The 115,343-nt window shown below is 70.5% G+C and carries 105 protein-coding genes, 1 tRNA gene, 3 rRNA genes and 1 pseudogene (1 of these 110 only partly in view); 45 read left to right on the forward strand and 65 right to left on the reverse strand.

The annotated features are described in order from the left end of the window. Positions 1-694 precede the first annotated feature (694 nt). The 18 genes from rrf to infC all read right to left on the reverse strand — a co-directional run bounded on the left by rrf (position 695) and on the right by infC (position 23,077). A 5S ribosomal RNA gene (gene rrf, locus DEJ13_RS14800) occupies positions 695-811 on the reverse strand. Between the two features lie 150 nt (positions 812-961). Next, positions 962-4,089 (reverse strand): 23S ribosomal RNA (locus DEJ13_RS14805). Positions 4,090-4,542: 453 nt separating this feature from the next. Next, positions 4,543-6,064 (reverse strand): 16S ribosomal RNA (locus DEJ13_RS14810). Together the 16S, 23S and 5S rRNA genes form the textbook arrangement of a ribosomal RNA operon. Positions 6,065-6,639: 575 nt before the next feature. After that, positions 6,640-7,956: a tyrosine--tRNA ligase gene (gene tyrS, locus DEJ13_RS14815; RefSeq protein ID WP_111106518.1), complete on the reverse strand. Its 1,317-nt coding sequence runs from the start codon at positions 7,954-7,956 to the stop codon at positions 6,640-6,642. A gap of 63 nt (positions 7,957-8,019) precedes the next feature. Then, the gene (locus tag DEJ13_RS14820; RefSeq protein WP_181436985.1) at positions 8,020-8,682 is read right to left on the reverse strand and encodes a DNA-3-methyladenine glycosylase; all 663 of its coding nucleotides are present in this window, start codon (positions 8,680-8,682) and stop codon (positions 8,020-8,022) included. After that, positions 8,679-10,148 (reverse strand): argininosuccinate lyase, encoded by a 1,470-nt coding sequence (gene argH, locus DEJ13_RS14825; protein ID WP_181436984.1) that lies wholly within the window; start codon positions 10,146-10,148, stop codon positions 8,679-8,681. The genes DEJ13_RS14820 and argH overlap by 4 nt, the downstream gene beginning before the upstream one ends. A gap of 172 nt (positions 10,149-10,320) precedes the next feature. Beyond that, positions 10,321-11,517, reverse strand: coding sequence for an argininosuccinate synthase (locus tag DEJ13_RS14830; RefSeq protein WP_056120831.1), 1,197 nt, complete (start codon positions 11,515-11,517; stop codon positions 10,321-10,323). A gap of 28 nt (positions 11,518-11,545) precedes the next feature. After that, a complete protein-coding gene (gene argF, locus DEJ13_RS14835; RefSeq protein ID WP_111106517.1) occupies positions 11,546-12,517 on the reverse strand; it encodes an ornithine carbamoyltransferase in 972 nt (323 codons plus the stop codon). After that, a complete protein-coding gene (locus DEJ13_RS14840; RefSeq protein ID WP_502868738.1) occupies positions 12,514-13,686 on the reverse strand; it encodes an acetylornithine transaminase in 1,173 nt (390 codons plus the stop codon). Before DEJ13_RS14840 ends, argF begins: the two co-directional genes overlap by 4 nt. A gap of 50 nt (positions 13,687-13,736) precedes the next feature. Further along, positions 13,737-14,765, reverse strand: a complete 1,029-nt coding sequence (argB, locus tag DEJ13_RS14845) for an acetylglutamate kinase (protein ID WP_258374060.1) — start codon at positions 14,763-14,765, stop codon at positions 13,737-13,739. Further along, positions 14,765-15,916 carry a bifunctional glutamate N-acetyltransferase/amino-acid acetyltransferase ArgJ gene (argJ, locus tag DEJ13_RS14850; protein WP_111106537.1) on the reverse strand — a complete coding sequence of 384 codons (1,152 nt, stop codon included), beginning with the start codon at positions 15,914-15,916 and terminating at the stop codon, positions 14,765-14,767. The genes argB and argJ overlap by 1 nt, the downstream gene beginning before the upstream one ends. 62 nt (positions 15,917-15,978) lie before the next feature. Continuing rightward, a complete protein-coding gene (locus tag DEJ13_RS14855; RefSeq protein ID WP_111106515.1) occupies positions 15,979-17,076 on the reverse strand; it encodes an N-acetyl-gamma-glutamyl-phosphate reductase in 1,098 nt (365 codons plus the stop codon). 74 nt (positions 17,077-17,150) lie between these two features. After that, positions 17,151-19,643 (reverse strand): phenylalanine--tRNA ligase subunit beta, encoded by a 2,493-nt coding sequence (pheT, locus tag DEJ13_RS14860; protein ID WP_111106514.1) that lies wholly within the window; start codon positions 19,641-19,643, stop codon positions 17,151-17,153. Further along, on the reverse strand, positions 19,643-20,683 hold the full coding sequence (pheS, locus tag DEJ13_RS14865) for a phenylalanine--tRNA ligase subunit alpha (protein ID WP_056120866.1): 1,041 nt from the start codon (positions 20,681-20,683) through the stop codon (positions 19,643-19,645). Before pheS ends, pheT begins: the two co-directional genes overlap by 1 nt. A gap of 90 nt (positions 20,684-20,773) precedes the next feature. Further along, positions 20,774-21,622, reverse strand: coding sequence for a TrmH family RNA methyltransferase (locus tag DEJ13_RS14870; RefSeq protein ID WP_056120823.1), 849 nt, complete (start codon positions 21,620-21,622; stop codon positions 20,774-20,776). 73 nt (positions 21,623-21,695) lie between these two features. Further along, positions 21,696-22,079, reverse strand: coding sequence for a 50S ribosomal protein L20 (gene rplT / locus DEJ13_RS14875; RefSeq protein ID WP_056120821.1), 384 nt, complete (start codon positions 22,077-22,079; stop codon positions 21,696-21,698). 28 nt (positions 22,080-22,107) lie between these two features. Continuing rightward, positions 22,108-22,302 carry a 50S ribosomal protein L35 gene (rpmI, locus tag DEJ13_RS14880; protein WP_056120818.1) on the reverse strand — a complete coding sequence of 65 codons (195 nt, stop codon included), beginning with the start codon at positions 22,300-22,302 and terminating at the stop codon, positions 22,108-22,110. Between the two features lie 79 nt (positions 22,303-22,381). After that, positions 22,382-23,077: a translation initiation factor IF-3 gene (gene infC, locus DEJ13_RS14885; protein ID WP_111106513.1), complete on the reverse strand. Its 696-nt coding sequence runs from the start codon at positions 23,075-23,077 to the stop codon at positions 22,382-22,384. Between the two features lie 293 nt (positions 23,078-23,370). On the opposite strand from infC, the gene DEJ13_RS14890 reads away from it, so the two are divergent. Continuing rightward, complete coding sequence (locus DEJ13_RS14890) at positions 23,371-23,736, forward strand: DUF1844 domain-containing protein (RefSeq protein WP_056120817.1); 366 nt, start codon at positions 23,371-23,373, stop codon at positions 23,734-23,736. Between the two features lie 65 nt (positions 23,737-23,801). Here the strand turns inward: DEJ13_RS14890 and DEJ13_RS14895 are convergent, their stop codons facing one another. After that, a complete protein-coding gene (locus DEJ13_RS14895; protein WP_111106512.1) occupies positions 23,802-25,124 on the reverse strand; it encodes a maltokinase N-terminal cap-like domain-containing protein in 1,323 nt (440 codons plus the stop codon). 135 nt (positions 25,125-25,259) lie between these two features. Here DEJ13_RS14895 and DEJ13_RS14900 point away from each other — a divergent pair, with 135 nt between their 5' ends. The 3 genes from DEJ13_RS14900 to DEJ13_RS14910 all read left to right on the forward strand — a co-directional run bounded on the left by DEJ13_RS14900 (position 25,260) and on the right by DEJ13_RS14910 (position 29,219). Then, positions 25,260-26,801: a CYTH and CHAD domain-containing protein gene (locus DEJ13_RS14900; RefSeq protein WP_111106511.1), complete on the forward strand. Its 1,542-nt coding sequence runs from the start codon at positions 25,260-25,262 to the stop codon at positions 26,799-26,801. Between the two features lie 4 nt (positions 26,802-26,805). Then, entirely contained in the window at positions 26,806-27,261 is a 456-nt protein-coding gene (locus DEJ13_RS14905) for a MaoC/PaaZ C-terminal domain-containing protein (protein ID WP_056120810.1), read from the forward strand. A 71-nt stretch (positions 27,262-27,332) separates the two neighbouring features. After that, positions 27,333-29,219 (forward strand): glycoside hydrolase family 2 TIM barrel-domain containing protein, encoded by a 1,887-nt coding sequence (locus tag DEJ13_RS14910; protein ID WP_111106510.1) that lies wholly within the window; start codon positions 27,333-27,335, stop codon positions 29,217-29,219. A gap of 69 nt (positions 29,220-29,288) precedes the next feature. On the opposite strand, the gene DEJ13_RS14915 is transcribed toward DEJ13_RS14910, so the two are convergent. After that, the gene (locus DEJ13_RS14915) at positions 29,289-30,140 is read right to left on the reverse strand and encodes an alpha/beta fold hydrolase (protein ID WP_111106509.1); all 852 of its coding nucleotides are present in this window, start codon (positions 30,138-30,140) and stop codon (positions 29,289-29,291) included. A gap of 122 nt (positions 30,141-30,262) precedes the next feature. Here DEJ13_RS14915 and DEJ13_RS14920 point away from each other — a divergent pair, with 122 nt between their 5' ends. Next, on the forward strand, positions 30,263-31,489 hold the full coding sequence (locus DEJ13_RS14920) for a putative hexosyltransferase (RefSeq protein WP_181436983.1): 1,227 nt from the start codon (positions 30,263-30,265) through the stop codon (positions 31,487-31,489). 195 nt (positions 31,490-31,684) lie between these two features. Here DEJ13_RS14920 and DEJ13_RS14925 read toward each other — a convergent pair whose 3' ends face one another. From DEJ13_RS14925 to galU, 6 genes are all read right to left on the reverse strand, one after another. Continuing rightward, entirely contained in the window at positions 31,685-32,728 is a 1,044-nt protein-coding gene (locus DEJ13_RS14925; RefSeq protein WP_111106508.1) for an amidase domain-containing protein, read from the reverse strand. A gap of 259 nt (positions 32,729-32,987) precedes the next feature. Next, a complete protein-coding gene (locus DEJ13_RS14930) occupies positions 32,988-34,859 on the reverse strand; it encodes a glycoside hydrolase family 25 domain-containing protein (protein ID WP_111106507.1) in 1,872 nt (623 codons plus the stop codon). Between the two features lie 187 nt (positions 34,860-35,046). Next, positions 35,047-35,122, reverse strand: a tRNA-Ala gene (locus tag DEJ13_RS14935). 51 nt (positions 35,123-35,173) lie between these two features. Further along, positions 35,174-36,271, reverse strand: a complete 1,098-nt coding sequence (locus tag DEJ13_RS14940; RefSeq protein ID WP_111106506.1) for a hypothetical protein — start codon at positions 36,269-36,271, stop codon at positions 35,174-35,176. A 106-nt stretch (positions 36,272-36,377) separates the two neighbouring features. Beyond that, positions 36,378-37,037 (reverse strand): GNAT family N-acetyltransferase, encoded by a 660-nt coding sequence (locus DEJ13_RS14945; RefSeq protein ID WP_056120799.1) that lies wholly within the window; start codon positions 37,035-37,037, stop codon positions 36,378-36,380. A gap of 88 nt (positions 37,038-37,125) precedes the next feature. Continuing rightward, a complete protein-coding gene (gene galU, locus DEJ13_RS14950; protein WP_056120797.1) occupies positions 37,126-38,016 on the reverse strand; it encodes a UTP--glucose-1-phosphate uridylyltransferase GalU in 891 nt (296 codons plus the stop codon). A 121-nt stretch (positions 38,017-38,137) separates the two neighbouring features. Here galU and DEJ13_RS14955 point away from each other — a divergent pair, with 121 nt between their 5' ends. The 3 genes from DEJ13_RS14955 (at position 38,138) to mscL (ending at position 39,640) form a co-directional block, all read left to right on the forward strand. Further along, a complete protein-coding gene (locus DEJ13_RS14955; RefSeq protein ID WP_056120796.1) occupies positions 38,138-38,722 on the forward strand; it encodes a 5-formyltetrahydrofolate cyclo-ligase in 585 nt (194 codons plus the stop codon). Position 38,723: 1 nt separating this feature from the next. After that, on the forward strand, positions 38,724-39,065 hold the full coding sequence (locus tag DEJ13_RS14960; RefSeq protein ID WP_111106505.1) for an FmdB family zinc ribbon protein: 342 nt from the start codon (positions 38,724-38,726) through the stop codon (positions 39,063-39,065). A 74-nt stretch (positions 39,066-39,139) separates the two neighbouring features. Further along, positions 39,140-39,640: a large conductance mechanosensitive channel protein MscL gene (gene mscL / locus DEJ13_RS14965; RefSeq protein ID WP_056120793.1), complete on the forward strand. Its 501-nt coding sequence runs from the start codon at positions 39,140-39,142 to the stop codon at positions 39,638-39,640. 117 nt (positions 39,641-39,757) lie between these two features. Here the strand turns inward: mscL and DEJ13_RS14970 are convergent, their stop codons facing one another. Continuing rightward, the gene (locus tag DEJ13_RS14970; protein WP_082517811.1) at positions 39,758-40,348 is read right to left on the reverse strand and encodes a CDP-alcohol phosphatidyltransferase family protein; all 591 of its coding nucleotides are present in this window, start codon (positions 40,346-40,348) and stop codon (positions 39,758-39,760) included. A gap of 363 nt (positions 40,349-40,711) precedes the next feature. Beyond that, positions 40,712-44,413 (reverse strand): ATP-binding protein, encoded by a 3,702-nt coding sequence (locus DEJ13_RS14975; protein WP_111106534.1) that lies wholly within the window; start codon positions 44,411-44,413, stop codon positions 40,712-40,714. 296 nt (positions 44,414-44,709) lie between these two features. Here DEJ13_RS14975 and DEJ13_RS14980 point away from each other — a divergent pair, with 296 nt between their 5' ends. From DEJ13_RS14980 to DEJ13_RS15000, 5 genes are all read left to right on the forward strand, one after another. Next, positions 44,710-45,582, forward strand: coding sequence for an HpcH/HpaI aldolase/citrate lyase family protein (locus DEJ13_RS14980; protein WP_111106504.1), 873 nt, complete (start codon positions 44,710-44,712; stop codon positions 45,580-45,582). Positions 45,583-45,587: 5 nt separating this feature from the next. Beyond that, positions 45,588-46,031: a DUF6264 family protein gene (locus DEJ13_RS14985; RefSeq protein WP_056120786.1), complete on the forward strand. Its 444-nt coding sequence runs from the start codon at positions 45,588-45,590 to the stop codon at positions 46,029-46,031. A 104-nt stretch (positions 46,032-46,135) separates the two neighbouring features. After that, positions 46,136-47,401 (forward strand): FAD-dependent oxidoreductase, encoded by a 1,266-nt coding sequence (locus DEJ13_RS14990; RefSeq protein WP_111106503.1) that lies wholly within the window; start codon positions 46,136-46,138, stop codon positions 47,399-47,401. 33 nt (positions 47,402-47,434) lie between these two features. Next, positions 47,435-48,310 (forward strand): aldo/keto reductase, encoded by an 876-nt coding sequence (locus DEJ13_RS14995; RefSeq protein ID WP_111106502.1) that lies wholly within the window; start codon positions 47,435-47,437, stop codon positions 48,308-48,310. Positions 48,311-48,331: 21 nt separating this feature from the next. Next, a complete protein-coding gene (locus tag DEJ13_RS15000; RefSeq protein WP_111106501.1) occupies positions 48,332-49,309 on the forward strand; it encodes an NAD(P)H-quinone oxidoreductase in 978 nt (325 codons plus the stop codon). Between the two features lie 150 nt (positions 49,310-49,459). On the opposite strand, the gene DEJ13_RS15005 is transcribed toward DEJ13_RS15000, so the two are convergent. The 7 genes from DEJ13_RS15005 to DEJ13_RS15035 form a co-directional block, all read right to left on the reverse strand. Continuing rightward, positions 49,460-50,200 carry an amino acid ABC transporter ATP-binding protein gene (locus DEJ13_RS15005; protein WP_111106475.1) on the reverse strand — a complete coding sequence of 247 codons (741 nt, stop codon included), beginning with the start codon at positions 50,198-50,200 and terminating at the stop codon, positions 49,460-49,462. Then, positions 50,197-51,072: an amino acid ABC transporter permease gene (locus tag DEJ13_RS15010; RefSeq protein ID WP_111106474.1), complete on the reverse strand. Its 876-nt coding sequence runs from the start codon at positions 51,070-51,072 to the stop codon at positions 50,197-50,199. The genes DEJ13_RS15005 and DEJ13_RS15010 overlap by 4 nt, the downstream gene beginning before the upstream one ends. Before the next feature lie 5 nt (positions 51,073-51,077). Beyond that, positions 51,078-51,899, reverse strand: coding sequence for an ABC transporter substrate-binding protein (locus DEJ13_RS15015; protein ID WP_111106473.1), 822 nt, complete (start codon positions 51,897-51,899; stop codon positions 51,078-51,080). A gap of 117 nt (positions 51,900-52,016) precedes the next feature. After that, positions 52,017-52,493, reverse strand: coding sequence for a cupin domain-containing protein (locus DEJ13_RS15020; RefSeq protein ID WP_258374059.1), 477 nt, complete (start codon positions 52,491-52,493; stop codon positions 52,017-52,019). A 7-nt stretch (positions 52,494-52,500) separates the two neighbouring features. Continuing rightward, positions 52,501-53,853, reverse strand: a complete 1,353-nt coding sequence (locus DEJ13_RS15025) for an amidohydrolase family protein (RefSeq protein ID WP_111106472.1) — start codon at positions 53,851-53,853, stop codon at positions 52,501-52,503. Then, positions 53,850-55,538: an adenosylhomocysteinase gene (locus DEJ13_RS15030; RefSeq protein ID WP_181436982.1), complete on the reverse strand. Its 1,689-nt coding sequence runs from the start codon at positions 55,536-55,538 to the stop codon at positions 53,850-53,852. Before DEJ13_RS15030 ends, DEJ13_RS15025 begins: the two co-directional genes overlap by 4 nt. Before the next feature lie 20 nt (positions 55,539-55,558). Then, a complete protein-coding gene (locus DEJ13_RS15035; RefSeq protein ID WP_220037563.1) occupies positions 55,559-56,539 on the reverse strand; it encodes a PrsW family glutamic-type intramembrane protease in 981 nt (326 codons plus the stop codon). Between the two features lie 82 nt (positions 56,540-56,621). On the opposite strand from DEJ13_RS15035, the gene DEJ13_RS15040 reads away from it, so the two are divergent. From DEJ13_RS15040 to DEJ13_RS15065, 6 genes are all read left to right on the forward strand, one after another. Then, entirely contained in the window at positions 56,622-56,885 is a 264-nt protein-coding gene (locus tag DEJ13_RS15040; protein ID WP_056120760.1) for a glutaredoxin family protein, read from the forward strand. 84 nt (positions 56,886-56,969) lie between these two features. Continuing rightward, positions 56,970-57,827, forward strand: a complete 858-nt coding sequence (locus DEJ13_RS15045) for an amidohydrolase family protein (protein WP_220037562.1) — start codon at positions 56,970-56,972, stop codon at positions 57,825-57,827. 82 nt (positions 57,828-57,909) lie between these two features. Next, positions 57,910-58,758, forward strand: a complete 849-nt coding sequence (locus DEJ13_RS15050) for a fumarylacetoacetate hydrolase family protein (protein WP_056120758.1) — start codon at positions 57,910-57,912, stop codon at positions 58,756-58,758. After that, on the forward strand, positions 58,758-59,501 hold the full coding sequence (locus DEJ13_RS15055) for an SDR family NAD(P)-dependent oxidoreductase (protein ID WP_056120756.1): 744 nt from the start codon (positions 58,758-58,760) through the stop codon (positions 59,499-59,501). The genes DEJ13_RS15050 and DEJ13_RS15055 overlap by 1 nt, the downstream gene beginning before the upstream one ends. Before the next feature lie 82 nt (positions 59,502-59,583). After that, positions 59,584-60,261 carry a FadR/GntR family transcriptional regulator gene (locus DEJ13_RS15060; RefSeq protein WP_056120753.1) on the forward strand — a complete coding sequence of 226 codons (678 nt, stop codon included), beginning with the start codon at positions 59,584-59,586 and terminating at the stop codon, positions 60,259-60,261. A gap of 147 nt (positions 60,262-60,408) precedes the next feature. Then, on the forward strand, positions 60,409-60,684 hold the full coding sequence (locus DEJ13_RS15065; protein WP_056120750.1) for a GlsB/YeaQ/YmgE family stress response membrane protein: 276 nt from the start codon (positions 60,409-60,411) through the stop codon (positions 60,682-60,684). Positions 60,685-60,810: 126 nt separating this feature from the next. On the opposite strand, the gene DEJ13_RS15070 is transcribed toward DEJ13_RS15065, so the two are convergent. The 9 genes from DEJ13_RS15070 to DEJ13_RS15110 form a co-directional block, all read right to left on the reverse strand. Then, positions 60,811-61,761, reverse strand: coding sequence for an aldo/keto reductase (locus tag DEJ13_RS15070; protein ID WP_111106468.1), 951 nt, complete (start codon positions 61,759-61,761; stop codon positions 60,811-60,813). Beyond that, positions 61,758-62,078, reverse strand: coding sequence for an L-rhamnose mutarotase (locus DEJ13_RS15075; protein WP_111106467.1), 321 nt, complete (start codon positions 62,076-62,078; stop codon positions 61,758-61,760). The genes DEJ13_RS15070 and DEJ13_RS15075 overlap by 4 nt, the downstream gene beginning before the upstream one ends. After that, on the reverse strand, positions 62,078-63,403 hold the full coding sequence (locus DEJ13_RS15080) for an alpha-L-fucosidase (protein WP_111106466.1): 1,326 nt from the start codon (positions 63,401-63,403) through the stop codon (positions 62,078-62,080). Before DEJ13_RS15080 ends, DEJ13_RS15075 begins: the two co-directional genes overlap by 1 nt. A 26-nt stretch (positions 63,404-63,429) precedes the next feature. After that, on the reverse strand, positions 63,430-64,347 hold the full coding sequence (locus DEJ13_RS15085) for a carbohydrate ABC transporter permease (protein ID WP_111106465.1): 918 nt from the start codon (positions 64,345-64,347) through the stop codon (positions 63,430-63,432). Then, a complete protein-coding gene (locus DEJ13_RS15090; RefSeq protein ID WP_111106464.1) occupies positions 64,340-65,308 on the reverse strand; it encodes a carbohydrate ABC transporter permease in 969 nt (322 codons plus the stop codon). Before DEJ13_RS15090 ends, DEJ13_RS15085 begins: the two co-directional genes overlap by 8 nt. Positions 65,309-65,415: 107 nt before the next feature. Then, positions 65,416-66,651: an ABC transporter substrate-binding protein gene (locus DEJ13_RS15095; RefSeq protein ID WP_258374058.1), complete on the reverse strand. Its 1,236-nt coding sequence runs from the start codon at positions 66,649-66,651 to the stop codon at positions 65,416-65,418. Between the two features lie 52 nt (positions 66,652-66,703). Then, on the reverse strand, positions 66,704-68,044 hold the full coding sequence (locus DEJ13_RS15100; RefSeq protein ID WP_111106462.1) for an enolase C-terminal domain-like protein: 1,341 nt from the start codon (positions 68,042-68,044) through the stop codon (positions 66,704-66,706). 499 nt (positions 68,045-68,543) lie between these two features. Then, a complete protein-coding gene (locus DEJ13_RS15105; RefSeq protein WP_258374057.1) occupies positions 68,544-69,158 on the reverse strand; it encodes a TetR/AcrR family transcriptional regulator in 615 nt (204 codons plus the stop codon). A 56-nt stretch (positions 69,159-69,214) separates the two neighbouring features. Continuing rightward, entirely contained in the window at positions 69,215-71,377 is a 2,163-nt protein-coding gene (locus DEJ13_RS15110; protein ID WP_181436981.1) for an MDR family MFS transporter, read from the reverse strand. Positions 71,378-71,534: 157 nt separating this feature from the next. On the opposite strand from DEJ13_RS15110, the gene DEJ13_RS15115 reads away from it, so the two are divergent. The 5 genes from DEJ13_RS15115 (at position 71,535) to DEJ13_RS15135 (ending at position 77,906) form a co-directional block, all read left to right on the forward strand. Next, positions 71,535-72,470, forward strand: a complete 936-nt coding sequence (locus DEJ13_RS15115) for a phosphotransferase (protein WP_111106461.1) — start codon at positions 71,535-71,537, stop codon at positions 72,468-72,470. A 109-nt stretch (positions 72,471-72,579) separates the two neighbouring features. Beyond that, positions 72,580-75,654 carry an FtsX-like permease family protein gene (locus DEJ13_RS15120; protein WP_146245202.1) on the forward strand — a complete coding sequence of 1,025 codons (3,075 nt, stop codon included), beginning with the start codon at positions 72,580-72,582 and terminating at the stop codon, positions 75,652-75,654. Next, positions 75,651-76,565 (forward strand): ABC transporter ATP-binding protein, encoded by a 915-nt coding sequence (locus DEJ13_RS15125; protein WP_111106459.1) that lies wholly within the window; start codon positions 75,651-75,653, stop codon positions 76,563-76,565. Before DEJ13_RS15120 ends, DEJ13_RS15125 begins: the two co-directional genes overlap by 4 nt. Beyond that, positions 76,562-77,269, forward strand: a complete 708-nt coding sequence (locus DEJ13_RS15130) for an ABC transporter ATP-binding protein (protein WP_111106458.1) — start codon at positions 76,562-76,564, stop codon at positions 77,267-77,269. The genes DEJ13_RS15125 and DEJ13_RS15130 overlap by 4 nt, the downstream gene beginning before the upstream one ends. A 70-nt stretch (positions 77,270-77,339) precedes the next feature. Continuing rightward, positions 77,340-77,906 carry a hypothetical protein gene (locus DEJ13_RS15135; protein WP_111106457.1) on the forward strand — a complete coding sequence of 189 codons (567 nt, stop codon included), beginning with the start codon at positions 77,340-77,342 and terminating at the stop codon, positions 77,904-77,906. Positions 77,907-77,911: 5 nt separating this feature from the next. Here the strand turns inward: DEJ13_RS15135 and DEJ13_RS15140 are convergent, their stop codons facing one another. Beyond that, positions 77,912-79,360: an SPFH domain-containing protein gene (locus DEJ13_RS15140; RefSeq protein WP_111106456.1), complete on the reverse strand. Its 1,449-nt coding sequence runs from the start codon at positions 79,358-79,360 to the stop codon at positions 77,912-77,914. A 131-nt stretch (positions 79,361-79,491) separates the two neighbouring features. Here DEJ13_RS15140 and DEJ13_RS15145 point away from each other — a divergent pair, with 131 nt between their 5' ends. Next, positions 79,492-80,862 (forward strand): NtaA/DmoA family FMN-dependent monooxygenase, encoded by a 1,371-nt coding sequence (locus DEJ13_RS15145; protein ID WP_111106455.1) that lies wholly within the window; start codon positions 79,492-79,494, stop codon positions 80,860-80,862. Between the two features lie 10 nt (positions 80,863-80,872). On the opposite strand, the gene DEJ13_RS15150 is transcribed toward DEJ13_RS15145, so the two are convergent. Next, positions 80,873-81,451 (reverse strand): TetR family transcriptional regulator C-terminal domain-containing protein, encoded by a 579-nt coding sequence (locus DEJ13_RS15150; protein WP_111106454.1) that lies wholly within the window; start codon positions 81,449-81,451, stop codon positions 80,873-80,875. 93 nt (positions 81,452-81,544) lie between these two features. Between DEJ13_RS15150 and DEJ13_RS15155 the strand changes: the two genes are divergently transcribed. Continuing rightward, positions 81,545-82,243 carry an SDR family oxidoreductase gene (locus tag DEJ13_RS15155; RefSeq protein WP_111106453.1) on the forward strand — a complete coding sequence of 233 codons (699 nt, stop codon included), beginning with the start codon at positions 81,545-81,547 and terminating at the stop codon, positions 82,241-82,243. A gap of 148 nt (positions 82,244-82,391) precedes the next feature. On the opposite strand, the gene nadE is transcribed toward DEJ13_RS15155, so the two are convergent. Together nadE and DEJ13_RS15165 are read right to left on the reverse strand one after the other, a co-directional pair. Beyond that, positions 82,392-83,213, reverse strand: coding sequence for an NAD(+) synthase (gene nadE, locus DEJ13_RS15160; protein ID WP_111106452.1), 822 nt, complete (start codon positions 83,211-83,213; stop codon positions 82,392-82,394). Positions 83,214-83,252: 39 nt separating this feature from the next. Further along, positions 83,253-84,392, reverse strand: a complete 1,140-nt coding sequence (locus DEJ13_RS15165; RefSeq protein ID WP_056120704.1) for an AI-2E family transporter — start codon at positions 84,390-84,392, stop codon at positions 83,253-83,255. 86 nt (positions 84,393-84,478) lie between these two features. Here DEJ13_RS15165 and DEJ13_RS15170 point away from each other — a divergent pair, with 86 nt between their 5' ends. Together DEJ13_RS15170 and DEJ13_RS15175 are read left to right on the forward strand one after the other, a co-directional pair. Then, positions 84,479-85,870 carry a serine hydrolase domain-containing protein gene (locus tag DEJ13_RS15170; protein WP_258374056.1) on the forward strand — a complete coding sequence of 464 codons (1,392 nt, stop codon included), beginning with the start codon at positions 84,479-84,481 and terminating at the stop codon, positions 85,868-85,870. Further along, on the forward strand, positions 85,867-86,499 hold the full coding sequence (locus DEJ13_RS15175; protein ID WP_111106451.1) for a hypothetical protein: 633 nt from the start codon (positions 85,867-85,869) through the stop codon (positions 86,497-86,499). The genes DEJ13_RS15170 and DEJ13_RS15175 overlap by 4 nt, the downstream gene beginning before the upstream one ends. Before the next feature lie 26 nt (positions 86,500-86,525). Here DEJ13_RS15175 and DEJ13_RS15180 read toward each other — a convergent pair whose 3' ends face one another. After that, positions 86,526-87,248, reverse strand: a complete 723-nt coding sequence (locus tag DEJ13_RS15180; protein WP_111106450.1) for an SDR family oxidoreductase — start codon at positions 87,246-87,248, stop codon at positions 86,526-86,528. Positions 87,249-87,341: 93 nt separating this feature from the next. On the opposite strand from DEJ13_RS15180, the gene DEJ13_RS15185 reads away from it, so the two are divergent. Next, positions 87,342-88,226 carry a LysR family transcriptional regulator gene (locus DEJ13_RS15185; protein ID WP_111106449.1) on the forward strand — a complete coding sequence of 295 codons (885 nt, stop codon included), beginning with the start codon at positions 87,342-87,344 and terminating at the stop codon, positions 88,224-88,226. Between the two features lie 72 nt (positions 88,227-88,298). Here the strand turns inward: DEJ13_RS15185 and DEJ13_RS15190 are convergent, their stop codons facing one another. Further along, positions 88,299-90,248: a potassium transporter Kup gene (locus tag DEJ13_RS15190; protein ID WP_056120693.1), complete on the reverse strand. Its 1,950-nt coding sequence runs from the start codon at positions 90,246-90,248 to the stop codon at positions 88,299-88,301. A 125-nt stretch (positions 90,249-90,373) separates the two neighbouring features. On the opposite strand from DEJ13_RS15190, the gene DEJ13_RS15195 reads away from it, so the two are divergent. Further along, positions 90,374-90,907 carry a MarR family winged helix-turn-helix transcriptional regulator gene (locus DEJ13_RS15195; RefSeq protein WP_111106448.1) on the forward strand — a complete coding sequence of 178 codons (534 nt, stop codon included), beginning with the start codon at positions 90,374-90,376 and terminating at the stop codon, positions 90,905-90,907. Between the two features lie 223 nt (positions 90,908-91,130). Continuing rightward, positions 91,131-92,021 (forward strand): LysR family transcriptional regulator, encoded by an 891-nt coding sequence (locus DEJ13_RS15200; protein WP_056120686.1) that lies wholly within the window; start codon positions 91,131-91,133, stop codon positions 92,019-92,021. Here the strand turns inward: DEJ13_RS15200 and DEJ13_RS15205 are convergent. Genes DEJ13_RS15205 through hisD form a run of 3 tightly spaced genes read right to left on the reverse strand, consistent with a single transcriptional unit; the run spans position 92,008 to position 95,741 of the window. Beyond that, positions 92,008-92,838 (reverse strand): nitrilase-related carbon-nitrogen hydrolase, encoded by an 831-nt coding sequence (locus DEJ13_RS15205; protein ID WP_111106446.1) that lies wholly within the window; start codon positions 92,836-92,838, stop codon positions 92,008-92,010. The two genes, DEJ13_RS15200 and DEJ13_RS15205, sit on opposite strands and share 14 nt — an antisense overlap. Further along, positions 92,835-94,358: an APC family permease gene (locus DEJ13_RS15210; RefSeq protein ID WP_111106445.1), complete on the reverse strand. Its 1,524-nt coding sequence runs from the start codon at positions 94,356-94,358 to the stop codon at positions 92,835-92,837. Before DEJ13_RS15210 ends, DEJ13_RS15205 begins: the two co-directional genes overlap by 4 nt. Positions 94,359-94,400: 42 nt before the next feature. Then, positions 94,401-95,741, reverse strand: coding sequence for a histidinol dehydrogenase (hisD, locus tag DEJ13_RS15215; protein ID WP_111106444.1), 1,341 nt, complete (start codon positions 95,739-95,741; stop codon positions 94,401-94,403). 147 nt (positions 95,742-95,888) lie between these two features. Between hisD and DEJ13_RS15220 the strand changes: the two genes are divergently transcribed. The 4 genes from DEJ13_RS15220 to DEJ13_RS15235 all read left to right on the forward strand — a co-directional run bounded on the left by DEJ13_RS15220 (position 95,889) and on the right by DEJ13_RS15235 (position 98,710). Further along, positions 95,889-96,878, forward strand: a complete 990-nt coding sequence (locus DEJ13_RS15220; RefSeq protein WP_146245201.1) for a carboxypeptidase-like regulatory domain-containing protein — start codon at positions 95,889-95,891, stop codon at positions 96,876-96,878. 165 nt (positions 96,879-97,043) lie between these two features. Further along, complete coding sequence (locus DEJ13_RS15225; protein WP_146245200.1) at positions 97,044-97,442, forward strand: hypothetical protein; 399 nt, start codon at positions 97,044-97,046, stop codon at positions 97,440-97,442. Positions 97,443-97,445: 3 nt separating this feature from the next. Further along, positions 97,446-98,162, forward strand: a complete 717-nt coding sequence (locus DEJ13_RS15230; RefSeq protein WP_111106441.1) for a TetR/AcrR family transcriptional regulator — start codon at positions 97,446-97,448, stop codon at positions 98,160-98,162. After that, positions 98,159-98,710: a GNAT family N-acetyltransferase gene (locus DEJ13_RS15235; protein WP_111106440.1), complete on the forward strand. Its 552-nt coding sequence runs from the start codon at positions 98,159-98,161 to the stop codon at positions 98,708-98,710. The genes DEJ13_RS15230 and DEJ13_RS15235 overlap by 4 nt, the downstream gene beginning before the upstream one ends. A 221-nt stretch (positions 98,711-98,931) precedes the next feature. Here DEJ13_RS15235 and DEJ13_RS15240 read toward each other — a convergent pair whose 3' ends face one another. Both DEJ13_RS15240 and DEJ13_RS15245 read right to left on the reverse strand, forming a co-directional pair. Further along, on the reverse strand, positions 98,932-99,678 hold the full coding sequence (locus DEJ13_RS15240) for a rhomboid family intramembrane serine protease (RefSeq protein ID WP_111106439.1): 747 nt from the start codon (positions 99,676-99,678) through the stop codon (positions 98,932-98,934). After that, positions 99,678-100,340 carry a TetR/AcrR family transcriptional regulator gene (locus DEJ13_RS15245; protein ID WP_284158104.1) on the reverse strand — a complete coding sequence of 221 codons (663 nt, stop codon included), beginning with the start codon at positions 100,338-100,340 and terminating at the stop codon, positions 99,678-99,680. The genes DEJ13_RS15240 and DEJ13_RS15245 overlap by 1 nt, the downstream gene beginning before the upstream one ends. Before the next feature lie 161 nt (positions 100,341-100,501). Here DEJ13_RS15245 and DEJ13_RS18150 point away from each other — a divergent pair, with 161 nt between their 5' ends. The 7 genes from DEJ13_RS18150 to DEJ13_RS15275 all read left to right on the forward strand — a co-directional run bounded on the left by DEJ13_RS18150 (position 100,502) and on the right by DEJ13_RS15275 (position 105,371). After that, positions 100,502-100,696: a DUF6069 family protein gene (locus DEJ13_RS18150; protein WP_349815055.1), complete on the forward strand. Its 195-nt coding sequence runs from the start codon at positions 100,502-100,504 to the stop codon at positions 100,694-100,696. After that, positions 100,693-101,328 (forward strand): hypothetical protein, encoded by a 636-nt coding sequence (locus tag DEJ13_RS15250; protein ID WP_146245199.1) that lies wholly within the window; start codon positions 100,693-100,695, stop codon positions 101,326-101,328. The genes DEJ13_RS18150 and DEJ13_RS15250 overlap by 4 nt, the downstream gene beginning before the upstream one ends. A 222-nt stretch (positions 101,329-101,550) precedes the next feature. Then, positions 101,551-102,984: a DUF2254 family protein gene (locus tag DEJ13_RS15255; protein ID WP_146245198.1), complete on the forward strand. Its 1,434-nt coding sequence runs from the start codon at positions 101,551-101,553 to the stop codon at positions 102,982-102,984. Positions 102,985-103,381: 397 nt separating this feature from the next. Continuing rightward, positions 103,382-103,540 (forward strand): hypothetical protein, encoded by a 159-nt coding sequence (locus DEJ13_RS15260; RefSeq protein ID WP_181436978.1) that lies wholly within the window; start codon positions 103,382-103,384, stop codon positions 103,538-103,540. Between the two features lie 74 nt (positions 103,541-103,614). Beyond that, the gene (locus DEJ13_RS15265; protein ID WP_146245197.1) at positions 103,615-103,992 is read left to right on the forward strand and encodes a PASTA domain-containing protein; all 378 of its coding nucleotides are present in this window, start codon (positions 103,615-103,617) and stop codon (positions 103,990-103,992) included. A 101-nt stretch (positions 103,993-104,093) separates the two neighbouring features. Next, positions 104,094-104,801: a signal peptidase I gene (gene lepB / locus DEJ13_RS15270; protein ID WP_181436976.1), complete on the forward strand. Its 708-nt coding sequence runs from the start codon at positions 104,094-104,096 to the stop codon at positions 104,799-104,801. An 84-nt stretch (positions 104,802-104,885) separates the two neighbouring features. Further along, a complete protein-coding gene (locus tag DEJ13_RS15275; protein WP_111106433.1) occupies positions 104,886-105,371 on the forward strand; it encodes a GNAT family N-acetyltransferase in 486 nt (161 codons plus the stop codon). 34 nt (positions 105,372-105,405) lie between these two features. Here the strand turns inward: DEJ13_RS15275 and DEJ13_RS15280 are convergent, their stop codons facing one another. Both DEJ13_RS15280 and DEJ13_RS15285 read right to left on the reverse strand, forming a co-directional pair. Further along, complete coding sequence (locus tag DEJ13_RS15280; protein ID WP_111106432.1) at positions 105,406-105,657, reverse strand: hypothetical protein; 252 nt, start codon at positions 105,655-105,657, stop codon at positions 105,406-105,408. An 88-nt stretch (positions 105,658-105,745) separates the two neighbouring features. Beyond that, complete coding sequence (locus DEJ13_RS15285; RefSeq protein WP_181436974.1) at positions 105,746-105,961, reverse strand: hypothetical protein; 216 nt, start codon at positions 105,959-105,961, stop codon at positions 105,746-105,748. A gap of 337 nt (positions 105,962-106,298) precedes the next feature. Here DEJ13_RS15285 and DEJ13_RS15290 point away from each other — a divergent pair, with 337 nt between their 5' ends. Then, complete coding sequence (locus DEJ13_RS15290; RefSeq protein ID WP_181436973.1) at positions 106,299-107,471, forward strand: LCP family protein; 1,173 nt, start codon at positions 106,299-106,301, stop codon at positions 107,469-107,471. A 39-nt stretch (positions 107,472-107,510) separates the two neighbouring features. On the opposite strand, the gene DEJ13_RS15295 is transcribed toward DEJ13_RS15290, so the two are convergent. From DEJ13_RS15295 to DEJ13_RS15325, 7 genes and pseudogenes are all read right to left on the reverse strand, one after another. Continuing rightward, a complete protein-coding gene (locus DEJ13_RS15295; RefSeq protein WP_111106430.1) occupies positions 107,511-108,758 on the reverse strand; it encodes an MFS transporter in 1,248 nt (415 codons plus the stop codon). 97 nt (positions 108,759-108,855) lie between these two features. Continuing rightward, complete coding sequence (locus DEJ13_RS15300; RefSeq protein WP_111106429.1) at positions 108,856-109,395, reverse strand: hypothetical protein; 540 nt, start codon at positions 109,393-109,395, stop codon at positions 108,856-108,858. A gap of 122 nt (positions 109,396-109,517) precedes the next feature. After that, positions 109,518-110,309: a class I SAM-dependent methyltransferase gene (locus DEJ13_RS15305; RefSeq protein ID WP_181436972.1), complete on the reverse strand. Its 792-nt coding sequence runs from the start codon at positions 110,307-110,309 to the stop codon at positions 109,518-109,520. Between the two features lie 93 nt (positions 110,310-110,402). After that, a complete protein-coding gene (locus tag DEJ13_RS15310) occupies positions 110,403-110,957 on the reverse strand; it encodes a dTDP-4-dehydrorhamnose 3,5-epimerase family protein (RefSeq protein ID WP_111106427.1) in 555 nt (184 codons plus the stop codon). Between the two features lie 108 nt (positions 110,958-111,065). Continuing rightward, positions 111,066-111,284 (reverse strand): hypothetical protein, encoded by a 219-nt coding sequence (locus tag DEJ13_RS15315; protein WP_111106426.1) that lies wholly within the window; start codon positions 111,282-111,284, stop codon positions 111,066-111,068. Between the two features lie 109 nt (positions 111,285-111,393). Further along, a pseudogene (locus DEJ13_RS15320) lies at positions 111,394-111,708 on the reverse strand (helix-turn-helix domain-containing protein); the annotation flags it as partial. Between the two features lie 176 nt (positions 111,709-111,884). Beyond that, complete coding sequence (locus DEJ13_RS15325) at positions 111,885-112,274, reverse strand: MerR family transcriptional regulator (RefSeq protein WP_111106424.1); 390 nt, start codon at positions 112,272-112,274, stop codon at positions 111,885-111,887. Between the two features lie 234 nt (positions 112,275-112,508). On the opposite strand from DEJ13_RS15325, the gene DEJ13_RS15330 reads away from it, so the two are divergent. Then, a complete protein-coding gene (locus tag DEJ13_RS15330; RefSeq protein ID WP_258374055.1) occupies positions 112,509-113,714 on the forward strand; it encodes an MFS transporter in 1,206 nt (401 codons plus the stop codon). 43 nt (positions 113,715-113,757) lie between these two features. Here the strand turns inward: DEJ13_RS15330 and DEJ13_RS15335 are convergent, their stop codons facing one another. Beyond that, positions 113,758-114,138, reverse strand: a complete 381-nt coding sequence (locus DEJ13_RS15335; RefSeq protein ID WP_111106527.1) for a MerR family transcriptional regulator — start codon at positions 114,136-114,138, stop codon at positions 113,758-113,760. 188 nt (positions 114,139-114,326) lie between these two features. Here DEJ13_RS15335 and DEJ13_RS15340 point away from each other — a divergent pair, with 188 nt between their 5' ends. Beyond that, positions 114,327-115,343 carry the 5' portion of a SulP family inorganic anion transporter gene (locus tag DEJ13_RS15340; protein ID WP_111106423.1) on the forward strand. 504 nt of this gene lie beyond the right edge of the window, so only the first 1,017 of its 1,521 coding nucleotides appear in the window; it begins with the start codon at positions 114,327-114,329; its stop codon lies beyond the right edge, outside the window.

Genomic DNA, 115,343 nt, shown 5'->3' on the forward strand with positions numbered 1-115,343 from the left:
ATCTCCGTCACGACGCGGCCGATCAGAGCCGTACGACGGACGGTCACCATCACGGCGCGGACGGTCCGAGTTGTAGGCGGGACGATCCCCGTCACGGCGCGGCCGATCGGAGTTGTACGACGGACGGTCACCGTCACGACGCGGCCGATCGGAGTTGTACGACGGACGATCCCCGCGCGGACCGCTCGAACGATCCGACCGCTGTCCACCATCGCGGAAGCCACGCCCGGCAGCGCTGTCCCGCGCAGGACGATCGGAACCGGACGGCCGATCACCGTCGCGTTGCGGCCGATCACGTCGTTCGCCCTCACGCCGTTCGAACTCGCGCGGACCGGACGACCAACCGCCACGACCAGCACCTGCGTCGCCACCGCGCCCGCCCGGACGATCCCCGTCGCGACGAGGGGGACGTCCCCCGCGGTCGTCGTTGCGGTCGTTCCGCCGCTCGTCGTCGTTCGCCACCGTTGTTGCTCCTCATCGCGTGCCGGAGCGTCTGCGCCGGCGATCGTCCGCTGTGTCGTTGTGTGTGCGCCGTCCGTGGCCCGCAATCGTCCCAGTCCATCACGGACGGGCTCGGACGTCGACCCCGTCGTACGTCTGGGAAAACAGAAATGGCCACCGGCCCCGACCGAGAACGAGGGTCTCCCCTGCGAGTTCTCGATGGAGGGCCGATGGCCACATCTTCTTACGTTGAGTCCGGCGGCGTCCTACTCTCCCACAAGGTCCCCCTTGCAGTACCATCGGCGCTGAGAGGCTTAGCTTCCGGGTTCGGAATGTGACCGGGCGTTTCCCTCTCGCTATGACCACCGGAACACCTTCGACCTGACCCAATGGATCAAGAAAGCTGTCCCGCCAGTGCTCTTCACAGAGCAGCGCGGTATTCAGTTCTCATGTTCCCGATCATCTGTCGGGAACCACAAAGTGGACGCGAGCCCCGCACCGAAGTGCGGGAAATAGTTGTGTTGTCAAGTCTTCGGCTTATTAGTACCGGTCAGCTCCACGGGTCGTTAGTCCCCGCTTCCACATCCGGCCTATCAACCCAGTAGTCTGCTGGGAGCCTCTCACACTCAAGGTGCATGGAAATCTCATCTCGAAGACGGCTTCCCGCTTAGATGCTTTCAGCGGTTATCCGGTCCGAACGTAGCTAATCAGCGGTGCCCTTGGCAGAACAACTGACACACCAGAGGTTCGTCCATCCCGGTCCTCTCGTACTAGGGATAGATCTTCTCAAATTTCCAACGCGCGCAGCGGATAGGGACCGAACTGTCTCACGACGTTCTAAACCCAGCTCGCGTACCGCTTTAATGGGCGAACAGCCCAACCCTTGGGACCTACTCCAGCCCCAGGATGCGACGAGCCGACATCGAGGTGCCAAACCATGCCGTCGATATGGACTCTTGGGCAAGATCAGCCTGTTATCCCCGAGGTACCTTTTATCCGTTGAGCGACAGCGCTTCCACAAGCCACTGCCGGATCACTAGTCCCGACTTTCGTCCCTGCTCGACCTGTCAGTCTCACAGTCAAGCTCCCTTGTGCACTTACACTCGCCACCTGATTGCCAACCAGGTTGAGGGAACCTTTGGGCGCCTCCGTTACTCTTTGGGAGGCAACCGCCCCAGTTAAACTACCCATCAGGCACTGTCCATGAACCCGATCAGGGTCCTACGTTAGACATCCAAAGTGACCAGAGTGGTATTTCAACAATGACTCCACGAACACTAGCGTGCCCGCTTCACAGTCTCCCACCTATCCTACACAAGCCACTCCGAACACCAATACCAAACTGTAGTAAAGGTCACGGGGTCTTTCCGTCCTGCTGCGCGTAACGAGCATCTTTACTCGTAGTGCAATTTCGCCGAGTTCGCGGTTGAGACAGCTGGGAAGTCGTTACGCCATTCGTGCAGGTCGGAACTTACCCGACAAGGAATTTCGCTACCTTAGGATGGTTATAGTTACCACCGCCGTTTACTGGGGCTTAAATTCAGAGCTTCGCCCAAAGGCTAACCCCTCCTCTTAACCTTCCAGCACCGGGCAGGCGTCAGTCCGTATACATCGTCTTGCGACTTCGCACGGACCTGTGTTTTTAGTAAACAGTCGCTTCCCACTGGTCTCTGCGGCCTTCAACGCTCACGGAGTAAATCCGGTCACGTGTCCGGCCCCCCTTCTCCCGAAGTTACGGGGGCATTTTGCCGAGTTCCTTAACCACGATTCTCTCGATCTCCTTGGTATTCTCTACCTGACCACCTGAGTCGGTTTCGGGTACGGGCGGCTGCAACCTCGCGTCGATGCTTTTCTCGGCAGCATAGGATCACTGATTTCCCCTCACGGGTACGCGTCGGATCTCAGGCATACAGACGACGGATTTGCCTATCGTCAGCCCTACATCCTTACACCAGGTTCACCTTACGGATACCATCGCCTGGCTCAGCTACCTTCCTGCGTCACACCTGTTCATACGCTAACCGCACCAGCATGGGGTCGAGCGTTAGACCGGTCACCATCACCCCGAAGGGATCCGGACATACCGGGTTAGGACTCTTAGCACCACTGGATTAGCTTGGGCGGTTGTTCGCCGGTACGGGAATATCAACCCGTTGTCCATCGACTACGCCTGTCGGCCTCGCCTTAGGTCCCGACTTACCCAGGGCGGATTAACCTGGCCCTGGAACCCTTGGTCTTTCGGAGGACGGGTTTCTCACCCGTCTTTCGCTACTCATGCCTGCATTCTCACTCGTGTAGCGTCCACGGCTGGATCACTCCGCCGCTTCACTCGCCACACGACGCTCTCCTACCACTCCGCACGACTGAACCACGAAGGCTTGTCTAGTGTGCGAAATCTACAACTTCGGTGGTGTGCTTGAGCCCCGTTACATTGTCGGCGCGGAATCACTTGACCAGTGAGCTATTACGCACTCTTTCAAGGGTGGCTGCTTCTAAGCCAACCTCCTGGTTGTCTGTGCAACTCCACATCCTTTCCCACTTAGCACACGCTTAGGGACCTTAGTTGGTAGTCTGGGTTGTTTCCCTCTCGACGATGAAGCTTATCCCCCACCGTCTCACTGCTGCGCTCTCACTCACCGGCATTCGGAGTTTGGCTGACGTCAGTAACCTGTTGAGGCCCATCGGCCATCCAGTAGCTCTACCTCCGGCGAGAAACACGCAACGCTGCACCTAAATGCATTTCGGAGAGAACCAGCTATCACGAAGTTTGATTGGCCTTTCACCCCTATCCACAGCTCATCCCCTCCATTTTCAACTGAAGTGGGTTCGGTCCTCCACGACGTCTTACCGTCGCTTCAACCTGGCCATGGATAGATCACTTCGCTTCGGGTCTAGGACATGCGACTCAATCGCCCTATTCAGACTCGCTTTCGCTACGGCTGCCCCACACGGGTTAACCTCGCCACATATCACTAACTCGCAGGCTCATTCTTCAAAAGGCACGCCGTCACACCAACAAGGGTGCTCCGACGGTTTGTAAGCAAACGGTTTCAGGTACTATTTCACTCCCCTCCCGGGGTACTTTTCACCTTTCCCTCACGGTACTTGTCCGCTATCGGTCATCTGGGAGTATTTAGGCTTATCAGGTGGTCCTGACAGATTCACACGGGATTTCTCGGGCCCCGTGCTACTTGGGATACACATCCGGCCATAACACCATTTCGTCTACGGGGCTGGCACCCACTACGGCCCGGCTTTCAAACCGGTTCGACTATGATGCGCTGTAACCGCCCCAGTCCGGCAGAACTGAGCGACGTGTCCCACAACCCCGACCATGCAACGCCCGCCGGCTATCACACATGATCGGTTTAGCCTCATCCGCTTTCGCTCGCCACTACTCACGGAATCACATGTTGTTTTCTCTTCCTGTGGGTACTGAGATGTTTCACTTCCCCACGTTCCCTCTACCCGCCCTATATATTCAGGCGGGAGTCACCAGGTCACAAAAGCGCCTGGCGGGGTTTCCCCATTCGGAAATCCTCGGCTCACAGCTCGATTATCAGCTCCCCGAGGCTTATCGCAGATTTCTACGTCCTTCTTCGGCTCCAGATGCCAAGGCATCCACCGTTTGCTCTTAGAAACTTGACCACAAAGATTAAAATTGCGATCGACTCGTCAACCACACCCACCCCGAAAGGTGAGCATGCTGGCGAGCGATCTAAGATGCTCGCGTCCACTGTGTAGTTCTCAACATACGATCGGCACCACACTCCCCCAGCAGAACCTGCCGGCTTCATGTGGCCCATCGAAGGACCCCCACAGATCATCACGACCCGTGCGGCCCAACCCCGGCAACCCGAAGGTCACCAGCAGCCTGGTCCCTCAGGACCCAACAACGTGCACCAGCAGGACCCTCCACCCCGACCCGTCCCAACCACACCCGAAGGCGCGGCGTACTGGAGTCGGAAGCATCAGCCCCCACTGCACTGTCAATGTTCCACCCATGAGCTACCCGTCGGACACGGTCGGTCCGAATCGGGCGCCTGGACCAGCGAACCACCCACCCATACGGGCGGACAGCACTGACCAGATGCTCCTTAGAAAGGAGGTGATCCAGCCGCACCTTCCGGTACGGCTACCTTGTTACGACTTAGTCCTAATCACCGATCCCACCTTCGACGGCTCCTTCCACAAGGGTTAGGCCACCGGCTTCGGGTGTTACCGACTTTCATGACTTGACGGGCGGTGTGTACAAGGCCCGGGAACGTATTCACCGCAGCGTTGCTGATCTGCGATTACTAGCGACTCCGACTTCATGAGGTCGAGTTGCAGACCTCAATCCGAACTGAGACCGGCTTTTTGGGATTCGCTCCACCTTACGGTATCGCAGCCCTTTGTACCGGCCATTGTAGCATGCGTGAAGCCCAAGACATAAGGGGCATGATGATTTGACGTCATCCCCACCTTCCTCCGAGTTGACCCCGGCAGTCTCCTATGAGTCCCCGGCATAACCCGCTGGCAACATAGAACGAGGGTTGCGCTCGTTGCGGGACTTAACCCAACATCTCACGACACGAGCTGACGACAACCATGCACCACCTGTACACCGACCACAAGGGGGCGACCATCTCTGGCCGTTTCCGGTGTATGTCAAGCCTTGGTAAGGTTCTTCGCGTTGCATCGAATTAATCCGCATGCTCCGCCGCTTGTGCGGGCCCCCGTCAATTCCTTTGAGTTTTAGCCTTGCGGCCGTACTCCCCAGGCGGGGCGCTTAATGCGTTAGCTACGACACAGAAACCGTGGAAAGGTCCCTACATCTAGCGCCCAACGTTTACGGCATGGACTACCAGGGTATCTAATCCTGTTCGCTCCCCATGCTTTCGCTCCTCAGCGTCAGTTACGGCCCAGAGATCTGCCTTCGCCATCGGTGTTCCTCCTGATATCTGCGCATTCCACCGCTACACCAGGAATTCCAATCTCCCCTACCGCACTCTAGTCTGCCCGTACCCACTGCAAGCCCGAGGTTGAGCCTCGGGATTTCACAGCAGACGCGACAAACCGCCTACGAGCTCTTTACGCCCAATAATTCCGGACAACGCTTGCACCCTACGTATTACCGCGGCTGCTGGCACGTAGTTAGCCGGTGCTTTTTCTGCAGGTACCGTCACTTTCGCTTCTTCCCTACTAAAAGAGGTTTACAACCCGAAGGCCGTCATCCCTCACGCGGCGTTGCTGCATCAGGCTTTCGCCCATTGTGCAATATTCCCCACTGCTGCCTCCCGTAGGAGTCTGGGCCGTGTCTCAGTCCCAGTGTGGCCGGTCACCCTCTCAGGCCGGCTACCCGTCGTCGCCTTGGTGAGCCATTACCTCACCAACAAGCTGATAGGCCGCGAGTCCATCCCCAACCAAAAAATCTTTCCACCACCAGACCATGCGGCCGGCGATCATATCCAGTATTAGACGTCGTTTCCAACGCTTATCCCAGAGTCAGGGGCAGGTTACTCACGTGTTACTCACCCGTTCGCCACTAATCAACCCAGCAAGCTGGGCATCATCGTTCGACTTGCATGTGTTAAGCACGCCGCCAGCGTTCGTCCTGAGCCAGGATCAAACTCTCCGTAAAAAATTACAACCAACACCGAAGTGTCAGCGAGTTGATTCTGACTGTTGACTGTCTACTGACAATCTTCAATCCAAAAGGAATTGTCTCCGAAACTCCATGCGTACCCCGATGAGGGGCGAACACGGAGCTACGAGGTCAATAAATTGGCATTGACAATGTGCACGCTGTTGAGTTCTCAAGGACCAGACGCACTCCCCGCTCGACCCCATCAGAGGTTCCGCCAGAGAGGCATTCGTTCTTGGTCACCACCGATGTCGTCGGACCGAGTGGCCCAGTGGCTCATCCCGTAGGAGAGAACCGGTGGAGTAGACATCCTAGGCGTCGAAGCCGTCCAGCGCAAGGCCGAAGCAGATCTTCAGTGGAGGATGGTCCCGCTTGAGGGCCGACGTGCTCTGGGCTTTCGCTCCAGCCGCTCCGCCGCACCTTTGGGGTGACGAGAGGAAACATTACGGGCGGATCGGCCGGAGCGCCAAGCCAGGCCAGATCCCGGGCGTGTCGCATCGTGCAACAGCGACTCCCGAACGCGACGAAGCCCGGCGCTCACAGGGGAGAACCGGGCTTCGGGCGGGTGGTCGTCAGGCGGTGAGGGTCACGCCGGCGAGGGTCTTCTTGCCACGGCGGAGCACGAGCACTCCCCCGGGCAGGGCGAGGTCGGACAGGGCCGCGGTCGCGTCGGCGGCACGGGCGTTGTTCACGTAGACCCCGCCCTGGTCGATCGCGCGTCGGGCTTCACCGAGGGACTTCACCAGCTCGGTCTCGACGAGGGCCTTCGCCAGGTCGGCATCCGGCGGGAGCGACACCGAGCCCGGCAGCTCCGCGATCGCGGCGCGCAGGGTGGGCGCGTCGAGTGCCTCGAGGTCCCCGTTGCCGAACAGGGCCGCCGACGCGTCGATCGCCGCCTGGGTCGCTCCGACCCCGTGGACGAGCGAGGTCACCTCGAACGCCAGGGTCCGCTGCGCTTCTCGACGGAAGGGCTCGTCGGCGACCGCCCGTTCGAGCCGCTCGATTTCGGCGCGGGGCAGGAACGTGAACTCACGCAACCGCGGGACCACGTCGGCATCAGCCGTGTTGAGCCAGAACTGGTACAGCGCGTACGGCGAGGTCATCTCGGCATCGAGCCAGATGGCGTTGCCCTCACTCTTGCCGAACTTCGTGCCGTCGGAGTTCGTGATGAGCGGCGTGCCGAGTGCGTGCACGGTCGCGCCCTCCGCCCGGCGGATCAGCTCCGTGCCCGAGGTCAGGTTGCCCCACTGGTCGGAGCCACCCGTCTGCAACGTGCACCCGTACTGCCGGAACAGCTCGCGGTAGTCCATCCCCTGCAGGATCTGGTAGCTGAACTCGGTGTAGCTGATCCCGGAGTCGGAGTTCAGCCGCGCCGCGACCGCGTCCTTCTTGAGCATCGAGTTCACGCGGAAGTACTTGCCGACGTCGCGGAGGAAGTCGATCGCGGACATCGGCTGCGTCCAGTCGAGGTTGTTCACCAGGCGGACCCCGTTGTCGCCGTCCGGACTGAGGAACCGGGAGACCTGTTCCTGCAGGCGGCTCACCCAGGACGACACGGTCTCGCGGGTGTTCAGCGTGCGCTCGGCGGTTGGTCGCGGGTCCCCGATCAGCCCGGTCGACCCGCCCACGAGTGCGAGCGGCCTGTGCCCGGCCAGCTGGAGCCGACGCATGGTCAACAGCTGCAGCAGGTTGCCGCAGTGCAGGGACGGCGCCGTGGGGTCGAACCCGCAGTAGTACGTGATGGGCTCGCCGTCGAGGGCCTCTTGCAGTGCGGTCTCGTCGGTCGAGACCTGCACCAGACCACGCCAGCGCAGTTCGTCCCACACCGAGGCGAAGGTGGGGTCGTTCTGCTGGCGCGTCAGGACGTCGGGAGCGGTATCACTGGACACCCCGCCATCGTAGCGGCGACGACGGATCCGCCGAGGTCGACCGGGAGGCGCGGTGCGGGTCGCTCAGTCCACCGCGCGCTGGTGACGACGGTACGTCGAGACCGTCGGCTCGCCCCGCAGGGCGAACCGCCACGGGAAGGCCGCCCCGCCGGCGATGCCGGCCACTCCGGTGCGCGGCGTCCGGAGGATCCCGGAGTCGGACGCGAGCTCGTCGAGGACCGCAGCGACTCCCGCGGTGGCGAGCCGGGCCTCCAGGCCGGATGCCAGGGTGAGCGCGTACGGGCCGCGGCCGCCGACGAGCGGGGTGCCGTCGTCCTCGCCGAGGACCGCGCCGAGGGCCTGTCCGAGGTTGCCCGGTCCCCGGGCGAGCTGCACGTCGGACACGGTCGGACCACGCCGGGACCGCGCGACGTCGACCCCCTCGACCACCGCGGCGCCGCGCAGGAGCGACCCCGAGGACGTGCCTTCGCGCGCGCTCACGACGTTGACGCACGTGTGGATGCCGTACGAGCGGTAGGCGTAGAGCGTGCCGGGCGGTCCGAACAGCCGCTTGTTGCGCTCCGTCATGCCGCGGTGTCCGTGCGACCCCGGGTCGGTGGGACCGAAGTAGGCCTCCACCTCGGTGATCCGCAGGGTGACCCCCTTGCCCGTGAGCGTCGCGCCGAGGAGCGCCGGAGCGCTCCGCGGTGCCGGCTCGGCCAGGAGCGCGAGGAGCCCGTCGCTCACCGCGAGAACGGGGCTCCGGCGGCCAGGTCGTGCACGCGCTGCGTCAGCCCGGCGAGCTGCTCCGCGACCCGGTCGGGCGCGGTCCCTCCGACACCCCGGCGCGAGGACACGCTGCCCTCGATCGTGAGCACGGCGCGGACGTCGGGGGTCAGGTGCTCGGAGACCTGTGCGTACTCGTCGTCCGTGGGGTCGTCGAGCTCGATGCCGCGCTGCTCGCAGTAGCGGACGAGGGCGCCGGAGACCTCGTGGGCGTCGCGGAAGGGCACCCCCTGGCGCACGAGCCACTCGGCGACGTCGGTCGCGAGCGAGAAGCCCTGCGGGGCGAGCTCGGCCATCCGGTCGGTGTCGAACGTCAGCGTGGCGATCATGCCCGTGAACGCCGGCAGCAGGACCTCGAGCGTGGCGACGGAGTCGAAGACGGGCTCCTTGTCCTCCTGCAGGTCGCGGTTGTAGGCCAGCGGCAGCCCCTTGAGCGTCGCGAGCAGGCCGGTGAGGTTGCCGATGAGCCGGCCGGACTTGCCGCGGGCGAGCTCGGCGATGTCCGGGTTCTTCTTCTGCGGCATGATGCTCGACCCGGTGGAGAACGCGTCGTGCAGCCGGACGAAGCCGAACTCCTTGGTGTTCCAGAGGATGACCTCCTCGGCGAGCCGCGAGACGTCGATGCCGATCTGCGCGAGGACGAACGCGAACTCGGCGACGGTGTCGCGACCCGCGGTGGCATCGATCGAGTTCTCGGCCGGGCGCTCGAAGCCCAGCTCGTGCGCGATCGCCGTCGGGTCGAGCCCGAGGGAACTGCCCGCGAGGGCGCCGGCACCGTACGGGCTGACGCTCGCCCGACCCGCCCAGTCACGCAGCCGCTCGAGGTCGCGGACCAGCGGCCAGGCGTGCGCGAGCAGGTGGTGCGCGAGCAGGACGGGCTGGGCGTGCTGCAGATGGGTGCGTCCGGGCATGATCGCCGCCGGGTGTTCGCTCGCCTGTTGGCTGACGGCGTCCACCAGGTCGATCACGAGCCGCCCGATGCGACGCCCGTGGTCGAGCATGTGCATGCGGCCGAGCGTGGCGATCTGGTCGTTGCGGCTGCGGCCCGCGCGGAGCTTGCCGCCGAGTTCCGGCCCGAGGTCGTTGATCAGCAGGCGCTCGAGGGCGCCGTGGACGTCCTCGTCGGAGTCGGACGGCAGCAGCGATCCGTCGGCGTGCGCGGCGTCGAGCCGGTCGAGGCCCGCGAGCATCTGCGCGAGCTCGTCGGCTGACAGGTACCCCGCCGTGTGCAGCGCACGGGCGTGGGCACGCGAACCGGCGAGGTCGTAGGGCGCGAGCTGCCAGTCGAAGTGCGTCGACCGCGACAGGGCGGCGAGCTCCGGGCTCGGCCCGTCGGCGAACCGGGCACCCCACAGGGCGCCCTGGTTGGTCGCGTCGGCCTTGGTGGGCTGCGGGTCGGGCCAGGAGGCTCCGTTTGCGTCCGTCATGAGAGTCCTGCGTCGTGTCGGTGGTCGGTCTGGACCGCGACCACGGCGGTGGTGGTGCGTGCGCGTGGGTCGTGCGGTCCGTGGCGGAGGTGGGTGGGGCCTCCCGGCCGGTGCCAGTGGGTGTCCCATCCGGTGCGGATGGCGGACCGTGCGGTCCGCCACCCGCCCCGTCTCAGTTCGCCAGGTCGCGGCGCGCTGAGATCTTGCTCGGGAGCGACCAGATCTCGATGAAGCCCTTCGAGAGCGACTGGTCGAACGTGTCGCCCGTGTCGTACGTCGCGAGGTCGAAGTCGTACAGCGACTGCTCGCTGCGGCGACCCGTGACCGTCGCGCGCCCGCCGTGCAGCTGCAGACGGATGTCACCGGAGACGTACTGCTGGGTGTCGTCGATGAAGGCGTCGAGGCTGCGCTTGAGGCCGCCGAACCACAGGCCGTCGTAGACCAGGTCGGCCCACTCCGACTCGACGCCCCGCTTGTAGCGGTTGACGTCGCGCTCGAGGGTCAGGCTCTCGAGCTCTTCGTGCGCGGCGATGAGCGCCATCGCGGCCGGGGCCTCGTAGACCTCGCGCGACTTGATGCCGACGAGACGGTCCTCGACCACGTCGATGCGTCCGACGCCGTGCTTGCCCGCGAGGGCGTTCAGCTCCTGGACGATGCGCAGCACGCTGAAGCGCTGCCCGTCGAGGGCGACCGGGATGCCCTGTTCGAAGGTGATCGTGACCTCGTCCGCGTCGCGAGCGATGGCCGGGTCCTGCGTGTAGGCGTAAAGGTCCTCGATCGGGGCGTTCCACGGGTCCTCGAGGAACCCGGTCTCCACCGCGCGGCCCCAGACGTTCTGGTCGATCGAGTACGGCGACTTCTTGCTCTGCAGGATCGGCAGGTCGTGCTCCTGCGCGTAGACGATCGCCTTGTCGCGGGTCAGCGCGAGGTCGCGGACCGGGGCGACGCTCGTCAGGTCGGGCGCGATCGCGGCGACGGCGGCCTCGAAGCGGACCTGGTCGTTGCCCTTGCCGGTGCAGCCGTGCGCGACGCTGTCGGCGCCCAGCTGCTTCGCCGTCAGGGCGAGGTGCTTCGCGATGAGCGGGCGGCTCAGCGCGGAGACCAGCGGGTAGCGCTTCTGGTACAGCGCGTTCGCCTTGAGGGCGGGCACGAGGTAGTCGTCCGCGAACTCGTCCTTCGCGTCGATGACGATCGACTCCACCGCGCCGCAGTCGAGCGCGCGCTGGCGGATGGCGTCCATGTCCTCGCCACCCTGGCCGACGTCCACCGCCAGGGCGACGACGTCCTTGCCGGTGGCGTCCTTGAGCCAGCCGATGCCGACGGAGGTGTCGAGGCCTCCGGAGTACGCCAGTACGACGCGGTCTGCCATGGGATCTCCTTCGAAGGGGGTGTGGGTGTCAGTGGTTCGCGGGCGCGGGAGCCGAGGTGTTCGCCGCGGCGGTCGCGGTGTTCGCCGCGAGGAGCCAGGCGAGGAGGGCCTTCTGCGCGTGCAGCCGGTTCTCCGCCTCGTCCCAGATGATGCTGCGCGGGCCGTCGATCACGTCGGCGGTGACCTCGAAGCCGCGGTCGGCGGGCAGGCAGTGCATGAACACGGCGTCGTCGGCGGCGTGGGCCATCATCGCGTCGTCGACGCGGTAGTCCCCGAAGACGTCGAGTCGCTGCTGCTTCTCGTCTTCTTTGCCCATCGAGACCCAGGTGTCGGTCACGACGACGTCCGCCCCGGCGACTGCGGCCACCGGGTCGGTCACCACCAGGACGGACCCGCCGGTCTCGGCGGCACGGTGCTCGGCGTCGGTCACGACCTGTGCCGAGGGGCTGAACTCGGCCGGTGCGCCGATCCGCACGTGCATGCCCGCAGTCGCCCCCGCCAGCAAGTAGGACTGCGCCATGTTGCACGCGCCGTCGCCGACGAACGCGATCGTCTGGCCGGCGAGCTCGCCGCGGTGTTCGCGGATGGTGAGCAGGTCGGCCAGCAGCTGGCACGGGTGGAAGTCGTCGGACAGCGCGTTGACGACGGGGACCGTGGTGCCCTCGGCCATCTCCTCGAGCCCGGCCTGGCCGTAGGTGCGCCAGACGATCGCCGAGACCATGCGCTCGAGCACACGCGCGGTGTCGGAGGGGGTCTCCTTGCCGCCGAGCTGGCTGTTGGCGGTGGAGATGATGAGCGGGCTGCCGCCGAGGTCGCTGATGCCGACGTGGAAGGACACCCGCGTGCGCGTCGATGACTTGTCGAAGATGACCGCGACGCTCTGCGGTCCCGCGAGGGGCTTCGACCCCCAGCGGTCGCGCTTCATCGCGACGGCCAGGTCGAGGATCGCCGACTGCTCGGCCTGGTTCAGGTCGTCGTCACGGAGGAAGTGGCGGGTCATGCGGAGGTCTCCTGGTGGGCGTCCTCGACGGACGCCATGCTCTGGGCGAGGATCGACAGGAACTCGTCGATCTCGGCGTCGGACACGATGAGCGGCGGTGCGATCCGCAGGCTCGACTCGTTCGGGGCGTTCACGATCAGGCCGCGTTCGAGCGCCGCCGCGGCGATCGCGGCCGCGGCGGGGCGGTGCAGCCCGACGCCGATGAGCAGCCCGCTGCCACGGACCTCGGCGACGAGCGGCGAACCGATCGCCGTGATGCCGCGGCGGATGCGCTCGCCCTTGGTGACCGCGGACTCGACGAGTCCGGCGCGCTCGATCTCCTCGAGCACGGCGTTGGCCACGCGGGTGCCCAGCGGGTTGCCGCCGAAGGTCGACCCGTGCTGTCCGGCCGAGAACAGGTCGGACGCCCAGCCGAACGTGACGAGCGCGGCGATCGGGAAGCCGCCGGCGATGCCCTTGGCCACGGTGATGGCGTCGGGGACGACCCCCTGCTGCTGGAAGGCGAACCACGAGCCGGTCCGGCCGACACCGGTCTGGATCTCGTCGAGGATCAGCAGCGCGTGGTGCTCCTCGGTCAGGCGACGTGCGGCGGCCAGGAAGCCCTCGGGCAGGTCGACGACGCCGGCTTCGCCCTTGATCGGCTCGATGATGATCGCTGCGACGGTGTCGTCGATCGCGTGCTCGAGCGCCGCGACCGAGGTCTCGATGTGCTCGACGCCCGGGATCATCGGCAGGAAGTCCTCTTGCAGGGCCGGCTTGCCGGTGAGGGCGAGGGCACCCATCGTGCGGCCGTGGAACGCCTGCTGCAGCGCGAGGATGCGGGTCTTGCGACCGTCGGCGCCGCGGTTCAGCCGCGCGAGCTTGAACGCCGCCTCGTTCGCCTCGGCACCGGAGTTGCCGAAGTACACGCGGCCGGCGTCGCCCGCGCCCGAGATGCGCTTGAGGCGTTCCGCGAGTTCGAGCTGCGGCGGCGTGGCGAAGTAGTTCGACACGTGCACGAGCTTGGCGGCCTGGTCGGCGATGGCCTCGACGAGTGCTGGGTGCGCGTGCCCGAGGGAGTTGACGGCGATGCCGGCCAGGAAGTCGAGGTACTCGTTGCCGTCGACGTCCCACACCCGGCAACCCTGGCCGCGCTCGAGCATGATCTTCGGCGGCGTCAGGGATCGCATGAGCGACGCCCCGAACCGGTCGTTCCAGGTTGCGGTCTGCGTCTCGGTGGTCACCGTGCGTTCCCCTTCGTGTCGTCGTGGTCGTCGGACGGGTGCTGGATCGGGCTCGCGGGTCCGCGTCGGCCGATCTCGGCGTGGGTGTTCTGGTTCTCGGTGCGGCGGCTCGGGTCCGGGATGACCTCGGTGCCGGCGCCGCGGAGCGTGAAGACCTCGAGCAGGATCGAGTGCGGGATACGGCCGTCGATGATCGTCGCGCCGCCCACCCCGCCGACCACGGCGTCGAGGCACGCGGTCATCTTCGGGATCATCCCGGACTCGAGCGTCGGCAGGAGTCCGCGGAGTTCCTCCACCGCGATGAGGTCGATGATCGAGTCGCGGTCGGGCCAGTTGCGGTACAGCCCGGGGACGTCGGTGAGCATCATGAGCTTCGAGGCGCCGAGCGCGATCGCCAGCGCGGCAGCGGCAGCGTCCGCGTTCACGTTGAGCGCCTGGTCCGGGTGCGCGTCGTCGATCGCGATGCTCGAGACGACCGGGATCTGGTTGGCGCGGATCGCGTCGAGCACGCCCGACGGGTCGACGTGGGTGATGTCCCCGACGTGGCCGAGGTCGAAGTTCTCACCGTCGACGACGACGCCCTTCTTCTCGCCGGTGAACAGCGAGCCACCGTCGCCGAACACACCGACGCCGAGGCCGGCACCGTGCTCGTTCACCAGGTCGACGATCTCGCGGTTGACCTCGCCGGCCAGGACGTCGCGGACGACGGTGATCGCCTCGGTCGTCGTGACGCGGTACCCGCCGCGGAACTCGGACTGGATGCCCTGCTCCTTGAGCGCGGCGGAGATCTGCGGTCCGCCGCCGTGCACCACGACCGGGTGCAGACCCGCGTAGCGCAGGTAGACCATGTCCTCGGCGAACGCGCGCTTGAGGTCGTCGTTCACCATCGCGTTGCCGCCGAACTTGACGACCACGATCTTGCCCGAGAAGCGCTTCAGCCACGGCAGGGACTCGATCAGGGTGGCGGCCTTGACGGCAGCGAACTCGTGTTCTTCCTGTTTCGACAGGGCGTCTCCGGCGGCCATCAGCTGGAGTACGCGCTGTTCTCGTGGACGTAGTCGTGCGTCAGGTCGTTCGTCAGGATGGTCGCCGCGAACGGCCCCACCCCGAGGTCGATGAGCACGTCGGTGTCGCGCGGCGTCAGGTCGACCTCGTCGATCGGGCGGTCGGGAGCGCCCTCGTGGCAGACCCGGACGCCGTTCATCGAGACGTCGACCGCGTACGGGTCGAACTCGGCGTCCGTCGTGCCGATCGCCGCCAGGACCCGGCCCCAGTTGGGGTCGTTGCCGAACACCGCGGCCTTGAACAGGTTGTTGCGGGCGACGCTGCGCCCGACGGTGACGGCGTCGTCCTCGGACACCGCGCCGACCACGTGGATGGCGATGTCGTGGCTGGCACCCTCGGCGTCTTGCTGGAGCTGCCGCGCGAGGTCGGCGCAGACAGCCGTCAGCGCCTCTTGGAAGTCGCCGACCTCGGGCGTCACACCCGAGGCGCCGGAGGACATCAGCACGACCGTGTCGTTCGTCGACATGCAGCCGTCCGAGTCGACCCGGTCGAAGGTCACGCGGGTGGCCGCGCGGAGCGCCTGGTCGAGCTGTTCGGCGTCGAGGAGCGCGTCCGTCGTGATGACGACCAGCATGGTGGCGAGGCCCGGCGCGAGCATCCCGGCCCCCTTGGCCATGCCGCCCACGGTCCAGCCGTCCTCGGAGACCGAGGCCTGCTTGGCACGCGTGTCCGTCGTCATGATCGCCGCGGCCGCGTCCGGGCCGCCGGTCTCGGAGAGCGCGTCCGTCGTGAGCGCGACACCGTGCAGGACGTGGTCGCGGAAGGTCTGGTCGCCACGGCCGATCAGACCGGTCGAACAGACGACGACGTCGCCGGCACCGATCCCGAGGGACTCGCCGACGGCTTCGGCGGTCAGGTGCGTGGTCTGGAAGCCGAAGGCCCCGGTGAAGCAGTTCGCGCCGCCCGAGTTCAGGAACACGGCCTTGGCGACGCCGTCGCCGACGACCTGACGCGACCAGATCACCGGGTGGGCCTGGGCGCGGTTGCTCGTGAAGACCGCGGCGACCGCCGCCTGCGGGCCGTCGTTCACGACGAGGGCCACGTCGGGCGTGCCGCTCGCCTTGAGTCCGGCGGTCGCGCCGGCGGCGCGGAAGCCCGCGGCTGCGGTCACGCCCTCGGCGTCGCTGACGGACTGGAGGCCCGTGGGGGCGTCCACCCCGTTCGTTGCGTCGGTCACGGTGCGACTCCGTCCACGCTGAGGCCGAGGGTCTCGGGGAACCCGAGGGCGATGTTGGCCGACTGCACGGCGGCGCCGGCGGTCCCCTTGACGAGGTTGTCGAGCGCGCTGATCGCGACGACCCGGCCCGCGGCTTCGTCCACGGCGATCCCGACGAGCGCGGTGTTCGCCCCGATCGTGTCGGCGACGCGGGGGAACTCGCCCTCCGGCAGCAGGTGGACGAACGGCTCGTCCGCGTAGGCCTGTTCCCAGGCGAGGCGGACGTCACGGGCGCTGACGCCCGGCGCGAGCTTGGCGGTCGTCGTGGCGAGGATCCCCCGCGCCATCGGCACGAGCACGGGGGTGAACGAGATCGAGACGTCCGACGCCCCGGCCACGTGCAGGTTCTGCTGGATCTCGGGGACGTGCCGGTGGGTGCCGCCGACCGCGTACGCGCTGGCGGAACCCATGATCTCGGCGGCGAGGTACGTCGGGGCGAGTTTCTTGCCCGCGCCCGAGGGGCCGACGCTCAGCACGGCGACGATGTCGTCCGCCTCGACCAGACCGGCCTGCACCCCGGGCTGGATGCCGAGCGTGATGGCCGTCACGTTGCAGCCCGGGACGGCGATGCGCTTCGTCGCGGCGATCTCGGAGCGTTGGCGACTCTGTTCGACGATGTCGTCGACGTCGCGCCACTCGTCAGCGGAACCCGGAGTGGGTGCGCCGTGCAGGAGTTCAGGGAGACCGTAGGTCCACGCACCGAAGTACTCGCCGCCGTAGAAGGCCTCCCAGGCGGCCGGATCGGTCAGCCGGTGGTCGGCCCCGCAGTCCACCACGAGGGTGTCGTCGTCCAGCTGCGCCGTGACCGCTCCGGACTGGCCGTGCGGCAGGGCGAGGAAGACCACGTCGTGTCCGCGGAGGTGCTCGGCCGTCGTCTCGACGAGCGTCAGGTGCGAGAGCGAGCGCAGGTGCGGCTGTGTCGCGATGAGCGGCTGTCCCGCGTTCGAGAACGCGGTCACCGTCCGGACGTCGAACTCGGGGTGAGCCGACAGGATGCGCAGCAGCTCACCGCCTGCGTAGCCGCTGGCTCCCGCCACGGCGACGGATACGGACATGGGATTCCACCTTTGGTCGGACGATTCGTCGAGGATCGGAGGCGGCGGCCCCGTGCGGTGCTGTCCCAGGGGGATCAGTCGCGCAGGGTCGCCCCGAATCGCTCGCCGGCACGTCGGACGGCGCCATCGCGGGCCACGGAGGCCTCGGCAGCGGTCAGGGTGCGGTCCGTGGCACGGAAGCGCAGCGCGAACGTCAGGGACTTCTGTCCCTCGTCCACGCCGGAGCCCCGGTAGTCATCCACGAGCCGAGCATACTCCAAGAGCTCTCCGGCGCCAGCGCGGACGGCGTCGAGCACGTCCCCCGCCGGCACGTCGACACCGACCACGAGGGACAGGTCCTGTGTGGCAGCCGGGTAGGACACGATCGGCGCCACCGACACCGACTCGGGCACGGCTGCGATCACGGCATCGAGGTCGATCTCGACGACGGACACGACGCGCGGCAGGTCCGACGCGGCGGTGAGCTCGGGCAGGAGCTCACCCGCGACGCCCACGACCGTCCCGCCGACGAGCAGGGATGCGGCTCGCCCCGGGTGGAGCGACGGGTGCGACGTCTGCGCCACGGTCAGCTCGGCGCCCGCCGCCCACGCGACGGTGCGCGCGACGTCGAGGGCGTCCGCGATGCCGTACGGCTCGGGGACGACGCCCGGCTGCTTGGCCAGGCGGTGCCCGACGAGGAGCGCGGACACGTGGAACGGCTGCGCGGGCAGGGCTGCCTCGAGGTCCGCCAAGAGCTCGGCGTCGGGTCGGGCCGCACCGACCGGGACGTCGGACGTGCCGAGCTCGGCGTCGGTGGTCGGCAGGAAGACCCGGGAGGTCTCGTACACCGCCAGGTCGACGAGCCCGCGCGACGTGTTGCGACGTGCGACGTCGACCAGGGCCGGCAGACCGCTGCGGCGGAGCAGGTTCTGCTCGCTGTCGAGCGCGTTCGCCAGCACCACGGCTGGCCCGCCCGCGGGGTCGATCCCCGGGTACGCGGCGGTCGTCGCGACGGACACGAACGGCGCCGTGACCACCTCGACGAGGCCGTCGGCAGCGAGTGCCGCGGCGACGCGACGACGCGCCTGCTGGTGCGCCGTGAGACCGCGTCCGGGCGGCGCGACCGGCAGGACGCTCGGGATCCGGTCGTACCCGACGATGCGGGCCACTTCCTCGACCAGCGTCGTGTCGTCGGTCAGGTCCGGTCGCCAGGTCGGTGGGGTGACCCGGAGCTGGTCGGCGACCGTGTCGACCGCGGCCCCGATGGCGCGGAGCGTGTCGATGACCTCGGAGTCGGTGTACTCGACGCCGATCAGCTCGGACGGGCGGGACAGTCGCATCGGGACCGCGGGACGCTCCGAGGTGTCGACGAGCGTCGAGCCGAGGGAGTCCGCCGTGCCGCCGGCGAGTTCGACGAGGAGCGCGACGGCGCGGTTCGCTGCGGCTTCCGCCACGCGGGGGTCGACACCGCGTTCGAAGCGCTTGGACGCCTCGCTCGGGAGCTTGTGGCGCCGGGCGGTGCGCGCGATCGAGACCTGGTCGAAGCCCGCGGCCTCGATCAGCACGTCGGTGGTCGCAGCCGTGATCTCGGTGCGCGCGCCGCCCATCACGCCGGCGAGCCCGACGGGGCCCTGGTCGTCGGTGATGACGAGGTCCTCGGGGTCGAGGGTGCGGGTGACGTCGTCGAGCGTCGTCAGGGTCTCCCCCGCCGTCGCCCGACGGACGCCGAGCCCGCCGACGACCGTGGCGAGGTCGTAGCCGTGCAGCGGCTGGCCGAGCTCGAACATCACGTAGTTCGTGATGTCGACCGGCAGCGAGATGGAGCGCACACCCACGAGCGACAGACGCGACACCATCCATGCCGGTGTCGGTCGGGTGGCGTCGATGCCACGGACGACGCGGGTGACGAAGGTGCTCGAACCGACGCGGCCCCGGATCGGCGCGTCGTCCGCGATGGTCACGGTGAAGCCCTCGGCCTGGTGCGAGGGGACCCGGTCCGCCGGGTCGTGGAAGGACGCACCCGTGGCGTGCGCGTACTCGCGGGCGACGCCGCGCAGGCTCATCGCGTAGCCGCGGTCGGGCGTGACGTTGATCTCGACGGCAGCGTCGTCGAGGCCGAGCAGCGCGATCGCGTCCGCTCCGACGTCGGGGTCCATGCCGAGGTCGGCGAAGCGGAGGATGCCGTCGTGCTCGTCGCCGAGACCGAGCTCGCGCGCCGACGCGATCATGCCGTCGGACACGTGGCCGTAGGTCTTGCGGGCAGCGATCGGGAACGGGCCGGGCAGCACGGCGCCGGGCAGCGTGACGACGACCTTGTCGCCGACGTCGAAGTTGTGCGCGCCGCAGACGATGCCGCGGGGCTCGGGCTCGCCGACGTCCACCTGGCACCAGTTGATGGTCTTGCCGTTCTTCTGCGGCTCGGGGACTCGTTCGAGCACCCGGCCGACCACGACGGGCCCGGTGAGGTCGAAGGTGTGGACGGCTTCTTCCTCGAAGCCCACCGACACGAGTGCCGCGTGCACGTGCTCGAGCGTGACGTCATCAGGCAGGTCGACGGACTCGCCGAGCCAACGGAGTGGGACGCGCATCAGACCACCGTTCCGAACTGCTGCGAGAAGCGGATGTCGCCCTCGAGGAAGTCACGCATGTCGTTCAGGCCGTTGCGGAACTGGAGCGTCCGCTCGATGCCCATGCCGAACGCGAAGCCCTGGTACTCGTCGGGGTCGATGCCGGCGGAGCGCAGGACGTTCGGGTTGACCATGCCGCAGCCACCCCACTCGACCCACCGCGCGCCGCCCTTGGCGTTCGGCTGCCACACGTCCATCTCGGCGGAGGGCTCGGTGAACGGGAAGTAGTTCGGACGCAGACGGATCTGCGCCTCGGCACCGAACATCTGCCGGGCGAAGTGCTCGAGCGTGCCGCGCAGGTGCGCCATCGTGAGGCCCCTGTCGATGGCGATGCCCTCGACCTGGGTGAACACCGGCAGGTGCGTGGCGTCGAGTTCGTCGGCGCGGTACACCCGCCCGGGGGCGATCACGTAGAGCGGCAGGTCACGAGACAGCAGGGAGCGCACCTGCACCGGGGAGGTGTGCGTGCGCATGACCAGGTGGCGGTCGACGGGCTCGACGAAGATCGTGTCCGCCATCGCCCGCGCGGGGTGGTCCTGGTCGAAGTTCAGCGCGTCGAAGTTGAACCACTCGTGCTCGAGCTCGGGGCCTTCTGCCACTTCCCACCCCATGCCGACGAAGATGTCGGCGACCGTCTCGTTGAGGAGCGACAGCGGATGGCGCGAGCCCGGGGTCCGGGTCGACGGCAACGCGGTGACGTCGACGCGTTCGGCGTCGAGTCGTGCGCGTTCCTCGGCGACGGCGAGCACCGATTCCTGGTCGGTGATCGCACCGTTGACGCGGCCGCGGGCCTGACCGACGAGCTTGCCGGCCTGGGCCTTCTGCTCGGGCGGGACACTGCGCATCGAGGCGTTCATGCGCGCGAGCGTCGACTGCTCGCCCGTGTGCTCGGCTCGGGCCTGCTTGAGCTCGGCCACCGTCGTGGCGGCACGGACTGCGGCGAGGGCCGCGTCGACCGCGTCGGCGACGGCCGATTCGCTGATCTCGAGAGGTTCTGACACGGTCACCAAGCCTACCGGCCCCTGGGATACCGCCGTCCTGTACTGCGCGGACGGTGGAGACAGGGCGACCGGGCCCCTGCTGTGGAGGAGTCAGGCGGAGCGGAGCGCGAACGCCGACTCGTACAGGCAGACGGACGCCGCGGTGGCCAGGTTCATGGACTCGGCGGCGCCGTAGATCGGAACCGTGACCGCGCGGTCGACCAGCGTGAGGTCCTCGTCGGTCAGCCCACGTGCCTCGTTGCCGAACACCCACGCCGTCGGACCGTCGAGCAGCCCCTCGGCGCGGACGGCGGGCAGGTCGTCGCCCGAGACGTCCGCCGCGAGGACCGTGTACCCGAGTGCCTTGGCCCGCCCGATCGCGTCCGCCAGCGACACGCCGACCGACACCGGCACGTGGAACAGGGAACCCGTGGTCGACCGGACGACCTTGGGGTTGTACGGGTCGACGCTCCGCCCGGTCAGGACGACCGCGTCGGCTCCGGCCGAGTCGGCTGCGCGGATGATCGTGCCGGCGTTGCCCGGGTCCCGCACCTCTTCGAGGATCGCGACCAGCGCGGGCAACGGACGGTTCGTGGCGGGGTCGACCCGCGCCTCCAGACCGGTCGCGCCGGGCTCGGGGAACACCTGCCGCACCGACGTCGGGAACTGCTGGCACACCGCGACGACACCCTGCGGCGTCACCGTGTCCGCCATCGCCGCGAGGACCTGCTCGGTCACGAACCAGGTGTCGACGGGCGCGTCGCCCAGGTCGTACCGCTCGGCGGCGGTGGGCGTGACGTAGAGCTCACGCAGCAGCTCGGGTGCGTACGCGATCGCTTCGCGGACGGCCTGCGGTCCCTCGAGCAGGAACAGGCCCGTCTCGGCACGCACGTCCTTCTTGGCGAGGGCGGCGACGGCCTTGACACGTCCGGCACGGGGGTTCTCGAGGAGATCAGTCACGCGACCAGTGTCGCAGCATGCAGGAAGGCCCCGGTCCGCGGACGGATCGGGGCCTTCGAGGTGTGGCAGGTGACTACGCGGCCTTGGGAGCCGAGGTGTCGGCCGGGAGGGCCTTCTTGGCCGACTCGACGAGCGCGGCGAAGGTCTCCGGGTTGTTCACGGCGAGGTCCGCGAGGATGCGACGGTCGACCTCGATGCCGGCCAGGGCGAGGCCCTGGATGAGGCGGTTGTAGGTCAGGCCGTTCGCACGGGACGCAGCGTTGATGCGCTGGATCCACAGGCGACGGAACTCGCCCTTCTTGGCGTGGCGGTCACGGTACGCGTAGACGAGGGAGTGGGTGACCTGCTCCTTCGCCTTGCGGTACAGACGCGAACGCTGGCCGCGGTAGCCCTCGGCGCGTTCGAGGATGACGCGACGCTTCTTGGCGGCGTTGACCGCTCTCTTCACTCTTGCCATTGCAGTGTTCCTTTACGAATCCGGGGGCTCAGTGGCCGAGGAGCTTCTTGACGTTCTTCGCGTCGGCCTTCGAGAGGACCTGGTCCTCGTTGAGGCGAGCCTTGCGCTTGGCAGACTTGACCTCGAGGTTGTGACGCATACCGGCCTGCTGCTTCATGATCTTGCCGGTGCCGGTGACCTTGAAGCGCTTCTTCGACCCGGAGTGGGTCTTCTGCTTGGGCATGGGGGTGCCTTTCCGTGGGGTGGATGGGGAGCCGCGCCATTGCGGTCGGGAGAACTGCGCGGGGCTGGTCTGGGGAGACCTATTCGGCCGTGGACTCGGCCGTGGCCGTTTCCTTCGACTCGGCGGCGGCCGGTTCCGGCGACGCGGCCGGGGCAGCGTCTTCCGGCTTCGCCTTGGCGGCGTGCTCGGACGCGCGACGCTCGGCCTTGTCGGCCGCACGCTTGGCGTTCTGCTCGCCCTTGACGTCGGACTTGTTCTTGAGCGGCGCGATGATCATCGTCATGTTGCGGCCGTCCTGCGTGGGTCGGGACTCGACGACGCCGAACTCGGCGATCTCCTCCGCGAACTTGTGCAGGAGTCGGACACCCTGTTCCGGACGCGACTGCTCGCGGCCGCGGAAGAGGATCATGGCCTTCACCTTGTCGCCGCCGAGGAGGAAGCCCTCGGCACGCTTGCGCTTGGTCTCGTAGTCGTGCACGTCGATCTTCAGGCGGAACCGGACCTCTTTGAGCTCGGTGTTGACCTGGTTGCGACGGGCTTCCTTCGCCTTCTGCGCAGCTTCGTACTTGAACTTGCCGTAGTCCATGATCTTGGCCACGGGCGGCTTCGCGTCCGGCGCGACCTCGACCAGATCCAGCTCTGCTTCCTGCGCGAGGCGCAGTGCGACGGCGATGGGGACAACGCCGACCTGCTCGCCCTGGGGTCCGACAAGACGGACCTCGGGGACGCGGATTCGGTCGTTGGTACGGGGATCGGGAATGCGGAGCTCCTTCAATCAGTGGTGGCCCGGGGCGTTTGCCCGGACAACGGCACGAGAGGAGATCTGACGCACGGATCGAGACCCGTTCGGCAGCCGCCCGACTCCGCGCCGGCTGACCTGCGTCAGACGGTTCGGACTGCCGGACGGTGACGCCCGGCGGAGCGGTGGTGACCCGGTAGCCTGGTGGTTCGTGGCCGCGGGTGGGAGTGACTCCTCTTCGTGATGCCGAGGTGGTCCGGACTGGTTCTCACGAATCGTTCCGGGCACACGGACAGCATCTGCCGCGTCGAGTCTAACAGAGGAGCACCGTGACCGACACCCCGCCCATCGATCCCTCGTCCGACGGCACCGTCGACGAGGCCGCCCGGGACATCTCCGAGGTCCCCGCCGTCGAACTGATCAACACCGTCGCCGTGCACCTGCTCAGCGCCGCCGCCGTCAAGGTGGGGCTGGCCGACGACCCGGAGCAGCAGACCGACCTGGACGAGGCGCGGAAGCTCATCACCGCCCTCGCCGGCCTGGTCACCGCCGCGGCCACCGAGATCGGTGACCACCACGCGCGACCGCTGCGCGACGGCCTGCGCTCGGTGCAGCTCGCGTTCCGCGAGGCGTCCGCCATCCCCGACGCGCCGGGCGCGGGCCCCGGGGAGAAGTACACCGGACCCGTCAACTGACCCAGGACGGACGGGAGGCCCGTGGCGGTGTCGCCACGGGCCTCCCTTCCGGTGGTCCCCGGCGTCTACCGCACGGACCGCGCCGCCAGGCGCTCCACGGCGGCGACCGGGATGCCGACCCAGGTCGGCCGGTTGCGGGCTTCGTAGACGACCTCGTAGACGGCCTTGTCGAGCTCGAACGCGTCGAGGACCTCGCGGTGGGCGCGGACGTCCACGCCGATCCCACGTGTGTAGCCGTCGAGGAAGGCTTCTCGGGCCTCGTGAGCCCACGCTGCGGCATCGACCGGTTCGGTCTCGTGCGCCAGTGCCCCGGCGACGTAGTCGAAGGACCGCAGCATGCCGGCGACGTCGCGCAACGGCACGTCCGGGAGCGAGCGCTCGTGCAGGGGACGCAGTGGTTCGCCCTCGAAGTCGAGGAAGACCCAGCCACGCGGCTCCGGTGCGGAGAGCACCTGCCCGAGGTGCAGGTCGCCGTGGATGCGCTGCAGGTCGGGCCAGGCGACGTCGGAAGCCCGGTCGTAGACGGCGCGGACGGCATCGGCGTGCTCGGCGACCTCCGGGACCTCGGCCGCGGCGGTCTCGAGGCGCTGCAGCATCGTCGCCCGGGCCTGCTCGACCCGCTCCGGCGTCGCCGGCTCGGTCGGCATCGCTCCCGCGAGCGTGACGTGGACCTCGGCCAGCGCTGCACCGAGACGGTCGGCGCCGGCCGCGAAGGAGTCCCCGCGGCGAGCGTCATCCAGGGCGACGCGCCAGGCGTCGTCGAGCCCGGGCAGGAACTCCTGGGCGAAAGCCAGGTGGCCGCTGGCGACGCCGTCGTCGCGTCCGGTGTCGGGCCAGGCACCACGGAGGGCACCGAACACGCGTGGCACCCGGGACGACCCTGCGGCGGAGAGGGCCTGCTGAGTCGTCACGTCGGGGTTGTCGCCGTGGTGCAGGACGCGGAAGACCTTCACGATCACGGTGCCGTTGTCCTCGGTCTCGCAGATGATCGAGGTGTTCGACTGCTCGCCGCGCAGGACGCGGGCGGACCGGACCGTGCCGATCGGCACGAGGGACTCCTCGCCGTGGTCGATCGCCCCGAGCAGCCACCGCGCGTACGCGGGGTCGTGCGGGCCGTCGTACGAGGGCAGGACGTCCTGGTCGGCGTCGTCCGAGGTCTCGTCCGTGGTGATGCGGGCGTGTTCGAGTTCGGGGACGGGGTCCTGGTGCTCGGTGACGGGGACCTGGTACAGGACGGAGCCGGTCACCGCGTCGTCGATGACGAAGCGGGTGAGCACCCGAGCCTCGTCGGTGCGTTCGTCGAGTTCGGCGATCGTCCGGAGCTGCGGGACACCCCCCTTCGCTGCGTACCAGCGTTGCCGGGCCATCCACTGCGCGACGTCGGTCATGGATCAGGAGGCTACGCGAGCGGTCGTCCCTCGGTCTCAGGCTCTCCCTCCACACCGGGCGCGCCTGCCGCTGTCGTCCACAGACCGGGCTCGCGTCCGAGCGGTGGGCGGCCGCGGCGGACGACACTGATCGGCATGGAGACCACGACCCGCGACACCCTCGCCGACCCGCGTCGCACCTGGCGCATCCCGGACGACCGCCGGCTGCCCGCGCTCGAGCCCTACGCCGACGACGTCCGTCGGCTGCCGAGCGTCACCGTGCGCGAGACGCTGTGGGACACGGACGACCGGGCGTTGGCGTTCGCGGGCATCGAGCTGCTGCACGCTGACCCGTTGGATGCGCCGAGGCAGGTCGACGATGCCGGTGACGGCGGTGGTGACGGCGGCGACGGGAGCAGCAGCGGCGGCGACGGTGGCTGGAGCGTCGACCGCGGCCAGGGCCCGGAAGCGGTCGGGGTGCCGGGCGCCCCGCTCCCCCGCGACCCGGTCGAGGCCGTGCTCCGGGGGCGACCGGTCCGCCCGGTGCGCGTCCGTGACACGACGACCACGCTCGTGCGGTTGCATGGCCGCGACGGACGACTGCGAGCCGAGGTGGCCGACGTCCGGGTGGACGAGGGCGACCGGGACACCGCGCTCCTCCGCAGCGCCCGGTGGTGGGCTCTGACGGACGACGGGGGTCCTGGCCAGGTGGTGCGCGCCGTCGAACGGGCGGTGACGGACGCAGCGGACGACGACGGCCGCGCTCCGGGCGACCCCGTGCCGACACTGGCTCCGGTGCGACGACCCGTCACCGGGGGCAGCGAACGGCCCCGACCGGGCAGTGCCGCCGCGTTCGTGCGCGGCGTGCTCGCGCCGCTGCGCACGGAGCTGCTGGCGGTCGACCCCCGCGTCCGGGCAGACAGCGACGACGTCGTGCACGCGTTCCGCAAGGCCCTGCGCCGACTGCGCAGCGTGCTCGCCGCGTACCGGGGCGCCCTCGACTCCGACCTCACCGAGTCGTTGCGCGCCCGGCTCCGGTCCACCGCCCGGGTCGCCGGGGTCGCCCGTGACGCCGAGGTCCTGCGCGACCGGGTCGAGCACACGGTCGCGATGGCACCCTCCGGCTCGGTCGACACCGCGGTGCTCGACCACCTCCGGGCAGCGGCCGAGGCGGACCGGCGCGCAGCGGTCGCGGCGCTGCGCGACGAGCTCCGCTCCGGAGCGTGGTTCGGCGCGCTCGACCAGCTCGACGACCTGGTCGACCGGGCTCCGGCGGGGACCAGGGCGAAGCAGGACGCGGTGGCCTTCACGACGCAGCGGATCCACCACGAGCGCGCACGGGTGCGTCGGGCGCTGGACGGCACCGACGGGCTCCCTGCCGACGGGCTCGAACCGCTGCACGACGTCCGCAAGGCGGCGCGAAGACTGCGGTACGCGCTCGAGGCCGCGGGCGACGTGCCGGACGTGGGGAAGCGCCGGCTCGGACGCTTCCGTCGCGTGCAGGAGACACTCGGCGACGTGCTCGACGCCGAGCACGCCGCGGTCTCGTACCGTCGCCTGGCGGCGGCAGCGGCGGAGTCCGGCACGGACACCTTCGGCTACGGGGTGCTCGCGATGGTCGAACGGCGGGCGGCCGAGCACCACCTCGACGACGCCCGGCGCGCGCTCGGACAGCTGCACCGGGCGGTGCGAGGATGAGCAGGTGCCGCACTACCTCGAGGACCTCGCCGCCGGACAGACCTTCACGACCCCGGGTCGCACGATCACCGAGGCAGACGTCGTGTCGTTCGCGTCGTGGACGAACGACAACAACCAGGTCCACACCGACGTGGAGTTCGCCGCGAGGACCCGGTACGGCCAGCGGATCGTGCACGGCATGCTCGGCGCCTCGCTCTGCGTCGGCCTGATCGCCCGCACCGGGGTGTTCGAGGGATCAGCGGTGGCCCTGCTCGGCATCGACGGCTGGCGCTTCACCGCCCCGGTCTTCATCGGGGACACCGTCACCTGCACCGTCGAGATCCTGTCCACCCGGCTGACCAGCTCGGGCACCACCGGGATCGTCGAGCGGACGGTCACGCTCCGCAACCAGCACGACGAGGTCGTCCAGCAGGGTCGCATGGACGTCATGGTGCTGACCCGCGCTGCCGCGATCGCCTGACAGCAGCACGTCTCCCCACGAATCGTCACGAGCCCCTTTACAACGATGTACCGGCTTGTCACGATGGAGCCATGAGCACGCTCGCCGGCACCGTCGCCGCCCCCAACAGCACCCCTGACCCGAGCCTCCCCCTCGCCAGCCAGCAGGACGGCTCGTACCCCCGTCCCCAGATGCTGCGCACGCACTGGGCCGACCTGGACGGCACGTGGTCGTTCCGGAACGACGGCGACGACCCCGCCTGGCGCGCGGGCTTCCCCGACCCGCGGGACATCGTCGTGCCGTTCCCGCCCGAGTCCGTCGCCTCCGGCATCGACGAACCCGGGTTCCACCCCGTCGTGTGGTACTCGCGAAGCCTCACCCGCGCTGACCTCGACGCTGCGGGCTTCGGCGAGCGCGCACCGCGACTCGTCCTGCACTTCGGCGCCGTCGACCACCGGGCCACGGTCTGGATCGACGGCGCGCTCATCGGCACGCACGAGGGCGGCCACACCCCGTTCTCGTTCGACGTGACCGAGGCACTGGCCCCTGGCGCAACGGGGGCCCCTGGTGCAACGGGCGACGACGTCGCGCACACCCTGGTGGTCCGCGCCGAGGACGACCCGCACGACCTGACCCAGCCGCGCGGCAAGCAGGACTGGCACGAGGAACCGCACGCGATCTGGTACCGCCGCACCACCGGCATCTGGCAGACGGTGTGGCTCGAGGCCGTGCCGCCCGTGTCCGTCGGGTACCTGCGGTGGACGAACCTCGACCAGGCCACCGTGCGCCTGACGGTCCGCCTGACCGGCACCCGGACTGGCGGCGAGCGCCTGCGCGTCGACGCTCACTGGCACGAGCGCGGTGAGTACCTGGCCACGGTCGAGTCGACGATCGGCGACACCGCGACCGAGTTCGACGTGGTCATCCCGATCTCACGCCAGGCGAACGGCCAGGCGCAGGACGAGCTGTTCTGGACGCCGGACACCCCACGGCTGGTGGACGCCACCGTCACGCTCGTCGATCGTGACGGCAGCCGGGTCGACGCGGTGTCGTCGTACTTCGGCGTCCGGACCGTGGGCGTCGACGGACCCACCTTCCTGCTGAACGGACGTCCGCAGCACGTGCGGAGCGTCCTGAACCAGGGCTACTGGCCGGACTCGCACCTGGCAGCGCCCTCCCGTGCCGCGCTGCGGCGGGAGGTCGAGCTCATCAAGGAACTCGGCTTCAACGCCGCCCGCAACCACCAGAAGATCGAGGACCCCCGGTTCCTCTACTGGGCGGACCGACTCGGACTGATGGTGTGGGGCGAGGTCGCCGGCGCCTACGAGTTCTCCCCGCGCGCGGTGCACCGGCTCATGGCCGAGTGGATGGACGCGGTCGAGCGCGACGCCTCGCACCCGTCGATCGTCACCTGGGTGCCCGTCAACGAGAGCTGGGGCGTGCAGGAGATCCGGACGAACGCGGCGCAGCAGGCCTACGCCCGCGCGCTCGCCGACGTCACGCGCGCGCTCGACCCGACCCGCCCGGTGGTGTCGAACGACGGATGGGAGCACCCGTCGTCGGACATCATCACGATCCACGACTACGAGGGCGACGGCGAGCGCCTCGCGAAGACCTACGCGGACGACGCCGCACGCACCGCCCTGGTCGGAGGGATCGGTCCGGCCGACCGCCGGGTGCTCGTCGGCGGGGCGGTCGACCGCGGCCAACCCGTCATGCTCACCGAGTTCGGCGGCGTGAACTACCAGCCCGGCACGCAGCGCGAGGACGGTTGGGGGTACACCTCGGCGTCGGACGGCGACGACTGGGTCCAGCGCATCACCGCGCTCTACGACGCGATCCGGGCGAGCTCGTTCCTGGTCGGGTCCTGCTACACGCAGCTGACCGACACCATGCAGGAGACGAACGGCCTGCTGAACGCGGACCGCTCCCCCAAGGTCCCGATCGAGCAGATCCGGCGCGCGGTCATCGGTCACTGACCGGGAGGCACGGCACACGCCAGCGGCGCACGTCCCGTCCGGGACGTGCGCCGCTGGTCAACGCGGTGGTCAGGACGCCAGGAAGCGCAGGACCGCCTGGTTCCACTCGTCGCGGTGCGACGCCAGGACACCGTGCGGACCGCCCTCGATGACGTGGGTCTGGGCGTTCGGGATCGCCGCCGCGGTCCGCTTGCCGGAGACCTCGAACGGCACGATCCCGTCCGCGTCGCCGTGGATGACGAGCGTCGGGACGTCGACCTTGGTCAGGTCGTCCCGGAAGTCGGTCGTCGCGAAGGCCGCGGTGCAGTCGAGGGTGCCCTTCGGCGAGGCCATCTCGGCGATCGCCAGGTCGTAGGCGCGCTGGTCGTCACTGACGAGCGGCTTGTGCGTGAGCGACGGCTTGCCACCGGCGGTGTAGAACATGTCGACGAACTCGCGCAGGAACGCGGGCCGGTCGCCCGTGATGCCGTTCGAGAACCAGTCGGCCAGGTCCTGGTCGACGCCGCCCTCGGGGTTGTCGTCCGACTTCCACAGGTACGGCGGCACGGCGCTGGCGAACACGAGCTTCGCGACCTTCGCGGTGCCGTAGGTCGAGACGTAGCGGGCGAGTTCACCGCCACCCATCGAGAACCCGATGAGCGTGACGTTCATCAGCCCGAGCTGGTCGATGAGGGCGTCGAGGTCGGCGGCGAAGGTGTCGTAGTCGTACCCGTCCCAAGGCTGCGACGACTGGCCGAAGCCGCGGCGGTCGTAGGCGATGACACGGTGGCCGGCTTCGACGAGTGCCGGGACCTGGCCCTCCCACGAACGACCGGAGAGCGGCCATCCGTGGATCAGGACGACGGGGTCACCCGAGCCGAAGTCGTCGTAGTGCAGGTCGATGTCGTGCCCGTTCTCGGAGCCGACGGTGATGAACGGCATGCGTTCCTCCTGTGCTGGTGGTTGTTCCAGGGACGCCCTCCACCGAACTCGCCCAACCTGGGGGCGGCCGCTGGCGGTGTTCGCAGAGCGGACACGCGCCGTGGTCTGGGAGGATCGGGCGGGTGACCAGCGTGGCGGAGCCGACCCGGGCCTCCCGGACCGGGACGCGACTGCGCGCCCTGCTGCACGGTCGACACAGCGGGTGGACGGCCCCGCTCGTCGTCTGGGCGGCCTCACGCGTGGTGAGCACCGTGTTGCTCGCCACGATGTACCTGGTCGCGACGGCGAACGGGTGGCACTTCGCCTCGCACCGCGAGCACGCGTCGTTCCTGACGTTCTCGGGCTCGTGGGACGCGTCGGCGTACCGGACCATCGCCGAGCACGGCTACCCGACGACCCTGCCGACCGACGCGGCCGGGCACGTCCTGCCCAACGCGTGGGCCTTCCTGCCGGTGTTCCCCGCGCTGGTCCGTGCGCTCATGACGCTCACGGGCGGTTCGTTCTGGGCCGTCGGCGTCGCCGTGGCGACCCTCGCGGGAGCCGGTGCGTGCGTGGTGCTGTACCGGTTGGTCCTCGCCGTGGGGTGCTCGCACCGCGCCCGGTGGGCCACCGCGCTGTTCGCGTTCGCGCCGACCGGATTCCTGCTGCAGGTCGCCTACGCCGAGTCGATGCTGCTGCTCCTGGTGTTCGGCGGGCTGCTCGCCCTGGTGCGTCGGCGGTACGCCGTGGTCGGGGCGCTCGGCGTGGTCGCGGCGTTCACGAAGCCCGGGGTCCTCGCGCTCGCGGTCGCGGTCGCGGTGCACCTGGTCGTCCGGTGGGTCCGGGCGTCCCGCGGGCAGGAGCCGTTCCCCTGGCGCGACCGGGTGCCGGTCCTCGTCGTCGGCGCGGTCCTCGCGGCCGCGGGACTCGCATGGCCCGTGGTCGCGTCGGTCGTCACGGGTCGACCGGACGCCTACCTCGACACCGAGCTGTCCTGGTGGGTCGGGTACGTCGGGCGGCAGCACTTCGCGCCGCTCACCCCGTGGTTCGTGATGGCCGGCACGTGGCTCGGGCCGCTCGGCATCGGGCTCGTCGTCGTGGTGCTCGCGGCCGCGGTCTGGTTCTGGACCCGCAGGAGTGTCCGCGCCCTCGGGCCGGAGGTGCTCGGGTTCACGGCGGCGTACGGGCTGTACCTGGTGGCGGTGTTCCTGCCGCAGCAGAGCCTGCCGCGGCTGCTCATGCCGATGGCGCCGCTGCTCGGCTCGGATGCCTTCGTGCGGACGCGGCGGCGTGCCGTGACGTGGCTGCTCGTGGGCGTGGGACTGCAACCCGTCGCGATCGTGCTGCTCTGGTTCCTCGGGTACCCCTGAGCGGGGCGGGGCGGGGCGGGGCGAGGCGACGGCGCGAGGCGCGTGCGGCGCGGATCGCTCCCGCACAACCGAATCCGGTCCGAACCGCGTGATCCCGTGGTTCGGACCGGGTTCGGTTGTGCGAAGCCACGTCGAACCACGGACCGCGGCGGGCACGGCACCGCGGGCACGGCACCGCGGGCAGCGCCCCGACCGCTACGCGTCGAACGTGTGGAACCAGGCGGTGCCGCCGGGGTGCTGCACCGTGATCATCTCGTCGAGGTCGCGGTAGGGGCCGTCCTGGTTGTGGCTCGCGGACTTGATGCGGATCGTGCCGTCGGGCTCGGTGAAGACCTCGGAGACGATGGTGGTGTGGTCCGGCGAGTCGTTGTGGTTCCAGTCGAAGAACACGATGTCGCCGGCACGCACCTTGTCGCGTTCGTCGAGCGATCGCCGGGTCAGGCCGAAGGTCGCCGCGTTGCTGGCGAGCCACGGGTCCATCGCCGGGCAGTAGGTCCACGTCGCGGAGTGCGCGGCGCCACCCGAACGGCTGTACCAGTCGTCGCGCTGCTGCCACCCACGGGCGATGAGCGTCTGGCTGACGTAGTTCGCGCAGTCGCCGCCGATCGGGTTCATGGTGCCGTACTCGGTGAGGTTGTAGTCCTTCCAGTACCGCATCGCGTACGCGAGCTGCCGGTCGACGTCGGTCACCGCCGCGTACGCGAGCGAGGTCGTCGCGAGTGCGTCTGCGGCGGAGGGCACGGACGGCGCGCCCGCGGTCGGCGCGGCGGACGCCGAGTCCTGCGTCGCGCCGCTCTGCCCGTCGTTGGCGGCACTGCCGTTGCCGTCCGAGCTCTGGTTCGCGGACGCGGTCGGCGTCAGCTCGGAGTCGAAGAGGGCCACGTCGGCGGAACCGGCCGTGTACATCGCCTGGTGCGGCGCGGTGAAGGTGACCTTCGTCGCCGACGCCCTGACGTCGCGCGCAGCGATGCCGCCCACGGTCACGCCACGCACGGCTGCGAGCGCGGTGCCGGTCACCGTGACCGTGACGCCGCCCGCGAGCGGGACCTGGGCCGGCTCGAGCGACGCGGCGCGGGCGGGTGTCGCGGCGGCGGACGCCGATGCGCTCGCGGAGCCTGCCCCCGCGCTGTGCGTCGGTTCGGGCGGGTCGGAGGCCTTCGAACACGCGGCGGCCGCCAGCCCGACTCCGGCGACACCGGCGAGCGACAGCAGGGAACGGCGCGTGAAGGAAGCAGTCATGACGCTGCAAGGGTACGTGACCCCGTCCGACAGACCGGGACCGACGCCCCCGTCAGTTCCCGGTGACGAGCTGGCCGTGCACGACCGTGCGGTCGTCACCGTGACGGCACGCCGTGGCACCCGCAATGCCCGTTCCGCACCGGCACTGCCGCTGCCACCGGGTTCCTGACCACGTGCGCACCGACGGACGGGAGGCCCGTGGCGGTGCCGCCACGGGCCTCCCGTCCGTCAGCCGCGCACGCGGTCGGCCGACGGGCACTCAGAAACAGGACCAGTCGCGGTCCAGCTCGACGCTGCCGTAGGGCGTGACGTACTGGGTCATCCGCACCGGACCGTCGACCAGCGGCGTGCCGCTGCACGCGGCCTGGGCCTGCGCCAGGGTGGCGTCGCCGACCGCGATCCAGCTCGGCAGCGGGCGGATCGGGCTGCTCGACGGGACCGTCCCCATGACCTGCCCGAACTGGTACCCGGTCGAGTAGAGCCCCAGGTCGTCGATGCCGGCCTTCGTGTAGGCGGCGATCATGCCCTCGAGGGTCGCGCGGTTCTGCGTCACGTCGGACTGGTGCGAGAGACCCGTCTCGACGTCGAGCCACCACCGGTACTGCCCCGGCTGCGCCAGCCCGGTGAAGCCGACGTTCGCGGTCGCGCGACCGTAGCCGTAGACGTACGAGCACGCGCGGGTGGTCCGTCCCGCGCCGCCCGCCGCCGGGGTGCACGACCCGTACGGGCTGCCGGTGACGGTGGTGCCGAGGAACGTGTTCGACGTCGGCCAGGCCACACCGGGGGCGGCTCCAGGGTTCTGCACCAGCGCGTACAGCTGGGCGGCCGGCTGCGCGGTGCCGCCGGCGGATGCCGCTGCCCACCGGAGCTGCGACGCGAAGCACGGGTTCGCCTGGTTGCCGAGCTCGCCGTTCACCCCGACGATCCCGAACGACTGGTCGGTCGGCACCGTGCGACCGCACTGCGGCCACGAGACGTCGACGCCGGTCCCCGATCCGGACGACCCGTCGAGGAAGTACCCGACGACGTCGACGTAGACGGTCGCGGTGCCCGAGGACACCTTCGCCGAGACCTTCCCCGCCGAGGACAGCGGCGCGATCAACGCGTTGCCGATGGTCTGCCCGGCCGAGTACGCCTGCGTCGGGACGCTCGACGACAGTCCGGCACCGGTGACGCGGAGCAGACCGTTCGTGGTGCCGCCCCCGACCTTGGCGTTCACGACGGCGGCGACGGCGTTGCGCGGGATGCCCGCCGTGCCGATGAGGGTGATGTCCTTCGCGGTCGGGGTCGCGGCGACGGTCGCTGCCCGCACCGGGTCCGCCGGCACGAACACGGACCCCGAGTCGTCCGGCGCGTAGTAGCCGACGACGTCCGCGAGCACCGAGCCCGTCCCGCCCGACACCCGGGCCTGGACGGCGCCGTCGGACAGTGCCACCGTCGTGGTGTTGGCCACGGTAACCCCGGCCCGGTAGGTCAGGGTCGCGATCCCGGTGGTGTTGCCCGCCGGCGTGATCCGCAGCGTCCCGCTGGTCGTCGCCCGCGACACGTCGGTCTGCAGCACGACCGCGGTCGCGTCGGCCGGCACCCCGGCGGTGCCGGCGACGGGCACCCGGAGCGGGCTCGTGCCGACCGTGGCCGTGATGACGTTCGTCGGCGGGAGCGGCGTGTACGTCGACCCGCTCGCACTCGTGCCGTACCAGCCCGCGACGTCCAGGGCGACCTTGCCGGTGCCCGCCGACAGCCGGACCTGGGCCTGGCCGCCGACGAGGCCGACCGTGGTCGTGCCGGAGATCTGCTGCCCGGCGGAGAAGTTCTGCACCGACGGCCGTGCGCTGCTGCCGGCCGGGGCGACGCTGACGTACCCGTCGGCCGTCGGCGAGCTGACCGTCGCGGTGAGCACCACGGCGGTCGCCGAGGTCGGGATGCCGTTCGCACCGCCGAGCGGCACGGTGACCGGGGACGTGCCGACGGTCGCGTTGAACACGCGCGCCGGGGCGACCGGGGTGAAGCGCCCGACCATGGAGGCGGTGGTGGTCGCCGCTCCGGCAGCGGTGCCGGGGCCGACGAGCGCGACACCGGCGACGACCGCGAGCACGGTGCCGAGGGTGGCGACGGTGGACCTGAGACGCATGCGGACCCCTTCGAGCGAGCACCCCCCGTCGGGTGCGTGGCGATTCTAGGGGCCGGTGTTGTCCGACGCACCACCTCGTCCGGGGGTGTCACCCCGGACACATCGAGCCGCCCCGGACACACGACGGCCGGGGGAAGCACGAAGGCCCCGGGACGGTGTCCCGGGGCCTTCGTGCGGTGCTGTCACCTGGTGGAGCTAAGGGGATTCGAACCCCTGACCTTCTCATTGCGAACGAGACGCGCTACCAACTGCGCCATAGCCCCAAGTGCTCGACCACACTAGCACCAGGCCGAGGTCGAACCGAAATCGACGCCTCAGACCGCGCGGCGTCGCCGCATGATCGCGTCGAGGTCCGCCTGCTGGTAGTCGTCGTCCCCGATGACCCCCATGCCGGCCCACTTGCTCGGCGCCGCCGGAGCAGTGGGAGCCGCCGGTTCCGCGGGTGCCGCGGTGGTCGGTGCAGCCTCGGGTGCGCGGAGCCCGAGCCGCTCGGCCAGCCGCCCCTGGTCGTGGGCGGACAGGGATGCGACCGCTTCTTCGACGTCGGGTCGCATCCGCGACACCGTCGCGAGTGACGGGTCGGACTCCCCCGCACGGATCGCCGCGGCCTCGGCCTCGGCTTCGGCCTTCGCGGCCGCGACCCGCTGCCGGAGTCGCGCCGCGAGCGCCGCCGAGGTCTCCGGCGCGGCAGCGGGAGTGGCGGGTCGCTCGACGTACAGGGGCTTCGGCACGTGCGCCGGCGTCCAGGTACGGGTCGCCGTCGTCGCCGGCGCCTCCTGGTCGGCGGACAACGGCGGTGCCGGGTCCGTCCAGGCGGTCGACGGACGGGAGGCCCGGTCCACCCGGGGTGCGGACGCTGCGGCACGCGCCTTCCGCGCCTGGGCGACCTGGTGCAGCTGGGCGAGGACCGCGGCGGACCCACCGGCGGCGACGATGCCGGCGACGGCGACGAGCCACGCGGACGGGACGGCGACGAGGACCACGAAGGCGACGAGGAGCCCGGCGGCGCCGAGCGTCGTCGCTCCGAGCCGTGACCGACGCATGCGCATCGCGGTGAGTGCGGGGACCGAGGACACCTGCTCGAGCACGGGGGCCTGTTCGGCGAGACGGCGGGTGATCTCACGCTGCCGTGCGGCCTCACGTGCCCGGACGAGCGCGGACCGCCTGGCCTCTTCCGACTTCGCGACGCGCTGCGCCTCGGCGAGGGACCTGGCGTTCATCTCGATGCGGACCTCGTCCGGCAGCTCGGCCGTCTGCGCGAGGATCCGGAGGGTCTGCTGGAGGCGGATCGCGTTCCGCTCGGTGGCCAGGTACTGCCGTCGGGCTGCCCAGGCGGGCATCAGGTAGACGACCCAGAGCACCGCGGCGACGAGCAGGACGATGCCGCCGCCCCACGACCCGATACCTGCCATGGGGAGAGGCTAGGGGCGGGCCTTCCCCCGGCCCGTGATTGCGGGACGCGTGTTGCGCGTGTCGCGAGCGGATCGGCGGGGCCGCACCGGGCCTCCCGGCATCCGCTCAGGCGCGCGGACCGGTGATGATCGGCATCGCGGCCTCGTCACGTGCCGCGAGCGGAACGCTCCCGACCCCGACCGGGACCTCGCCACGGACCCAGCGCTCGAGGACGCCCTCGCGCACCTCTTCCGCGACCAGGCCGAAGCAGAAGTGGTCGCGCCAGTCCCCGTTGATGTGGATGTAGCGGCGCCGCAGTCCCTCGTACCGGAAGCCGAGCTTCTCGACGACCCGCAGCGACGGGGCGTTCTCCGGACGGATACAGATCTCGATGCGGTGGATGCCGACCGAGCGGAAGCAGTGGTCGGTGGCCAGGGCGACCGCGATCGGGGTGACGTTGTGACCCGCGGCACCCTCGACGACCCAGTACCCGATCGAGGCGCTGGCGAGCGAGCCGTAGGTCACGCCCGAGACGTTGAGCTGTCCGACGAACCGGCCGTCGAGCTCCATCGCGAACGGCAGTCCGAGTCCGGCGCGGGCGTTGGCCTGGAGCGCGCGGATGCTGCCGCGCACGTCGGTGGAGACCTGCCCGGACGGGTTGGTCGCCTCCCAGGTGCGGAGCCACGACCGGTTCGTCGCGAGGGCCGCGTCGAGGTCGCGGCTGTCGCGGAGCCGGAGGGGGCGGATGGTGACCCGTCCGTGGGACAGGGTCGGGATGGTCGTCATCGGGCGGTTCCTCCGGTGCCCCGGCGGTCACCGGGACGGGTGTCCCGTGCGGGCCGGCATGCACCGGACCCGCACGGGATGGGTCGACTCATTCGCCCGCGTTGAACTCCTTGAGCCAGGCCTTGAGGTCGGGGCCGAGGTCATCGCGGTCCGAGGCGAGCTGCACGATCGCCTTGATGTAGTCGAGTTTGTCACCGGTGTCGTACCGACGTCCACGGAACACGACGCCGTACACGCCGCCGGTCCACTCCTCGGCGCTCGCCATCTTCATGAGCGCGTCGGTGAGCTGGATCTCGCCCCCCTTGCCGGGCTCCTGCTTCTCGAGGACGTCGAAGACCTCGGGGCGGATGACGTACCGGCCGATGATGGCCAGGTTCGAGGGCGCCTCGCCCTGCGCCGGCTTCTCGACCAGACCGGTGATCTTCACGACGTCGTCGGTGTCGGTCGGCTCGACCGTGGCGATGCCGTACAGGTGGGTCTGCGACTCGGGGACCTCGAGCAGTGCGACGACGGTTGCGTTCTTCTCGCCCTGGACCTCGATCATGCGCTTGAGCAGCGGGTCGCGGGCATCGATGATGTCGTCGCCGAGCAGGACGGCGAAGGGCTCACGACCGACGTGCATCTTGGCGCGGAGCACGGCGTGGCCGAGGCCGAGCGGGTCGCCCTGGCGCACGTAGTGCATGTCGGCGAGGTCGGTGGACTGGTTGACCTTCTTCAGCTTCTCGTGGTCACCCTTCTTGCGGAGGGTCTCCTCGAGCTCCGACACGTGGTCGAAGTGGTTCTCGAGCGCGTTCTTGTTGCGCCCGGTGATCATCAGCACGTCGGTGAGACCGGCGTCGACTGCCTCTTCCACCACGTACTGGATGGCTGGCTTGTCGACGACGGGGAGCATCTCCTTCGGCATCGCCTTGGTCGCGGGGAGGAAGCGAGTGCCCAGACCTGCTGCTGGGATCACCGCCTTGGAAATCTGGAAGCCCATGTGCATGACCGTATCCGATGGGCCCCGCCAGGTCATGTCGCCGGAAGGGAGGACACCGGTCCGCGCGCGGCTTTGGCGGCTTCCCGCAGCGGGGCACGGGGCGATCGTTAGACTCCTGCGCATGATCCCCGATCTCGGCAACGAGAAGCGCGCGCTGCGGGCCGAGCTCCGGCAGCGGCGACGCACCCGGACCACCACGGAGCGTGACGCCGACACGGAGTCCCTCACCGCGACCCTGCAGCGCTTCGCTCAGGAACGCCAGGTGGAGTCGATCGCGCTGTACCTGTCGGCGTCGGACGAGCCGAACGTCCGGCCCTTCCTGAACTGGGCGTTCGAGCAGGGCATCCGCGTGCTGCTCCCCGTCACGCGCGAGGACGGCCTGCTCGACTGGGCGGTCGGTGACGGGTCGACCGAGAAGGAGGGCCTGTTCGGCATGCCCGAGGTCGTCGGCGAGGTGCTCTCCCCGATCGCGATCAACCACGTCGACGCGATCCTGACCCCGGCCGCGGCGGTGGGACACGACGGCGTCCGGATGGGCTGGGGCCGCGGGTACTACGACAAGACCCTCGGGTCCATGGCGAAGCGCCCGCCCGTCTATGCTGTGATCTTCGACGCGGAGTACCTGGACCAGGTCCCGCGCGAACCCCACGACGAACCCGTGGACGGCATCATCACGCCGTCGCGCATCATCACGTTCCGGAGCTGACGTGCCCACCTACTCGTACCGCTGCACCGAGTGCGACACCGCGTTCGACATCAAGCAGTCGTTCTCCGACGCCACGCTCACCGAGTGCCCGACGTGCGGCGGCGTGCTGCGCAAGGTGTTCTCGCCGGTGGGCGTGACGTTCAACGGCGGCGGGTTCTACCGCACGGACTCGCGGGCGAAGCCGGCATCCGAGGGCTCGTCGGCCGGCGGTTCGTCGTCGGGCTCGTCGGGCGGTTCGTCCTCGGGCTCGTCCGGCTCGTCCTCGGGGTCGAAGTCGGATTCCGGGGGCTCGTCCGCACCCGCCAAGAGCGAGTCGAAGCCGAGCACGCCCAGCGCCTCCTGATCCTGGCGTCGCACCCCCGATAGGTTGAGTCCGTCGCCGACCGGCGGCCGTCCCGACCCGGAAGGAGACCCCGTATGAAGGGCTTCAAGGAGTTCCTGCTCCGCGGCAACGTGATCGACCTGGCCGTCGCCGTCGTCATCGGTGCTGCGTTCACCGCGATCGTCACCGCCATCGTGAGCTCGCTGATCAACCCCCTGATCGGCGCCGTGTTCAACGCCTCGAGCCTCGACAAGGCACTCGTGTGGGAGATCCCCACCGTCTCCGGCGGCAACGCGCAGATCCTGTTCGGCGCGATCATCGGCGCGGTGATCAACTTCGTGATCGTCGCGGCGGTCGTCTACTTCGCGCTCGTGCTGCCGGTGAACCACCTGAAGAAGGCCGCGTTCGAACGGGTCAAGAACGACCAGGAGCAGACGCCCCAGGACGTCCCGCCGACCGACGTCGAGGTGCTGCTCGAGATCCGCGACCTGCTCCGGTCGCAGAACGGCGTCGCGACGAGCACCGGCGGTGGCGCGCACGTCGCACCGTCCGACGCACCAGAGGGCCCGGGCATCGGCGGCACGACCAAGCTGTAGCGGCGGCTGGCGCCCACCCGGGCGCAGGGCACCGAGGAACGGACACGGCACCACGCAGTTGCGCGGTGCCGTGTCCGTTTCGTGGTGCTGTGGGGAGCCAGGCGGCGCGCGCCGCCGCTAGGCGGCGCGGACCGCGCGGCTGCGGCGCTTGCGCACCATCGCAGCGACGTACTGCGCGCCGGCGAGCAGGTGCCCGGCGGTGCCGAGCCACACGAGGACGAGCGCGGTGATCCGGATCCAGGGATGCTCCGACGCCCAGGCGGTCGACGAGAAGAGCAGGACGGGCAGGCCGACGAACAGCAGCGCGGAGCGGATCTTGCCGGTCCACGACACGTCGAGGTCCGGGTCACCCCCGAACCAGACGCTCGACAGCACGGCGAGCAGGGCATCGACCGCGACGATCACCACGACGACGATCCACGGCAACAGGCCCACCAGCACGAGCGACAGCACGATCGCGATGATCGCCAACCGGTCGGCGATCGGGTCGAGTGCCTTGCCGAGCTTCGAGCCCTGGTCGAACTTGCGCGCGATGAACCCGTCGGCCCAGTCCGACACGCCGAGCACCACGAGCGACAGGAGCGCCCACCCCGGGTGCCCCTGCACCACGAGCACCACGTAGACCGGGATGAGCAGGAACCGCACCAGCGTGATCAGGTTCGGCCAGGTCTGCCAGTCGGGGCGCTGCCGCAGGGCGGAGTCGGTCATCACGTGCTTTCGTCGAGGTCGGACCTCCAGGGTACCTACCCCCAGTGGGGAGGCCGGTCGCCGAGCAGCCGGGCGTCGTTCTCCCCGCGGTCGTGCCGCCGCGGCTCCGGAGGCGGGGTGGGGTCCGACCCCGGCACCGGCTGGGTCGTGACCCGCCTGCGTGGGCGATCCGGCCCTCCTGACCGGTGCGTGGTCCCCACAGGACCGCCGGGAGGCTCGGGCACGGCCACGTCGTCGGCTCGCGTCCACGACCCGACCAGCTGGTCCGTGTCCGGTGTGACCGGTCCAGCGGGCCGGGAGGCCCGCCGGCTCATCGGCGGGCGGGGCCCACCGTGGGCACGGAGGGATGCTGATCCGGCGTGCTCATCGGCGGGCGGGAATCGGAGGGATCGAGATCTCCTGCGTGGCACCACGGTCGACGCCGAGCACGGCAGCCACGGTGTCGGCCACCCGGTCCGGGTCGGAGAACAGCTGGAACGCGTGCACGCGGACGTAGTGCCAGCCGAGGCGACGGAGCACCTCGGGCCGGAGCCGCAAGGACTCGCGCAGCGAGCCCCGCACGAGCGACGCGTCGGTCTCGATCGTCACGCAGACCCCGCCGTGTGCCGCGACCAGGCCGAGCTTGCCGCGGTGTCCGAGCGCGACGGGGATCCCGCGCATCTCCAGACGACGCGCCAGGTCGACGAGCAGCGGGTCGGAGTCGTCCGGCACGTACTCGGCGGTGGTGCGGGCGCGCACCTCGGCCAGGATCTCGGCCAGCGCGACGGTGCCGTGGCCCATGCGCTCGGCCTCGATGTCCGACGGCTGGAAGCACGTGACGATCACCATGGAGCGGCGCGCCCGGGTCATCGCGACTGCCAGCAGGCGTTCTCCACCGGGCTTGCCGAGCGGCCCGAAGTCACGCAGCACGCGGCCGTGCGGGGTCCGGCCGTAGCCGATCGAGAAGACGACGCGGTCACGGCTCTGCGCGACGGACTGCTCGAGCGTGGCGACGATGAACGGCTCGGCGCGGTCGCCGATGACGAACTCGGTCAGGTCCTTGTGGCCCTGCGCCGCGGTGAGGACGGCCTGCTCGACCCGGACCGCGTGCTTGGCCGACGCGGTGATCACCATGAGCGACTCGGTCGGACGGGTGCGGGCGTGGTCGATGACGAGCCGGACGACGCGGTCCACCTCGGCGTCGACGCTCTCGACCGCTCCGGACTCGGGGTCCGGCACGGCCTTGCCGTCGCTGACGTAGTCGAGCGCGATCGACCCGTGCCCGAGGAAGGACCCGGCCCACGGCAGCGACTCGATGCGGCCGCCGTAGAAGCGGCGGTTCACGAGTTCGGCGAGGTCCTCGCCGCCGGCGCGGTACGAGGTGGTGAGCGAGAGGGTCGGCAGCAGCGTCGAGAGCTTCGCGAGGGCGGAGTCGGCGTGCAGGGCGTCGAGGGTCTCCTCGTCGACCTGGAGTGCGCGGTGTGCCGGGTCGACGGCGATGCGGAACGGCGACGGGGTCTGCGTGACCGGGTCACCGAACACGACGGTCTGGCGGGCACGGCGGACGGCGTCGACCGTCTCGGCGATCGTGACGGCGCCCGAGTCGACCAGGATCACGGTGTCGAAGGGCATCGTGTCCGCGATCTGCGGGACCTCGTAGGGGCTGGCGAGCCACACCGGGGCGATGGCGCGGGACAGGTGCGGAGCGGAGTCCTGCAGCAGGCGCGAGGTGATCGCGCCCTCCTTGAGCTGGGTCTTCAGCGCCAGGGCTTCCTCGGGCCAGTCGACGAGACCGACCTTCCAGTTCTCGGCCAGCTGCCACGCCAGGCCCTGGGAGACCCCGGCGGCGTGCGCGTCGTCGACGAGCCGGAAGTCGGCCTCGACCCGGTCGAGCATGTCGGTGTTCGCGCCGAGCAGTGCCCGGTCGGACTCGAGCATGGTCTCGAGCGCCGACTGCCACCACGCCAGCTCGAGCTCGGCGGGGACCTGGGTGTCCGGGACGTGCCGGTTCGCCAGGTCGGTGATGAGCGGCTCGAGCTGCAGGTCGCGGAGGGTCTGCATGAGCTCGGTGCGTTCCTGCAGGTTGTGCAGGACGTCGGACTCGGCGGCGAGGGAACCGATGTAGGGCAGGAGCTCGTCGACGGGCATGTTCGCGAGCTGCGCGTCGCGGTCGGACCGGCCCAGGGGCTCGTCGAGCCGCGCCAGGTCCTCGACCACGTTGGAGAACTGCACCTGCACGTCGGCGATGCCGGTGGGGACCTCGGGAGCGACCCCTGCGGCGACGTAGCGCTGCCAGAGCACGCGCTGCTGCTGCACACGGGTGAGCGCCTCGTGCAGGTCGGACACGTGCACGCCCGGACGGACGTACTCGCGCGCGAGCTTCTTGAGCCGGCGACGGTTCGTCGACGACATCGGTGCACCTTCGCCGCGCGGCGCGGTGGCGGCGACGAGTTCGGACACCGACCGGTCGAACACGACGGGCAGGAAGCGGTCGAGGGTGTCGCGGATCTCCGTGAGCAGGCGCAGGTAGATGCCGAGCTCGTTGATCGTCGTGAACTGCCGCATGCGCGTGGTCGCGATGAGCTCGTGCGCGCGCTGCAGCAGCGTCGGCAGGGCACCACCGTGCAGGTCCTGGGCGATCTTGTGGGCGCGGTGCGCACCGTCGCTCGAGGCGAACTTCGCGCCGTACCAGGGCGAGTCGTCGGGGCCGTAGCGGAACTCGCCGAGGTTCGCCGCGCTGACCATGGTCTCGGCGACGCGCGACCGGCCGGTCACCATCGCGCTGACGGACTGGCCGGACAGGCGGGCGGTGGTCGACGGCGGCACGGGCAGCAGCGAGAGCCGCGAGAGCTCGACCAGGCAGTCGAGCACACTGACGCCGAACTGCGGGTCGGTCCTGGTCAGGCCGCCGCGGTAGTCGGTGAGCACCTTGCGCAGCCGGACCAGGGCGTCGTCGACCTCACGCAGGTTCGGCCGCGACGCCTTCTCGTTCCGGGCGATCGCGCGGACGATGTCTCGCCGCAGGGTGGCGGGGGTGACGGCGACGCCGGGCAGCTGCACCTCGCCGAACCGCGCGGCGATGCCCCGGAGCGTGGCCCGACGGGGGCTGACCACGAGGACGCGCTTGTTCGCGGCCACCAGGCCACCCAGCGCGTTGACGATCGTCTGGGTGCCGCCGGTGCCGGGCAGCGTCTTCACGACGATCGAGTTGCCGGCGGTGATCTGCGCGATCACGTTCTCCTGCTCGTCGTCGGCGTCGAGCAGGAGGGTGTCGGTGTCGGGGCTGCGCTCGTCCGACGGCGTCTGCTCGACCGGGCGGTACGACTGCTCGACCTGCCACTTGGCGCTCGGGTTGCCGGCGAGGGCGTCGAGGACCGGGTGGGAGAGGTCCTTCGTGTCCTCGACCAGGCCGGACGCGACCTCGGCGAACGTCGACACGACCAACCGGGCGTGGACGGAGAACCCGGGGATGTGCGCCGTCAGGCCGCGCAGGCGGTCGATGACCGGGTTCGGCGTGAACGATCCGTCCTGCTGCGCCAGCGCGACGAAGGACTGGGCGTCGAGGGTGACGCCGAACTGCTCGCGCAGGGCGTCGGCGAGCGCGGGGTTGAGCACGGGTTCGCCGAGCAGCCGCACCTCGAAGTCGCGGCCGTGGCGACGGATCGCGAGCGGACGGAGCAGCACCGGACCGCGGAACTGCTCGTCTCCGGACTTCCAGTCGGCCATGCCGATGCCGAGGTTCACGGCGTCGATGCCGCGCACGGTGGCGAGCTCGGTGCCCTTCGCCTCGACGTGCCCGGCGGCGATCCGAGCGGCGCGCAGGGCGACCTCGTCGCGGATCAGGCTGGAGAGCAGGGTGGTCTTGCCGGTGATGAACTGGGCGAGCCCGCCCGGGTGCGTGGTGGAGAGCTCGATGCGGGCGCGGGGGTGGTCCGCGAAGTGCACGAGCGGGCTGGAGCCGCCGACGCCGGCGAGCTGGGCGCGCCAGGCGTCCCAGACGGGCTCGGCGGCGTTCGTGGCCGTGAGCCGCGGGTCGCCGAGGCTGATCGCGTGCGGGCTCGTGACCTGCAGCTCCGGACGGAGCATGTCGGCGTCGGTCGTGTCGTCGGTCGTGGCGTCGGGAGTGCTCGTCGTCTCGTCCTGCTCGTCGCGGTGGTCCTCGCGCGCACCCACATGGTGCACGTCGCCCCCGGGCGCGCGGTTCTGGCCGGCCGGGACGTCGTCGTTCACGTCGCCCTCGCCGCCCGTCACCCTGTCCGCACGCCACACAACGCCCACTGTAGGCGGAAGCACCGCACCTCTCTGGCAATGAACCGAGGTTTCGGGCAATCCGCGGCGCTCGGCGCAGGCTCGACCGACGCCGACTGTGGTACCAACGTGGCATGGCCATCGACGACCGCCCCGCCCCGCCCACCACCCCGCCGTCCCGACGTCGATCGGTCCCCGCCGAGATCTCGCGATCCTGGCTGCTGGTCTCCGGCACCGCGTCCGAGCGCTTCGAGCCGTCGACGCGGTCGCGTGCCGACCAGGTCATCCTCGACATCGAGGACGCGGTCGACCCGGCGATGAAGCCGTCAGCCCGCTCGACCGTCGCCGAGTGGTTGACCGGGGGCGGCGACGCCTGGGTCCGCATCAACGACGTCACGACGGACTTCTGGGCGGACGACGTCGAGGAGCTCCGCGGGCGGCCCGGGTTGCTCGGGGTGATGCTCGCGAAGACCGAGAGCCCGGCGCAGGTCACCGACACGTGGCACCGGCTCGGCGGCCAGACCCCGGTGATCGCCCTCGTCGAGTCGGCCGTCGGCATCGAGGAGTCCGTGTCGATCGCGAAGGCACAGGGCGCGTTCCGTCTGGCCTTCGGCAGCGGCGACTACCGCCGCGACACCGGCACCTCGTCCGACACCCTCGCGATGGCCTACCCGCGGTCCCGGCTCGTCGTCGCGTCGCGCGTCGGTGACCTGCCCGGTCCGATCGACGGTCCGACCGTGGGCTCGTCCCACCCGATCCTGCGCGAGCAGTCGCAGGTCGCGGTGTCGCTCGGGCTCACCGGCAAGCTGTGCCTGGACACCGACCAGCTGCCCGTCATCAACGAGGTCATCTCCCCGACGTCGACCGACGTGGCCTGGGCGCAGGACTTCCTCGACGACTTCGAGGCCCGCGGGCGCGTCATCCGTGACGGCTCCGACCTGCCGCGACTCGGCCGTGCGCAGAAGATCCAGCGCCTCGCCGAGGCCTTCGGCGTGGAAGCGCGGTAGCGCCCGTGACCTGGTCAGCGCCGGAGCCCGGCCCGCAGTCCTCGCCCTCGCAGTGGGAGCGCGGCGGCACGACGCTCTTCCCGGCCGGCAGGCTCGCCGACCGGATCTCCACGGTCCTGCTGCTGTCGGCCGGCGCGCTCCTGACGATCCTGGCCGCGATCGTGGCCGTGATCGCCACGATCTCCGCGACGGCGACGTGCAACGCCGCCGCCGGGTGCACGCCCGGCGCGTACTTCGGCGGTGCGGCGATCGCCGTCGGTGGCGCGTTCGTGGTCGGCGTCGCGACGGTCGTCCTGGCGATCGGCGCCTGGATCCGCCGGCGGACATCGTGGTGGATCGCCGCCGTCGGCTTCGTGCTCGCGATCGCCTGCGTCACGTGGGGCGGCGTCGTGTTCGCTGACGCCGCGGACTCCGCCCCGGCGTCGTCGCCGGGCAGCAGCATCGCCTGACGCGGTCGCACGGACGCACGGACGCACGGACCACCGGACAGGAGGCTCGGTGCGGCGCCGCCACGAGCCTCCCGTCCGACGCATGCGGGCGTAGCGTCGGCTCCATGGTGCACGTGAGCCGGACGACGGTCGCGATCGTGGGTGGCGGACCCGCGGGCGTGGTGCTCGGGCTGCTGCTCGCCCGCGCGGGTGTCGCCGTCCGCGTCGTGGAGCGGCACGACGACTTCAACCGGGACTTCCGCGGGGACACCGTGCACGCGTCGACGATCCGGCTGCTCGACGAACTCGGCCTCGGCGAGCGCTTCCGCGCGTTGCCGCAGTCCCGGCTCGACGACGTCTCGCTGCCGCGTGCGGACGGGTCGACGGTGCTGCTCGGCGACTTCTCGCGCCTGCGGCCGCCGTACGACCACGTGGCGATGGTGCCGCAGTGGGACCTGCTGGCGATGCTCGTCGACGCCGCCCGACAGGAGCCGTCCTTCTCGATCGTCATGGGGCAGGCCGCCTCCGACCTCGTCGTCGAGAACGGCGTCGTCGCCGGTGTGCACCTGCACCAGCGCCGTGGCGGGGGCGAGCACGAGGAGCTGCGCGCCGACCTCGTCGTCGCATGCGACGGACGCGGGTCCGTGCTGCGCGCCGCGGCCGGCATGCGGCCGCAGAGCTTCCCGGTCCCCTTCGACACGTGGTGGTTCCGGGTGCCGCGGCGGCCGGGCGACGCGGAGACGGCGCTCGTGCCGGCGTTCGACGGACGCGACGTGGTCCTGAGCTTCCCCCGCCCGGACTACCACCAGGTCGCGTACTTCGCACCGAAGGGGTCCGACGCGCAGCTGCGGGCCGCGGGCATCGAGGCGTTCCGGGCCCGCATCGCCCGGGTCCGGCCGGACTTCGCCGACCGCGTCGACACGATCGCGTCGATGGACGACGTGCACGTGCTCGACGTCCGGATGGACCGGCTGTCGCGGTGGTGGCAGCCGGGGTTCCTGTGCATCGGGGACGCCGCGCACGCGATGTCCCCGGCGGGCGGGGTGGGGATCAACCTGGCCGTGCAGGACGCGGTCGCCACGGCGGCGGTCCTCGGGCCCGCACTGGTCGGTGGGGTCCGAGGACGCGCACTGGACCACGCGCTGGCAGCGGTCGAGCGACGACGCAAGCCCCCGGCGGCGATCGTGCAGGGTGCCCAGCGGGTCCTGCACCGCGTCGTGTTCGAGCGCGCCTTCGCGGGACGGCTGCAGGACGGTCCGCCCGCGGTGCCGGCCTTCCTCGCCGAGCACGTCCCGCCGGTGCGGGGTCTCTACGCCCGGGGCATCGCGTTCGGCCCGCTGCCCGAGCACGCGCCGGCCTGGGCCCGCCGCCCCGCACCGGCACGATCCTGAACGCACCCGGGACCGCCGGCGCATGCTGGGCACATGAAGCAGCGAACCATCGGCGACACCGACGTCAGCGCGATCGGCCTCGGCGGGATGCCCATGTCCATCGAGGGACGACCCGACGAACGGCGGTCGATCGCCACGATCCACGCCGCACTCGAAGCGGGCGTGACCCTCATCGACACCGCGGACGCCTACCACCTGGGCGGCCACGACGAGGTCGGCCACAACGAGGAACTGATCGGTCGTGCGGTGCGGGACTACCACGGCGTCGCGGACGACGTGCTGATCGCGACGAAAGGCGGGCACCTGCGGCCCGAAGCTGGGAACTGGTCGCAGAACGGCGACCCGGCGTACCTGAAGCAGGCGGCGAAGGCCTCGGCGAAGCGGCTCGGCGTCGAGGCGATCGGGCTGTACCAGTTCCACCGCCCGGACCCGGCCGTGCCGTACGCGGACTCGATCGGTGCGCTCGCCGAGCTGCTCGACGAGGGCGTCATCCGGATGGCCGGCATCTCGAACGCCGACGTCGACCAGATCCGGCAGGCGAACGAGGTCCTGGACGGCCGCCTGGTCTCGGTGCAGAACCAGTACTCGCCGGCCTTCCGGTCGAGCGAGGCAGAGCTCGAGCTCTGCGACGAGATGAGCATCGCGTTCCTGCCGTGGAGCCCGCTCGGCGGCATCGCCGGGGCGTCCGACCTCGGCACGACGTACCAGGACTTCGCGACGGTCGCGCGGGCCCACGGCGTCACCCCGCAGGTGGTGGCCCTGGCGTGGGAGCTGGCGAAGAGCGACGTCGTCATCCCGATCCCGGGTGCCTCGCGGCCGCAGTCGATCCTCGACTCGGTGACCGCCGCCACGGTGAAGCTCCGTCCCGAGGAGATCGACCGGCTCGACCGCTCGCAGGCGGCCGGGTAGTCAGCGCGTACCGTCGAGGGCATGCACGCCATCACCTTCGACGCCCCGGGCGACGAGCACGTCCTGACCCTCTCCGAGCGACCCGACCCGACGCCGGGTGACGGCGAGGTCCTGGTCGAGGTCGCCGCAGCCGGCGTGAACAACGCCGACCTGCAGCAGCGCCAGGGCAACTACCCGCCGCCGCCCGGTGCCTCGGACGTCCTGGGGCTCGAGGTGTCCGGCACGATCCGGTCCCTCGGCAGCGGCGTCGAGGGCTGGGCCGTCGGCGACCGGGTCTGCGCGCTGCTCGCCGGTGGCGGGTACGCCACGCTCGCGGTCGTCCCGGCGTCGCAGCTGCTCCCGGTGCCCGACGGGCTCGACCTGGTGCAGGCCGCGGCGCTGCCGGAGGCGGCGTGCACGGTGTACTCGAACATCGGCATGGTCGCGGGACTCCGGCCCGGCCAGACGCTCCTGGTGCACGGTGGCACCGGTGGCATGGGCTCGCACGCGGTGCTGTGGGCGAAGGCGCTCGGTGCGCGGGTGATCGCGACCTCGGGCGGCGCCCGTAAGGTGGCCGCTTCGCGCGAGCTCGGGGCGGACCTGGTCATCGACCACCGCGACGAGGACTTCGTCGCCCGCGCACGCGAGTTCACCGACGGCCAGGGCGTGGACGTCGTCCTCGACGTCGTCGGACCGGCGTACCTGCAGCGCAACCTCGAGGTGCTGCGCAAGAACGGGCACCTCGCCGTCATCGCGGCGGGCAGCGGCTCCGAGGCGACGCTGCCGTTCGGGCTGCTGATGCAGCAGCGCGCGACGATCAGCGGCACCACGCTGCGCGCCCGGCCGCTCGCCGAGAAGGCGGAGATCGTCGCCGCGGTCCGCGAACACGTCTGGCCGTTCGTCGAGGACGGCAGCGTCCGCCCGGTGGTCGACGCGGTGCTGCCCCTCGCGGACGCGGCCGAGGCGCACCGTCGCATCGCCGGCGGCGACGTGATCGGCAAGCTGCTGCTCACGCCGTAGCGGCGACCTCACCCGTCGCACAACCGAACGCAGTCCGCACCACGGGATCACGTGGTGCGGACTGCGTTCCGTCGTGCGGGTGCAGTCGGAACCGTCGGGAGGCCCGGTGCCGGTCCGGCGGACCGGCACCGGGCCTCCAGGCTGGTGCGGCTACGCGCCGACCCGCGCCAGGAACTCGACCAGCGCGGGGTGCTGCGGGCTGTCGAGCACCGCGGCGGGTGGTCCCTGCTCGACGACCTCACCACGGTGCAGGAACACGATCCGGTCGGCGACGTTCCGCGCGAAGTGCATCTCGTGCGTGGTCATCAGGATCGTGGAGCCCTGCTGCTTGAGCTCGCGCACCAGGTCGAGGACCTCGCCCACGAGCATCGGGTCGAGCGCGCTCGTGACCTCGTCGAGCAGCAGCAGCTCGGGGTCGGACGCGATCGCACGGACGATCGCGACGCGCTGCTGCTGCCCGCCGGAGAGCCGGTCCGGGTACGCCCCCGCGAAGTCGGCCAGGCCGATCCGGTCGAGCAGCCGGCGCGCGGTGGCCTCGGCGGTGGCCCGGTCGACGCCGTGCACCTTCCGCGACGCGAGCGTGACGTTGTCGAGCACGGTGATGTGCGGGAACAGGTTGAACTGCTGGAACACCACGCCGATGCGGGCCCGGGTGGCGTCGACGTCCACGCGGGGGTCCGAGATGTCCGCGCCCTGCAGGAAGACCTGCCCGTCGTCGATGCCCTCGAGCAGGTTCACCGTCTTGAGCAGCGTCGACTTGCCCGACCCGGACGCGCCGATGACGCAGATGACCTGGTGCCGGTCGAGGGTCAGGTCGATGCCGCGCAGGACCTGCTGGTCGCCGAACGACTTGCGCAGTCCCCGGAGTTCGAGGACGGGTGCGTCGGTCATACCGCTCCCCCGATCTGTTCGCGGCGCTGTTGCCGCCGGGCAATGGCGTCGGTGACGCGGATGAGCGGCAGGCTGATCACGACGAACAGCAGCCCGGCGACCAGGTACGGCGTGAAGTTGTAGGTTTCGGCCTGCGCGATCTGGGCGCTCCGCACGGCGTCGACGGCGCCGAGGATCGACACCAGCCCGACGTCCTTCTGCATCGACACGAAGTCGTTCATCAACGCCGGGGTCACCTTGCGGATCGCCTGCGGCAGCACGACCAGGCGGAGCGTCTGGGTGTGGGACAGGCCGAGCGACCGGGCGGCCAGGCGCTGGGAGGGGTGCACGGCCTCCATGCCGGCGCGGAGGACCTCGGCGACGTACGACGAGTACGTCAGCACGATCGCGATCGTCCCCCAGAACTCCGGGGGCAGCCGGGGGAACACCCCGAGCCCTGGAAGGCCGAAGCCGACCAGGTACAGCACGATGATGAGCGGCAGGCCACGGAACAGGTCGGTGTAGCCGGTGGCCAGCATGCGGAGCGGGAAGAACACCGGGCTCTGCAGCCCGCGCACCACGGCGAGCAGCGTGCCGAACACCGCGACGCCGATCGACGCAAAGAACAGGATCCGCACGTTCAGCCACAGCCCGAGCAGGATGTCCGGGAACGTCGAGGCGGCGATGCCCGGGTCGAAGAACGACTGCTGGACGGCGGCCCATCCGGGCGTGTTCACGACGCCGAAGTACACGACCGCCAGGACGACCAGCGTCGACACGACGGACACCGCGATCGACCGACGGCCGCGCTGCCGACGGTGGATGCGGCGCTCGAGCTCGATCTGGCTGGGGGCGGGCGCGAGGGACGGACCCGCTCCTGATGGGACGGACACGCGGGCTACTCCAGCACGGGCGTGTTCGTCTCCGACGACAGCCACTGCTTCTGCAGGGCGGCGAGCGTGCCGTCGTCGTCGAGCGTCTTCAGCGCCTTGTCGACCTTGCTCGTCAGGCCGGAGTCCTTGGGCAGGACGAAGCCGAACTGGTCGCCCGTGCCGTCGGCCGGGAACTGCGCCGACACGGTGCCGTCGTCGAGCTGCGCGCCGGACATGTAGAAGGCGGTCGGCAGGTCGGTGACGATCGCGTCGATCTGGCCGGACTTGAGCGCCAGGACGGCGTCGTCGTTCGAGTTGAAGACCTGCGGGGTCACGCCGAGCACGTCCTTGACGCTCGTGATGCTCGTCGAGCCGGCGGCGACGCCGATCGTGTCCTGCTTCAGCGACGCCACCGTGGTGTCGTCGACGGCCTTCGACTGCTTCGTCGTCACGACGGCCTGGGTGGTCGTGTAGTACGGCGACGACATGTCGACGGCCTTCTTGCGCTGCGACGAGATCGAGAACTGCTGGACGTTGAGGTCCCAGTCCTTCGGGCCCGGAGCGACGGCGCTGTCGAACGTGCTGCGCTTCCACACCACGTCGGACTTCGCGTAGCCCATCTCCTTCGCGACGGCGTACGCCACTGCGGACTCGAAGCCCTTGCCGGACTGCGGCTTGTTGTCCTCGACCCACGGCGAGTACGCGGGCTGCCCGGTCGCGATCGTGAGCTTGCCGTCGGTCACCGCACCGTCCGAGCCCGTGCTGCCGCCCGCCGAGCACGCGGTGAGCGCGAGGGCGGCGACGGCGGTGGTCGCGATGGCGAGGGAGAGACGGAACGATCGAGTCACGGTCGGGCCTTCGTGCAAGGGGGTGGGGGGGCAGCACGAAGTGTACCGGCAGGTGGGATACCAGCACGCGCAGGACGTCGGGCGTTGGGCGTCGCGCGACGTCGCACGCGCGTGCGCTCAGGCCAGTGTGAAGTCCTCGAACGAGAACCCGGGCGAGACCAGGCAGCTCAGGAGCACCTCGCCCTCGCCGGGGAGCGTGCGCTGCCAGACACCGCCGCGGACGAACGCCTGCGCGTCGTTCACCCGGTCGCGCCCCGCGTCCGGTCCGAGGGTGATCGTCGCGCCGGGCTCCGGGGACTCCCCCGACCCACCGAGCTGCAGCTCGACGGAGTCCGGCCCGTGCCACATCCAGATCTCGTCGCTCGTGACCCGGTGCCATGCGGACGCCTCGCCCGGGGGCAGCAGGAAGTGGATCAGCGTCGCCGCGGGTCGCTGGCCGCCGGGCACCGACACCGTCGCCGGCGAGGTCCACGTGCGGACGTACCAGCCGCCCTCGGGGTGCGGCTCCATGCCGAGCGCCATCGCCCGCTTCGGGACGTCGAGCCACTCGATCAGTTCGCCGTCGACCGTCCGTCGTGCCATCTGCCCGTCCATGCCACCATCATCCCGCGTCGGCCGGCGACGGCCGACCGTCCTGCAAGAGCAGCTGCCCGTCCTGCGCGCGCAGCTGCGCGTCCTGCGCGCGGACCCGCCCGCGGATGACGGTCGCGACCGCGCGGCCCGCGCCGTCCTCGACGAGTTCGGCGAGCGCGTCGGGCACCGTCCGGGCGTCCACGTCGAACACCGCCAGGTCGGCCCGAGCCCCGACGGCCAGGTGCCCGATCCGGTCGGGCCCGACCGCCAGGCCCATCGCGTGCGCCCCGCCGAGCGTCGCCGCCGACAGCAGCCGCTCGTGCAGGTCACGGTCGCCGTACCCCTGCGCGCGGGCGACCCGGTGCAGCGCGGTGACGTCGGCCATCAGGTCGAGCGACGGGGACGAGGAGAGCGAGTCGGTGCCGATCGCGATCGGGCTGCCCTCGCGCAGGTAGTCGGCGACGGGCGGCGGGTCGAGCCCGATGACGGCGTTCGACCGGGGACACAGGGCGACGGCGGTGCCGCGGGCACGGAGCAGCGCGCGGTCGGCCGCGGTCATGTAGACGCCGTGCGCGATGTGGCAGTCCGGGCCGAGCACCCCGAGCCGGTCGACGAACGAGGTCGCACTGGCCCCGAACCCGAGCGCCCGCATCGCCCGGAAGGACGGCACGTTCGCCAGGTGCCAGTCGGTCCCGTGCTCGTCGGTCGTGTCCGGCCCGGCCAGCCGCTCCCCCTCGAAGGCCGCTTCCCCCAGGTGCAGGTGCAGCCGCAGACCGCGCTGGCGCACGATGTCGGGCAGCTCGAGCAGCGGGGCGACGTCGAGCGAGTACGGCGCGTGCGGTGACAGCCCGGCACCCGGAGAGGTCGGGACGCGCTCGAGCTCGTCGAGCACCTGGTCGCGGCCGTGCGCCTGCCAGGCTGCGTTCTCCCAGTCCATCACCTCCCAGTAGGCGATGCCACCGAGGCCCGCGTCGGCGAGCGCGTCGACCGCCTCGATGTCGGTGACGATGTCCGCGATGCTCGTCACACCGGCGACGATCGACCGGGCAGCACCGGCGGCGGCCTCGGCTCGCCAGTCGTGCTCGCCTGCGTAGACGGTGTTGAACGCGGCGGCCCAGTCCTCGAACCCGTCGTACCGTCCTTGGCCGACACTCGCCATGCCGGTGTACTGCAGATGCGAGTGCGCGTTCACGAGGCCGGGCAGCAGTGCACCGCGCCACCGTCGTTCGGTCCACGGGGACCCGTCGAGCTGGTCGACGACCCATGAGCGCTCGCCGACGTGCAGGATCCGTCCGTCCCGGACCGCGACGGCGCCGTCGGCGATGGGCGGCGCGGTCATCGGCACGACGATGCGCGCCGAGTGCACGGTCGTCTCGGTCACGCGGGGTCCCCGAAGCGGGTCGTCCGGACGTCCGGCTCGCGGGCCGCGGGCTGCGGAGCGACCGGGACGGGAGGCTCGGCTCGGCTGCCGAACGCGGCCAGCGCCACGCGGGCGGTCACCTCGTCCACCGCGGGGTCGACCGGGACGACGGCCCGCGGGAGTTCGTCTCCACGCTCGAGCAGCATCCGGACGGCACCGAGCTGCACGGCGAAGGACAGGTCCATGATCTCGATCGGGTTGCCCTCGGCCGCGGTGATGTTGATGCACCCGCCGTCGTCGAGCACGAGGACGCCGTGCTCCTCGCCCGGGAACACGAACCGCTCGCACTTCGGTCCGACGGGTGTGCGGGTGGCGCCGGCGGCGAGCGCGTCGTCGATCGCGACCTCCTGGTCGACGCCCCCGGCCACGGCGACGACGGCGTCGGGGGCGCATGCCCGCAGCACCGCGACGCTGATCGTGTCCCGCACGCCGGTCGCGCTCATCACCAGGTCGGCATCGCGGACGGCCTCGACGAGCGGTGCGACAGCATGTCCGGCGAACCGCGCCTGGAGGGCGCGGACGGGGTCCGTCTCGGCGACCGTGACCCGGAAGCCGAGCGCGCGGAGCACCATGGCGACCCCTTCGCCCACGTGCCCGTACCCGGCGACGACAGCGGAGCCTCCCGGGACCACCCGGTGTGTTCCGGACCGCAGCCCGTCGACCAGGTCGAGCGTCGCGAACACGGTCGACTGCCCGGTGCCGTACCGGTTGTCGAAGGAGGTCTTGGTGCGGGCGTCGTTGACGGCGACCACGGGGATGCCGAGCTCGCCCCGGTCCTCCAGCACGCGCAGGGGGCGCAGTCCGCTCGTGGTCTCCTCTGCCGCGCCGAGCATCGTCGGGAGCAGGTCCGGCCGTTCCTGGTGCGCGAGTCGGATGACGTGCGCGCCGTCGTCCAGCAGGACGTGCGGGCGGGTGTCGAGCATCGCGAGCGCCAGGGCCTTCTGCTCGGGCAGGGTCGCGGCGCTGTCCGCGAAGACGGGGAGACCGGCACGGCGGAGCTCGTCGGCGACCGCGTCGTCCGTCTCGTCCGCGTGGGCGTACACCGCGACCTCGGCGCCGGCGTCCCGCAGCAGCAGCGACAGCACGGCGGTCTTCGGTTCGAGCACCATCGCCACACCGACGCGGGTGCCACGCAGCAGTCCCTGCTCGCGGAGCTCGGCCGCGACGGCGCGGGAGACCGGCATGCCGCGGCGTGCCCAGCGGACCCGGGACGCGGCCGCGGGGTCGTCCTCCGGTTCGCGGCCGGTCGAGACCAGGAAGACGTCGTCAGCGGTCATCGGGATGCCGAGCACGCCGGGCCGCGCGGGGGTCAACGGGCCGAAGGCGTCCTCGTCGACGGCGGGCTCGTGGCGGCCCGCGTCGACGACGAGCAGGGTACGGCCGCGGGGGCGGTCGAGGGCCTGCTCCACCGCGAGGGCGCTCTGGTCTGGGGTGCCGAGGCACCACAGCTGGTCGACGAGGTCGTCCGACCTGGCGGCCCGGGCGCCGAGGCCCGTCAGCAGGGTGTCGAGCGCGGCGGCGTCGCGCGGGTCCCCGCCGACGATGCGGAAGGTCCGTGCGGCGACGAGCATGTTGGTCGTCCGGGCCAGGTGCCGGACGGCCGCCGAGGCCCACGCCAGCGTGTCGGGGTCGGAGCGCGGCGGCATGGTCCCAGCGTAGGGCTCGGTCAGCGCAGCGCGTGTGGCGGGGGTGCGTCGTGCCAGCCGGGGACGCGGGGCTGCTGGTCGGCGTACTCGGCGCCGTCGGTGTACTCGGCGGGGAGGCGGCGGGCGCGACGTCGGAAGTGCACCTGCACGCCGATGAGCACCGCGACGCCGATGGCCGACACGACCGCCAGCCCGACCAGGTACAGCGTGGTCACGAGTCCGGCGACGGAGGACGGCACCGCCCCGTTCTGCGCGGCCGACAGCGGCGTGCCCGTCAGCAGGAAGGCCAGCACCGTCGAGATGGTCGAGTTCGAGTCGTACAGTCCGTGCAGCACCGAGACGACGACGTAGGTGACGAGCACGGTCCAGGTCCACCGGAAGCGCGGGCGACCGTGCGCGACGCCGAACAGCACCGCGCCGAGGATCGCCGTCCAGAGCACGTGCCCGACGGGTGAGAGGATCGCGCGCAGCACCTCGGTCTGCAGCAGGGACGCCAGGTCGATGCCTCGGGTGGTGATCGCGGCGTTGAAGGCGTAGCCGGCCGACTCGAACGCGGCGAACCCGGCACCGACCGTCGCGCCGAGCAGGGCACCCTGGCGCGCGGTCTTCGGGCGGACCCGCCACCCGACGACGACCAGCAGCACGCCCTTGACGAACTCCTCGGCCAGGCCGACCAGGAGGTAGATCAACGCACCCTGGCGCAGGTCCGACTCGAGCAGGGAGGCGCCGAGCACGCCGAGGATCCCGCCGACGAAGAACGCCGTGACGAGCTGCATCGTGCTGACCGTGCCCGTGACCCGCTCGATGACGAACAGCACCACGGTGAACGGCACGAGGAAGCTGCCGAGCAGGATGATCGTCGGCACCAGGTTGGTGTTGCTCGTGTACACGGTCACGACGATCGTCACGACCCACAGCACGAACCCGACGACCAGGGTCTTCCACCACCAGCCGTGACGGTGGTGCGGGTGGTCCACGGGGAGGTCGGCGGGCATGCTCATCCGCCCAGGATGCCCCGGTGGCGCCGGACCCGTTCCGAGCCGTGCGGGAATGGTCCGGACGGCTCGGACGTACTCTCTCTGCATGACCGACGAGACGTTCGACCAGGTGACCATGTTCGGCGCGGACTGGTGCCGCGACTGCCGGCGCTCGAAGGCGCTGCTCGACTCGCTCGGGGTCGACTACACGTACGTCGACGTGGAGCAGGACCTGTCGGCGGCCGCCCGCGCCGAGGCGATCAGCGGACGGAAGAACATCCCCGTCGTGGTGCTGCCGAACGGCACGCACTTCGTCGAGCCGTCGGACGCCGAACTGCGTGCCGAGCTCGAGGCGTCCGGCGTCGTCTGACCCCGACGCGCGTCCGGCCCCGAACTCCGCGCCTGACCGGCCCGCGGGCGGACAGACATCCGACGAGTCGGGCATGATGGCGACGTGATCGTCGACGCGCACCACCACCTCTGGGACCCGTCCGAGCGTGCCTACCCGTGGATGGACGACTCCGTCGCCCCCATCCGGCGCCGGTTCGACGCCGACGACCTGCGTGCAGCGGTCGCCGGCACCGACGTCACGGCCACGATCGCCGTCCAGGCCGTGCACGACCCGGACGAGACCGCCTGGCTCCTGACGCAGCGCGTCCCCGTCGCCGGGGTCGTCGGCTGGGTCGACCTGACCGCGCCCGACGTCGTCGACCGGCTCGCGGCGCTGGTCGACCTCGAGCGCGAGGGCGGCCCGCGGCTGGTCGGCATCCGGCACCTGGCGCACGACGAGCCCGACCGCGACTGGCTCGCGCGCGACGACGTCGTGGCCGGCGTGCGGGTGCTCGCCGCGGCAGGGATGCCGTTCGACCTGCTGGTCCGCGATCGGGAACACGCGGCGGCGGTGACGCTCGTCGACGCGGTCCCGGACGGCGTCTTCGTCCTCGACCACGCCGGCAAGCCCGACATCGCCCACGACGACACTGACGTCGCGATCGCCTGGCGCGCCCGGATGGACGACCTGGCCGCGCGACCCAACGTCCTGTGCAAGGTCTCCGGCCTGGTCACCGAGGCGGGCACCGACTGGCGCGAGCGACCTGTCGCCCGGTACGCCCGACAGGTCGTCGAGGCGTTCGGCCCGGACCGGTCCCTGTTCGGCTCGGACTGGCCGGTCTCCACGCTGCAGGGCGACTACGCCGAGGTGCTCCGGACCGCTTCGGACGCACTCGCCGACCTGTCGGACGACGAGCGCGACGCCGTGTTCCGGCGTACCGCCGAGCGGGTCTACCTTGCCGCGGCCCCACCGCAGACATAGGATGTCTGCGCGGTCACAGCGACCGCGCAGCGGCTGGACGGTCGCATGCGCCGCATCGACGCGGCGCGGAGAGCGAGGAACGATGCGGTTCGCACGACTCGGCCCGGCGGGCGACGAGATCCCCGTGGCCCACGACACCGACGGGCAGGCGTACGACCTCCGTCCGGTCACGGCCGACATCACCGGTGCGTTCCTGGCCGCCGACCCCGTCGCACGCGTGCGGGACGCGATCGCCGCGGGCGAGCTCGGGGTCCTGCCCGACGCCGACACCCTGCGCCGCGGCGCCCCGGTCGCCCGGCCCGGCAAGGTCGTCTGCATCGGCCTGAACTACCGCGACCACGCCGCCGAGACCGGCGCTCAGATCCCGACCGAGCCGATCGTGTTCATGAAGGACCCGATGACGGTCATCGGCCCGGACGACGAGGTGCTGGTGCCCCGCAAGAGCGCCAAGACCGACTGGGAGATCGAGCTCGCCGTCGTGATCGGCACCACCGCGCGCTACTGCGAGTCCGAGGACGAGGCCGCCACGCACATCGCGGGCTACACGATCGCGAACGACGTCTCAGAGCGCGAGTTCCAGATCGAGCGCGGCGGGCAGTGGGACAAGGGCAAGTCCTGCGAGACGTTCAACCCGCTGGGCCCGTGGCTGGTCACTGCCGACGCCATCGACCCGGCCGACCTGGCGCTGCGACTGACCGTGAACGGGGAGGTCCGTCAGGACGGCTCGACCGCGGACATGATCTTCCGGCCGGCCGAGATCGTGCACTACCTGTCGCAGTTCATGGTCCTGTACCCGGGTGACGTCATCAGCACCGGCACCCCCGCCGGTGTCGCTCTCGGCAGCGGCGCCCCGTACCTGCAGCCCGGCGACGTCGTCGAGCTCACCGCGGACGGCCTCGGCACCCAGCGCCAGACGATGGGTGCGGCCTGATGGCCGGCTCGCACGACGGGCTCCGCGCCGTCGTCACCGGTGGCGCCTCGGGCATCGGCGCCGCGATCGCGGTGGCACTCCGGGACCGCGGGGCGAGCGTGGCCGTCCTCGACCTGCAGCCCTCGGCCGACTTCCCGTCGTTCACCTGTGACGTCAGCGACGACACGTCCGTGCGCGCGGCCGTCGCCGCGGCGGCGGACGCCCTCGGTGGCGTCGACGTGCTCGTCAACAACGCGGGCATCGGCGCGCAGGGCACCGTCGAGGACAACCCCGACGACGAGTGGCGCCGCGTGTACGAGGTCAACGTGCTCGGTGCCGTCCGGCTGACCCGGGCCTGCCTGCCGTTCCTGCGGGAGTCGGGCCGGTCCTCCATCGTGAACACCTGCTCGATCGCCGCGACCGCCGGCCTGCCGCAGCGCGCGCTCTACTCCGCGACCAAGGGCGCGATCGCGGCGCTCACCCGCGCCATGGCGGCGGACCACCTCCGCGAGGGCATCCGCGTCAACGCGGTCAACCCCGGCACGGCAGACACCCCGTGGGTGGGCCGGCTCCTCGACAGTGCCGACGACCCGGCGGCCGAGCGCGCAGCGCTCGAGGCGCGGCAGCCGCACGGACGGCTCGTCGCCCCGGAGGAGGTCGCCGAGGCGGTCGCCTACCTGACGAGCCCCATGGCGGCCTCGACGACGGGTGTCGACCTGGCGGTCGACGGCGGGATGCAGGCCCTGCGGCTCCGGCCCGCCTGATGGTCGGGCTCCCCGTCCGGGAGGCCCGGTGCGGGTATCGTCGATCCGTCCCGACCGAGCGTGGCCGGGTGGAGGGACTGCCATGGCTTCGCTGACCGACGACGCGATCGCGCGCATCCAGCAGATGATCGTCACGGGTGAGCTGACGCCCGGGCAGCGGCTGCCCCCGGAGAAGGAACTCAGCGAGTCCCTCGGGTTGTCGCGGAACAGCCTGCGCGAAGCGGTGAAGGCCCTCGAGCTCGTGCGCGTGCTCGACGTCCGTCGTGGTGACGGCACCTACGTGACGTCGCTCGAGCCCTCGGTGCTGCTCGAGGCGGTGTCCTTCGTCGTGGACATGCACCACGACCGGTCCCTCGTCGACCTGCTCGAGGTCCGGCGCATCCTCGAGCCCGCGTCCGCCGTGCTGGCGACGGCCCGGGCGTCCGAGCAGCAGATCGACGAACTCGCCACGCTGATGGCGACGGTCGACGACACCACCGGGGTCGAGGACCTCGTCGCCCACGACCTGCAGTTCCACGCCACGATCGCGGGCATCGGCGGCAACCAGTACCTGTCCGGGCTGCTGGACGCCCTGTCGAGCAAGACCGTGCGCGTGCGGGTGTGGCGCGGCCTCACCCAGAACGGGTCGGTCCAGCGCACGCTCGACGAGCACGCGGCCATCGTGGACGCGATCCGACGCCGCGACCCGCAGCTCGTGCAGGCCCTCGTCGTGGCCCACGTCGAGGGCGTCGAGCGGTGGCTGCGGCGGTCGCTCGACTGACCCGCGCGGCGGCGTTGCATCGGTCCACTCCGCGCGGATGTGGGCGCACCCGGCGATGAGCGTGTTCAATCGGATCCTGACCGGCACCGGCGATCTGCCAGTGCCGTGTCGTACGCACCACCATCACCGCACCACCAGGAGGACACCGTGCTCGGTCTCATCATCAGCTTGATCATCATCGGACTGATCGCCGGCGCCCTCGCGCGTCTGATCATCCCCGGCAAGCAGAGCATCTCGATCCTCATGACCATCGTGCTCGGCATCGTCGGTTCGTTCGTCGGCGGGTTCCTCGGGTTCCTGATCTTCCAGCACGACCCGATGGACGGCTTCTTCCAGCCGGCCGGCATCATCGGTTCCGTCATCGGCGCCGTCATCGTGCTCTTCCTCTACACCCGTTTCGCGGGTCGTGGGGCACGCAACTAGGGACTGCCCTCGGCGCGGATCGCGCCCGCACACGAACCGCGGATCGCGCCCGCACACGAACAACGCGCCCCGTCTTGACGGGGCGCGTTGTTCGTTGTGGGGTGCGACGCTCCCCCGCGCGACTGCTCAGCTCGCCAGCAGGCCCTCGGCGCGCAGGTCGTCCCACAGCGCCTCGGGGATCGTCGCGGCGGCACGGGCGGCGTTCTCGCGGACCTGGTCCGCCGACTGCACGCCGATCGCGATCGTGCGGACCGCCGCGGCCCGGCGGGGGAAGGCCAGCGCGGCCTCGGGCAGCGTCACGCCGTGCCGGTCGCACACGGCGGCGATCGTCCGTGCCCGCTCGACGAGCTCGGCCGGTGCCGGGGCGTAGTCGTACGTGGTCCCCGGCTCCGGCAGGGGACGGCTGAGCAGTCCGGAGTTGTACACCCCGACCGCGACCACGTCGACCCCCCGCTCGGCACACGTCGCGACGAGCGCGGCCGCGGGCTGTTCGAGCAGCGTGTACCGCCCGGCGAGCATCACGACGTCGCACAGCCCGGTGTCGACGGCCTCGGACAGCGCCGCGACCGAGTTCGACCCGACGCCCACCGCGCGCAGGACCCCCTCGTCGCGCAGTGCGGCGAGCGCCGGCAGTGCCTGGGTCAGCCCGGCGTGCAGGTCGTACACGTCGGGGTCGTGCAGGTACGCCACGTCGACGTGGTCGAGCCTGAGCCGCCCGAGCGACGCGTCGAGCGAGCGACGCACGCCGTCGGGCGTGGGGTCCCACTGCCGGACGACGTCGTTCGGCACCGCGAAGCCGTCGTCGTCCGTGCCGTCGTCCGGCCCCGGCACGAGCAGCCGACCGACCTTGGTCGAGACGGCGTAGGCCTCGCGGGGACGGTCGGCGAGGGCCGCGCCGAGCCGCCGCTCGCTCAGCCCGAGTCCGTAGTGCGGCGCCGTGTCGAACCCGCGGACCCCGACGTCCCACGCCGCGTCGACCGTGGCGCGGGCGTCGTCGTCCGAGACCGCGCGCAGCAGGTTCCCGATGCCGGCGCCACCGAACCAGAACGGTCCGCGGGCGAACTCCACGTCGCTCATGCCTGCCCTTCGAGCGTCCACACCAGCGGCACGCCGTCGTCGTTCCCGGAGTAGTCGTCGTCGGCCTCGAGCAGTGGGTTGATGACGTCCTGCCAGGCGGCGTTCACGGGGTCGTCGGCCAGCGACCGACGCATGGCACGGTAGTCCGACACCTCGATCAGGTGGACGAGGTCCTGGCCGTCCCGCCAGATGCTCCAGTTCGCGACACCGGCTGCGCGCAGGCGTTCCACGAGGGCCGGCGGGATGGACGCGTGCGCCCGCTCGTAGTCGTCTTCGCGGCCGGCGCGCAGCCGGGTCCGCGACAGGATGCGCTGCATCAGTCGCGCAGGAACAGCTCGACGACGGGCAGCGCCACGTCCGGACGCTGGATGGGCAGCGTCAGCGTGAGCGTCCCGGCCGGCTGCCCACCGAGGCCGGTGGTCAGCGCCCGGACCGACGGGTCGATCGAGCGGAAGAAGACCTCGGACGCGTCGTTCAGCAGCTGCGCGTACTCGACCCTGCCGGCCAGCCCGGCCAGGTGGACGTGCTCGAACGGCCAGGCGAACAGGTGCAGGTACAGCCGGTTGCCCCGCTGCGTGTACACGGCGTTCCGCGGCGCCTGGAACTCACTCGGCCCGGCGCCGTACACCGAGCGGTCGTGCTGGTGCATCCAGTCGGCGAACCCGTCGAGCGTCGCACGGGACACCCCGTCGAACTCGCCGCGCCCCGTCGGCCCGACGTTGAGCAGCATGTTCCCGTTGTTCGACACCCCGTCGACGAGCATGCGGACCAGCAGGTCGACGCTCTTGACGTTCTGGTTGTCGCGGTCGTAGCCCCACGAGCCGTTCAGCGTCTGGCATGCCTCCCACGGCACCTGGACACCGTCGACCTCCATCGGCTTGTCCGGCTGGTACTGCTCCGGCGTCACGATGTCGCCGGGGATGTCGAGTCGGTCGTTCACGATGATGCCGGGCTGCAGCCGACGGGTCAGCGCGAGCAGTTCGTCGCTCCCCCAGTCCTCACGGCCCTTGCCACCCCAGACGTCGTGGTGGTCGTCCTCGCGGTACGAGAAGTCGTAGAACAGGTAGTCGATCTGCCCGTAGTCCGTCAGCAGCTCCGACACCTGGCCGTGCAGGTACTCGCGGTAGCGGGCCATGTCGCGGCCCTCGTTCAGTCGGGCGATCTCGGCCTCGCCGTCCTCCCGCCGCGGGTGGTGCCCGTCGATCGTGAAGTCCGGGTGGTGCCAGTCGATGAGCGAGTGGTAGAAGCCGACCTTCAGCCCCTCGGCGCGGACGGCGTCGACGAACTCACGCACGATGTCGCGGCCGAAGGGGGTGTTCGTGGACTTGTAGTCGGTGAGCGCGGAGTCCCACAGGCAGAATCCCTCGTGGTGCTTCGTGGTGAGCACGACGTACTTCATGCCCGCGAGCCGCGCGCGCCGGGCCCAGTCGGCCGCGTCGAACAGGTCCGGGTCGAAGTGGTCGAAGTACCGCTGGTAGGCGTCCTCGGTGATGAACTCACGGTTCTTGATCCACTCGTGCCGAGCCGGCAGGGCGTACAGGCCCCAGTGGATGAACATGCCGAAGCGGTCGTGGGTGAACCAGGCGGGCAGGCCGGTGGCGTCGGTCGCGGTCTGCGGCTCGGCGGGGGCGGTGATGGTCACGGAGTTTCCTTTCGGGGTTCGGGCGGCTACCGGCCACCGAGGCCGGAGGTGACGATGCCCTTGACGAGGTGCTTCTGCAGCAGGATCAGCAGGATCACGGTCGGCAGCATCGAGATCACCGACGCGGCCATGACGAGGTTCCACTCGCTGCCCTGCTGGCCGAAGAACTGCTGCAGGCCGAGCGGGATCGTGCCGTGGGCCTCGACGTCGTTGACGACGACCAGGGGCCACAGGAACGAGTTCCAGTAGGAGATGAACGAGAACACGGCCAGGACCGCGGTGGTCGGCCGCGCGAGCGGGAGCATCACCGAGAAGAAGGTGCGGACCGGGCCGGCGCCGTCCACCCGGGCGGCGTCGTCGAGCTCCTGCGGCACGGTCAGGAAGAACTGCCGGATGAGGAACGCGCCGAGCGCGGTGAACGCCCACGGGATGATGAGCGCCTGGAACGTGTCCACCCACCCGAAGCCCTGCATCATCACGTACATCGGGATCACCAGGACGTCCTGCGGGATCATCAGCGTGACCAGGAACAGCAGGAACACCGTGTTGCGTCCGCGCCACCGGAGCCGCGAGAACGCGTACCCGGAGAGCACGGCCACGGCCACGTTGATCGCGGTGCCGGCAGCGGCGACGAACACCCCGTTCAGGATGAAGCGTGCGAACGGCAGGTAGGTGAACGCCTGCACGTAGTTGTCCCACTCGAACGAGCGTCCCCAGAGCGTCGGCGGCGTCGTGAAGACTTGGTCGGCGGGCTTCAGGCTCGTCGCGACCATGTAGATCAGGGGTGCGACGAACAGCAGCGCGACGAGGCAGAGCAGCGCGTAGCCGATCGCGTGCCGGACGCGCCCGGGCCGCGGCGCGGAGCGGGTCCGTGCGACGGCGCGGGGGTTGACCGTCCGGTTCGACGTGGTGGCGCCGAGGCGCCCGCGGACCGCTTCACTCATAGTGCACCCACCGCTTCTGCCCGAGGAACTGGACGGCCGTGATCCCGAGGATGATGACGAACAGCACCCAGGCGCCGGCGGACGCGAGTCCGAGCTGCTGGTTCTGGAAGCCGGTGTTGTAGATGTACTGCACCAGGGTCTCCGTCGCGGTGCCCGGTCCGCCCTTGGTCAGGACGAAGGGCTGCACGAACACCTGGAACGAGGTGATCAGCGTCATCATCGTCGCGAAGAACACCGACGGGGAGATGAGCGGGAACTTGATCGCCCAGAAGGTCTGCCAGGCGTTGGCGCCGTCGAGCTGCGCGGCCTCGATCTGGTTCTCCGGCACGCCGTCGAGCGCGGCCGAGAAGATCAGCATGTTGTAGCCGAACCCCTGCCAGACGCTCATCGCCACGATGGCGAGCATCGCCCAGTGCTCGTCGGCCAGGAAGTTCGGCGCGTGCACGCCCACGGTCGACTGCAGGGACGCGTCGATCGCGCCACCGGGCTGGTAGAGCATCCGCCAGACCACGACGTTCGCGACGATCGGCGTGATGGTCGGGATGAAGAACAGCACGCGGAACACGTGGCGCCCGGCGATGCGCGGCGTCAGCCAGGCGGCCAGCCCGAGCGACACCACGAGGTTCAGCGGCACGTACAGCACCACGAACAGCGCCGTGTTGAGGGTGACCGTGCGGAACACCGGATCGCTGAACAGCCGGACGTAGTTCTCGATGCCGGCGAACGACCGCGCACCGAGCGTCGGCCAGTTCATGAAGCTCACGACGAGCGAGGCGATGATCGGGAACGCCGTGAAGACGACGAGGCCGATCGAGTGCGGTGCGGCGAAGGCGGCCCCCCACCACGAGCGGCGGCCGCCCGAGGCGTCGTCGTCCCCGGTCCTGCTCGGCGCGGCCGAGCCGGCCACCGCGGTGGCGACGGCGGGGACGGCCGGTGCCGGTGGGTCCTGGATGGTGGTCATGCGACGACCTCCTCGTCGTTCACGCGGGTCCTGATGGATGGTGGTGTGGGACGGGAGGCGCGGGGCGGGGTCGACCCGCGCCTCCAGTCCGACGAGTGGCGCGCCGGCTACTGCGTGCCGAGCTGGCCGGCGATCGAGGACATGGTCTCCTTGCCGGAGGACTGTCCGTTCACCGCCTGCAACGCGTACTGCGTGAACAGCTGGGAGAGCTGGTCGCTCTGCTTGTTGCCGAGCAGCGGCGACGACTTCGCGAGGGCGGCCTTGAGCGCGTCCTCGGCACCCGGGATGCCGGCGCTCGAGTACCACGCGCTCTGGGCCGCAGTGCGACCGGGGAACGCACGGCCCTGTTCGGCGAGCGACGTCAGGACCTTCTCGCTCGTCATCGTCTGGACGGCCTTGAACGCCTGCTCCGGGTACTTGCACTGCTTCGAGATGCCGAAGCCGGAGCCGGCGGCGAAGGTCGACGGACCGGACGTGCCGGAGGGCAGCGTCGTGACGCCGAGGTCGAACTTGACCTTGGCCTTCTGGCTGATCAGCGACCACGGGCCGTCGGTGTACATCGCGACCTTGCCGGCGGCGAAGTCGTTGCTCGACTGCGACCCGTCCGACGACGCCTGGGTGGCGTAGCCCTTCTTGACCAGGCTGCCGAGCCAGTCCAGACCGTCCGCGAACTTCGAGTCCGTCGCGTCGATCCCGCCCGACTTCGTGATCACGCGGCCACCGTTGTAGCCGTAGACCATCGACTCGAGGTTGAGGTCGGACACGGTCGAGCCGAACTCGGTGATGCCCTTCGCCTTGAGGGCGGCGCCCGCTGCCTCGAACTGGTCGGTCGTCCATCCCGGCTTCGGCTCGTCCACACCGGCCTTCTGGAACAGGTCCTTGTTGTAGAACATCATGATGGGGCCGGTGTCGTACGGCAGGCCGTAGAGCTTGCCGTCGACCTTCATGCCGTCGAGCGCCGTGCTGTCGAACGCGGACAGGTCCGTGCCGTCCTTCTTCGCCAGGTCGTCGAGCGGCAGCAGCGACTCGGTGTAGTTCGCCGTGCGCAGCGACTGCATGCTCACGACGCACTGGGCACTGCCGGCGCTCAGCTGCGTGCTGAGCTTCGTGAAGTAGTTCTCGAAGGGGGCGCCCTGGATCGTCAGGGTGATGCCGTCCTCGCTCTTCACGCTGTCGGCGACCTTCTGCCAGGCGGCCTTGTCCTCCTTCCCGGCGATCCACATGGACCAGGTCATGGCGTCCTTGGACTGGCTGCCGCCGGCGCTGCTGCCGGAGGAACAGCCCGTCAGCACGAGGGTCACGGCAGCTGCTGCCGCGAGCCCCGCGATGAGTCGTCGTTGCATCGGTGTCTCCACTTCGTCGTGGTGCTGGATGTGAGTCGTGTTCGGGAGGTGGTCAGGCGACGCGGACCGCGTCGCGGACTGGGTCGCCGGCGGACGTCGACGCCCAGACCGGACCGTCGGGGTAGGTGTACGTGTCGAGGGAGTCGGCGAGCATCTCGGTGCCGCCCCCGGGTGCGGTCGGGGCCCAGTAGCGGCCCCCGTGCACGTCGACCGGGGTCACGAAGTGCTCGTGCAGGTGATCGACGAACTCGATGTAGCGGCCCTCGAGCTGCCCGGTCAGTGCCACCGCGTCGAACATCGACAGGTGCTGCACGGCCTCGCACAGCCCGACCCCGCCGGCGTGTGGGCAGACCCGGACACCGTGCTTGGCGGCCAGCAGCAGGATCGCGATGTTCTCGTTCACGCCGGCCACCCGGGTCGCGTCGATCTGCAGCACGCGCATGGCGTCGGCCTGGATGAGCTGCTTCGCGATCACCCGGTTCGCCATGTGCTCGCCCGTCGCGACCGGGATCGGGGCGATCCGGCGGGCGATCTCGGCGTGCCCGAGGACGTCGTCGGGACTCGTCGGCTCCTCGACCCACGCGATGTCGAACTCCCGCAGCCGGTCGACCCAGGCCACAGCGGCGTCGACGTCCCACCGCTGGTTCGCGTCGATCGCGATCTTGACGTCCGGACCGACGACCCGACGCGCGATCCCCAGACGTCGGACGTCCTCGTCGACATCGCCGCCGACCTTGAGCTTGATCTGGGTGAAGCCCTCCTCGACCGCCTCGCGGCACAGGCGGGCGAGCTTGTCGTCGTCGTAGCCGAGCCACCCGGGCGTGGTCGTGTAGGCGGGGTAGCCCGACTGCTCCAGCGTGCGGCGGCGCTCGGCACGGTGGGGCTCTGCCTGCTCCAGCATGGCGAGGGCCTCGTCCGGGGTGATCGCGTCGGTGAGGTAGCGGAAGTCGACCAGGTCGACGAGTTCCTGTGGGCTCATGTCCGCCAGCAGCGCCCACAGCGGCTGTCCGGCACGCTTGGCGCGCAGGTCCCAGAGCGCGTTCACGACGGCGCCGATCGCCATGTGCATCACGCCCTTCTCCGGGCCGAGCCACCGCAGCTGCGAGTCGTGGACCATGCTGCGCCAGGTGCCGCCCATGTCCGCCAGGAGCGCCTCGGCGTCCCGGCCGACGACGTGCCCGCGGAGTGCGGCGATCGCTGCCTCCTGCACCTCGTTGCCGCGGCCGATCGTGAAGACGAACGCGGATCCGGAGTGGCCGTCGAGGGCGTCGGTGGTGAGTTCGACGTAGGCGGCCGAGTAGTCGGGGTCGGGGTTCATCGCGTCCGACCCGTCGTGTTCCCGCGAGGTGGGGAACCGGATGTCGCGGACCCGCAGACCGGTGATGCGGCTCATCGTTGCTCCTGCCCGTCCGGTCGTCGTCGACCGAACGAGGACATCAAAACATCGGATGTCTGGCGCGTCAAGCACTTCTTTGATGACGAAAGCGCGGATTCCGGATGCGATCGGTCCGATGACTGGCACGTGTCGTCCCGTGGCCGGTCGTTCCGCGCGTGCCCGGTCGTTCCGCGCGTGGTGAGTCGATTCGCGCATGCTCAGGCGGAAGTTCCAACCCACCATGCGCGAATCGACCCACCGAGCGCGAGGCGGCAGGTCGGAACGCGCGTGGCCGCCGGACGGGAGGCTCGGTGCCGGACCGGTGCCGCGCCTCCCGTCCGGCGGCGGTGCCGGTGCCGGTGCCGGTGCCGATCCAAGTGCCGCCCACGCGGGCGCCGCCGAGTCTCGGCCCGGCGGACATCCTGCGGCGTCCGGACGGCGCAATCTGTCCGCAGAGCCGAGACTCGGCGCAGCTGCACAGCCGCGCCGCCGCACTGCCGCTCAGCCGCGGCCCAGCTCAGGACGCGGCGAGCACGCCCATCTCGCGCACGACCGCGCGCACCCGCGACGTGAACGCGTCGGAGGCGTCGGGGGCGTCGGCTGCGTCAGCGTCCGCTCGGTGCGCGGTCTCGATGACCGCAGCCATGACCAGCGTGACCGCCGTGCTGGCGGTGGCGGCGTCGGTGCGCTCGCACGCCACCCGGTGCACCGCGACCCGGGCGTCCGCCATCCACTGCAGCATGGTGGGGACCATCTCCGGCCTGGCCTGCACGAGCGCCTTCATGCTGCCGCGGTCGGTGGGCAGTTCGAGGGTGCGGGCGACCAGGGCGCACAGGTCTGCGACCAGCGGGCCCTCGGCATCGGTGAAGGCCGCGCGGGCCTGGTCGGACACGGCCGCGGCGGCCAGCCCGAGCGCGGCGTTGCCTTTGGTCGGGAAGTAGTTGAAGAACGTGCGCGGCGAGACCCCCGCGTCGTCACAGATCTCCTCGACCGTGACGCCGGCGAGTCCGCGCTCGGTGACCAGCCGCATGGCCGACTCGTGGATGGCCTGGCGGGTGCGCTGCTTCTTGCGCTCCCGCAGCCCGCAGGACTCGCTGTCGATGCTGGTGCTGGGGCTGGTGCTGGTGCTCACGAGGTGCTCCTGGTGCAGGTCGGGGCCTCCCGCGTGGTGCGGGAGGCCCCGGGTGCCTACTTCGCCGAGCCGGTCCGCTGGACGGGGACCGAACCGGTGGACGGCGCCGTGAGCGAGCCCATCGTGGTGGCGGCCTGGGCCGCCTGGACCTCGAGGTCGTCCGCCGTGCCGTCGGCGTCGGCCTGCTCCTGCAGGGCCGAGCTCTTGCGGAGCGGCGGCGCCTTGAAGAACCAGCTGAGGACGAAGGCCAGCAGGATCACGCCGAGGCCGACCCAGTACACGGTCACGGCCGAGGTGTTGAACCCGGTCATGAACGGCCTGGTCAGCGCCGGTGCCGCGCCGTTCAGGAACGACGTGTCGCTGGTGTCGGCACTGGAACCGGAGGACGACCCCGTGCCCTTGTCGAGCTGCTTGACGAGCGACGGGACGACCTGGTCGACCCAGTACCGGCGGTCGGAGGCGTTCGACCAGTCGACGACGAGCGCGCCGTCCTGCACCGTGGCGTGGGCCTTGGTCGCGGCGGACTCGAGCGCCTGGGCCTCGGCTGCCGGCGTGGCGGCCGCGACCTGCTGGTCGATGACCGTCTGCGCGGCGGCCGCGGGCACGGTGCCAGCAGCGACCTGTGCCTGGACGGCCGCGGTGACCTGCTGCGTGACGGCCTGGTCGGCCGCCTGCTTCGCCGCGGCGGTGCCGGACTGCAGGCCCGACGCCACGTTCTGCTTGACCGGCGTGACGATCGGGTCCCAGATCTGGTCCATGACGCCCTGGTTCGCCTTCGCCGAGGCGACGGTCGGGTTGAGGGCGGCGTCGAGTCCGTCGGTCAGGTTGCCCTTGTCCGCCGTGGCGCTGACGATGTTCGCCGGCATCACCGAGAACAGGATCGAGAGCAGGACCGCGGTGCCGAGCGTGCCACCGATCTGGCGGAAGAACGTCGCCGACGACGTGGCCACACCCATGTCGCGCGGCTGGACGGAGTTCTGCGAGGCGAGCGTGATGCTCTGCATGAGCTGGCCGAGGCCGAGCCCGATGAAGAACATGCCGATCATCAGGAACCACAGCGGCTTGTCGATCGTCATGAACGTCAGGAAGACGTACCCGATCGCGGTGAACGCGGTGCCGATGACCGGGAAGATCCGGTACCGCCCCGTGCGGGCCACGATCTGCCCGGACGCGATCGAGGCGATCATCAGGCCACCGATCATCGGCAGCGTGGCGAAGCCGGACTCGGTCGGGGTCAGCCCGGTGACGATCTGCAGGTAGAGCGGGATGGTCAGCATCGCGCCGAACATCGCGAACCCGACCAGGAAGCCGAGGATCGTGGCCATCGAGAAGACGCCCGAGCGGAAGAGCTTGAGCGGGATGATCGCGTCGTCCTTCATGAGCGTCTCGACGACCAGGAAGGTGACGAGCCCGACGGCGCCGATCACGTAGCAGGCGATCGCGGCCGCCGAGCCCCAGCCCCACGTGCGACCCTGTTCCGCGACCAGCAGCAGCGGGACGAGCGTGGCGATGACCGCCGTGGCACCCCACCAGTCGATGCGCGGCTTCGCCTTGGCGTCGCCGAACTTCGGCAGGTGCAGGAACGCGATGACCATGAGCAGCGCGCCCACGCCGATCGGGACGTTCACCAGGAAGACCCAGCGCCAGCCGGTGATCCAGAGGATCTGGTCGGCACCGGCGAACAGACCGCCGATGAGCGGGCCGATGACGCTCGAGATGCCGAACACGGCCAGGAAGTACCCCTGGTACTTGGCGCGCTCGCGCGGGGCGAGGATGTCGCCCATGATCGCGAGCGGCAGCGACATCAGCGCGCCCGCGCCGATGCCCTGGAAGGCGCGGAAGGCCGCGAGCATGACCATCGAGGTCGACAGCGTGGACAGCAGCGAGCCGAGGATGAAGACCGCGATGCCGAAGATGTAGAGCGGGCGGCGGCCGAAGACGTCGGAGAGCTTGCCGTAGATCGGGGTCGTGATGGTGCTGGCGATGAGGTAGGCGGTCGTGACCCAGGCCTGCTGGTCGAGCCCGTGCAGGTCGTCGCCGATCGTGCGGATCGCCGTGCCGACGATCGTCTGGTCGAGCGAGGACAGGAACATCCCCGCCATCAGGCCGTAGATGACGAGGAGGATCTGGCGGTGCGACATGATCGGCTTGCCCGGCGTGCTGGCCGGTGCCGACGATCGCCCGCTCGACACCTGGACTGGTGCGGTGGCAGTTGACATGGGAGGTCCTTCGGAGCGGTTCGTGTGGAGTGCGGTCCGCTTCGTTGCAGACGCTGCAACTTTACATCACGAGCAGTGTTGCGGGCAACGCAATGTTGCCATGAGCGCACAACGATGAACGCTCCCTCAGGGTCCCCCTCCGGTACGGTCGGACGGCATGGGGAGAACCACGTGGGCCGCCGTCCCGACCGACCTGCGGCGCCGTGTCGAGCAGGTGCTCGGGGGCCCGGTCGTCGATGCCGTGTCGCAGGCGGGCGGGTACTCCCCCGGCGGTGCCGACCGGGTCACGACCGCGGACGGCGCTCGGGCGTTCGTCAAGACGCTGTCGCGGTCGCGGAACCCGGACGGGTTCGGACTCCACGAACGGGAGGCCCGGGTCGTCTCCGCGCTGCCGTCCGGTGTGCAGGCACCCCGGCTCAGGGCGTCGCTCACCGCCGTCGTGGACGGTGACGACTGGATCGCGCTGGTCCTCGACGACGTCGACGGGCGCCACCCCGGCGTCGCGCGCGACGGCAGCGACGTCGCGGCCGTGCTCGATGCGCTGGACACCCTGCCGGTGGCCACCGGCGCGCTCGCCGACCTCCCGCGGGTGTCGTCCGAGCTGGCGGAGGAGTTCGCCGCGTGGGACCGGATGACCACCGACGGGCTGCCGGCAGTGGTCCCGGCCGATGTCGCCGCCGTCGCACCGCGGTTCGCCGCCGCCGCTCGGAACGCTGCGGCAGCGGTCGACGGGGACCACCTCGTGCACCTCGACTGCCGTGCCGACAACCTGCTCGTCGACCGCGAGGGCGTGGTCTGGGTGGTCGACTGGCCCTGGGCTGGTGTCGGCGCCCACTGGCTGGACGCGCTGACGTACCTGCTCGACGCGGTGGTGCGCGGCGAGGACGTCGACGTGGACCACCACCTGGCGACGCACCCGGTGTTCGCGGGGCTGACGCCGGGGTCGATCGATGCGGTGCTCGCCGGGCTCGCGGGCACGTTCTTCGAGAAGGCATCCCGGCCCGCGCCACCGAACATGCCGACCCTCCGCGCGTTCCAGCGGTCGGAGGCCCTGGCAGCGGCACGGTGGCTGCTCGCGCGCTGGGGCGGGTGAGCCCGGTTCGTCCGCTCTGCGCGCCCCGGTCACCGCTGGCCGGCACGTCGCGGCGCCTGTGCCAGACTGCCGAGGTCGGCGCTGACGCCGACCGCACGAGGGGGTGCCGGTGTTCTGGTCGCGCAGTGTCCGTCGCCGACCGTCCGCCGCCGTCGTCCTCGCACTCCTGGCCCTCGTCGCGACCGTCGTCTCGGTCCTCGCCCCGCTGCTGCTGCGCGCCGTCGAGCAGACCACGCTGGACGACGCCCTCGACGGCGCCGGCGTCACGGGCACGTCGATCGCGGCGTCGGCCGAGATCCCCTATCAGCAGCTGAGCGAGGCGCAGGGTGCGGTCGTCGCGACCACGTCCTCGGCGTCGAACGCACGACGGTGGCTGCCCGGGGTCGTCGTGGCGGAGTCCGCTGCCCCGGTGTCCTTCACCGTGCCGGGTGCATCGCCGACGCAGACCAGCACCGTGCAGCTCGCCGGGTTGTCGAACGACTGCCGCGAGCTCGGGCTGCGCAGCGGCGTCTGCCCGTCCGGACCGGACCAGGTCCTCGCCGCGACGGGCTCCGGGCTCAGCACCGGCACGGCGCTCCGCGTCTCGGTGATGTCCGTGCCGGAGAATACCCTGACCGTGCGCGTGGTCGGGACCTACGACACGGGCACCCGGGTGGGCCGGATCGTCGGCGGCGTGGGCAAGGCCTTCGGCAGCGGTGGCGACGCCGACCCGGACCTGGTGATGTCCCTCGGCGGGTTCGACACGCTGCTGCTCGAGGGGAACGTCTGGTCGGTCCGGACCCTCCGGCCGGGGCTGCAGCTCGACGACGTCCCCGCGGTGGTGCAGGACGTGGCCGACGTCCGCGACGCCACCCTCAGCGCGGACGGTGCCGAGTCCGCCGTGTCGGTCCAGCAACGGATCGACGTGCTGGTCGACCGGGTCGCGGACGGCAACGACGCCGCGACAGTGACCGTCGCCGTCGCGGCACTGCAGGCGATCGTGCTCGCGTGGTTCGCGCAGGGGGTCGTCGCCGGGCGGATCGGTCAGGCCCGGGCGGCCGAGTGGGGTCTCGCCCGGCTGCGCGGGCTCCCGGCACGCCGACGACTCGTCGCGGTCCTGCTCGAACCGGTGATCGCGACCGTCGCGGGAGCAGCCGTCGGAGCGGTCGTCGGCGTCGCTGCGGCTGCCCTGTGCACACCGCTGCTGCTCGGTGGGGGTGCGCCCGCGGTCGAGCCCTTCCGGGCACCCGTGCTCGCCGCCCTGGGCGCCTCACTGGTCGGGTCGCTCACCGCGCTCGTCGTCGCGAGCTCCCGGGCGTCGCGGCTGCCCCTCGTCGACCTGCTCCGTCGGGTCACCGAACCCCGGACGCTGTCCCGGACCGGCGCCGTCGTGCAGGCCGTCGCCGTGATCGCGGCCGTCGTCGGGATCGCGGCCGTCGTGACCCAACCGCGGATCTCCGGGCCCGGCGTCGCACTGCTGGCCCCGACGCTCGTCGCGATCCTGCTGGGGGTGGTCGCACTCCGGGTCGGGGTCGCCGTGGTCCGGCGACGTGCTGCCCGCCCGGCACGCTCCCTCACCGAGCTGCTCGTGCTGCGCCGCATCGCCAGGACGCCTTCGGTGCTCACCACCGCCGTCATGGTCGTCCTGGGTGTGGCCCTCGCAGTGTCGTCCGCCCAGACCGCCGTGCTGGCCGTCCGGCTGGCGGACGACCGAGCCGCGGCGACCCTCGGCGCGGCGAGCGTCCTCGACGTGCAGGTCGACGAGGGGACGTCGTTCGTGCAGGCCGTGCGGGACGTCGACCCCGGCGGGCGGTCAGCCATGGCCGTCGAGCGCACGACGGACGGAGCGGGCGTGGGCCGGCTCATCGCCGTCGACACCACCCGACTGGCGGCGGTCAGCGCCTGGGACCCGGCCTGGGGTGGGCGTGACGTCGCGACCCTGGAACGGCTCCTGCGGCCGTCGACCGGCACGGCCTTCCGGGTCACCGGCGACCAGCTCTCGGTCACGCTGGCGGAGGTCGGCGCGCCGGACGGCACCGTGGCGCAGGACGTGACCACGGCCTCCCCGGACGACGTCGACCTGGTCGCGGTCGTCCAGGCCGCCGGAGGCTGGCACCGGGTGGACTTCGGCGGAGTCCGCGCCGGGACCCTGACCAGCCCCGCCGGTTCCGTGCCGTGCGACGACGGCTGCCGACTCGTCTGGCTGGGGCTGCAGAGCCACTCGTCCGAGGCCACCCCCTACGGACTGGGTGCCACGATCACGGACATCGCCGTCGACGGGACCACGGTCGGACGGTCCTGGCTCGACCCGGAACGGTGGCGGAACCGCATCGGCGAGAACAGCCTGCCGAGCGGCGGTCCGAGCGCGACCCTCGGCGAGCAACGCACCGGGATGCGGGTGTCGTGGGTCGACCCGAGCGGCCAGGGCACGCCGGCGATCCAGCCCCGGGACGCCCCGGAACCGCTCCCCGCAGTCGTCGGACGCGCGACCGCGCTGCAGCCCTTCGCGGGCGTGGACGGCGCGGTGATCGGCCTCGGGCTGAACGGCGAGTCGCTCGTCCTGCGGGTCGTCGGGAAGGCCCCGGCGCTGCCGCGGGTCCTCGACGACGGCGCGCTGGTGGACCTGTCCACCGCCGGCCGGGTGTCCGACCCGGTCGGCACGAGCGCCGACCACGAGGTGTGGGTCGCGCCCGGTGCCCAGCACCGCGTGACGACGGCCCTGGCATCACACGGGATCACGGTGACCGGCCACCGGACGCTCGCGAACGCCGAACGCACCGCGGAACACAACCCCCGCGTGCGCGGTGCGCTCGTCGGTCTCCCGCTGGCCGGGGCCGCCCTCGTCCTGACGCTGCTCGTCGTCGCCGGTGTCGGCGCGATCGGGACCAGGGCCCGCCGGGAGGACGTCGCCGTGCTCCGGACCGCCGGCTTCGGCCCGCGGGCGCTCCGGCGCGCAGTCCTGCTCGAGACGTTCCTGCCGGCCGCGGTCGCCGCCGTGGTCGGCGCCGTCGCCGGGACCGCCGCGACCCTCCTGACCGCGGCGCGGCTGCCGCTGCGCGCCGCGGCGGTGCCGCCCATGGGCATCACGGTCGGACCGGTCACCGTGCTCGTGGTGACGGCCGTGACCGTGCTCGTCACGCTCGTCGTCGCGGTCGTCATCGCCCGCGCCGTGACCAGGACACCGCCCACCGGAGGCGACTCGTGAGCGACCTGACCACCCCGACCCCGCCGGGGACGCCGGTCGCCCCGGCCTTCCGCGCCGCGGGGCTCGTGCACGTGTACCGCGAGGCCGAGGTCGACGTCGCCGCGCTCCGGGGTGTCGACCTGACCGTCCCGCCCGGGCAGCGTGTGGCCCTGCTCGGTCCCTCCGGCTCGGGCAAGTCGACCCTGCTGTCGATCGCGGCCGGCCTGATGCGCCCGAGCGCCGGCACGGTGACGATCGGCGAGCAGGACCTCGGCACGGCGGGCCGGCGCGACCTGGAACGGCTGCGCCGCGACGTGCTCGGGCTCATGCTGCAAGGGGCGGACGTCAACCTCATCGGACACGAGTCGGCGCGGGCGAACGTCGCCTGGTCGATCCGTGGGGTCCCCGGCCGGGACACCGCCCTCGGCGACCGTGTCCTGCGGGCCGGCGGCGTGCCGGACGACGACCGCCCTGTCGCCGACCTGTCGGTCTCGCACCGCCAGACCACCGCGCTCGCGGTCGCCCTCGCTCCCCGCCCACGGCTGCTGCTCGCGGACGAACCCACCAGCCGGTTGGACGGCCAGGCCCGTGACGACCTGCTCGACCTGCTCGTCAACGAGACCACCCGCGAGGGGATCGCGGTGCTGCTCGTCACCCACGACGAACGGGTCGCCCGCCGGATGGAGCGGATGATCCACCTGCGCGACGGACGCGTCGGCGAGGAGGACTCCGGGTCGGGGCGCCGTGCCGTGGTCGCCGCGGACGGGTCCGTGCCGATCCCGCAGCACCTGCGCGGGGACTGGCCGACCGGCTCCCTGGTCACGGTCGAACCGGACGGCGTCGGCGGGCTGCGCATCCGGCACGCAGACGACGCGGTTCAGGACGTCCAGGAGGGGCTCGATCCCCTGGGCCAGGGCGGGGCTGCCCGATGAGCGCCCTGCACTTCGACCGCTTCGTCGTCCGCACCGGGGACCGCGAGGTCTTCCTGCTGGACGGGACCTTCCCTGCCGGGACGCTCGCCGTCCTGACCGGCAGCGACGGCGCCGAGGTCTCCGCCGTCCTGGCGGCGATCGCGGCCGAGGTCGCCGGGACCGCGGGATCGGAACCGCTCCTCCCGGTGCCGTCCGGCACGCAGACCGAAGGCACCGTCACGCTGGACGACGACGCGGCCCCGTCGCCGGCGCCGACGCCCCCGGGCACGGTCCCGGCCGTCGCCGTGATGTCCCGCGACCACGGGCTGCTCGGCGCGCTGACCGCCACCGAGAACGTGGCACTCGGGGTCCTGGCCCATGCCGGCCCAGGTCGCGGTGACAGCTCGACCGGCGAGGCGGTGGTCGGCGCGCTCGACGCCGTCGGCGTCCCCGGTGCCGTCCGCGACAACCTCGCCGAGCAACTCTCCGGCGGGCAGCAGCAGCGCGTGGCCCTGGCACGGGCGCTCGTCACGGGCGCGTCGCTGACCGTGCTGGACGACCCCACGAGCGAGCTCGACCCTGCATCGGTGCTGGTCGTCCACAGCGCGATCGAGGCCGCGGCAGCACGTGGCGGCGTGGTCCTGGTCGGCCGCTCGGACGACCAGCCGGCGCCGGTCGGCGCCGTCCAGCTGCACGTCGGGCGGCGTGGACGTCACACCCGGTGACGGGGCCGTCCGGCAGCAGGTCCCCCACCTGTCCAGGAAGCGCGCTGGTCCCGCGCGTACGGTCCACCCAATGAGCGACGAGCACGCAAGCACCCGTCCCGAAGAGGACGCCGCCCGTCTCGGACTCGTCGTCGTCGGCGAGGCGGCGGCGCTGCACTCCGGTGACGAGTCGGCCCTCGACGCCAGCGAGGAGAACATCCGCGAGACCGTCGACGGGCTGGTCGACGAACCGCTGACGCCCCGCCAAGAGGAAGTCGTGCAGCGACTGGCCTCGGCCGGAGGGACCCTGACCGCCGGCCTGAGCGGCGCGCTGGCGGCCCAGACCGGCCGCTCGGTCGACGACGTGCTCGAGGGCGCTGCCCGCAGCATCGTCTGGCAGGAGCGGATGGCGGCCGACCGTGACCGCCACGACGCGGAACTCGCCGAGGGCCTGCCCGAGCAGCACGACGCCGACGGGCACGACGCCGACCCGCGCAGCGCTCGCCAGCACGAGCGTGAGCCCGAGCAGCGACGCGTGTCGGACGACCAGCGCCAGCGGTCCGGTGAGGACACCCGCCGCGACACCGAGGACACCGCCGACGAGCGCCGCCGCCCGGGGTCCGACGACCGCCGCCACCCGAGGTCCGACGACCGCTAGTCAGGTCAGTCGGTCGGGACGTCAGCCGTCTCGCGCGCGACGGCCCGGGCAGCAGCCTGACCCGTCGTCGTGCTCTTCACGATGTCGCTCAGCGTGAACCCCGCGGTGGCCCCGAGCAGCGCGTCGACCTCGCTGAACTGACTGACGACGCTCTTGGACAGCGAACCGGCACCGTCCGACGACACCACCGTCAGCGAGTCGATCGCTCCCATCGGTGCCGCCAGTTCGCGGGCGATGGCGGGCAGGGTCTCGAGCGCCTTGACGCGCAGGACCGCCTCGGAGTGGTCGGCGAGGGCGTCCGCCTGGGCCTTGGTGGCCTCGGCCTCGGCGCAGCCCTTCGCGCGGATGGCGTCCGCGATCGCCTCGCCCTCGGCGCGGGATGCGTCTGCCGCCAGCTTGCGCGCCTCGGCCTCGGCGTGGGCTTCAGCGGCGACGGCCTCGGCCGCGATGCGCCGGGCCTCCGCCTGCGCGCGGGCGGTCTCGACCTGTGCGGCCGCCGCAGCCTCGGCTTCGACCCGGGTCTTCCGCGCTTCCGCCTCGGCGACGGCGCTGACCTCGGACTCGAGTTCCGCCCGACGGAGCTCAGCGCGCTTCTGCGCCGTGATCTGCTCCTGCTCGACGACGCCCTGGGAGGCGCGGGCCTGGGCGAGCGGACCGGCCGCGGCGGCTTCGGCACCGGCTCGGTCGGCGTCGAGCTGCAGCGCGGCCCGACGGATGGCCAGGGTGTTCTCGGCCTCGGCGATGGCCTGGTCCGCACGGGCGCGGGCCTCGCGCGCTTCGCGGTCGGCCTGCGCCTCGGCGTTCTCGGCTTCAAGACGGACCCGTGCGCGCTCGGCACGACCGAGGTCGCTGATGTACTCGTTGCGGTCCGAGATGCCCTTGATCTCGAACGAGTCGACGTCGAGACCCTGGCTGTGCAGCGCGTCCTTGGCGACGTCGAGCACGGCGACCGTCAGCTGGTCGCGGTTGCGGATGATCGTCGAGACGTCGGTGGCACCGATCGACGCGCGGAGCGACCCCGACAGGACCTCGCGCGCGAAGTCGTCGATCTTCTTCTCCTGCCCGAGGAACCGCTGCGCGGCCGCCCGGATCGAGGCATCGGTCTCGCCGACCTTGACGAGCGCCACCGCCTCGACGTCGATCGTGACGCCGCGGGAGTCCTGCGCGTTGACGTTGATGTCGATCGCGCGCGAGCTCAGCGAGAGCTTCGCCACCTTCTCGAAGAAGGGCCGCACGAGCACACCGGCGCCGAGCACGACCTTGATGCCGGACTCGACGGTCTCGGTGCCGTCGGCGTTCTGGACCTTGCGCGAACGCTTGCCGGTGATGATCAGTGCCTCGTCGGCGCCGGCGTTGCGGTACACCGCCTTGGCGTAGACCAGCGCGATGACCGCGACGACCACGACCGCGCCGATGATGACCGGGACCGCCCCCAGTGCGAACAGAGCCGACATGTCTCCCCCTTCGTCCGGCGAGTCGCCCACCGGGATGCTGTATCTGTTGTTCCGCGACGATCTTATGGCCGGGCATGACACACGAGGTCACGAACACGCGACCGGTGGATGACCGTCCGTAGCCTCGGGACATGCCGAAGCGTCTCCTGCTCAACGTCTTCGAGATGAACTGCGTCGGGCACATCACCCACGGACTCTGGCGCCTGCCCGGCAACAACCGGCACCGCTACACGGACATCCGCTACTGGACCGAGCTCGCGCGCACCGCCGAGGCCGGGCAGTTCGACGCGGTCTTCATCGCCGACGTCCTGGGCGCCTACGACGTGTACGGCGGCTCACCGGCACCGGCGCTCCGCGAAGGGCTGCAGATCCCGAACAACGACCCGATGCTCGTCGTGCCGGCGATGGCCGCGGTGACCGAGCACCTGGGGTTCGGCATCACCGCCTCGACCAGCTACGAGCCGCCGTTCGCCTTCGCCCGGCGCATGTCGACCCTCGACCACCTGACGAACGGCCGGGTCGGCTGGAACGTCGTGACGAGCTACCTGCCGAACGCCGCCCGCAACTTCGGCCTGGCGACGGAGATCCCGCACGACACCCGGTACGAGATCGCTGACGAGTACCTCGACGTCGTGTACCAGCTGTGGGAGGGCTCGTGGGAGGACGACGCCGTGCTCCGGGACGCCGAGCGTGGCGTCTACACCGACCCGGCGAAGGTGCACCCGATCGACCACGTGGGCGAGCACTTCAGCGTCGCCGGACCGCACCTGTCCGAGCCGTCGTCGCAGCGCACCCCGACGCTCTTCATGGCGACGGGCTCCCCCGCCGGCAGCGCGCGCGCCGGGCAGCACGCCGAGGTCGTCTTCACCGGTGGGCACGGCGTGCAGCGCACCGCTGACGCCGTCCGCGACGCCGCGCAGGCAGCCGGCCGTGACCGTGGCGACGTCCGGTTCGTCACGCAGGCGGCCGTCATCACGGCACCGACCCAGCGCGAGGTCGAGGACAAGGTCACCCAGTACCGCGCCTTCGCGAGCGAGGAGGGCCCGCTCGTGCACGGCAGCGTCCCCTTCGACGCCCTGTCGCACCCCCGCAGCCGGACCGTCCGCGACGCGCTCGAGGCGGAGGGTGTCGAGGGCGGCGAGCGCCTGGTCGGTCGCGTCGCACTCGACGCCACCGTCGGCGAGCTGCTCGACCGCGTGAACGAGGCCTGGCACGGCGCGTTCTGGGCCGCCGGCGTCCCCGAGGCGGTCACGGAGCAGATCGAGGGCTGGCTCGACGACGACGGGATCGACGGGATCAACCTGCGCCAGTACCACTCGTTCGACACGGTGCGGGACTTTGGCACGTACGTCACGCCCCTGCTGCGGGAGCGCGGCCGGTTGCCGGAGCGGTACACGGACGGCGAGACGCTGCGGGAGCGCGTGACGGGAGGCCCGGCTCGGCTCCCCGGTTCGCACCCGGCCGCCGCGCACCGTCGCGCCACTGCGACTGCCACGGTCTGAGCGGGCGACGTCACCCCGCCAGCAGCCGCCGCACCCCGTCCGTCACCACGCGCCGCGTGAGCGCACCGTCTCGCCGCGCCTTCGCGCGCAACGCCGCACCCTCCCACAGGTCGACGAGCTGCGCGCCCACGAGCCCCGGGTCACGGTCGGCGGCCACGTCGCCCTGGTCCTGTGCCAGACGGACCGCGTCCGCCAGCCGGTGGACCCACGCGTCGAAGACGCCGTCGACGTGCGCCGCCACCGCCGGCTCGTCCGTTGCGGTGTCGACCGCCAGGTTGCCCAGCAGGCACCCGTACCGGAAGTCGATCCCGGCGAGACGGTCGAGCATGGCGTCGAAGTAGCCCGTGATGCGGTCCAACGCGCGCGGCACCGAACGGTCGTCGAGGACGTCGATCGGCGACGCCGCGGCGAACCGGTCCGCGACGACCATCGCCAGGTCGGCTTTCGACCGGAAGTGGTTGTAGAACGAGCCCTTCGGCGCCCCGGCTGCGCCCGTGATCGACGCGACCCCGGTGCCGGCGTACCCGTGCTGGTGGAACTCGACGAGGGCGGCGTCGACGATCGCGTCACGCAGGCTGGGCTTGGGCATGTGTCGATCTTCCCACTCCGGGAATGAGACGACCGGTCATATTGCTTCCTCCACCAGCAGCATCACCCGATGCGCCGACGGAAGGAACCCACCATGACCACACTCGCCGGACAGATCGTCCTGGTCACCGGAGCGAACGGCGGACTCGGCACCGAGTTCGTGCGCCAGGCCCTCGACCGCGGTGCGACGAAGGTGTACGCCGCCGCACGCCGCCCCCGCGACTGGGACGACGCCCGCATCGTCCCCCTCGTGCTCGACGTCGCCGACGAGGCATCGGTCGCCCGCGCCGCGGCCGATGCCCCGGACGTCACCATCGTCGTCAACAACGCCGGGCAGCTGCGCCCGGGTGGGCTGGTCGACGGCCCGTTCGAGGACATCCGAGCGCAGATCGAGACGAACCTGGTCGGGCCGCTGCTGGTCACCCGCGCCTTCGCTCCGGCGCTGCGACGCTCGCATGGTGCCGTCGTGAACGTCGCCTCGGTCCTCAGCTGGCTGGCCGGCAGCGGGGCGTACGGCGTCTCGAAGGCCGGACTCTGGTCGGCCACCGACTCGACCCGGATGGAGCTCGCGGGCGAGGGCGTCCAGGTCGTCGGGGCCTACCTCGGCTACACGGACACCCCGATGACCGACGGGGTCGACGCCCCGAAGAACACGCCGGAACAGGTCGTCACGGCCGTGTTCGACGGCGTCGAGCAGGGCGAGGACGAGGTGCTCGCCGATGAGCTCACCAAGGCCGTGCGCGCGTCGCTCGGCGCACCGATCGCCGAGCGCGCCGCCGCCCTGGCCGGCTGACCCGGCCACAGGACGAACGGGCGCGCCCCGCTCAGCGGCAACGCGAAGCGTTGCGCGGGGCGCGCCGACCGAGCCTGCGAGGGAGGGATGCCAGCTGGCACCGGGCCTCCCGTCGGTCAGGCGGTGGCGTTCGCCACCGACACCTGCGTCAGGAACGCCACCAGGCGTCGAACGGCGTCGCCGGCACCTGCCGCTTGTGCTCGGTGGCGCGGTACCGGGCCTCGATCGCCTCGGCGACCTCGACCGGGACGTCGTGCCCCTGCAGGTAGGCGTCGATCTCGGCGTAGCTCATGCCGAGGTTGGCCTCGTCCGTCTGGCCGGGCAGGTCGTCGAGCAGGTCGGCCGTCGGCGCCTTCTCGTACAGCCGCGCCGGAGCGCCGAGGTGCTCGAGCAGCTGGCGGCCCTGGCTCTTGGTCAACCCGGTGAGCGGTGTGAGGTCGACACCACCGTCGCCGTACTTGGTGAAGAAGCCGGTCACGGCCTCTGCCGCGTGGTCGGTCCCGACGACGAGCAGGCCCTGTTGCCCCGCCACGGCGTACTGGGCGACCATGCGCATGCGGGCCTTGACGTTGCCCTTGACGAAGTCGCTCAGTTCGACGCCCGACTCGAGCGTGTCACGGACGACGCCGTCGACCCCGTGCTCGATGTTGACCGTGATGCCCGGCGCCGCGGCGATGAACCGGAGCGCGAGCTGGGCGTCGTCCTCGTCGGCCTGGACCCGGTAGGGCATGCGCACCGTGGTGAAGGACGCGTCGTGGCCGTCGGCCCGGAGCGACTCGATCGCCAGCTGGCACAGGCGGCCGGCGAGCGAGGAGTCCTGTCCGCCGCTGATCGCGAGGACCAGGCCCTTGGCGCCGGTCGTCAGCAGGTAGTCGCGGAGGAAGCCGACGCGGCGCGCGACCTCGGCTTCCGGGTCGATGTCGGGCTGGACGTTGAGCTCCGCGGCGATGGCGGCTTGGGATTCACGCACGACCCCAGTATCCACCGCACCCCCGACCCACGGTCAGGACTACTGCGCGCCGACTTCTTCGGAGCGCTTCTGTCGCCACGGCTTGGCGGGGGTGTCCGGGCCGTCCCAGACCTTGACCGCACCCCACGCCGCGGCGAGCAGCGGCACCGAGATGACGGCCCCGAAGATGCCGGCGAGCACGGTGCCGGCGGTCAGGCCGAGCAGGATGACCAGGCCGTGCAGGCGCAGCGTCTTGCCCATCAGGACCGGCTGCAGGAAGTTGCCCTCGAGCTGGTTCACCAGGATCACGATGCCGATGACGACGAGTGCCTGCACCGGGCCGAGTGCGACCAGCGCGACGAGGGCGGCCAGGATGCCGGCGGCGGTCGCACCGACGATCGGGATGAACGCGGTGATGAACACGACGACCGCCAGCGGCAGCGCGAGGGGCACGCCGACGATCGCGATGCCCACCCCGATGCCGATGGCGTCGACGGCGGCCACCATCGCCGTGCCGCGGACGTAGCCGCCCAGGGTCGAGACGACGCGGTCGCCGACACGGCGGGCGCGGTCGTAGCGGGCGCCGGTGAACGGGCGGAGCAGGAACTCCCAGATCTTCGGCCCGTCCTTGAGGAAGAAGAACAGCACGACGACCATCAGGACCAGGCCGGTCAGGAAGTTCGCGGTGGCCGAGGCCCCGGCGAGCGCGCCCGAGCCGAACTTCGCGCTGGTGACGAAGTCGGTCGCTGCCTTCGTCGCGTCGTCGATCTGGGAGTCGCTGATCGAGAACGGCAGCGACGTGACGAAGCCCTGCAGCTGCTGGAACCCGTCGACCGCGGACTTCTGCAGGTCGGACCACTGGTTCTCGACCGCCACGACGATGAGCCAGGCGAGCAGCCCGAGCACGACGAGCACCCCGAGCAGCACGGCGAGGGTGGCGAGGACCGACGGGACGTGGTGCTTGCGCAGCCACGAGACGACCGGGTGCATGGCGGAGGCGATGATCAGGGCGATGAGGATCGGGATCGTCACGACGCTGAGGGTGGCCGCGGCGTAGACGATGCCGATCACGATGACCAGCACGATGATGACCTGCAGGCACCGGGTGGCGAGTCCGCCGAACGAGTCCGACCAGGCCTTCCGGGCTCCGGACGACGGCTGGTCGCTCGGGCTGGGGGCGGACGGGGTGAAGAAGGGCATGCGGATCCTCGTCGTGGGTGCGGCGCGATCTGGACTCGAACGCTCCTCCTGATGATGTCAGGCCGACAGTGGATACGCTCAGGATCGTGACGACGACGTTCCAGCGCAGCACCCCGTCCGCCCTCGGCATCGACGCGACCGGGGTCCAGGCCCTCATCGGTGCCCTCGAGTCGACCCCCGGGGTCGAACCGCACGGCCTCGTGCTGCTCCGGCATGGTCAGGTCGCGGCCGAGGGGTGGTGGACGCCGTACACGGCAGACCGCCCGCACCTGCTCTACTCGCTGAGCAAGAGCGTCACCGCGGCGGCCGTCGGCATCGCCGCACGCGAGGGGCTGCTCGACCTCGACAGCACCGTGATCAGCCACTTCCCCGAGCTCGACACCGAGGTCACCGCCCCCCGCAGCCGCACGATGACCCTGCGCAACATCCTGGCGATGGCGAGCGGCCACCGCGCGGAGACCCTCGACCGGGCGCGGGCGATCGACCCCGACAACGTGGTCCGGGGGTTCCTGCTCCTGCCGCCCGACGAGGACCCGGGCACGGTCTTCGCGTACAACCAGCCCTGCACCTACACGCTCGCCGAGATCGTGCGGCGGGTCAGCGGCGGCACCCTGGTCGAGTACCTGCGTCCGCGCCTGTTCGACCCGCTGGGCATCGAGCAGGTCGCATGGAAGCGCGACGGCACCGGCGAGCTCGGGTTCTCCGGCTGCTACGCCACAACCGAGACCATCGCGAAGCTCGGGCAGCTGTACCTGCAGCGCGGGGTGTGGGACGGCACGCGGATCCTCGACGAGGACTGGGTCGCGGCCGCGACCCGCACCCAGGTCGCCAACCCGGACGAGGAGAACCCGGACTGGAGCCAGGGGTACGGCTACCAGTTCTGGATGGCGCGGCACGGGTTCCGCGGCGACGGCGCGTACGGGCAGTTCTGCGTGGTCCTGCCGGAGCACGACGTCGTCCTGGCCATGACCGGGCAGAGCCTGGACATGCAGGCCGTCCTCGACGCGGTCTGGGCGCACCTGCTGCCCGCGCTCGACGCCGACGGCTCGTCCGATGCCGACGCGGCGCTCGCGACCGCGCTCGGCTCCCTCGGGCTGGCACCGGTGGACGGCGCTCGTCTCGAGACCGCCGGACTGGAGGCCCGGGCCGACTTCGCGGTCGCCGACCGCACCGCGGTCCCCGGCCTGGACACCGTGGTGCTCGAGCAGGACGGCGACGGCTGGGCAGCGACGCTGACGCAGGACGGCTCCCCGGTCCGGGTCCCGCTCGGAGAGGGCTCGTGGACGGTGTCCGACGCGACCGCGGCGAGCGCCGCGGTGGAGGCCGACGGCCAGGTCCTGGTGGCCGTGCGCTTCGTCGACACCCCGCACCTGCTCTGGGTGCGATGCGACCCCGCTGCCGGCACGTTCGGTGCGCGCTGGCAGACCGAGCCCCTGCACGACCGGATCGACACGCTGCACCGCCCGACCGACGCGTGACCCGGACGACGGCGTCCACGGTGGTCTTCTACAGCGCCCGGCCGGCACAGCGCACCGGGCAGCTCGTCGTCGACGTCGTCGTCCTGGTCGGCTGCGTCCTGGCGGTCGTCCTCGGGGTCACGGTGGCACGGGCGATCGGCGGCCTGGCGATGATCGGCACCCGCGTCAGCCGTGACGGTTCGGCCTTCCAGGAGCAGCTCGACCGGGCGGCGACCGCCCTGGGGAGGCTGCCGTTCGCGGGCGACTCGGTCAGCGCGCCGCTGCGGGACGCGTCCTCGCACGCGGGGGCGATCGCGGCGGCGGGCACCCAGCAGCACGACGCGACGCTGCGGCTGGCGCACCTGGTGGGCGGCGGGGTCGCCGTCGTGCTGGTCCTGGCGCTCGCGCTGGTCTGGCTGCTCGTGCGCGGTGTCCCGGTCCGGAACGCGACCGCGGTCCGGCGGCTCGCCGGGCATCCGGGCGGGACCGAGCTGCTCGCCCTCCGTGCACTCACGACCCGGCCCGAGGCGGCGCTGCTCGGGCCGGACGTCGTGGACCGGTGGCGCCGGGGTGACCCGGCGACGGTGCATGCGCTGGCGGAGCTGGAGCGACACCGGAACGGGCTGCGGACGAGCGCCACGCGGGACTGAGCACGACGGCGACGGTCACCCGGCACTCACCAGGGGACGACGCCGTCCTCGTCGAAGAGCCCGCCGCGGGGTCCGTCGTCGGGCAGCGTCGCCAGGCGGACGGCGATCGCGGCCCCCTGCTCCGGGGCGCGGTCGCCCGCGAACCCGTTGAAGTCGGTCGCGACGAGTCCGGGACAGGCGGCGTTGACGATCACCGGGGTGTCGGCGAACGCGCGGGCGTACTGCACGGTGATGCCGTTGAGGAAGGTCTTCGAGGACGAGTACGCGGCCATCACGGGTCCCGGCTGCCGGCCGAGCGAGCCCATGCTGCTCGACGTGTTGACGATCCGGGGAGCACCCGAGCGTCGCAGCAGCGGGAGCATCGCGTTCGTCACCCGCACGACGCCGTACACGTTCGTGTCGACGATGCGCCGCAGCTCGTCGAGGTCCATCGTCGTCGGGTCCTGCTCCCACGTCACGGGGTCGAACGCCCCGGAGATCCCGGCGTTGTTCACGAGCACGTCGAGCGTGCCGAACCGCTCGTCCAGCTCGGCCGCAGCGGCGGCCACGCTCGCGTCGTCGGTGACGTCGATCCGGACGGCCGACGCGTCGACGCCCTGCGCGGCGAGCCGGGCCACGGCCTCCTCGCCGGCCGCCCCGGACCGCGCGCCGACGACGACACGCGTGCCGAGCCTCCCGAGTCCCTGCGCGATCGCGAAGCCGATGCCCTTGTTCGCCCCGGTGACCAGGGCGGTGGTTGCTGATGTCATGCCTCGATCGTCGGTCGTCCGGGACACCACGTCCAAGACCGATCGGGTGCCGTGCGATACCCGGCGGGTATCGACCGGACGTAGGCTCTGCGCGTGGACGACCTCGAGACCCGCGAACTCCGGTACTTCGTGACCGTCGCCGAAGAACAGCACGTCGGGCGCGCGGCGGTGCGGCTCGGCATGTCGCAGCCGCCGCTGTCCCGTGCGATCCGCCAGCTCGAGCTCCGGATCGGCGCGGCGCTGTTCGAGCGCACCCCGCGCGGCGTGGAGCTCACGCCGGCCGGCACCGTGCTGCTCGCCGAAGCCCGCCCGGCCCTGGCGGCGATGGCGGCCGCGGGGCGCCGGGCCCGGCGGGCGGGCACCCCGTCCCGGCGACTGGTGCTCGCCGTCAAGGCCGGCGCCGACCACGAGCTGCTGCAGGCGCTGCTCGACGTGCAGGGGGCCGACCCGCAGGCCCTGCCGCTCGACGTGCAGTTCGGCGAGGTGCACGAGCAGGCGGCGTTCCTGCGTGACGGGTCCGCCGACGTCGCACTCATGCACCGCACCTACGACGACCTGACCGGCTTCGACACCGAGGACCTGCGCACCGAGCAGCAGGTCGCGATCCTGCCCCGGTCGCACCGCCTCGCCGCGCGCGCCTCGCTGTCCGTGGCGGACCTGCGCGACCTGCCGGACCTGCCCGCTGCCCGCTGGCCCCGCGTCGACGGCACCTACGCGGACGGCCCCGGACCCGAGGTGCACTCGCAGGCGCAGCTCGCCCAGCTCGTCGCGCTCGGGCGGACCGTCATCGTGATCCCCCGGTCCAGCCGGACGCTGCAGTGGCCCGAGCACGTCGCCGTCCCCGTGCTCGACGCCCCGCTCGCGACCACGGTGGTCGCGTGGCCGGCGACCTCGACGTCGCCGGACGTGGCCCGTGTGGTGCGGAACGCCGTCCGTGCGGCGGCCCTGGTGGCCGGCGCCGAGGCGCGGACCGCCTGACCGACGGACCGGAGGCCCGGTGCGGGTCGGCACCGGGCCTCCTGTCCGCCGTCCCTGACGGTCCGGACGTCGTCAGATCTCGACGTCGCTGCCCATCGTCACGGTGCGCTGCGGCGGCAACCCGAACCGCGAGGACGGGTCGGCCGCGTTGTGCGCGAGCCCGACGAACAGGCGCTTGCGCCAGTTCACCATCCCGCCGTTGCCCCGCATCGGCCGGAGTGCGCCACGGGAGATGAAGTACGAGGCGTCCTGCATGGCGTCCGGCTCCAGGTCGAGCACCTCGGCCAGACACGCGGCGTGCAGGGCGTGCGGCAGGTCCTGGTCGTCCGAGAACCCGAACTTGATCGTGACGTGCTCGATGCCGTCGTCCGTGTAGCCCAGGTCGTCACGCGTGAAGGCCTTGGCGTGCGGCACGTGCGGCACGTTCGCGGTGATGACGGACACGATGATGACCCGCTCGTGCACGACGTGGTTGTGCTCCACGTTCGCGCGCAGTGCCAGCGGGGTCGTCTCCTTGTTCGGGTGCGGGAACACCGCGATGCCCTTGACCCGCGGCACGTGCTTGGTGTTGATCTTCGCGACGAACTCGTCGAGCGAGCCCTCCCGCGCGCGGCGTTCGTCCTGCACCAGCTGCCGCCCACGGCGCCAGGTGGTCATCACCGTGATGACCGCCAGCGCGATGAGGAGCGGCACCCACCCGCCGTGGATGACCTTCGACAGGTTGCCGGCCAGGAACGTCAGCTCGAGTCCGCCGAAGACGACCGCGGCGACGACGAGCTTCCAGGTCGCCCAGTGCCAGAGCGGCTTCACGACCAGCAGCAGCAGGATCGTGTCCGTGACCAGGGCGCCCGTGACGGACACCCCGTACGCGGTGGCCAGGCTGGCGGACGACCGGAACGCGAGCATGATCGCCATCACGCCGATGAACAGCAGCAGGTTGACGGCCGGCAGGTAGATCTGGCCGCCCTCGCGCTTCGAGGTCTGGCGGATCGTCAGCGGCGGCAGGAGTCCCAGCTGCACGGCCTGGCGGGTGAGGGAGAACGCCCCGGAGATGACGGCCTGGCTCGCGATGACCGTGGCCGCGGTGGCCAGGACGACCACGGGCAGCTGCGCCCAGTCCGGGAAGAGCAGGAAGAACGGGTCCTTCGTGGCCTGGGGGTCCTCGAGCACCAGTGCGGCCTGGCCGAGGTAGTTGAGGACGAGCGCGGGGAAGACGACGAAGAACCAGGCCCGTCGGATCGGCACGCGTCCGAAGTGGCCCATGTCGGCGTACAGGGCCTCGGCACCGGTGATGACGAGCACCACGGCACCCATCGCCACGAAGGAGATGACCGGGTGCGCGAACACGAACGCGATCGCCCACGTCGGTGACAGCCCCTGCAGGACACCGGGGTGGCGGACGATCAGCGGCAGGCCGGCGACCGCGATGACGACGAACCAGAGCAGCATGATCGGCCCGAACAGCGTCCCGACCTTGCCGGTCCCGAACCGCTGGACGGCGAACAGGATCACGAGGATCACCGCGGCGATCGGCACGATGAGGTGCCCGATGGCCGGGGTCGCGGTCTGCAGGCCCTCGACCGCGGACAGCACCGACACCGCCGGGGTGATCACGGAGTCGCCGTAGAACAGCGAGACGCCGATGATGCCGATCACCAGGAAGATCGTGGCGCCGCCGCGACGCTGGGCGTACAGGCGCCGTGCCAGGGCGGCGAGCGCCATCACCCCGCCCTCGCCGTTGTTGTCGGCGCGCATGAGCACCAGCACGTACTTGATCGACACGATGATCGTGATGCTCCAGAACATCATCGAGATGACGCCGTAGACGTCCTCGGGGATCGGCTTCACGATCCCGCCGTCGATGGTGAACACGGTGCGCAGCGCGTACAGCGGGCTGGTCCCGATGTCGCCGAACACGACGCCGAGGGCCGCGAGCGCGAGCGCTGTGGTGCCCATCCGGCCGTCGTGCTCGGGGGCCGCGGTGTCCTCGCTGACGGGTGCCGCGGAGTGGGTCTCGGTCACGCTCGATCACTCCCGATCTGTGCCGCCAGGGAGACGGCCAGCGCTCATCCTGCCACCACTCACCCCCGCTCCTCGCAGGCACCTGCGGAATGCTGCTGCGAACTCGAAGCACCTACGCTGGAGTGATGCACCAGCCCGCCGATCCCGGCCCTCTCAGCCCCGACGAACTCGGCGCCTACTTCGCCCTGATCGAGGTGGGCAGCCTGCTCCGGCACACCGTCGAGCAGCAGCTCCGCGACGCGAGTGACCTGAGCTACGTGCAGTTCCAGCTGCTCGCGACCCTGGGCGACGCGGCGGACGGCAGCCTGCGGATGACCGACCTGGCCGACGGGGTCGTGTACAGCCGCAGCGGGCTGACCTACCAGGTGGGGCTGCTCGAACAGGCCGGACTCGTGACGCGGCGACCGTCGACCGAGGACGAGCGCAGCGTGGTCGTGTCGGTCACCGACGCCGGGCGAGAGGTGCTGGCGACGGTGTTCCCCGGGCACGTCGCGGTGCTGCGCCAACTGCTGCTCGAGCCGCTGTCGTCGGACGACGTCGCCGGGCTGGCCCGCGTGCTCGGGACCGTGCGGGACCACATGCGCGCCGTGCCGCCGCGGTCGGCGAAGCCCCGGCGTCGGCGGGCTGTGTCCGGGGACACACTTCCGCCTCAGGGATGATGTGACGGTTGCTCGACCACGGCAGAGTGGTGGTGCGTGGGGAGTCCGATGGGTCGCGGCTGCCGCTGTGGGGCCGCAGCCGCGACCGTCCTCCCCCGCCCGGCCGCCCGCCCGGCCGTTCGGCCGTCCGCCCGTTCGCCCGTTCGCCCGTTCGCCCGTTCGCCCGTTCGCCCGTTCGCCCGTTCGCCCGTTCGCCCGTTCGCCGGGGCCGTAGGCTGCCGCCGTGACCCTCGTGCAGCTCCGCGTCTTCGTCGCGGCCGCACGGCTCGGTTCGTTCACGGCGGCCGCTGCGGCCCTGCTCATGTCGCAGTCGTCCGTCTCCGAGTTCATCCGCCGGCTCGAGGGGACCTACGACACACGCCTGTTCGTCCGGGGCGGTCGACGGCTCGGGCTCACCGACGCCGGGTCCGTCCTGCTGCCGATCGCCGAGCGGATCGTCGCCGAGGCCGACGAGGCGGACCGGGCCCTCCGCGCGGTCACGTCGCTGGTCGGCGGAACAGCGTCGTTCGGACTGCTCCGGAACGCCAAGTACTACGCCCTCGACGAACTGCTGACGCGGTTCCACGCCGCGCACCCCGCGGTGCGTCTGCGCGTCATCGGCCTGAACTCCGTCGAGGTCGCGAACGAGGTCGCGTCGGGTGGCCTCGAGGCCGGGCTCGTGGTGCTGCCGATCGACACCGACGGGCTCCGGGTCACGCCGCTCCGCCGCGACGAGGTCGTGTTCGTGAGCGCCGACCCGTCCGTGGCCGACGCACCGATGACGATCGAGGCCATGGCCGCGCGGCGGCTCGTGCTCTACGACGCGCACTACGGGTGGAAGGACCCGACGCGGCGGCAGCTGGCGGAACGGGCTCGACTCGCCGGGGTCGCCCTCGAGCCGCACGTCGAGGTGGAGCAGGTCGAGACGGCGCTCGCGCTCGTGGCGTCCGGCCTCGGCGACACCTTCATCGCCCGGGCGGTCGCCGAGGCAGCGGCTGCTCGGGGCCTGCACTGGACCCCGTTCGCCGAACCGGTGCACGACACGGTCGCACTCGTCGAGCGCGAGGGCGCCGTGCTGTCGGCGGCGACCGCCGAGCTCGCACGCCTGGCGCGCGAACTCCTCAGCGAGCGCTGAGCGGGCCGTAGAGGTCGGGCCGTCGGTCGCCGAGCAGGTCCGCCCGGGGCGTCAGGGTCTTGTCGCGCGCCGCCGCCAGGTCCAGGTCCGCGACGACCATGCCCGCGCCCGGTCCGGTCGCGGCACGGACCCATCCGTCGTGGTCGATGATCGAGGTGCCCTCGTTCCAGTCCACCCCGCGCTCCGTGCCGCACCGGTCCGCGCAGGCCATCGCCATCCGGTTCACCCGGGCCGCGGCCATGGCGATCTGCACCTCGGGTGCGCGTTCGCCCTCCGGGCGGTCCACCCACGGCCAGTTCGTCGGCACCGCGAGCAGCTCGGCCCCGTCGAGCGCCGCCATCCGCGTCCACTCCGGGAACTCCACGTCGAAACAGATCGACACACCGATCCGGCCGTGGCGCGTGTCCACCACGAGCGGACCGTCCGACCCCGGCGTGAAGCACGCCTTCTCCCCGTCCCACAGGTGCACCTTGCGGTAGACGCCGACGACCCCGGTCGGGTCGACGAGCGCCGCGGAGTTGTACACGGCGCCGTCGTCGCCGAGTTCCGCGAACCCCCCGACGACGACACCACCGGCTCCGCCGGACAGTCGGGAGGCCGTGGTCGCCCACCCGGACACCGTCGCGTCCGTCGCGGTGACGGCACTCGACCGGGCCTCCGCTGCGTCGCGGAAGACGTAGCCGCTGGTGGCGAGCTCCGGCAGGACGACGACGTCGACGTCGTCCGGCACCGCGGCGAGCGCCTCGGCGATCGTCGCCCGGTTGGCGTCCAGGTCGCCGACCTGCGGCGCGAGCTGGACGGCGGCGACCCGGGTCACCGGACCACGTCCTCGGCCTCGTCGCGCGGGACGCCGCCCCGTGGCGGGACCGAACCGGCGTCGGTGACCGCGGGAGGAGCCTCCCGGTCGGCGCCCGTGGACGCTGCCAGGGCGGCACCGACGCGCTCGACCAGCCCCTTGCGGAACGTGATCGCCAGCCCGATGACCAGCCAGGCCGCGACGATGTACGGGAACCAGCTGTACGGCGCCTCGAGCCCGACGGCGTTCTTGTAGATCGTGTAGAGCACGAGGGCCAGCGCGAGGACCGGGACGACCAGCTGCCACTTCGGCGTGTCCGTCCGCCCGGAGAAGAACAGGAACCGGACGGCGCCCACGGTCGCCAGGACGTAGGCGACGAGCAGGGCGATCGTCCCCACGGTCAGTGCCCAGTACGTCGCGTCGAGGACGGCCGCGCCGGAGAACCGCTCGCCGATCACGATGAGGACGGCGACGACCGCGACGACGCTCAGCGCGTTGACCGGGGACCCCTGCGCCGACAGCTTCGCGACGGGCCGGGCGATGCCGGTGTCGCGGGAGAGTGCGAACAGGACCCGCGCGGCGCCGGAGAGGGTGCCGAGGAAGATCGCGAACAGGCTGACCACGGCGGCGAGCGTCAGCAGGTCGGCGAGCCAGCTGCCGACGTACGTGCGGGCCAGGTCGCCGTACGGGGCTGCCGACCCCGCGAACTGCTTCACCCCGGCGGCCGACGTGCCGTACCCGAGCGACTGCGCGATGATCGAGAGCAGGTAGAAGGCACCCACGACGACGATCGCGATCTTCAGGGCCTTCGGGATGTCCCGCTTCGGGTTGCTCGTCTCCTCGCCCAGGGTCGCTGCGCCCTCGAAGCCCGCGAACGCCAGGAAGCCGAACACGGCGGCCCCGGCGATCAGGCCCACGTCGGTGCCGCTCGGCAGCGCCAGGAAGTCCCAGCTGAGGTGCCGTCCCGCGGGTGCCGCCCCCACGCCGAGCCGGACGAGCACCACCACGTTGAGGATCGTCACGAGCACCGCGCCGATGAGCTCGGCGTAGAGCAGGGACCGGGTGATCACGTGCACCTCACGCCGACCCAGCAGGACGACGACCGCGAGCGCGACCACCGTGATCCAGATCCAGTCCGGCGACACATCCAGCCCGACGTCGTTCAGCAGCTGCGTGACGAACAGGCTGATCTCGATGCCGGAGCCCGCGCCGATGGTCACGTACGCGAAGAACAGCGCCCAGCCGGCGATGAACCCGGCACGGGCGCCGAGCGTCAGGCCGACCGTGGCGTAGACGGACCCGGTGTGGGCGATGTGCCGCGAGAGCTTGACGAACCCGTAGGCCACCAGGGAGACGGCGACGAGCGCGAACACGAACGCCCAGGTGGCGCCGCGGCCGAGGATCCCGGCAGCGCCGGCGCCGAGCAGTGCCATGACACCGACGGGGCCGATCAGCCCGACCGAGAAGGCCGCGGCGTCGGCGACCTTCAGTTCACGCTTGAGGCCGGGTGCGGCCGGGGTGGGGTGGTGCTCGGTGGTCATCGCTGGCTCCGATGCGGTCGGGAGGGGAAGGGGAGGTGGTGGTCAGTCGGCGGACGTGTGCACCGGGGCGAACGTGTCCAGGCGCATCGTCGCGGTCGCGCGGTGTGCGCTCATGCCCTCGCTCGTCGAGATGACGTCGACGGCGTGGGCGACCTCGGGCGTCGCCTCGCGGGCGATGCGCTGGTAGGTCAGCGGCTTCAGGTACCGCGACACGGACAGCCCGGCGCTGTGCTTGGCGCCACCGGCGGTGGGCAGGGTGTGGTTCGTCCCCGCCATGCCCTTGTCCGAGTAGGCGACGGTGCTCCAGTGACCGAGGAACAGCGACCCGTAGTTCGACAGGTGGTCGTGGTACCAGTCGTCCTCGGTGGTCTGCACCTCGAGGTGCTCCGGGGCGAACTCGTCCATGACGAGCACGGCGTCCTCGCGGGTCGGGACCAGCACCACCGAGCCGTGGTCGCGCCACGCGGGCCCGCAGATCGGCTCCGTCGAGAGGGTCGGGAGCTGCCGGTCGACCGCGGCGACGACCTCGTGCGCCAGGCGCTCGGAGGTCGTGACGAGCGCTGCCGGGGAGTTCGGTCCGTGCTCGGCCTGTCCCAGCAGGTCCGCGGCGACGATCTCCGCGTCCGCCGAGTCGTCCGCGATGACCGCGACCTCGCTCGGCCCGGCGAGCAGGTCGATCGCGACCGTCCCGAACAGCTGCCGCTTCGCCTCGGCCACGAAGGCGTTGCCCGCGCCGACGATCATGTCCACGGGGTCGAGGTCGGCGTCCAGCAGGCCGAACGCCATCGCGGCCAGGGCCTGCACTCCCCCGAGCACGAACAGCCGGTCGACGCCGGACAGGTGCGCCGCGTAGGCCACCGCGTCGTTCGCACCGCCGTCGGGCTGCGGTGGGGTGCACGCGACCACCGTCGGCACGCCGGCCACCTTCGCGACGCCGACCGTCATGAACGCGCTCGCCGTGAGTGGGAACCGGCCGGCGGGCAGGTAGGCGCCGACGCTGCCGACCGGCACGTAGCGCTGGCCGACCACGACGCCCTCGACGAGCTCCGCCTCGAAGTCCACCAGGTGCTCGCGCTGCATCGCGGCGAACTGCTTCGTCCGGGCCGAGCCGAGTTCGATGGCCTGGCGGAGGTCCGGGGCCAGGCGGTCCCCGCTCGCGGCGATCTGCGCGGCGGTGAGTTCCACGGGGGCGTCCTGGCGGTCGAGCTCGCGGGCGTACCGGCGGATCGCGTCCATGCCGTCGCGCTCGATGTCGCCGAGCATCCGGCTCACCGTGGCGACGACCGCGGGGTCGCGCTGCGCCTCGGGCTCGTCGACGCCGGGCGCCTTGACGAACCGGAAGCGATCGCTGTGTCGAGCGGTGAAGCGGGGTGAGAGCAGCATGCGATCAGCGTGGCGGGTCGAGCGGCGGGGGGAAAGCCCGAACACCGGGCGGGAGCCATCGGGAAACACGATGGTGGACCCCGCCCGCGGGCCGGCAGCTGCAGGCGTACAGTCCCACCCATCACTTGACCGGCGGGCGGGGACGCGATGCGACAGATCATCGGGACGACACTGGTGGCGGCGCTGGCCGCAGCCACGCTGCTCGGCCTGGCACCGCCAGCGGCCGCAGCCGAGACGGGCTCGATCGAGGTGCAGCTCGCAACGCCGGACGGCACCGCGATCCGGCTGGCGGACGTCGAGCTCGCAGCGATCGGGACCGACGTCGTCGTCGGGAACGCGACCACCGACGCCGACGGCACCGCGACGTTCACCGGGATCCCGGTCCCGGACACGGTCACGGTCACCACACGGCAACTCCCGCCGCACGGGGCGGAGACCTACGCGCCCGGACTCCGTTCGGGCATCGCGGTCCGCGGTGGTTCGACGGTGACGGTCACCGTGCCGCTCGTGCTCGGCGCCACCGTGCAGGGCGGGGTGGTCGGACCGTCGGGTCCCGCTGCCGGACGGCTGATGTACGCCTGGAACGAGGACACCTCGCAGGTGTTCCGGACGACCTCCGACAGCGCGGGCCAGTACCGGTTCGTCGGGTTGAGCACCGGTCCGTACCGCATCGAGGCGTACGCCAGCGGAACGGCGTCGCCCGCCGTGTGGAAGACCCGGGTGTACCAGCAGCGTGGGACGATCCCGGCGTCGCAGGTGACGTTGTCGCGGCACTACGCGCACAGTGACTACGACCTGACCGTCTTCGCGGCCTCGACATCCCGTAAACCGTCGCCGCAGCTCAGTGGCGCGAGCGTCGTCGTGACGGACGCGGCGACGGGGGCGTCGTTCTCGACCCGGTTCTCGACGCTGCTCGACGACGAGCAGACGGCGCAGTTCCAGATCCCCTCCGGGCAGTACGTGGTGGAGCTCCGGACGACGGCGACGGCCACGACGCCGGCGCGCGTGCTGTGGCTGGGGCGTCCGGGAGGCGTGTACCGGTACGTGACCGACCGGGCACAGGCCGTCCCGGTGCGGGTCGTGTTCGGCGGGTTCAACGGGTGGGGCGGGGCGGTGCCGGAGGCGGCGTCGCGCTGAGTGCGGGGGTGCGGTCGTGGCCCGAGTCGGGTCCGGCACCGGGCGGACGTCACGACGGACGGGAGGAGCGGGGCCGGGTCCCCGCGCTCCTCCCGTCCGCAGGACCAAAGGTCGGGAACGACACCACTTGTTGACCGTTCGGTCAGTTCGCCTTAAGTTGACCACGTGGTCAAGACAGTGGTGCGAGACGGAGCTGCCATCCTGAGAGCCTCCGGTGTGCTCGTGTGGTCGTACGTCGTCATCGTCGCTCTGACACTGGTGGCACTGCTCGTGCTCAGCGCCGTTGCGCCGCCGGATGCGAGCGCGAACGCGTGGGGGCACGCCGTGGTCGTCGCGGTGTTCGCCGTTGTCCTCCCGCTTCGACTTCGCGGCGCTCGCGCGGGGAAGCGGGCCGCCGTTCGCGCCCTCGGGCTGATCGCCGCCGTGCTGTTCCTGGTGAACGTGGTCGAGGCGCTCATCCCGTCGTTCGTGCCCGGATGGATGCGGCTCGAGATGGTCGTCATCGCCGTGCTGATGGTCGGCATCGTGCTGGACGTCACGCGGTGGGCCGTCCGGAGTCGTTGACCGATGGAGACGTCAGTCCGTGACAGCGCCGACAACCGGAAACGTCGGAGTCCCGATGAGCGACGGCAGGAGATCATCAGCGCCACGACCGCGCTCATCGCGGAATCCGGGTACGCGAACGCGACCCTGACCGAGATCGCCCAGCGCGCCGGCGTGTCCAAGGGTCTCCTCTGGCACTACTTTCGCGACCGCGCCGACCTCATGCACCAAGCGGTCACGTTGCTCGCCGGTCAGTTGCGGGCTGGACTGGTCGCTGACGTGGACGTCACAGCTCCTGCTGACCAGGTGATCCGGGCGGTCTTCGCGCGGACAGCGATGTTCACCCGGACCCACCGGCACGAGATCGAGGCACTCGACCAGATCGTCCACAACCTCCGCTCGCCCGATGGCCGACGGCGCATCACGATGCTCGACTACGAGGACATCCACGCCGAGCATGCGGCCCTCCTCGCCCGCGGCCAGTCCGAAGGGTCCATCCGGGCCGGGGACGTGCGCCTGTTCGCGGTGACCTACCAGGCGCTCATCGACGGCATGATCGCCCACCTGCAGGCGCACCCGGAAGCGGACCCGATCAGCTGCTCCCACCAGGTCGCCACCGTGTTCCTCCTGGGCACAGCGCAGCCCGGCGAACCGTCCGACGACCCCGTCCGGGGCGGCGTCCGCGACAGCGATCCGACGTCGAACAGCGCGGCCCGACCGGATGGCGAGGCGACGGCATGACCGGGGCACTCGGTGCGCAGACACGTCCGGCCACCGGCGACGACGTCGGCCCGATCGATGCGGTCGAGACAGCGGCGTTCGGACACCATGCCGACCACGTGATCCCGCTCGTGCACGCTCTGCGCAGGACCGGAGCGGCAGTGCTGGAGCTCGTCGCCGAGGACGACGACGGGGAGCTCGTCGGGCACGTGATGCTGTCACGAGGATGGTTGGACGCGTCGGCGTCCCTGGTGACCGTTCGTGTGCTGAGTCCGCTCGCGGTCGCGCCCGATCGGCAACGTCAGGGCATCGGCCGTCGACTCATCGAACACGCGGTCGAGGACAGCGAGGATGCGCTGAGCCCCGCCGTCTTCCTCGAGGGAGACCCTGGGTACTACGTCGCGTCGGGCTTCGCGCCAGCGACCTCACGCGGGTTCCGGTCGCCGTCTGTCCGGATCCCGGAGCCGGCGTTCCAGGTCCGGACCCTCGCCGCGTACGAGCCGTGGATGACCGGGACGCTGGTCTACCCGGAAGCGTTCTGGGCGACGGACACCGTCGGACTCCGATGAGCATCGCTGTCCCGTCGTGCGACGGCGTCGTACTCGTCGTCGACCAGCGCAGTCAGGGCGCCTCGCACCGAGCACCGTGCCCGCCAGTGTCGCTGAAGAGCGACGCCGCTTCTGGTGTGCGACCTGGACCAGACAGACCGTCGCCTGGAGGACGCCGCTTCTCCCCGTCCGTCGGATGTCCGTGCGGTCGCCGTCGTGACCGGCTCTCGATGCGCCTCATCTCACGTGACAGCGGCGGTCGTCGGACGCCGTGGCTGTGTCCGCGCGATGGTGACGGCGAGGAGGGCACCGGTGAGGAGCCCGATCCCGTGGCCGTCGATCCGCGCCGTCATGACGCCGCCGGCGACCGCGACCAGGACCAGCAGACCGAAGGCGGTCCGGACAGCACCGAAGCGGTGCGAGGCGGTCAGTGCGACAGCGACCGCTGCGTCGCCAGCGACGATCGCGGGCCAGACGCCGCCGAGGTCGAGCAGTGTCAGGTAGGCGCAGAAGAACGCGCTGTACGCGACCGCGACGGTGTCGCGCAAGCCCCCGGGACCGGTGGGGGTGGTGCGGTCCAGGACCCGCACGACGACGAGCGCGCCGATCAGGCCCGCGACGCAGTCCGAGGCACCACCATCGCGTTGCTCGGGGAGGAGCAGCGCGAGGACGAGCCCACTCCCGACGCCTGCGACCAGGTACGTCAGGAGCCACACCCGTTCCGACCGCCGCTGCTCGAGTGCTGATCCCACCACAGCGATCCCCAGCAGGTTGAATGCGAACTGCCCCCAGCCGTCGGGCTGGACGAGGATCGACGTGACGAGCCGCCACCACTGTCCGGCGCGCACGAGCTCCCCGTCGCGGATCATCACCGCGGTGAGGGATGGGTGGACAACCGCCGCGACGCTCACGGCTGCTGTCACGATGGTGACGACGAGGGCGGTGCGTGACGACTGCGCCGCGAGCCGCTGCCGAACGGACGGCGCCATCAGGACGATTCCCGCGCAACCCGGTCGTGATCCGTGGTGCCGAGTCCGGAGTCGAAGAACGCGACCAGGCCGTCACCGAGATCCGACAGGTCCGCGTCGGGCGCCCGGTGCAGTCGGAGGAAGACCCCCTCGACCGTGCGCTGCAGGACATCTGCCGCGATGACCGGGTCGACGCCGCGGAACTCGCCCTCCTCGACGCCGGCTGCGATCAACGAAGCGATGGTCTGCTGCGTCGCATCGACATCGCTGCCGTCGGCTGGAAGGCGCCCGGCGAACAGCAGGGCCGCGAGCGAGATCACCTCAGGCCGGTGGGTGTCGGCGAAGGCGACGTTCGCGCGCAGGTAGGCGTGCACAGCGTCGCGTGGCGACGTTGCTCGCCGCATCGCCGCTGTGACCGCAACCGCGAGGTCGTCGACGATCGTCGACGCGACTGCGCGCATCAACGCGTCGCGGTCGTCGAAGTGGTACGAGATCAGGCGGGTGCTGCTGAGACCTCCGCGATCGGCGATCTCCGCGAACGAGCAGCGTGCGTACCCGACGTCGGCGATCACCGCGATGGTGGCACGGATGATCTGCGATCGGCGTCTGAGCGCGGCGGCGCTGGGCGATGAGGCTGGTGTCATCCGAGGTCCTCCTATCGACCAAGCAACGTGACGTGCCACTGCTCCACGAGCATCTTATTACTCACGCAAGTAAATACGAGTGCGGCGGGCGCGCGCTGGGCGATCGGCGCCGTCGCGATGGGGCATGAGCCGGTCGCAGGCGGCGCGACGATCGGACTCGTCCAGGTTCTCGTCGTGACTGCTGCGGTCGGCCTTTTGGCCTGGGCAAGCCGCGCGGTGGTGCCCGGTGGGCCTCCGGGTGGGAACGGGCCTGGCTGATGGTTGCGGCCGGGATCGGGGCTGTGTCGCTGATCGGGCCTCTCACTCTCGCTCGAGACGGGTCTGCGCCGACACTCCTGCTGCTGCACGTCGCTGTGGCCGCTATCCTCTGCGCAGTGCTCACTGTGACGGTGTGAGCATTCCACTGCACCGCGGGTTCTGGCATCGTCGAGCCGTGCGCCCGTCGACGATCCTCCTCGCCGCCATCACCGTCGTCTTCGGCGCCGCGACGATCGTCCTCGCGGTCTTGATCGGTACCGACGAGGGACGGGCACTGTCCACCGAGCTCCGTCTCGGCTTGCTCATCACGTTCGGGTTCGGGGTCGCCTGCGTCACCACCGAGGTCAACCACCGCCGGCGGGCGCGCTTACGGCAGAAGGCAGAGGCCCATCCCGGTACCGTGTTCGTCACCGCGCACGCGACAGAATCGACGGCCACCGACCTCACGGCCTGGAGCCCCAGACTGCGCGTCTGGTTCCCGTGCGACCTCGGCTTCGACCGGACGGGCATCACGCACTGGTCGACGCGCAACGACGAGCACGGGACCCCGATCGCCCTCCGTTCAGAGGTGCTTGGCTTCGACGTGTTCAGGGAGCCCACGCCGCGCGGTGTCGCGTATCGATGGGGGATAGTGGTCCGCCTCGCACCCAGGACGTCGGGTCCTGGAGCGGTCCACATGTGGGTGGCCGACGACCAGCCGGCACAAGACGAGTACGCGATGCGCCGGACGATCAGCCGGATCGAGTCCGCGCTCGGCATGGACCGCTGACCAAGCCCGTGCGGTACCGGCGGCTCCGAGCCATGGGGTCTACCGCCAGCGGCGATCGGCCCGTTCGATGCGGATCGGCTACCGGACGGCCGCGCGTCCTACCAACCGGTCAGGCAGAGAAGTCCCCTTACGAGCTCCTCTGCCCGTCGGTGTGATCTGCGCGGACCTGTTACGACCCTCAGCGCCGGTGGCGTCGTGTGGGACCGGGCAGAGGAGGTCGCGATGCAACACGTGTTCATCGGCAAACTGTTCAAAGTCGGGCGGCTCCGGCGCGGCTTCTCGGAGTTCTTGGCGCTCCCACTCATCATCGCGGTGCTGTTCTGTTGCGCGGCCGCACTGCTTGCGTTCTGGGACAACCAAGGAGCGGCGCCAGGGGTCCGAAGGATCGTCGCGGCGATGATCCCGGCGTCTGGTGCGACCGCGTTCGTCGGCGTGGTCGCTGCGAGCCTGATGACCATCACGTCGATCACGTTCACGGTGCTGCTGATCGCGGTGCAGCAGACCTCGAGCTTCCTCGGCGCGGTGGTCTTCGATCAGTACCTCCGGCGCCGCGCGAACCAGGTGTACGTCGGCTACTTCGTCGGAGCGACGGCGTTCTCGTTCATCGTCCTCGCCTGCGCAGGTTCCGGCTCACCACCGGTCATCGGCGCGTTCGCCGTTTTGGTGCTGACCGCAGGGTGCTTGGTCGCGTTGTTGCTGCTCATCTACTCCACTGTCGACCAGATGCGGCCTGAGAGCGTCGTGCGTTCGATCCACGACCTCGCGCTCCGCGCCCACAAGAGTGAGATGCTGCTCTTGACGGGCACGCGGAAGACGCGCCGCACCGACCCCGGTTCAGCAGCACGCGTCGTCACGGCGAGGACCGGCGGTTACGTCGTGGACATCGATCCCCGCGCCCTTGCCTCGGTCGCGCGGTCGGCAGGCCCGGACGTGGAGGTGTTCCTGCCCTGCCTGCTCGGCACCTACGTCGCGCTCGGCGAGTCACTGGCCAGCCTCGTGGGGGTCGGCGCGGACGACGACCGGTTCGATGCCGACACACGGGCCGCTGTCACGCTGGACGACTCTCGGCGAGTGGAAGTCGACTCGGGGTACTCGATCGATCAGCTGCACAACATCGCGTGGACCGGAGCATGTGGGCAGAGCCCCCTCGTCGCAAGTGCCGCGATCCATCAGCTTCGCGACTTACTCGCCCAGTGGGCCACTGCGGAGGAACAAACCCTCGACACGTCCAAGAAGAAAGGCGAACCGCTCCCCGTCGTCTACACAGACGGAGCAATCAAGCAGGTACTCCACGGGCTCGGGACACTCGTCCTGGCATCGGTGCAGACACGGCAGGTCGACACAACCGCGCTCCTCGTGGCGTCGTTCACCCACGCGGTGCCGCGGCTCGGCTCGGACGAGCACCGAACCGCTCTGACAGATGCGTTGGACGCCGCGCTCCCCTCGATCGGTCAGCAAGCCAGCAGTCCCGCGCTCACGGCCGCAGTCGCAGACCTCATCGACGTCCTCGTCGCGGAGAGTCTGGATCACCGGGCCGCGCGACGACTGCAGGCCGAACTCTGTGCTGCCGCCCGAGCGCCCAAAGGTCATCCGACGCGGCGCAAGAACGTGCGAACGAACACTTCGGTGTCCGGCCGATCGAACCGCAGGGACTGACCGAAGGCTTTCGGCAACTCGACGCCAAAGCGAACGTCCAAGCCGTCTCGATAGCCGATCGGCTACCGGGCACGTCTGGCAGCGATACCGTGCAGGAGTGTCGAGTTCTGGCGTCATCAAGCCACGGTCGCGCGTGAGTGCTGCGCTTGGCATGGCTGCGCTGCTGGCCTGGCTTGCTCCAGCGTCAGTGATCGCTCTCCGCCTGGCATGGACAGACCCTCCTTCTCGCGTGCCCGTGCATTGGACGGGAGCAGGCCCTGACCAATGGGCTTCGGCGGACGCTGCGTTCTGGTCCTGCATCGTGCCGGGCATCGTCGGAGCACTCGTCTGCAGTCTGCTGGTCGTCCCGTTGTCTTCGGACGCGTCGCGATGGGGCACTGCGATCACTTTCGGGGCGGTGAGTGCGGGAACGGGCATCATCGCGTTCTTCTGGGTCGCGATGATGCTCGCTGCCGAAGGAGCGGGGACGCCGTTCCTGGTCATCCTTGCCCCGCTCGGGCTGGGAGTGCTTGTGTTCGGCCTCTCCCTGTTCGTCCAGACGAGGACCGCCCGGTAGGCGATCGTTGAGTGGACACGTCCCCGCCCGGCCGCAACTTCCGGATGAGCTCTCTTCGGCATAGCGTGAACCTCGTGAAGCGTGCCGCAGATCGCGTCGTCGTTCCCAATGTGGTCGGGATGCCTTTCCACGTGGGGCGAGACCTTGCGTACGATGCGGGTGTCACGCTGGCGAACCCGGACCCGGATGGACCGCCGATCGGCGCTCTCGCTTGGCCGGGGCTCATCTACATCACTTCGCAGCGTCCAACCGCAGGGACCGAGCTGTACCGATGGGACTCAGTCGTCATCGAGGTCGCAGCCTATGGCGAAGCGGATTCGACCACGCGCGCTCCGTTCCCGGACAAGCCGCGTGTTGACAGCGCGCAAGCACATCCGAGGAACGATTCCTACGTCGACGCGGCAGGGGCTGAAGACCGAGCGTCCAGTGCCACGAACCCGCTGGGGACATGAGGGCCAACGGGCTCCTCTAGACCGTCCGGACGCCGAAATGCATCTGTTTCTCTCAGCCCACGGGACCGCTGACGCGTGTCGCCCGGGCTTACGCTGCAGTCGTGGGGGAACGAACAGCGGGGCGCGTCCAGCGGAAGTCGAGTGGTTGGCGTTTCGCTCGCGACCTCCTCATCATCGTGCTTGTAGCGCTCCTGGTGTCGTTCCTCGTGAAGACGTTCCTGGTCCGTTCGTTCTACATCCCGTCAGGTTCGATGCAGAACACATTGCAGATCAACGACCGTGTGATCGTCAACGAGCGCGCGGCACTGCACCGTGGCGACGTCGTCGTCTTCCGGGATCCCGGCGGGTGGCTCGAAGCCGGACAGTCCATCGAGGGCCAGACAACTCAGTCCCGGACCGCGCTGTCGAAGGCCCTCAGCGCGGTTGGTCTCGGTGCCGACGGCGATGACCACCTCATCAAGCGCATCATCGGCTTGCCTGGCGACCATGTCCAGTGCTGCAACGCGCTCGGTCAGATGGAGGTCAACGGCGTCCCCATCTCGGAGCCGTACCTGCGGAAGCAAGCAGGCCAGGCGGCGTCCGGAACCCCTTTCAACGTGACGGTGCCGACAGGGAAGCTGTGGGTGATGGGCGACAACCGATACGAATCTGGAGACTCGCGCTATCACCAAGACTTGCCATCGAAGGGGTTCGTGCCAGAAGGCGATGTCGTTGGTCGCGCCGTCGTCATCACCTGGCCTGTGAAGCGGTGGGCATGGCTCGATGACTACCCCTCCACCTTCGCCGGCACCGACCCCAAGAAGCACTGACAGAGCGCTCTCCGGATGACCGGTAGTGGATCCTCTATCGGGTTGGCTGGCCTACCGGGCAGCGTGGTCTGAGAGCATCAGGGCATGACACTTGTCGGTAGCCGGACTGTGCTTCAGGTGATCTCACCGGCGATGGCGCGCCGCATCGTCGTGCGGGACGAGCGTCCCGGTGACGACTGGCACCCCGAGTACCCGTTCGCCGACGAACTGGACCCACTCCGGGCCCTCGCTGCCGAGACCGCAGCGGATCCGGAGTTCACCATGTACCTCGTCCGGCGGCGGTCGGATGGCCTCGCCATCGGTGGTTTCGGATTCTTCGGTCCGCCGGACGACAAGGGAACGGTCGAGTTCGGGTACGGCCTGGTTCCCCCAGCCCGAGGCGCGGGACTCGCGAGCGAAGCCGTGCAGCTCGGACTTCAGCACGCCGCGACGCGCGGAGCGCTGATTGCGCTCGCGGACACGGAACTAGGGAACATCCCCTCGCAACGTGTCCTCGAGAAGAACGGTCTCATCGAGATCAAGCGCGACCAGTCGCACGTGTACTACCGACGCCCTCTCGTTGCCCGGTAGCCGATCGTCTACCGGACGCGGCATAGACGTGGAATCAGTGTGCAGCGGTGTCGGCTTCGGCTGTTGGTGCTCGCCTAAGCTCCTGCTTGCGGGCGTAGTAGGCGGCGCTGAGTTGGACGATGGCGAGAACTGACCACGTGATCGCCATGAACGTGTGGAATCCGGACGGGTCGACGATGGCCAGAACGATCCAAATCACAGCCAGAGCGGCCCAGGTCCACGCAAGCCACGGGAGGGGCTTCCCAACGATTCGTTCGAGGATGCTGCGCCGCTTCGTCTCGGTCATGTACGTGACCCTATGGGATGGGTTCTAGCTGTCAGACGGTGTCCGGTAGCCGATCCGCTGCCGGACTCAGACCAGTTCCGAACTCCGTTCACCCGAGCAGTAGTCCGAAGCCGAGCAGGAAGGCGAACGGCGACAGGACGAAGAGGAACACGATGAGGGCGATGGTGGCAACCGTCACCACGGCGGCGCTCGTGGTGACGAAGGACAGGAGGCTGATGAGGCCGACTGCTCGCCTCACGTCGCCGCCGGCCGCGACGGTCGTGGTCGCCTCCTCGAGGAGGTCGCGCATCGGGTCATCGCTCACATTGCCAGGGTACGGAGAACATGACGAACGGTCGACGCCGTGCGGGGGAGAGTGTGTCCACAGGCGTGGTAGGTGCTGGCGACGTGGGCCGTGGTCGTGTCCCGGTAGTCGATGGTTTAGCGAGACGATTTACCCCTTCTCGTCTGCTGCGGTCCGACACCGACTGGACGGCACCGTCGGTCGTGACCGCTGCTCGTGTTGCTATCGTTCGCGGCGAGGGGGGATCGAAATGCGTCATCGAACCGACAAGGGTGCGAGCGTTCGACACGGGCGACTCGCTCGCCGGTCGAGTTGGCTCGGAGCTGCGAAGCTGCTCGGCATCACTGCCATCGTCGCTGTGACGAGCGCCACGAGCATCGCGGCAATCGCCGTCGGGAGTCTCGGCTCTTCGGTGCAGACGGTCCGAATCGGTGCCGCCGGCAAGCCCAGTAGAACCGGTGCCGACGCCCTCCGCGGTGCCGTCGACTTCGTCGTTGTCGGCAGCGACACCCGCCAGGGCCAGACAGAGGCCACTGAGGGTGATCCGGGGACCTTGAACAACGACGTCACCATGCTGGTCCACATCTCCGCCGACCATCAGCAGATGACTGCCGTCAGCATCCCGCGTGACACCGTCATGGAGCTGCCGGCGTGCGTCGACACGGACTCTGGCCAGACCCGACCTGCGGAGCGGGCGATGTTCAACGAAGCCCTCGCCCGAGGCGGCAACCAAGGCGGTCTGCGCTGCGTCGTGGCAGCCGTGCAGTCCCTGACCGGTGTCGAGGCGCAGTTCGCCGGCATTCTCAAGTTCGACGGTGTGGCAGCCATGTCGACCGCGGTCGGCGGCGTCGACGTCTGCGTCGCAACACCGATCCACGACCCGTACGTGGGCCTCGACCTCGAACCCGGCATCCATCCCATCGAGGGGCAGACCGCTTCAGCGTTCCTGCGCAGCCGCCACGGCGTCGGAGACGGCGGCGACCTCGGACGCATCAGCAACCAGCAGGTGTTCCTCTCCGCACTGGCCCGGAAGGTGCTCGCACCCGGCGGGGCGCTGTCCAACCCGGTGACGCTCTACAAGCTCGCCCAGGCCGCGCTCTCGAACATGATCCTCAGCGACAACCTCACCAGCCCCGACACGATGGTCTCCCTGGCCCTGACCCTCAAAGGCATGGACCTGTCGAAGGTGCTGTTCGTCCAGTACCCCACCCTGCCCAACCCGGCGGACATCAACCGCCTCATCGTCGACGAGCAACCCGCTCAGGCACTCAACGTCGCGTTGCAGACTGACGCAAAGACGAACCTGAACGACTCAGCCCTCGGCGGAGGTGCCACGAAGCAGTCCTCGGACAGCACAGCACCCTCGAAATCCACCTCTGCACCGTCATCGACCGCTCCGGCCACACACGAATCGCCGTCGGACGGGCCCGCGACCGCTGCACCGAGCACGGCCGCCACGTCCACTGCCCTCCCCTCGACGATCACAGGCCAGACAGCAGCAGAATCTACCTGCTCGAAGGGCTCTGGCTAGGAACGCGAGCAGCGAGAACTTGTCTCGATAGCCGATCCTCTATCGAACGGCGTTCGTCCTGAGTGGTGAGCACATCGCCACGACGACTGCGCCAGCGAACACGACGGTCACCGCGAGCAGCGCGATGCCATCCCCAGCGACGGTCATCAGAGCGCCGCCACCCACTGCTCCCGCAGCCGCAAGGGTCCTGTTTGCGCTGCGCATCGTGCCGTTCATCCGGCCGAGGAGTGTGTCGGGTGTGACGGTCTGGCGGAGGCTCATCTCGTTCGCGTTCTCGCAGCCTGCAGCAGCGCCGTGCACGGCGAAGGCGGCGAACAAGATCACGACGGTGGCTGCCGGGGCTGCAGCACCGATGCCGACGGTGGCGAGCGTGATGGCCGCCCACGCGATCGGGTACGCGGCTCGAGCGGCGATGATCGTCCGGCCGGAACCGAAACGGTTGCCGAGGCGCGGCGCCGCAGTGGCGCCGAGGAGCATCGCGACGCCACTGACGGCGAGGATGGCCCCGTACACGGCCGCTGGGAGCGCGAGGGTGCGGAGCGCGAGTGTCGCGAACACCGTCAATCCGGCGGCATTGGCGAGGAACCAGAGATGTGTCGACAGCGCCAGCGGTGCGAGCGTCGCATGACCGTACGTCCACCGCAGACCATCGGCGATGTCGCTCCGCAGCCGCGCACCCGCCACGCGTGCTGCCGTCTGCTCGACAACACGGACCCGGGCGATGAGGACAGCGTCGACGAAGTAGCTCACCGCATCGAGCGCTATTGCCACCGGAGCGGTCACGATGCTGACCAGCACACCTCCGAGAGCCGGGCCCACCGTCTGCGCTGCCGCGTCACTCTGATCGATCCGCGCATTCGCCGCCAGCAGGAGGGATCGCGGCACAATCCTCGGCAGGAGCGACTGCGTGGCTGCGAAGCCCACGACGGACAAGATGCCGAACACGAACAACGCCGCCGCCGTCACCCAGAGGTTGAGGAGTCCCGTCAGCCAGAGGACGGGGATCGCGCCGAGGCACACGCCACGGCCGACACTCGCCCAGATCAGCAGTGGCTTCCGCCGGAACCGATCGACGTACGCGCCGACGAGCAGACCGAACAACGCGTACGGCAGGAACTGGGCAGCGTTCACCAACCCCACCTCGAACGGGCTAGCGTGCAGCACCGTCACCACGAGAACGGGTACGGCCACCGCGCTCACCGCTGATCCGAACGACGAGACGGTCGCAGCAGACCAGTACCGGCGGAACCCGGGCACTCGACCCAGCGTGGTCACGTCCTCGCCCATGCGCCAACGCTGGCAGACCGCAACGCCGCGAGCAAGACAGTTCGCACTGCGCGTCCCTGTCTCGGTAGCGGATCGTCGACCGGGACGGGTTGCAGGGCTAGCTGCCGAAGCTGACGTCCTCCGGGCACGGCGGCTGGTCGTCTCCCGCCATGAACCCTTCCAAGCTGCTTCGGACCGGCGCTCTGCCGCCCGCACGAGGCACCAGATGCGAACGGTCAAGGTCCTTCCCGGAGTCGAGGAAGACCCACCGGGTTAAGCGCAGCGGCCAACCCCAGTCATCACGGCGAACGATGCGTCCCGCCTGCTGCACGATCCACTGAGAGACACGATCGGCCGTGCGCTCGGCACCGTGCTCTCCGGCAGGTTCGAGCACATCGAGGTTCCCGTCGATTGGCCCGACGTCGTCGTAGTGCTTCTCGTCTCCCCAGCGGCACTCGGCGACGAAGCCGCCGCCGTCGTGCGTGAATGTGACCCACAGCCATCGGAGATCAGTCGTCAGGTGAGGGAGTTCAACGCCTACGAACGGCACGGCGATCTCGAGCGCGACGGACTGCTCCGCGCTCAGGCCGAGCCGCTGCCAACCCGTTGCGTGCTGACGGAGTTGCCGCACAAAGAGCGCATCCTGCGCATCTGCCATTCTGACCCGTGGGAACCAATCCAAGTCAGACACAGCAGAAGGTTGGCATCTGCGACCGACCGCCGGCAACCCAACCTCGTCTCGGCAACCGATCGGCTTGTGGTGCAACGGGCGTTGTCGGGTCAGCGTCGTGCGGTGAGGATGTCGAACTCGTTCTCGTCGACGAGCAGACCGTCGGCGTCGACGAACGGTTCGAGTCGCTCGGCGATCTGGTCGTCGAACGCACTCGCGCGGTTGCCGAGCACCGTCAGGGACGCGAACGACGTCGAGTGCAGGTACCCGATGACGCTCTCCACCGTGCGGATCCGCCGCACCGGGACCGACTCGCGCTCCACTCCCCGGTAGCCCGCTTCGACGAGGTCGTCGGCGTAGTCGTGGGTCGGCGCCCGGTACGTGCCGGCACCTGCTCGGCGTTCCTCTCCGAGGAACTCGCGCAGGACGTCGAGGGTCGCGGTCTTCCACGGAGCGTTCGCCGCCCATACGCTGCGGTCCCCGAAGACCGCGAGCACGCCGCCCGGGGCGAGGACGTCCCCTGCCCGTGCCAGGAACCGTGCCCGGTCGAACCAGTGGAACGCCCGGCACACGGTCACGAGCTGCGCCTGCCACCCTGGGGGCACGGTGAAGTCCTCGGCCGTGCCGGGCACGAGCGTCACCCGACGCTGCTCGATCTGCGCGGAGAGCGACCGCGACGCGACAGCGAGGAGGTCCGGATCCGGGTCCACGCCGATCACGTCGTCGAAGTACGCATCCAGTGCGGTGATGACGAACCCGGTGCCGGTTCCCACGTCCAGCAGCCGCCGCACGCCGTCGGGGCCCGCCGGGGGCGCCGCGTCCGAGAGACGCTGCGCCACGATCGGGGGAACGTCGGACCGGTACGCCCCGTAGAACTCGGCAGTCGACGCAAACACGCTCACCAAACCACGCTAACCCGCCGTCAACCGCGACTCCATGATGGGTCCCACAGCGGCCACTTGAGGATCGGCTTCCGGGACGGTGCGCGCCTCCGGTCAGCTCCGGGGCAGCTCCGAGAGCATCGGGTGGTTGCGGTCACGCTCTGAAAGCAGCGCTTCGTTGAGTGGGATCGGCCAGTGGACGGCCGCCATCGGGTCAGCCAAGTTCACGAACGACGCGGAGTCATACGCCTCTGATGACCAGTGCTGGTCGACGCTGTAGAGGTAGTGAAGGTCTGTGAGGCACTGATAGGAGTTGGCAACGCCGGCCGGAACGAACACCGCGGTCTCGTCATCGAGCTCGACGCTGACCGACGTACCGAAGGTCGGTCCCTCGCGCAGGTCGAGGTACGCAGCGAATGCGCGACCGTCGACCAGAGACGCGTACTTGTTCCAGGGCTCCGCGTGGAAGCCACGGGTGGATCGTTCCCTGTTGAAGGCGACGCTTGTCTGCACCACCGTGAAGTCCCGGGGTAAGCCGGCCTCGATCAGCTTCGCCCGGTGGAACTTCTCCTGAAACCAGCCTCGGTCGTCCTCGACCTTGCTGACGGTGAATACGAGAAGACCCGGGATCGTCGTCGTCTTACCGTGCGCATGCGTCGTCGCAGTCATGCCGTCAGGCTAGCTCTCATCACCACACCGTCCGCTATAGGCCCTTGCGCCTGTTCGTCTCCCAGTAGTCGAACACCACTTCATCCTCGGGTTCCAGCTCACGTCGAACTAGCTGGAGGAGGCGACTGCCTTGGCGCTCGTGTGAGCCGAGGCAGCCTCGGTCGGCCAGCCGGCGTCGACCGAGTAGTTGGCGTTGAAGTCGGCCGCCCACGCCAGTCCTTCGTCAACGAGCCGCGTCGAAAGCGACGGGCGGCCCTGATTACAGGGCCCGTCCTCGCTCCAGAACGGCCAGTCGACGCCGTACTCGTTCATCAGGCCGTAGCGCACGTCGAGAGCATTGCACGCTTACGACGACCGCGTCCGAAAACCGATCGTCATCCGGACAAGACGCCGGCTGCACGACACGCTGTGAGCAGCTTCGCTCGGTGTCGTCCTTCTAGCTTCGCTTCGTGTCGCCTGATTGAAGCAGCCGGATGCGGCGATACAGGGTGGCTCGGGACATGCCCAGGTCGCGGGCGACTTGGGACGCTGGCTGGCCCGCATCGAGGAGCTGGATAGCGGCGCGGACCTGACTGTCCGTGAACACTGCGCGTCGGCCACCGAGGTCCTTCCCGGCGGTTCGGCGTTTGGAGACGGAGTCGCGGACCCGTTCTCGTTTGATCTCGAGTTCCATCTGCGCGAGGGCCGCCATGACGGAGAACACCATGGACCCCATCGGCGTTGCTGTGTCGACGTCGCCGCCACCGAGGTTCGACGTCGTACGGGGGCAAATGTGTCGGAGGGCTTGGTGGGCGTTCGCGGTGCCGGCGTGTGGTCCATCCCCACGCCGCCGTCCACTCCGGAGCCTGACCATAGCGCCCGAACTCGGCGGGGCAGTAAGCCCTAAAACCGTCTCGATAGCCGGTGGCTTACCGGACGGCCTCGTGCCTACCGATGACGGAGGATGCTGAGAAACTCGTCGGCCATGCCGAGGTGCTGTTCGAGCTTGGCGCGGCGTTCTTCGGTGTCGCGGATGTATTCGTCGAGCTGCCCGCGCAGTTGTACGTGATCTGCGTCGTCGTTCGCCGCTTCGAGGGCGTCGACGACGGCGAGGAGTTCGGCCATCTGTTCGAGGGTGAAGCCGAGTGGCTTCATGCGGCGGATGATGAGCAGTCGGGCGAGGTCGGTGTCGGTGTAGAGCCGGAAGCCGCCCTCGGTCCGACCGGACGGGTGCAGCAGCCCGACCTCGTCGTAGTGACGGATCGTGCGGTTCGACAATCCAGTGCGGTCGGCGAGCTCGCCGATGTGCATCGTCGTCGGTGCCGCTTGTTCCGTCATCCGCCGCTCCTTCATGGTCCTGCTGGGCTGTGGCGAGCGTAGCGCCGCCACGTCCGCGGCTCCTGCACCTGAACCCTCAAACCTTTCCGTAGCGGTAGGGTTCGGGAGTCCCTGAGTGAAAGCGAGCGTGGCATCACGTCTTCCCCGAACACGTCCGAGATCACCCTTCCCACCACGGACGCCGCCCCACCAGCGGACCTGACACCGACGCCTACCGGCACGAGTTCGACGCGAATGCGTGGCTGGCTGCCGTGGGTCGCCGTGATCGCTGCCGGCGGTGTCCTCTCGGTGATGAGCGCGCCAGGGCAGACGGCCGGCCTGTCGGTCTTCACGGACCCGCTGATTCGTGAACTGGGGATCTCCCGCACCGAGGTGTCGACGAGCTACCTCATCGGCACCCTCCTGGGCGCGTGCGTGCTGCCACTGACGGGTCGGGCGTTGGACCGGTGGGGCGTCCGGCGGATGACGATCTTCATCGGGGTCGCGTTTGCCGTGTTCCTCGCCGCGTTGAGCTTCGTCGCGGGGATCGTCGGCCTGACGGCTGGGTTCGTCGGTGTGCGCATGGCCGGGCAGGGCGCGCTCTCGCTCGCCGCGACGACGCTCGTCGCCCGCAGCATCGCCGACCGACGGGGCCTCGCGCTCGGGATCGCGTCAGGGGTCGGCTCCGGGGGGATCTCCCTGGTGCCGGTGTTCGTCGAGACCCTGATCGCGGGCACTGACATCCACGTCGCGTGGCGGGTGGAGGCGGTCGTCGTCGCCGCGGTCGTGATCCCGATCGGATTGCTCCTTCCGCGACGAACCGCCACTGCCCAGGGCAGGAAGGCCGCGGAAGCTGCCGGTGGCGGGCCGGTGTGGACGCTCCGGGAAGCGGCCGCCACGGGCATGTTCTGGACCATCGCTGCCGGGCTCGCGGTGTCCGGGATGCTCAGCACCGCGCTGGCCTTCCACCAGGTCGCCGTCCTCGGCGAGCAGGGCCTCACCCCGGGGGAAGCGGCCGCGAACTTCCTCCCGCAGACCGTCACCGGCATCGCCGCGACCCTGCTCACGGGCGCGCTGTCGGACCGCATCCCGCCGAAGTTCGGCGTCACCATCGCGATGACGACCCTCACCGGCGCGCTCCTGCTGCTCCCGATCGTGCACACCGGGTGGACCGCTGTCCTCTACGGGCTCGTCCTCGGCGCCGCCGGCGGAGCCCTGCGTGGCATCGAAGCCGCCGCGTACGTCCGGTACTACGGAACGGCGAACATCGGCGTGATCCGCGGCGTCGCGACCGGCACGAACCTCGCCTCGACCGCGTTCGGGCCGCTGCTGCTCGCGCTCGGCCACGACGTCGCCGGCGACTACACCACCCCGGTGCTGGTCGCCGCGATCCTGCCGGCAGTCGTCGCCGTCGTCTCCGTCTTCGCCCGCGCCCCACGTCACCCGGCACTGCACAGCTGATCGGCCAGCGGCACGCGAGTACCAGCGGCCGCCCGCGCCCGGGTCAGTGCGCGCGGAGTTCGTCGAGGAACTCGTCGACCATGTGCAGCTGCTCCTGGAGGCGCCCTCGTCGTGTCTCAGCGTCCCGGATGAACGCAGCGACCCGCGAACGGACCGCGGTCAGGTCCACGTCGGGCTGCGCTTCGTCGAGCATCTTCATCGCGTCTACCAGGATCCCGGCCTCCCCGAGAGAGAACCCGAGCGGTTTCATCCGCCGCACCATCAGGAGTCGGGCGACGTCGTCCTCGGAGTACAGGCGGAACCCGCCTTCGGTGCGGCCGGACGGGTGCAGCACCTCGGCGGCGTCGTAGTCGCGGATCGTCTTCACACTCAACCCGGTGCGCTCGGCGACCTCGCCGATGTGCATCAGGTACTCGTTCGACATCGTCACGTCGTCACCCTCCACTTGCGCAACAACCCTTCCGTTGCGTTAGAGTCGAACCATACCAACCTTCCCGCAACGGAAGGGTTGGATCCGGCTGGACGCTCTGACGCCGCCGGCCGAGCGCGATGACGCGCCCTACGACAGCTCTCGCGGGCGCAGCGCCCGCACCCCCTCACTGAAGGAGAACCGTGACGACCGTCACGCAGTCGGTGCCCGTCCAGGCGCACCACAGTCCCACCGTCCTGTCCGCACTGCGGAACCCGAAGATCCTGCTCCGCGAGGTCCTCGCCGGCCTCGTCGTCGCCCTCGCCCTGATCCCCGAAGCGATCTCGTTCTCGATCATCGCCGGCGTCGACCCGCGCGTCGGCCTGTTCTCGGCATTCGTGATGGCCGTCGTCATCTCGTTCGTCGGCGGACGTGCCGCGATGATCACCGGCGCGACCGGCGCAATCGCACTCGTCGTCGCCCCCGTGGTCAAGGAGCACGGCCTCGACTACCTCATCGCCACCGTCCTGCTCGGCGGGGTCTTCCAACTCGTCCTCGGCGGACTGGGAGCGGCGAAGCTGATGCGGTTCGTGCCACGGTCGGTGATGGTCGGGTTCGTCAACGCGCTCGCGATCCTGATCTTCACCGCGCAGCTGCCGAACATCATCGGCGTCTCCTGGCTCGTCTGGCCGATCGCCGCCGTCGGCATCGCGATCATCGTCCTGCTACCCCGGCTCACCAAGGCGATCCCCGCACCGCTGGTCGCGATCGTCGTCCTGACCCTGGTGACCGTGTTCGCGTCGATCGCGATCCCGACCGTCGGCGACGAGGGCAAGCTGCCCGACAGCCTCCCGACGCTCTTCATCCCGAACGTCCCGCTGAACCTCGAAACCCTCACGATCATCGCCCCCTACGCCCTCGCGATGGCGCTCGTCGGACTGCTCGAGTCGCTGATGACGGCGAAGCTCGTCGACGAGGTCACCGACACCGGCTCCCGGAAGACTCGTGAAGCGCTCGGGCAGGGCGTCGCGAACATCGCCTCCGGCCTCTTCGGAGGGATGGGCGGCTGCGCGATGATCGGCCAGACGATGATCAACGTCAAAGCCTCCGGCGCTCGCACCCGGATCTCCACGTTCCTGTCCGGGGTGTTCCTGCTGGTCCTCGTCGTCGGGCTCGGTGACATCGTCGCGATCATCCCGATGGCCGCCCTCGTCGCCGTC

Source organism: Curtobacterium sp. MCLR17_007 (assembly GCF_003234655.2).
Lineage (GTDB): Bacteria > Actinomycetota > Actinomycetes > Actinomycetales > Microbacteriaceae > Curtobacterium.

Coding starts and splice junctions, on each gene's coding strand:
- argH (WP_181436984.1), bottom strand. CDS start 10,148: ATGACGGACGCAAACGGAGCCTCCTGGCCCGACCCGCAGCCCACCAAG.
- DEJ13_RS14830 (WP_056120831.1), bottom strand. CDS start 11,517: ATGGCAGACCGCGTCGTACTGGCGTACTCCGGAGGCCTCGACACCTCC.
- argF (WP_111106517.1), bottom strand. CDS start 12,517: ATGACCCGCCACTTCCTCCGTGACGACGACCTGAACCAGGCCGAGCAG.
- DEJ13_RS14840 (WP_502868738.1), bottom strand. CDS start 13,686: ATGCGATCCCTGACGCCGCCGAAGATCATGCTCGAGCGCGGCCAGGGT.
- argB (WP_258374060.1), bottom strand. CDS start 14,765: ATGGCCGCCGGAGACGCCCTGTCGAAACAGGAAGAACACGAGTTCGCT.
- DEJ13_RS14855 (WP_111106515.1), bottom strand. CDS start 17,076: ATGTCCGTATCCGTCGCCGTGGCGGGAGCCAGCGGCTACGCAGGCGGT.
- pheT (WP_111106514.1), bottom strand. CDS start 19,643: ATGCGCGTCCCACTCCGTTGGCTCGGCGAGTCCGTCGACCTGCCTGAT.
- rplT (WP_056120821.1), bottom strand. CDS start 22,079: ATGGCAAGAGTGAAGAGAGCGGTCAACGCCGCCAAGAAGCGTCGCGTC.
- rpmI (WP_056120818.1), bottom strand. CDS start 22,302: ATGCCCAAGCAGAAGACCCACTCCGGGTCGAAGAAGCGCTTCAAGGTC.
- DEJ13_RS14895 (WP_111106512.1), bottom strand. CDS start 25,124: ATGACCGACGTCGCGCAGTGGATGGCCCGGCAACGCTGGTACGCAGCG.
- DEJ13_RS14900 (WP_111106511.1), top strand. CDS start 25,260: ATGGAGACCACGACCCGCGACACCCTCGCCGACCCGCGTCGCACCTGG.
- DEJ13_RS14910 (WP_111106510.1), top strand. CDS start 27,333: ATGAGCACGCTCGCCGGCACCGTCGCCGCCCCCAACAGCACCCCTGAC.
- DEJ13_RS14915 (WP_111106509.1), bottom strand. CDS start 30,140: ATGCCGTTCATCACCGTCGGCTCCGAGAACGGGCACGACATCGACCTG.
- DEJ13_RS14925 (WP_111106508.1), bottom strand. CDS start 32,728: ATGACTGCTTCCTTCACGCGCCGTTCCCTGCTGTCGCTCGCCGGTGTC.
- DEJ13_RS14930 (WP_111106507.1), bottom strand. CDS start 34,859: ATGCGTCTCAGGTCCACCGTCGCCACCCTCGGCACCGTGCTCGCGGTC.
- DEJ13_RS14940 (WP_111106506.1), bottom strand. CDS start 36,271: ATGGCAGGTATCGGGTCGTGGGGCGGCGGCATCGTCCTGCTCGTCGCC.
- DEJ13_RS14945 (WP_056120799.1), bottom strand. CDS start 37,037: ATGACGACCATCCCGACCCTGTCCCACGGACGGGTCACCATCCGCCCC.
- galU (WP_056120797.1), bottom strand. CDS start 38,016: ATGGGCTTCCAGATTTCCAAGGCGGTGATCCCAGCAGCAGGTCTGGGC.
- DEJ13_RS14955 (WP_056120796.1), top strand. CDS start 38,138: ATGATCCCCGATCTCGGCAACGAGAAGCGCGCGCTGCGGGCCGAGCTC.
- mscL (WP_056120793.1), top strand. CDS start 39,140: ATGAAGGGCTTCAAGGAGTTCCTGCTCCGCGGCAACGTGATCGACCTG.
- DEJ13_RS14970 (WP_082517811.1), bottom strand. CDS start 40,348: ATGACCGACTCCGCCCTGCGGCAGCGCCCCGACTGGCAGACCTGGCCG.
- DEJ13_RS14975 (WP_111106534.1), bottom strand. CDS start 44,413: ATGCTCCGTCCGGAGCTGCAGGTCACGAGCCCGCACGCGATCAGCCTC.
- DEJ13_RS14980 (WP_111106504.1), top strand. CDS start 44,710: ATGGCCATCGACGACCGCCCCGCCCCGCCCACCACCCCGCCGTCCCGA.
- DEJ13_RS14990 (WP_111106503.1), top strand. CDS start 46,136: ATGGTGCACGTGAGCCGGACGACGGTCGCGATCGTGGGTGGCGGACCC.
- DEJ13_RS14995 (WP_111106502.1), top strand. CDS start 47,435: ATGAAGCAGCGAACCATCGGCGACACCGACGTCAGCGCGATCGGCCTC.
- DEJ13_RS15000 (WP_111106501.1), top strand. CDS start 48,332: ATGCACGCCATCACCTTCGACGCCCCGGGCGACGAGCACGTCCTGACC.
- DEJ13_RS15005 (WP_111106475.1), bottom strand. CDS start 50,200: ATGACCGACGCACCCGTCCTCGAACTCCGGGGACTGCGCAAGTCGTTC.
- DEJ13_RS15020 (WP_258374059.1), bottom strand. CDS start 52,493: ATGGACGGGCAGATGGCACGACGGACGGTCGACGGCGAACTGATCGAG.
- DEJ13_RS15030 (WP_181436982.1), bottom strand. CDS start 55,538: ATGCCGCCGCGCTCCGACCCCGACACGCTGGCGTGGGCCTCGGCGGCC.
- DEJ13_RS15035 (WP_220037563.1), bottom strand. CDS start 56,539: ATGAGCATGCCCGCCGACCTCCCCGTGGACCACCCGCACCACCGTCAC.
- DEJ13_RS15040 (WP_056120760.1), top strand. CDS start 56,622: ATGACCGACGAGACGTTCGACCAGGTGACCATGTTCGGCGCGGACTGG.
- DEJ13_RS15050 (WP_056120758.1), top strand. CDS start 57,910: ATGCGGTTCGCACGACTCGGCCCGGCGGGCGACGAGATCCCCGTGGCC.
- DEJ13_RS15055 (WP_056120756.1), top strand. CDS start 58,758: ATGGCCGGCTCGCACGACGGGCTCCGCGCCGTCGTCACCGGTGGCGCC.
- DEJ13_RS15060 (WP_056120753.1), top strand. CDS start 59,584: ATGGCTTCGCTGACCGACGACGCGATCGCGCGCATCCAGCAGATGATC.
- DEJ13_RS15070 (WP_111106468.1), bottom strand. CDS start 61,761: ATGAGCGACGTGGAGTTCGCCCGCGGACCGTTCTGGTTCGGTGGCGCC.
- DEJ13_RS15075 (WP_111106467.1), bottom strand. CDS start 62,078: ATGCAGCGCATCCTGTCGCGGACCCGGCTGCGCGCCGGCCGCGAAGAC.
- DEJ13_RS15085 (WP_111106465.1), bottom strand. CDS start 64,347: ATGAGTGAAGCGGTCCGCGGGCGCCTCGGCGCCACCACGTCGAACCGG.
- DEJ13_RS15090 (WP_111106464.1), bottom strand. CDS start 65,308: ATGACCACCATCCAGGACCCACCGGCACCGGCCGTCCCCGCCGTCGCC.
- DEJ13_RS15095 (WP_258374058.1), bottom strand. CDS start 66,651: ATGCAACGACGACTCATCGCGGGGCTCGCGGCAGCAGCTGCCGTGACC.
- DEJ13_RS15100 (WP_111106462.1), bottom strand. CDS start 68,044: ATGAGCCGCATCACCGGTCTGCGGGTCCGCGACATCCGGTTCCCCACC.
- DEJ13_RS15110 (WP_181436981.1), bottom strand. CDS start 71,377: ATGTCAACTGCCACCGCACCAGTCCAGGTGTCGAGCGGGCGATCGTCG.
- DEJ13_RS15115 (WP_111106461.1), top strand. CDS start 71,535: ATGGGGAGAACCACGTGGGCCGCCGTCCCGACCGACCTGCGGCGCCGT.
- DEJ13_RS15130 (WP_111106458.1), top strand. CDS start 76,562: ATGAGCGCCCTGCACTTCGACCGCTTCGTCGTCCGCACCGGGGACCGC.
- DEJ13_RS15135 (WP_111106457.1), top strand. CDS start 77,340: ATGAGCGACGAGCACGCAAGCACCCGTCCCGAAGAGGACGCCGCCCGT.
- DEJ13_RS15140 (WP_111106456.1), bottom strand. CDS start 79,360: ATGTCGGCTCTGTTCGCACTGGGGGCGGTCCCGGTCATCATCGGCGCG.
- DEJ13_RS15145 (WP_111106455.1), top strand. CDS start 79,492: ATGCCGAAGCGTCTCCTGCTCAACGTCTTCGAGATGAACTGCGTCGGG.
- DEJ13_RS15150 (WP_111106454.1), bottom strand. CDS start 81,451: ATGCCCAAGCCCAGCCTGCGTGACGCGATCGTCGACGCCGCCCTCGTC.
- DEJ13_RS15155 (WP_111106453.1), top strand. CDS start 81,545: ATGACCACACTCGCCGGACAGATCGTCCTGGTCACCGGAGCGAACGGC.
- DEJ13_RS15165 (WP_056120704.1), bottom strand. CDS start 84,392: ATGCCCTTCTTCACCCCGTCCGCCCCCAGCCCGAGCGACCAGCCGTCG.
- DEJ13_RS15180 (WP_111106450.1), bottom strand. CDS start 87,248: ATGACATCAGCAACCACCGCCCTGGTCACCGGGGCGAACAAGGGCATC.
- DEJ13_RS15195 (WP_111106448.1), top strand. CDS start 90,374: ATGCACCAGCCCGCCGATCCCGGCCCTCTCAGCCCCGACGAACTCGGC.
- DEJ13_RS15210 (WP_111106445.1), bottom strand. CDS start 94,358: ATGACCACCGAGCACCACCCCACCCCGGCCGCACCCGGCCTCAAGCGT.
- hisD (WP_111106444.1), bottom strand. CDS start 95,741: ATGCTGCTCTCACCCCGCTTCACCGCTCGACACAGCGATCGCTTCCGG.
- DEJ13_RS15220 (WP_146245201.1), top strand. CDS start 95,889: ATGCGACAGATCATCGGGACGACACTGGTGGCGGCGCTGGCCGCAGCC.
- DEJ13_RS15230 (WP_111106441.1), top strand. CDS start 97,446: ATGGAGACGTCAGTCCGTGACAGCGCCGACAACCGGAAACGTCGGAGT.
- DEJ13_RS15235 (WP_111106440.1), top strand. CDS start 98,159: ATGACCGGGGCACTCGGTGCGCAGACACGTCCGGCCACCGGCGACGAC.
- DEJ13_RS15240 (WP_111106439.1), bottom strand. CDS start 99,678: ATGGCGCCGTCCGTTCGGCAGCGGCTCGCGGCGCAGTCGTCACGCACC.
- DEJ13_RS15255 (WP_146245198.1), top strand. CDS start 101,551: ATGCAACACGTGTTCATCGGCAAACTGTTCAAAGTCGGGCGGCTCCGG.
- DEJ13_RS15275 (WP_111106433.1), top strand. CDS start 104,886: ATGACACTTGTCGGTAGCCGGACTGTGCTTCAGGTGATCTCACCGGCG.
- DEJ13_RS15280 (WP_111106432.1), bottom strand. CDS start 105,657: ATGACCGAGACGAAGCGGCGCAGCATCCTCGAACGAATCGTTGGGAAG.
- DEJ13_RS15295 (WP_111106430.1), bottom strand. CDS start 108,758: ATGGGCGAGGACGTGACCACGCTGGGTCGAGTGCCCGGGTTCCGCCGG.
- DEJ13_RS15300 (WP_111106429.1), bottom strand. CDS start 109,395: ATGGCAGATGCGCAGGATGCGCTCTTTGTGCGGCAACTCCGTCAGCAC.
- DEJ13_RS15310 (WP_111106427.1), bottom strand. CDS start 110,957: ATGACTGCGACGACGCATGCGCACGGTAAGACGACGACGATCCCGGGT.
- DEJ13_RS15325 (WP_111106424.1), bottom strand. CDS start 112,274: ATGACGGAACAAGCGGCACCGACGACGATGCACATCGGCGAGCTCGCC.
- DEJ13_RS15330 (WP_258374055.1), top strand. CDS start 112,509: ATGCGTGGCTGGCTGCCGTGGGTCGCCGTGATCGCTGCCGGCGGTGTC.
- DEJ13_RS15335 (WP_111106527.1), bottom strand. CDS start 114,138: ATGTCGAACGAGTACCTGATGCACATCGGCGAGGTCGCCGAGCGCACC.